Raw genomic sequence first — 96,611 nt, 5'->3', positions numbered from 1 at the left:
ATCTGGCGAATTTTATCAATTTTAGTGTGGATGGTTTGTAATTCGTATAACGCTTTAAGCTTTTGTTCTACGGTTTGTTCCATTATTTTGACGGGATTTTCTATTTATTTCTTTATAAACGGATGGCAAAGATACAACATTTTTTAAAATATTTTATAATCGATTTGTAAATTGCTCGTGTTCAAAGTGTACAGCGCTAACCCGCCTCTTGTTGGGTTTATTTATATAAAATACCGCACCGGGTTAGTATTAACGCTGGTTAAGCGCAGCGGCAGATCAGTAAACTTTTTCTGTATCATTTCGTGCAGCAGTTGCTGGGTAAACTGTTCGCTTTCAAAATGGCCTATATCGGCAATCATTATCTTTCCTTCGGCATTAAAAAAATCATGGTATTTAAAGTCGGCAGTAATAAAAACATCGGCACCGCCGGCTATTGCATGTTTCAATAAAAAACTACCCGAGCCGCCGCAAACTGCTACTCTTTTAATTTGCTTCCCGGTAAAAGCGGTATGCCTTATTACCTGCGCCTGCATTTTTTCTTTAAGTTGATACAAAAAAATTTCCGCATCCATAGCAATATCCAGCTCACCTATCATGCCCGAACCTACCTGCTGGTGCTGGTTGGTAAGTGTATATAGATCATACGCCACTTCCTCGTAAGGATGGGCCAGTATCAGGGCCATTAATATTTTGCTTTCCAAATTGGCCGGGTAAATGGTTTCTATACGTGTTTCCTCTTCCGTATGGCGCTTGCCGGGCTCGCCAACATAGGGGTCGCTGTCTTCATTACCTTTAAAAGTACCCGTGCCTTCGGCAATAAAGCTACACTCGCTGTAGTTGCCAATGTTGCCTGCGCCCGCGTGGAATAGTGCATTGCGCACCTGGTCGGTATGACTGGTGGGTGCATAAGTAACCAGTTTTTTTAACAGGCCTTGTTTTGGCGATAAAATGCGGCAATTATCCAGGCCCAGCGTTTCGCAAATTTTTGCGTTAACACCGTTTAATACATTATCTAAATTGGTATGGATGGCATATATGGCTATGTTATTGCGGATTGCTTTTTCAATCACGCGTTCCACATAAGTTTTGCTGTTAAATTTTTTTAATCCTTTAAAAACTATGGGGTGATGTGATATGATAACCTGGCAATTGGTATGAATAGCCTCATCAACCACAGCCTCGGTACAATCAAGCGAAATTAAAACCTGGTGAATTTCCTGATCGGGATTACCAACTATTAAGCCGGCATTATCATAATCTTCCTGATAAGCCAGCGGGGCCAGGATTTCGAGGTAAGTGGTGAGTTGGGATAATTTCATATATCGGATTTCACTGATGGGTATTGATTACATGGATTTTATAAATGTATTAAAAATACCTTAAACAAGTAAAGACGCAATGTCTTTTGCGTCTTTACACTTTTCCAAATATATGTTAGATCGGGCCGCAAAGTATTGCGCCCCTACGTAGTATTAATTACCCAACTTAGCTATATTAAAACTTTCGAAAGCCATTTTTTGATTGTACTCTAAAGCCAGTGTTTTATGGTTAACCAGGTCTACAACAGTACCTATTAAACAAAAGCCACCGGTAAAGAAGTATAGCAGGCCCATACCTATTTGGCCCAGCAAAAAGCGTTGTATCCCGGCTACGCCGAAGAAACCTATCAGTGTAAATATTAAAACATCCTGCGGGCTTTTTCTTTTTCCGGTATAAGCCATATAGAAATATTTTTTCTGATCGTCTGTTAAACCTAAAGTAGCTTGTTGTAAAAATGCCAATTCTTCGGTTGAAATTCCCGGCAGACCCATATAAGGACTTTGGTACATATCCATGATTGTTGTTTTTAAGTGATTAGTTTTAAATTATACCCCAAAACTAAGGTAGTATTAAAAACCCGGCAATACAAAATGGGCAAATGGTTTAAACAAATCGGTAAGGGTGGGGATTTGGACGGTGAAATTGTGTAGTGGTGAAGGATGTCGGCGAATACTCAGCCCGCCTACGCTTCGCCGGGTGACTGCCTCTTCGCTGCGCGGAAAGATGGTATCATTCAAACAAAACCCGCTTTACAAAGGGAAACGCCCCTATAAGTTATTGCTGATTAAATGAAAAAGCCTGTTTGCTTTTTCCGAAAGCGCCCCTCCCCAAAACATAAATACGATAAGTTATCAATATTAAAGCCGGCACACCCAGCCAATGCGCGCGCCACGAGTTGGCTAAATTACCATGTATAAGCCATGATATAGCATGGCCAATACCGCAGCCCGGGCACCAGGTTATACCCATCAGTTTTAACGGGCATAGCGGGTACTGCGGCTCCACGGATGGATCGGCAACGGCAAGCGCTATGATGGCGGTTACCCAGAAAATTAGTTCGAAATTTCTCTTTAAAAACTTAATCAACTTTGTTAGACTTGGTTGCAAGTAGCAAAGATACAGCTAATGCACACAATATTCCAACAAGCAGGGCGCCAAACATCCGACCAGAAAAAGCGCTTAAGTTATTGCCCGCTTGTATGTAATTGATATAAACTATTCCCGCAAAAATAGCAATAGTGCCGCCAAATAATAATATTTTAAAGCTTTGTATTATCGCTTCTAAAACGCCCATATTGCCTTTGCATTCGGTATCGCGGTAGTTTTTTATGCCAAAGAATAAGCCTGCAATGGGTATAAGTATCGAAAAGTATTCATAGGGCGATGCTTTAGAATCTTGTATATCATAACCCATTATGTGCATGATAAATAGCCACAGTCCGCTTAGTGCGCCAATTATAAGGCCCCATATTAATGCATTTTTCATTTTTTTAAGTATTAGGTTAAAGTTGTGAGTTGTAATCTAAAATACGTTTAATTAATGCTATACGTTGTTTAAACTATTCATAAAAAGTGTTTATGGGGTAATATTGTTTTGCCTAATTAATTTTTATCAGGTTAAACAGCTCTTTTCTGTATATTTGCCGCAGTTTGAACATCCGTGATATATTAGAAAGATATAAAGCTGATGACCGGATCTTAGCACTGGCGAAAGCTTTAAACACGTCTAAAAATCCAAGGGTACAGCTTCGTGGTTTGGTCGGATCGGGTGATGCGACCATGGCGGTAGCATTGTATTTTTTGCAGCACAAGCACATGGTGTTTGTATTACCCGAGCGCGAAGAAGCCGGCTATTTTCAGGCCGACCTGGAGAACCTTACCGGCAAAGAAGTTTTACTTTTTCCATCATCATACCGCAAACCGTTTGAATTTACCCAGCCCGATAGCAGCAATGTTTTAGCCCGTGCCGAGGTGTTGAACGAGCTTAACCATTCCTCAGAATTTGGGCAATTAATAGTAACCTACCCCGAAGCTTTGGCCGAAAAGGTTATTGACCGTGCATCACTCGAAAAAAACACCTTAGAGATTGCGGTAACCAACAAACTTAGTATTGATTTTATTAATGAGTTTTTGGTGGAGTATGATTTTGACCGGGTTGATTTTGTGTACGAGCCGGGGCAATTTTCTATCCGTGGCGGTATAGTTGATATTTTCTCTTTCTCGCACGAACTGCCTTATAGGGTTGAGTTTTGGGGCGATATGATAGAGTCTATCCGCACTTTCGAGATAGAGAGCCAGCTATCAGTCGAACAGGTTAAGAGCATTACTATTGTGCCTAATGTGCAGTCGAAGTTTTTAACGGAAAGCAATATTTCTTTACTGGAATATATTGACGATGATACCCAGATCTGGATAAAGGATGTACAGTTTACGTTTGATATAATACAAAGCGGCTATAAAAAAGCTACCCAGTTATGGAACGCTTTAAGTGCTGACGAAAAGAACCAAAACCCTGATTGGATAGACCCTAAATTTGGTTTCACAGATGAAAAGCTAATTGCCGATCAGCTGCATGATTATGCGGTGATTGAGTTTGGCAAGCAATTCTTTTATCAGCCTAACGAAACCATCAATTTTGATATGCGCCCGCAGCCGTCTTTTAATAAAGACTTTAGCCTGCTGATACATAATTTTAAGAATAATGAAACCGAGAAGATAGGGAACTTTATCCTCACCGATTCGGCGCGGCAGGTGGAGCGGTTGTATGCCATTTTAGAGGACCTGGATAAAACGGTAAAGTTTACACCTATAAGCGTTTCTATACGCGAGGGCTTTGTGGACCACGGGCAACAACTGGCCTGCTATACTGATCACCAGATATTCGATCGTTACTATAAATACAAGTTAAAAAAGGGTTACCAGCGTTCGCAAGCCATCACCCTAAAAGAATTGCGCGAGCTTAAGCCCGGCGATTATGTTACCCATATTGACCACGGCATAGGCAAATATGCGGGGCTGGAAAAAGTAGAGGTAACCGGCAAGCAGCAGGAAATGATCCGTTTGATTTATGCCGATAACGACTTGTTGTACGTAAACATCAACTCGCTTAACCGCATATCTAAATATAGCGGCAAGGAGGGTTCCATACCCCGGATGAACAAGCTGGGTACCGATACGTGGGAAAAACTCAAGAAAACAACAAAAAAAAAAGTTAAAGACATAGCCCGCGATCTGATAAAGCTTTATGCCGTGCGCAAATCGCAGCAGGGTAATGCTTTTTCACCGGATAGTTATTTGCAAACCGAGCTGGAGGCTTCTTTTATTTATGAGGATACCCCCGACCAGGAAAAAGCCACCAACGATTTTAAAAAAGACATGGAAGCGCCGCATCCTATGGACAGGTTGATATGCGGAGATGTAGGCTTTGGCAAAACCGAAGTAGCCATTCGCGCGGCGTTCAAGGCGGTTGCCGATAGCAAACAGGTGGCTATATTAGTGCCAACAACCATTTTGGCGGCCCAGCATTATAAAACGTTCAGTGAGCGCTTAAAAGGCTTCCCTTGTAACATTGATTATGTTAACCGCTTTAAATCCAGTAAGCAGATAAAAGATACTTTAGAAAAACTGAAGGATGGCAAGGTAGATATCATTATAGGTACTCATCGCCTGGTAAGCAAGGACGTTAAATTTAAAGACCTGGGCCTGATGATAATTGACGAAGAGCAGAAATTTGGCGTAAGCACCAAAGAGAAGCTAAAGCAAATGCGCGCCAATGTGGATACGCTTACACTTACCGCTACACCAATACCGCGCACCCTGCATTTTTCGCTTATGGGCGCGCGCGATTTGTCCATCATATCAACCCCGCCGCCAAACCGCCAACCGGTGGTTACCGAGCTGCATGTATTTAATGATAAGCTGATAAAAGAAGCTGTTGAGTTTGAACTGGAACGCGGCGGCCAGGTTTTCTTTATCCATAACCGGGTTAATGATCTGCCGCAACTGGGTGGCATGATCCACAAGCTGGTACCGGGTGCAAGGGTGGGCATTGCCCACGGTCAGTTAGAGGGCGACGCGTTGGAAGATGTGATGCTTAAGTTTGTAAACAACGAGTACGATGTGTTGGTGGCTACTACCATTATTGAAGCCGGCTTGGATATACCCAACGCCAATACCATTATCATCAATCACGCTCACATGTTTGGCCTGAGCGATCTGCACCAAATGCGCGGCCGTGTTGGGCGCAGCAATAAAAAGGCGTATTGTTATTTGCTGAGTCCGCCACTGTCAACGCTTACTAACGAGGCACGCAAACGGTTAAGCGCTATTGAAGAATTTTCTGACCTGGGCAGCGGTTTTAATGTCGCTATGCGCGACCTCGATATCCGCGGCAGCGGAAACCTGTTAGGCGCCGAGCAAAGCGGTTTTATTGCCGAGATAGGTTTCGAGATGTATCATAAGATATTAGACGAAGCCATCCATGAGTTAAAGGATGATGAGTTTAAAGGCTTATTTCCTGATGATAAACCACGGCCATTCATCGCCTTTACCCAGATAGATACCGACCTGGAAATACTGATACCTAACGAATATGTAACCAGCTTATCAGAGCGGTATAATTTATATTCCGATCTATCCAAGCTGGAAAACGAAACCGAGCTACAGGCGTTCCAACAACAACTGCATGACCGTTTCGGGCCGATACCGGTACAGGTTAATGACCTGCTCAACACCATGCGCCTGCAATGGCAAGGCAAGGCCATAGGCTTTGAGAAAATCTCTCTTAAAAAAGGCGTGCTACGTGGTTATTTTATCACCAATCAGCAATCGCCCTATTTTGAAACCGCGGCTTTCCGCAATGTGTTAATGTTTGTGCAAGCCAACCCGCGCCGCACTAATTTAAAGGAAGTGAAGAATACGCTACGTTTAAGTATTGAGGGCGTGATGGGTATTGATGAGGCGGTGGAGTTGTTGGGTGGGATGTTAGAAGAGGTGGGGGTTTAATCAATCCCTCTTCCCGTTGTCTGTGTCCTCACAGACAACTTATGTACTTGCTGTTTGTGAGGACACATACAGCAGAGGATATCACTTTTTAGATAACGCGGTGGCCTATACCTTATCTGCGGGATATTTGCTTTTTCCAAAGGTATATCAAAACTATAACCAGGTAAATGTTAACCTATATACTGAATTATTGGGCAAAACAATCCCGGATATGGGCAAAGCTATATTGATGCCGCGCCCGGTATCCAGCTTATATTTAATAGTTTTGGTCAAGGGTTAACTTTTCTTATCGCGCAGCGTTATATAATTATAATAATATGGTACGTACAAGCAATATGTTTATGTAATAAGATTGGAATATACCTTCTTTAACATTTTTTAACCCTTTTAACTATGAAAACCTATTATATAGTAATAATAATTATTGTGTTTGGAGTTAAAACATCGCTGGCCCAAAAAATGAATATGGGTAATGATACCGCAAAAAACGCAAAGCATCATACCCACCATATGAATGGTGTTGAAATGGATGATATGGACATGAGCGAACCAATGACGATGAATAGCCAGTTTTCGCTTGATCTGCCTATGAACCGAGACGGTTCGGGTACATCATGGGTGCCGGATGAATCGCCAATGTATGCTTATATGATACCCGGCAAAAAATGGATGACTATGATACATGGCGATTTTTTTGCCCGGTACAATAATCAGGATCTTTTTAAATCAGGAAGTCGTGGCAGCCATAAATTTGATGTGCCAAACATGTTCATGGCTATGACGCAAACTAAAATAGGCAGCAATGGATTGTTCGCTATCAATACCATGTTTTCCTTCGACCCTTTTTTGGTTGGTGCAGGTGGATACCCTTTGCTATACCAAACAGGCGAATCTTACCATGGCCAAAAACTGGTTGATCGTCAACACCCACATGATCTTTTTGCAGAGCTAAGTGTGGCTTACACCCACAGAGTTGCTAAAAATGCCGACCTGTCTTTTTCTTTCGGATATCCCGGCGAACCTGCATTAGGGCCACCGGTATTTATGCACCGCCTATCGGCAATGAATAACCCTGATGCGCCCCTTGGTCATCATTACCAGGATGCCACGCATATTGCATTTGGTGTGGCTACATTAGGGTTTAGATATAAGGATATAAAGTTAGAGGGATCTACATTTACGGGCAGGGAGCCTGACGAGTTCAGGTATAACTTTGACAAAATGAAGTTTGACTCTTATTCGCTTCGCTTATCATATAATCCATCAAAAGAATGGGCACTCCAGGTTTCAAATGGCTGGATACATAGCCCCGAAGTAGCCGAACCACAGCAAAATATTGGTCGCTTTACTGCATCTGCCATACATACCAAAATGATGGGTGATGATAGTTACATTTCAACAACGTTGGTTTACGGACAAAACCATTATTCGGACAACGGAAAAACACAGCCATCCATATTATTAGAGAACAGTTTACAACTGCATAAAACTGCTGTTTACGGCAGGTATGAGTTTGTACAAAAGGACGCTGAGGAACTGGACATGGTTGGTGCTTTTCCAACTAACCCCAACTTTAATATAAATGCCATAACCTTAGGCACTAATCGTATTTTAGGCACGGTTAAAAAAACCGATCTTACTGGTGGCATACAAGGCACTTTAAATATTTCGCCGTCGGTATTAAAAAGTTTGTATGGCTCAGCTCCATTGGGTTTTGAAGTTTATTTGAGAATATGCCCTGCTTTAATGAAAATGAAGCATAAAATGGATATGTAGAATAAAAGAGCGACGGCTTAAAACTCCATTACCTCTTTTTTCTTCTTGTTTTTCATCCGTTTGGGTACAAATTCTAATATCTCATTTTTTAGCGCTTCTATCATACGGCGCTTTAAGAAGTTGCGTTGTATAACAATACTTATCTCCCTTGCCGGTTCGGGCGATTTAAAGTAGCGCACCCTGTCTAATTGCTTATCGGTCAGGTCTACCAATGCCAATTCGGGTAATATAGTGGCCCCATTGTTTTGGTCAACCATGCGCTTTAAGGTTTCTACGCTGCCGGTATTATATTCAAAATGTTGAAAGCCTTGTGTTGATTTGCGCCGCTGGCAAATATTTAAAACCTGCTCACGCATGCAATGCCCCTCGTTAAGCACCCATATCTCCTCTATATCAATATCCTCCGGATTAATGCTTTTCTTTTTGTATAGTTTACTATGCTTTGATGCGTAGGCTACAAAATTTTCATAAAACACCGGGATTTCTATCAGGCTGCTTTCATGTAAAGGGGTTGATAATATACCACAATCCAGCGTTCCTAACTTTAATTGTTGTATTATCTGTTCGGTAGTTTGCTCCCAAACTATCAGTTTTACCTGTGGATATTTTTCAATAAAACCATGCAATATTTTAGGCAATACATATGGCGACACGGTTGGTATGATACCAACCTTTAGTTCGCCGGATAGCTCTTTTTGTCTATCGGATATTATTTCTTTGATCTTTTCGCTTTCTGCCAATAATATCCGCGCCTGGGTTATAATGTCAATTCCTATTTCGGTAGGGGTTACGGGTTGCTTGCTCCTGTCAAATAATTTAACGCCCAAAGTGTCTTCCAGCTTTTGTATTTGCATACTAAGGGTTGGCTGGGTTACAAAACATTTTTCGGCTGCTGCTACAAAGCTTCTGTAGGTGTCAACCGCGACAAGATATTCAAGCTGAACTATGGTCATATAGATTTAATCTATACAAATATAATAATTATTGATTTTTTCTATTGAAATATTATCAGGAAGTTTGATAAATACTTAAAGCCAATAATTATGGAAACTTCAAAGAAAAAACTGACCACAGCGTCAGGTATTCCGTATGCAGAAAATGAAAACTCAATGACAGCCGGCCCGCGTGGTCCGATATTATTGCAGGATTTTATATTGCATGAAAAAATGGCCCACTTTAACCGGGAGCGTATTCCTGAAAGAGTGGTACATGCAAAAGGGTCGGGTGCATACGGCACACTTACCATAACGCATGATATCTCTAAATACACACGCGCGAAAATATTTAATCAAATAGGTAAGCAAACCAGGCTTTTCCTGCGCTTTTCAACTGTAGGCGGTGAAAAAGGTTCGGCAGATACCGAACGCGACCCACGTGGCTTTGCCATTAAGTTTTATACAGAAGAAGGCAACTGGGATCTTGTAGGGAACAACACACCGGTGTTTTTTGTAAAGGATCCTAAAAAATTCAGTGATTTTATTCATACACAAAAGCGCGACCCATATACCAATTGCAAAAGCGCCACAATGATGTGGGATTTTTGGTCATTAAACCCTGAGAGTTTGCACCAGGTTACCATTTTGATGTCTGATAGGGGCACACCTTACGGTTACCGTCATATGGATGGTTTTGGCAGCCATACATTTTCATTAATAAATGCCAATAATGAGCGTTTTTGGGTTAAGTTCCACTTTAAAACCCAGCAGGGAATAAAGAATTTTACAGATGAAGAAGCGGGTGCAATGCGCGGAAAAAACCCCGATTTTGCACAACATGACCTGCTTACATCAATTGAAAATGGCAACTTCCCTAAATGGGCGATGAAAATACAGGTAATGCCCGAGGCGGATGCTAAAACCTACCATATCAATCCGTTTGATCTGACTAAGGTATGGCCGCATGGCGATTATCCGTTAATTGATGTAGGCGTGCTTGAATTAAATGAAAATCCTGATAACTATTTTGCCCATGTTGAACAGGCGGCATTTGCTCCGGCCCATGTGGTTGATGGCATTGGTTATTCTCCTGATAAAATGCTCCAGGGAAGGATATTATCATATCCTGATGCACATCGTTATCGGTTAGGGGCTAATTATGAGCAGATACCTGTAAATAAATGTCCGTTTATGGTAAATAATTATGAGCGCGACGGACATATGAGGGTTGATGGCAACCAGGGCTCTGCGCCAAATTATTTTCCTAACAGCTTTGATGATATAGAACCGGATCCGGCCTATAAAGAACCAGCCTGGGATTTTGGCTCATCTGTAGGTGATTGGTACGATAGAAATGCCGAGGGTGAAAACGACCATTATACACAACCGGGTAATTTATACCGTTTAATGAATGATGATCAAAAGCATGATTTGATTAAAAACATCACCCATTCAATGAGCGGTATTGACGGGCCTAAAAAAGAACTTATTGTTAACAGGCAGCTTTGCCATTGGTTCAGGGCTGATATTGGCCTTGGTATGGCAATTGCTAAAGGCCTTGACCTAAATCTGCAGGAAACCATGCAGCATATGCCGGCTGTTTAGTGAAAAAGATCAGGGATTAGTTATATGAAAAGCGCCCCAATTATTGGGGCGCTTTATTTTTTTGGTAAGACTAATCTCTATTTATTTGTGCGAAGCGCCTACTCTACAGTAACTGATTTTGCCAGGTTACGTGGTTGGTCAACATTACAGCCGCGCATTACAGCTATATGATAGGCCAATAATTGCAGAGGTATTGTGGCCAGCAATGGCACAAAAGCATCATCGGTTTGCGGTATCTCAATTACATATTCGGCCATGTTTCTTACTTCAACATCACCCTCTGTCACAATAGCTATAACGTGGCCTCCACGGGCCTTTACTTCTTGTATGTTGCTAACCACTTTTTCATACGAGGAATTTTTTGTGGCAATAAATATAACCGGCAATGCGTCATCAATTAAGGCAATAGGGCCGTGTTTCATTTCGGCAGCCGGGTAACCTTCGGCATGTACGTATGATATTTCTTTAAGTTTAAGTGCCCCCTCTAATGCAACGGGGAAGGAACTACCCCTGCCCAAAAACAAGCAGTTATTTGAATCTTTAAATTGTGCAGCTATTTTCTCAACATGGTCATTGCATAACAAGGTTCTCTCAACCAATGCCGGTATTTCATCCAGCTCGGTTAAATACTCAACCAGTTTACTTTGAGTAATGGTGCCTCTTTGCTGGGCAATATAAAACGCAATTAACGTTAAAACGGTAACCTGGGCAGTGAATGCTTTAGTAGAAGCAACACCAATTTCCGGCCCGGCGTGTGTATAAACCCCCGCATCCGTAATACGCGGAATAGAGGCGCCAACTACATTACAAATGCCAAAAATAGTTGCTCCGCGTTCTTTTGCTATTTCAAGGGCCGCCATGGTATCGGCAGTTTCCCCTGATTGAGAAATTGCTATTACCAGGTCCTTGGGGGTAATTATTGGGTTACGATACCTAAATTCAGAAGCATATTCAACTTCAACAGGCACACGTGCATATTCTTCTATTAAATATTCACCCACCAAACCTGCATGCCATGAAGTACCACAGGCAACAATAATTATACGGTCAACATTTTTAAGCTTTTCAATATAATCCTTTATACCCCCCAGTTGTACCTTACCCTGTGCGGGGTAAATACGTCCGCGCAAACAATCACGAATGGAACGGGGCTGCTCATATATCTCTTTTAGCATGAAGTGATCATAGCCGCCCTTTTCCAGGGCTTCCAGTTTCATGTCAAGTTCATGTACGTACGGGGTTTGTACCGTATTGTCAATGTTTTTTATAAGCAGCTTATCACGATGGATGTACGCAATTTCGTTATCATTTAAGTAAATAACGTTTTTGGTATACTCAATAATTGGCGTGGCGTCTGATGCTACAAAGTACTCGCCTTTGCCAACACCAATTACCATAGGGCTGCCTTTACGGGCCGCTATTAAAACATCAGGTTCGGCGGCGCTCATTATAACTATAGCATAGGCACCTATAACCTTATTTAAGGTAATTCTAACCGCTTCAAGCAGGTCAAGCCCGGTTTCTGTTTGTATGTCTTCAACCAGGTGTATTAAAACCTCGGTATCCGTATCACTTTTAAATACATGGCCTTTGGCTAACAAAGCTTCTTTAATAACGCCATAATTTTCGATAATGCCGTTATGGATAATAGAAAGTTTTCGATCTCCTGAAGAATGCGGGTGCGAATTGCGGTCACTGGGTGCGCCATGTGTTGCCCAGCGGGTATGCCCCATGCCAACGCTACCCGTTAAGTTTATATCTTTAACAAAGTTTTCAAGATCGCTTACCTTTCCGGCTTTTTTATAAACTTTAAGTCCTTTATCATATAAAGCAATTCCGGCACTGTCATATCCACGATACTCCAGGCGGTGTAAGCCTTTGATAATTATCGGATAAGCTTCTCTATAACCTATATAGCCCACAATTCCACACATACAAAATAAATTAAGATTAAGTAATCTAACAAAAATAGTCAGCTATATGACAATATCAATAGCCGACTATTTTATTTAGCTATTTTAGTATAGATTAAATTAAGCTTTATGCGGTAAGGTGATGTTTTATCAGTACCGATAGCAAATGTGCGGCCATCAACTTGCGCGGTAGCGGCTATAGTATTATTAATATTATTTGGAACCACCCCAATAAAAGTACCATGGTCAGTTGCGCCGGCCAGCAAGTCCTGTATGTAAGCCGTTAAAAGAAAGTGATATTGCTGTGTAGGTGCATTATAAAAACCGCCAAAACCGGTTGTGCCAAATGCACGCGGATCACCCGGAGTAGCATCTTCAACCAATGCACGTTGATTTGCCAGATCATACCTGTAAATAGTTAGTTTGCGTACAGGCATAAAAGGTATTGTTGATCCCGGGGCGGCCGTAATAACAAGTTCGGCCCGGTTTATTACAATGTTACTACCTAAGCTTTTAACAATATTTTTAAGGTAAGGAAAGCTTATACGGGTTCTTAACCCACCTAATCCCTGAAGATAAATTGCTTTGCCGGACGTAGTAGTAGTATTATTCAGTTCTGCTTGTACTGTAGTAGAGTAAGTATGTTTAATTTCTGCAGCATGTAAAATGCTTGGTAATGATACCGATGCCGTATCAATTGCGGTACCGTCGTAGTTCTTATAATATATTTGTATTCTAGCCGCCGAATCTAACGCGAACATAAATGTACCGCCAGGTCCTGATTGGTTTTTATCAAGCGTAATATACAAACCCTTTACATTGTTTGTAAAAACCAGGTTTGAGGATAGCTGTGTAGTGCTTGCATTATATAATACATTATTTATAAAATTCGGGTTGATTGGTATCCTCAACTGCGGCGGAATTTTTACAAGTGTATCCGGGCCACCGGCTACTGCCTGAATAATTTTTATACTATCGCCTGTTCTTGAAAAGAAAGATCTGGTACCCAGCAGGCTCGAACTATCATATTTCCACTTTTTTGTATTAAGGTACTTCGAACCTGGAAATAGTCTTTCAGTAAGCTGGTATACATTTACTTTATACCTTGATGCTATAGAGTCGCCGTAGAAACCCGGGGCATACCTAAGCACCAGTATTGCAGAATCTATACTTATAGTTCCCGGCGGAATAACATAGGCTGTGCGGTTTGGCAAATTCAGGTCGATAGCTAAATTAGCTTCGGTTGTACCAAATAGCGGATCCTTAAAATAAGAAAGCGGGGTTGCCAGCAAAGCGCTGGTTACAACGCTATCTTCCGGAATAGTATTAACTATTATAGTTGATGTATCTATCAGAGTCCCATTTAATTGAGTTGTCGAATTAACACCCAAACCAATAGTATTCTGATTTTTACAGCTATTCAAAATAAAAAGACTTATCAACAGGGTTAATAAGTCTAATCTAAAAAATTTCATATATGATCTCAAAGCTTATACAACGTTCACCAATTCCTCATTGGTAATTTCGTCGTAAAAATTGTAATAATTTTCGAAATCTGAGGTAGAATTGAATTCTAAAACCGATTTATGGCTGTTTTTAACATTATTTAACACATCCTCATCGATATTCTCACTACCCAATACAATTGCATCGCTATAATGAATAGCACCTTCGTATAGTGCCGTGTTTGTGCCGGGTTTATAAATGTCTGTATGTTTTTCGGTCATATCGCCCATAACGGCTTTATTAGAAAAATCAGTATTCATCTGGCCTTTAAAATTATTCTCATAAATTGAATAAACTACTTTAGAATTTTTAAAAGTAGGATCGTCTTTATAAGTAGTTTTTAAATAAGCCGGAACCAATGAACTCATCCACCCATGGCAATGAATTATATCAGGCGCCCAGCCTAATTTTTTAACCGTTTCTAATGCACCCTTGCAAAAGAAGATCATACGCTCGTCATTATCGGCGTAAAATTTGCCGTCTTTATCCTCAAACACATGCTTACGCTGGAAATATTCTTCATTATCCAAAAAATACACCTGCATACGCGCCGCCGGGATAGATGCAACTTTTATGATCAGCGGATTATCGTTGTCATTAATAATAATATTCATGCCCGATAACCTGATCACTTCATGAAGGCGATTCCTACGCTCATTAATATTTCCAAAACGAGGCATCAGGATACGAATTTCGTAACCTTTTTCCTGCATAGCCTGCGGAAGCTGGCGTGTGATTTCAGAAATTTTTGAGAGTTCAAGGAAAGGCGACATTTCATGAGTTATAAACAAAAGCTTAGATTTACCCATCTCCAAATCAGAATTTAAATTATGTAAAGAACCCAAAAAATTGGGTTTGCAAATATAAGCATTATATATGAACTATCAATCAATTATGCAAGTAGTTTTGGTTAATTTTAATGATTTATGCAACTTCGCTCACTTTTTGTAATACATAATATTGAAAAACTTCACTACAAAGGCTGAACTTCAGCAATATTTGGCCCAATTGAAGGCTAAAGGTGCCATTATTGGCTTTGTGCCAACAATGGGGGCATTGCACCAGGGGCATTTATCACTAATAACCAAGGCGCAACAACAATGCGATGTTGTGGTTTGCAGTATTTTTGTTAACCCCACACAATTTACTGATCCCAGGGACCTTGAAATATATCCCCGCCCCTTACAAGACGATATAAAAAAACTGGAACTGGTTAACTGCGATATTTTATTTAATCCAGGTGTTGATGAGGTGTATGCCGGCAATGAGCAATGGCATTTGGACATAGGTGAGTTGGAAGGATTGTTAGAAGGAAAATTCAGGCCGGGACATTACCAGGGGGTTACACAGGTGGTATATAAGCTGTTTAACATAGTTAAACCCGATGTTGCCTTCTTTGGACAGAAAGACTACCAGCAATTCATGGTTATTAGCCGTATGATTAAGCTTTTGAATATGTCGGTTAAGCTGGTAATGTGCCCTATAGAGCGCGAAAGCGATGGATTGGCCATGAGTTCAAGAAACATACATTTAACACCTGATGACAGGCAACATGCACTTATTCTGTCACAAACACTGAATGATGTTAAGCGAAATTTTGACAGTCATAAAATAGATAAGCTAAAACAAGAGGCTGTATCAAAAATTAACAATGTACCCGAGGTTGAGCTGGCCTATTTTGAAATTGTTGATGGCGACACCTTGCTACCTGCAAATGAGCATACCAAAAACAGTGTTGCTTTGGTAGCAGCAACAGTAGGCAAAACCAGGTTGATTGATAATGTGATAATATAAGAATAAAGATTAGTTATTAAAGATTAGGCCTGTCAATTGTCGGGCTTTTATGCATTTATATCAATACAAAGGCAACTAATCTTTACTCTTTAATAACTAATCTTTAATAACCAAACACTAACTTTGCACCATGATTATTGAGGTATTAAAGTCAAAACTTCATCGCGCCAGGGTAACTCAGGCCGAGCTAAATTACGTGGGCAGTATTACTATTGATGAAGATTTGATGGATGCGGCAAATATAATTGCCAACGAAAAAGTGCAGATTGTAAATAATAATAACGGCGCCCGTTTTGAAACTTATGTAATAAAAGGCGAACGAGGTACCGGCACTATATGCCTAAACGGAGCTACTGCCAGACTGGCCCAGGTTGGCGATATTGTTATTATCATGTCATATGCCTATATGGAAATGGATGAAGCGCGTGCTTACGAGCCTATTTTAGTTTTCCCGGATACGGATAATAAACTGCTTAAATAACTATTTTTTACCCGCCGGATAAGCATTAATGCCCAGTACCAGATGCAGGCTTACATCAACAGGTGTTTTTTTGCGCAATTCGTAAACCATCTTTACCCTGATATCCGGTTCGCGCACCAGAGGATCTAAAAACTTTGAGTTATCAATATCCAGCGTCATGGTATTACCAACGCCGGGGCTTATATCTGTGCGTGAGGCCACTAAAACCTCATCTTTCCCATCCTCTTTGGCCATATAAATTTTTACAAATTTTAAATCTCCTATATTAAAATCATCAGGCTGGACTGATTGCAGCTTGGCCGAAATAATGCTTACCTCGCTTACATTATTACCATTATTGCCGCTTTTTGAAAAATTTTGGTCAAAACTGGTAGCCAAACTCACGGCTGAATAACTTTTATTAATCGCTGACGAAGCCGGAATGGTTAAATTGGCCGTATACGGAAAAGTAGATTTAACAATAGATTGCATCATACCACAAGCGGTAATAAACGAACACAATACGGTTGAAATAAATAAAGCTCTCCTTGTCATAAGCTAAATATAAATTAGTAACTATTTCAGTAGTAAATATCGGTTAATATAAATTAAAAATCATTTGAAAATCATGATAATTTGATTGAAGAGGATTATTGTAAAAAATTAAGTCCCAAATAGCTGTATTTTTCTATCTTTGCATCCCGACGCTGAAGTCGGGATTTTTCGCTTTCAGCGCATAGTATTTCAAGCCCGTTGTCGGTAGTTAATAGTCCATAGTCATTTGATTTTCGGGCCAGGCTTAAGACTCGGGACTTAAGACTAAAGACTCAAAAAGACTATGCCCAAAGACACCTCCATTAAATCTGTACTAATTATCGGTTCGGGCCCTATTATTATAGGCCAGGCCTGCGAATTTGATTATGCCGGCTCACAAGCCGCACTTTCACTAAAAGAAGAAGGCATTTCTGTATCCATCATTAACAGCAATCCCGCTACTATCATGACGGATAAAGTTATTGGCGACCATGTTTACCTATTGCCACTTACTTGTGAAAGCATTGAACAGATCCTTATCGAACAAAAAATTGATGCCGTGCTACCTACTATGGGTGGCCAAACAGCGCTTAATCTTTGTATTGAAGCTGACGAACAAGGATTATGGAAAAAATACGGTGTAAAAATTGTAGGCGTAGATATAGCCGCGATTGAAAAAACAGAGAACCGCGAGGCCTTCCGCCAGTTAATGGTGGATATAGGTGTTGGTGTGGCTACCTCAAAAATTGCAAACTCTTTTTTAGAAGGCAAAGAAGCAGCGCAAGAAATTGGTTTCCCGCTGGTTATACGCCCAAGCTATACATTGGGCGGTAAAGGAGCAGGCTTTGTACACAAAAAAGAAGAGTTTGATGCCGCTTTAAGCCGCGGCCTGCAGGCATCACCAACCCACGAAGTATTGGTGGAACAGGCTGTTTTAGGCTGGAAAGAGTATGAGCTGGAGTTGTTAAGGGATAATAATGATAACGTAATCATCATTTGCTCGATAGAGAATTTTGACCCGATGGGCATCCATACCGGCGACTCGATAACCGTGGCCCCGGCCATGACCTTAAGCGACCGTTGCTACCAGGAAATGCGTAACCAGGCTATCAAAATGATGCGTGCCATTGGTAATTTCGCTGGCGGTTGTAATGTACAGTTCTCTGTTAACCCGGCCGATGAAGCCATAATAGCTATCGAAATTAACCCGCGTGTGTCACGCTCATCAGCATTAGCATCAAAAGCAACGGGTTACCCTATTGCCAAGATAGCCGCTAAACTGGCTATCGGGTATAACCTTGATGAAATAGAAAACCAGATCACCAAAACCACATCAGCTTATTTTGAGCCAACACTGGATTACGTGATAGTTAAAATACCACGCTGGAACTTTGATAAATTTAAAGGTGCTAACCGCGAGTTGGGCCTGCAAATGAAATCGGTTGGCGAGGTGATGGGCATTGGCCGCAGTTTTATAGAGGCGTTGCAAAAAGCCTGTCAGAGTTTAGAGATTGGCCGCGCCGGTTTGGGTGCCGATGGCAAACAAAGCCGCAATCTCGAAGAAATTATGCATAGCCTGGAACATCCAAGCTGGGACAGGTTGTTCCATGTGTATGATGCTTTAAGTTTAGGTGTGCCGATTGAGTCTGTTAGAAAAGCCACTAAAATTGATCGCTGGTTCCTGAACCAGATCATGGACATAGTGAATTTGGAGATCGAGCTGCGTCGCTACTCGTTAAACAATATTCCGGAAGACTTTTTCTTTACATTAAAACAAAAAGGATTTTCGGATGCGCAAATAGCTTATATCCTGCATAATAACACTACTGAAGAAGATGTTTACCTGCGCCGAAAAGAACTGGGTATTAAGCGCGTATACAAAATGGTTGATACCTGCGCTGCCGAGTTTCCTGCAAAAACACCATACTACTATTCTACTTACGAGGGTGAGAATGAATCCATCGTATCCGATAAGAAAAAGATAATTGTATTAGGCTCGGGGCCTAACCGTATTGGCCAGGGCATTGAGTTTGATTATAGTTGTGTACATGGCCTGCTTGCCGCTAAAGAAGCTGGTTTTGAAGCGATAATGATCAACTGTAACCCCGAAACAGTATCGACAGATTTTAACATGGCCGACAAGCTATATTTTGAGCCGGTATTCTGGGAACATGTCAGGGAGATTATCGAACTGGAAAAACCATATGGCGTTATCGTTCAGCTTGGCGGGCAAACCGCTTTAAAAATGGCAGAGAAAATGCACCAGCATGGTATAAAAATTATCGGTACATCATTCGATAATATGGATATTGCCGAAGATCGCGGTCGTTTTTCAGATCTGTTAAAAGACCTTAATATCCCATATCCAAGATATGGTGTTGCCGAAAGTGCCGAAGAGGCATTAGAGGTAGCGCACCATGTGGGTTACCCGGTATTGGTACGCCCAAGCTATGTATTAGGCGGCCAGGGCATGAGCATTGTAATTAATGATGAGGACCTGGAAAAAGCAGTAGTGAGCTTATTAAAGAATTTACCCGGCAACAGGGTATTGATCGATCACTTCCTTGATCGGGCATCAGAAGCCGAGTCTGACTCTATAAGTGATGGCGACGATGTGCATATTATTGGTTTAATGGAGCATATTGAACCTGCGGGTATCCATTCGGGCGATTCGTTTGCTGTATTACCACCTTTTGACCTGTCTGACCATGTTATAAGCAAAATGGAAGAGTACACGGCTAAAATTGCCCGGGCATTAAATGTAAGGGGATTATTAAATATACAGTTCGCTATAAAAAATGAAGAGGTGTATGTAATTGAAGCTAATCCACGCGCGTCGCGCACTGTACCATTCATAGCCAAAGCATATGATGTGCCTTATATTAATATAGCGGCCAAAATTATGCTCGAAGTAAATAAGCTTAAAGACTTTACCATTGTACGCAAGCTTAAAGGCTATGCTATAAAAGAACCGGTATTTTCATTCGATAAGTTCCCCGAAGTAGAAAAGCAGCTTGGCCCCGAAATGAAATCGACCGGCGAAGCCATACGCTTTATACCCGACCTGCAGGACCCATACTTCAGGCATTTGTATAAAGAGAAGTCAATGTATTTGAGTAAGTAAGTTGAGGCTTAAAGATAGAAGGTTAAAGGCGAAGGGTTTTCTTTTCGCCTTTTTTATTATTAACATTTCCCGTAGCGTACCCTGTCGGGATAGCAACGGATTATTACGTTAAAAAAGATAGAAAAGTGTTTCACAAAATGATGAAACACATGAAACACTCTTTTAGGTTAATATACTGATATATAGCAACTTGACAAAATGAGTGAAACACTTTGAAACAGTACAAAAATTTTAGGTAAAATACATAAATTGCTTACAATGAGAATTTTATGCTGTTTTTAGCGATTTTGCAAAAATAGGGTGAAACACCTGCTGTGAAACACTTTTTTTTAAACCTATTTCAGGACGAACACAAATAAAAAACCTTTTTATCTTTTATCCTTTCCCTTCTATTGATCCACCATCAACCCCTTTACCTCAAAAATCAGCCTCCGCTTTGGATCGGTCTTTACCATGTGTTGTTTCTTACCACTTACGGTATCTCCTGCAAAATGCTGCAGGTCATCAGCCATAAATTTCTTTTCGGCTATGCCTTCTGCTATTACAATTTTTCCTTTCAGCTCAGCGGGGATTGTGATCGTATAGCTTTTAAAATGTGCGGCAATTATTTTGCCTTTGCCGGCATCCAGCTCAAACCAGCCGCCTTTTTGTTTGGTCACTTTGGTTACCCATCCCCGTATAGTAGTGTTTATCCGTGTTCTTTTTCCCATTAATGCCTCAACTTTCGTGGCATCTACCATAGCGGTAATATTGGGCTTTACCCCGAAAACCATACCATGCGGCAATGGCGTATGCTTTTGTGCAAAAGCACTTATGTTTAAAAAAAATATAACTGTTAAAAACAGGTGTTTCATAACAACGCGCTTGTAGGCATACAACATAAAAGTTTAAGGTTAGTTTTAACTTACATGCCAATGCAATGGTATACATCGGTTTAATCCGGCCCAATTATGTTAATATTTGTTAAAAAAGGACTTGTTAGCCATAGCAGCAAGGTAAATAGCTATGAAATAAATTATATTTAAAAATTATTTTAAACCATTAACAGCATTATTAATAGTTTAATTTCAAAGCCGTAATAAACAACTATCTTTGTGCCCGCGTTAAATGGAATGCGGAATTGAACTAATAAATTTGTAATATCATTTTAACTCATGAAAAAATCGCTACAAAGCACTTTTTTATTTATATTCCTTTTAGCTGTTGTTGTAACTGTAGGCGGGTGTAAAAAAGCTTCTACTTCTACATCCTACCCTGTACCTCTTGTTGGAACAAATTCTATAATAAGTACGGTAACTTCAACTACAGCAATAGCCGGCGGATTGATCTTTAACTATGATACCGTAATAGCCAACGGCGTATGCTGGAGCACTACTAACCAAACACCTACTGTAGATGATTCAAAAACAACAGATACCATTGCTCATCACTGGGTAAGTAATTTAAGCGGGTTAAAACCTAACACAACGTATTATTTAAGAGCATATGCTACAACAAGTTCAGGAACCGGTTATGGCGGTGTAGTAATATTTAAAACCAATGCTACAGATGCTGTTCCAACCGGCACGGTAACTACCATTGCAGGTAACGGAACGTCGGGCTATGCCGATGGAACCGGCACGGGTGTATTATTTGATGGCCCGCAAACAATTTCTTATAACCCGGTATCAGGGCTATTATATATTAGCGATGTTTTTAATAATTTGATAAGAACTGTTACAACAACAGGTACGTCACATACGTTAACCAACCCAACCATCGGATACGTAAACGGTAATATTTCAACCGCGCAGTTTTATGGCCCCAGAGGTGTATCATTTGATGCACAGGGTAATATCTATGTTGCAGATATTGGTAATAATGTAATACGCAAAATTACACCAGCCGGTGTAGTAACTACGATTGCGGGAAATACATTTGCCGGTTATATTGATGGCGCAGCTTTAGGATCAGAGTTTTATAATCCACAAGCGGTAGTAACAGACCCGGCAGGAAATGTTTATGTTGCCGATAGAAGCAACAACCTGATACGTAAAATTACACCATCGGGTACAGTAAGTGTTTTAGCCGGACTTAGGGCCATTAATGGGTATCCGCAATCATCGGTACCGGGTTTTGTGGATGGTGATGCCGCTACAGCTGCGTTTAATTACCCAATGGCATTAGCTATAGACGCGTCTTTAAATATCTACGTTGCCGATTATAAAAATAGCGCGATAAGAAAAGTTTCGCAAGCCGGTAATGTTACTACAATAGCCGGCGGCGGTAATTTCCCTGACCTTCTTGGTTCGCCGTCAAGCATAGCGGTTGATGCACAAAACAATGTATATATTACCGACAATAAGGGGCGAATATTAGAAGTTACATCTGCCGGAATTCTGTATGTATTAGCAGGAGCCAAAAATGTTACCGGCTTTGCTGATGGCATTGGTTCGGCCGCTACTTTTAATAACCCGCAAAGTTTAACCCTTGATGGGCAGGGCAACCTGTACGTAGCCGATTTCGGCAATAACGCTATCCGTAAGGTGGTAATAACTAATAGATAAGATATTTCAAGTGCCTTAATAAAAAAGCTCCCGATTTACATTGGGAGCTTTTTTATTAGTATCAACCAAACAGCAAACCAAATACTTCTTCAATATTTGCAACCATCTTTATATCGATGGTATAGCGCGACAGATCCATGCGCTTTTTATCCTGCGCTGCTGATGGCATATTATACTTCGATATATATATCTGTTCAAAGCCCAGTTTTTGGGCCTCGGCAATGCGTTGCTCTACCCGGTTAACCGCTCTTATTTCGCCCGATAAACCAATCTCGCCGGCAAAGCAGGTTTTAAACGGAATAGGAATATCCTGATGTGATGATATGATAGCGGCTGCAAGCCCAAGGTCGATAGCAGGATCTTCAACCCGTATGCCGCCGGTTATGTTTAAAAATACATCCTTAGCACCCAGGTTAAAACCACAGCGTTTTTCTAATACGGCAAGGAGCATGCCCATGCGCTTAGTGTCGAAGCCATTTGCGTTACGCTGAGGCGTGCCGTATACGGATGTGCTTACCAATGCCTGGGTTTCAATCAGCATAGGCCTCATGCCCTCTAATGTAGCTGATATAGTGATGCCGCTTAATGGTTCGTCGCGCTGCGATAATAATATTTCTGATGGATTAGAAACCTCGCGCAAGCCCTCGCCCAACATTTCATAAATGCCCAGCTCGGATGCAGAGCCGAACCGATTTTTTACTGTGCGCAATATGCGGTATACATGGTGCCTGTCGCCCTCAAATTGCAAAACGGTATCAACCATATGCTCCAGTATTTTTGGCCCGGCAATGGCACCGTCTTTGGTGATATGGCCAATCAAAAATACAGGCGTGGCACTTTCTTTGGCAAAGCGCAACAATTCGGCAGTACATTCACGCACCTGTGATACACTGCCCGGCGTAGATTCTATATGCGATGAGTGAAGCGTTTGTATAGAATCAACCACAACCAGATCGGGCTCCAATTCTTCAATCTGTTTAAAAATATTTTGGGTTGATGTTTCGGTAAGGATAAAGCAAGCCCCCCGACCTCCTGAAAGGGGAGGAATTGCGCCGCTTAAACCTGTCGGTTCTTCCTGAGAGGGTTGGATGGTTAAGCGTTCCGCACGCATTTTAATTTGCTTTTCGCTTTCCTCGCCCGATATATACAGCACTTTTAGGTTAGGCATATTCAATGCCAACTGCAACATTAAGGTTGATTTGCCTATACCCGGCTCGCCGCCTATTAATACTAATGATCCGGCTACAATGCCGCCGCCTAAAACGCGGTTAAATTCTTTGTCAGGGGTAAGTATACGGTCCTCTTCGTTAAAAGTAATTTCGGCAACTTCAACGGGCTTGTTGGCGCGTTGCTGCGTGGTACTGCTAACTTTCCAGGTAGGGATAGATTTGGGATCTTTTTCAATCACCTCCTCTACAAAGGTGTTCCATTGCTGGCACGAAGGGCATTTGCCCAGCCACTTGGCCGACTCGAAGCCACAGCTTTGACAGAAATACGCGATCTTGGTTTTGGCCATATTGTTTTAATGTGCGAATGTGCAGATATGCAAATGTGCAGATTATATTGGGAATGGCAAGGGGATTTGCTAAATTAATTAGTAATTTATGGCTTGATATTTATTTAAAAATAGAATATCTTAGATATTAATGGATAACTGCAACAAACTTAATTTAGAATGGATACCCAACGCCTATACAACAGGTAAAGAAAAGAAGCAGCCCGAAGCAGTGGTACCAAAGAAACCAATTGCTCCTATTGTAAAGTCAATCGGTTTATATCAAGCTAAAAAAATGCGCATAAAGTAGTTATAAAACAATCCTTTCGTTAACCAGGGATTTGATTTGTAGCGCCAATTGATAATATGGAGATTTTGGGGCTAAAGCCGGTGCTAATTCTTCTACGGGTCCGTCACATAAATGTGACGGCAATGGTAGCAAAATAGTTTTTTCATTGCCGTTGGCTTTCAGCCAACGGGCTAAGATTATAATTATAGACGGGCTTTAGCCAAAACCGGTACTTATATTTTGGAGCTATGCCTGCCTGCAATTTTAAAAGCGATTGCCCTGGCTAATCATCCAATTAGCCTCAAACAGGCTTGGAATACTTAAATTGATTTAAAACAAAAAATGCAGATGCTATTAAAACATCTGCACATCCGCATATTTGCACATCTGCAAATCGTCTATAACTTAATCTCCTCATCCTTCGATGAGAAAAAATGAAATTCTGTAATTTGATAAGCCGGGTTGCTTTTAACTTTTATCCATTGGCCATATTTAAAGAACCATTTTACCTGGCGGGTCATGATAAAGCCCTGCCTGATGTAGGCCTCAATATAAGGATGTACAGAAAGGGTTATGCCTTTTTCGTTTTGCTCGGTTAAAACGTAATTGAAGTTATTCTCAATATCATCCAGCAATAAAATAGTTGGCCTTATGGTTCCCGTTCCGTGGCAGGCCGGGCAAACTTCGCTGGTAACAATATTCATCTCGGGCCTTACACGCTGGCGTGTAATTTGTACCAGCCCAAATTTACTTGGCGGTAAAATAGTATGCTTAGCCCTATCAAGCAACATCTCGGCACGTAAATAATCAAACAGATCTTTGCGGTTGTTGGGCTTGTGCATATCAATAAAGTCTATCACCACAATACCACCCATATCGCGCAGGCGCAACTGGCGGGCAATTTCTTTGGCTGCTTCTTTATTTACCTGGAACGCGTTTTCTTCCTGGTTCTCTTTGCTGGCTGTACGGTTGCCGCTGTTTACGTCAATAACGTGCAGGGCCTCTGTATGCTCAATTACCAGGTAAGCGCCGCCGGCCAGGTTTACCGTTTTACCAAAAGCGCCCTTTATTTGTTTATCAACACCGTAGTGCTCAAATATGGGTTCTTTGTGTTTGTGTAAACGAACGATGCTTTCCATTTCCGGAGAAATATCATGAACGTATTGGCGCACTTCTTCATACAAAGCCGCGTCGTTCAAATAGATGTGCTGAAAATCGGGATTTAATATATCCCTTAAGATAGTTGATGTACGGCCAATTTCGCCCAGTACTTTTTTACCCGGCTCGACCGATGGCAGGCGGGTAATAAAAGATTCCCACTTTGATATCAGGTCAAGCAGGTCCTTCTGCATTTCTTCAACACCCTTACCTTCTGATACGGTGCGTATAATTACCCCGAAGTTTTTTGGCTTTATGCTTTCAACAATTCTGCGCAAACGGTTCCTTTCCGTGTTGCTCTTTATCTTTTTTGAGATAGAGATAACATCAGAAAAAGGCACTAAAACTACATACCGGCCTGCAATAGATAGATCTGAACTTAAGCGGGGGCCTTTTGTAGAAATTGGCTCCTTGGCTATTTGTACAGGTATAAGCTGGTTTTTGGTCAATATCTCAGAGACCTTTCCGCCTTTGCTAATATCCACCTCAAGCTTAAAGTTATCTAAAAGCTTTGACTGGTATCCACCACTACGCACTTGCTTGGCCAATTTAAGCAGGCTTTGAACCTGCGGACCAAGATCAAGATAATGCAAAAATGCATCCTTCTCATAACCTACATCAACAAAAGCAGCATTTAAACCGGGCATTATTTTTTTAATACGGCCCAGATATATATCACCAACAGTATAATTGTTGCTGATTTGCTCTTTATGTAGTTCTACAAGTTGTTTATCCTGTAATAATGCAATAGTAGCCCCGTTAGGGGATGAATCGATAATTAATTCTTTTATCAACTGCTACTCCATTTCTTAAACGGTATAATTACCGCATATTAAAAACAATAGGGGTAAAAAACAATACTGTATGCACTTTACTTGCTATAAAGCAGGTAAAAATAAGGGGCTAAATAGCCGCCTTATTTCTTTTTATGCCTGTTTTTTCTTAAACGCTTTTTGCGTTTATGGGTAGCCATTTTGTGTCTTTTACGTTTTTTACCGCTTGGCATAATAATAATTTTTTAATGTGTTAATTTTTTAATTCCTTAATATATTGATCTATGCGCTGACCAAAAACCGGGTCGGGCATCATTTCTTTGCATTTTTGATAAGCTGCAATCGCTTCTGCTTTTTGTCCCAATTGCTTGTAGCTTTCGGCCAAATAAAAGTATGGTTCAAATTGAGGCTTGTGCGCTATAATTGTTTTAAAGCGCTGCACGGCCTTTTCATACTGTCCTGATTTCATAGAGAACAAACCTAAATTAAGGTTTGCGCTTTCATTGTTGGGGTCTTGCTTAACAACATCAAGCAACAAGGCAATACCTTGCATTGGTGTTGCGCCGCCGTTTACATAAGCAACACCTAAACCTGTTTTTCCTTCAAGGCTTTCGGGTTTAAGCTTTAATACATTTTGAAACGCCTCGACCGCATTTGCTATAAACACCGGTGTTACCGAAGTATCCTGTGTTAGTTTAAATGCATCATTAAAACGGCTGCCCGCATTTAACCAATCGGTTAACGTATTTTCTTTACGTGCAAGCTCCAAATAATAAAATGCTGCCGGCGCGGGTTGATTAACATCGTCCCATCGGGTAGCTAACTCCTTTTCAAGCTTTAGCCTGTCTGCATCGGCAGTAGCGTTTTTTAACTGTCCCTCTAAATCGTTGATCTTTGCCGATAAGGCTGCACCAATTGCAGTTTTAGCCGGTTCTGATACGGTTGCCACAGTAATATTTGCCTGGGGCCGCTCTGCAGGAGCACCTTTGGCGGTATCATGTGTCGAACTTGCTTTTATTAAACCTTTTACAGGCAATGAATACAAATAGCCCATAATAGCTACTATAGCTACCATAACAACTATTTGTTTCTTATTCATCTGCTTATTTTGTATTAGATGTTTTATTGCCGCTTTTAACTTTTTCAACAAAAGTTTTTGCGGGTTTAAAGCTTGGAACAAAATGCTCAGGAATAATTATAGCAGTATTTTTTGAAATGTTACGTGCTGTTTTTTTCGCTCTTTTCTTTACCACAAAACTTCCAAATCCTCTTACATAAACATTCTCACCACCTACCATTGAGTTTTTAATAACCTTAAAAAACGCCTCAACGGTTTCTTGTACATCAACCTTCTCAATTCCTGTTTTAGATGAGATTTCAGTTATAATTTCTGCTTTAGTCATATCTGATTTTCCTTAATTTAACTTTATTTAAAATGTAATTACTTAACTGTTTTGGGGTTGCAAAAGTATTGCTTTATTACTAAAGATCGAAATTATTAACACATTTTTTTTACTTAAGGCAAAAAGTGCTACATAATCTTTACAAATACCACGCCATTAAGCACTTATTACTATATTTTTGTTCATTATGAATTTCTCTGACGAATTGGTACAGTGGTACAATGAAAACAAACGCGACCTGCCCTGGCGCAACACAACCGATGCTTATATTATTTGGCTATCTGAAGTTATTTTACAGCAAACCCGCGTAGAGCAGGGACTGCCCTATTTTTATCGCTTTCTTGAGAACTACCCCGATGTTACCCGCTTTGCCAATGCCAGTGAAGATGAGATATTAAAACTATGGCAAGGCCTGGGATATTACTCACGGGGACGCAACATGTTGAAAACCGCACGTATTGTTCAGGAACATTTTAACGGAAAGTTTCCGCAAGCGTATGATCAGCTAATTAAGCTAAAAGGGATTGGCGAATATACCGCTGCTGCCATCGCCTCATTTTCTGCTAATGAGGCAAAGGCTGTGGTTGATGGTAATGTTTATCGGGTTATAGCCCGTTACTTCGGCATTAGTGAGCCAATAAACAGCACAGCAGGTAAAAAAATATTCCAAGCTACTGCAAACGATTTGCTTAACAAAAAAATGCCGGCAGTACATAACCAGGCCATGATGGAATTTGGGGCCATGCTTTGTAAACCAAAAAATCCGGCTTGCGGCACATGCCCGGTTAAGGAAGGATGTTATGCTTTTATAAATAATGCCGCTGCTGCTTTACCGGTAAAACTCAATAAGGTTAAAATAAGGGAGCGATTTTTCAACTATTTTCTATATACCGACGGCGGCAGTATTTTAATGAACAAACGCGATGAGAGCGATATATGGGCCAATATGTACGATTTGCCTTTAATAGAAACTTCATCTTTATTGCCACTTGATGAGTTATTGGCATTGCCCGAAACCGCAGCATATTTTGGTAATAGTCTCAAAATATCAGGAAATGTAATGGTAAAAAAGCACCTATTAACTCATCAGCATTTGCATGTTCGTTTTATCACATTATCGCAGCAGCCTATAAAAATAAAAGAAGGCTGGGTTTTCATAAAAGTAGAAAAAGCAAAAAAAACAGCTTTACCTAAGGTGATTTTTATATTTTTAGATAATTTTTTAAATTAGAAATAAATATCCTACATTTAGATTATGTCTGGAATCAATAAAGTAATACTGGTTGGCCATTTAGGCAAAGACCCCGAAATACGCCAGTTAGAAGGTGGCGTGTCTGTTGCAAGCTTCCCCCTGGCCACATCAGAAACCTTTAACAAGGATGGTAAAAAAGTTGAACAAACCGAGTGGCATAATATTGTACTCTGGCGAAGCCTTGCGGATGTAGCAGCTAAATTTTTACAAAAAGGTAAACTGGTTTACATTGAAGGTAAATTACGTACCCGATCTTTTGAAGATAAGGAAGGCATTAAAAAATATACTACAGAAGTAGTGGCCGAGAACTTTACCATGCTGGGCCGAAAAACTGATTTTGAGCCGGATGCGTTTCCGCGCAATGGAGTAAGAAGTGTAGAGGGTTCAAATGGTTTTGACAACAGTACAGAAGAAATTTAATCACAATATATGAACCAATGCATGCCCTCGCTGTTAGTTCAGGAGGGCTTTTGTTTTTTTAAGCTATTATCTTTCCTTCGCTGTGGCAGTATTGTTTCAAACAAGAATAGTTAATTTAAATCCCAAGTTAAGTTAATAAGTAATGGAGGGGGTGATTTTTGCGTTAAATTAGTACTTTTAGAATAATATTGGTTTGTATTATATGCTTGTTACTTTATATAGATCATGCGGCTACATCATTCTTCCCATCAAAACAATATACTAATGAAAAAGACGCTTATTTTATTTTTCGGCTGCATTTCATTGATCACTTTAACCCAGGCCCAGGGTATAGACAGAAGTTCGTTTATTAAAGATAGCCTTGATATTTATATAAACCGGGCATTAACTAACTGGCGCATTCCCGGCGTTGCTGTTTGTATAGTAAAAGACGATAATGTGGTATTAATGAAGGGTTATGGCGTTAAAGAACTTGGCCTGGCAAACAAAGTTGATGAGAATACGCTATTTATGATAGGCAGTAATACCAAAGCCTTTACGGCTACCGCCCTGGCTATGCTGCAAGAGGAAAAAAAACTATCGCTTGATGATAATGTAACCAAATATTTGCCCGGTTTTAAGCTGGAAAATAAAGCAGCAGGTGAACAAGCCATAATTCGCGATCTATTATGCCATAGATTAGGCTTTAAAACCTTCCAGGGAGATTTTACTTTTTATAACACTGATCTTACCCGCCAGCAGATTATTGAGAAACTGGGCCACATGAAGGCTACCTATCCCTTCAGAAGTAAGTGGGGATATACCAACGCGGCATTTTTAACAGCAGGCGAGATCATTCCAAGGGTTTCGGGCAAATCATGGGAAGCATATTTACAAGACAATATTTTTGCCCCTTTGGGTATGACCAATACATTAGCGCTAACAGCCGATATGCCCAAATCATTTAACAGAACGGTACCACATACATTGGTAGACGACCGTCTTACCGCCATACCTTATGCTCAATTAGATGGAATAGCACCTGCCGGCAGCATTTCATCATCTGTAAATGATATGAGTAAATGGGTAATGGCACAATTAAATTTTGGTAAAGTTGGTACAAGACAGGTTATACCGATGGCTGCAATACAAGCAACCCGGCAGCCGCAGGACGTAGTAGGCAGCATCCGCCACCTAAATGGCGAAATCAATTATGAATTATACGGGCTTGGGTGGTTTTTGCAGGATTATTCGGGCCATCGTTTGGTAATGCATGATGGAGGAGTAAATGGTTATGTATCATCTGTAACACTCGATCCGCAAGATCATTTAGGAATAATTATTTTAACCAATACAGATCAAAACGCATTTTACGAAGCTCTGCGCTGGGAAATTATGGATGCCTATTTTAAAAAGCCTTACTTTAATTACAGCGATGCTTATTTAAGTTTTTTTAAAGCCAATATTGCCCGCGAACAAAAAGTTAATAAAACCCTGCGTGATTCGGTTGCGTTAAATTTGCCGCCAGCTATGCCTGTAGTAAATTATACGGGTAAATATTACAATGAACTATATGGAAATATGATAATTACCCAGGGCGAAAACAATGACCTGGAGGCCCGTTTTGAGCACCATACCAAAATGTTTGTGCGCTTGCAGCCTTTAGGCGGCAACAGGTTTTATGCCACTTTCTCTGACCCGGTATTTGGTAAAACTGTTTTCCCTTTTACCTTTCAAGACGGAAAAATAACAAGCGTAAAAGTTAAAGTAGCAGACTTTGTAGAAGCCGACCCGTATGAATTTAAGAGGTTAAATTGATAGGTATTATGCTATTAATTAAACCCTTGCAGCGTAATACTATTAAATATTACAACAGTATTGGCCGGAATAGCGCCATGGGCTGTATTACCATAACCCAACCCCGAAGGAACTATTAATAAAATTGTTCCGCCTGTGCCAATTTTGGGTAAACCTATACGCCACCCTTCTATAAGCTGCCCAAGTGGTGCAAAATAGCTGCTGGCTCTGCTGTCAAGAGCAACGCCATCTAATGTCATAGATGTATATCCAACGGTTATATTAGAAGCATCTGTTGGGTGTGCTCCTGTACCGGCATTAATTACCTGGTAGTAAAGGCCTGAAGGATCTTTTGTAGCGGTAATTTCGGTATGCAGTTTTAAATAAGCCTGGATTAATCCGTCATCTGTTGCCGCTTGTGCTGCAGTATCAAATGTTGCCGCTTTTTTACAAGATGATAAAGCGAAGATAAAAAGGCCAAATAATAAAAAGTATTTTTTCATGCTGTGATTCTGTAATTTAAATTTCTACACGTATTAATTAAAGCCTATAAGGTCAATCGTATAAATAAGTATTGAGTTGGCTGGAACGGTATACTGCGTGGTACTACCATAGGCAAGAGCCGATGGTGTTATAAAATATATCCGGCCGCCATTACTGATCTTAGTTACGGCAAGTTGAAATGCTTTGATAGTTGTAGCATCGCTAAGTTTATAACTCACATTACTCACATGATCAAAAGCGACACCATTAATATATGAATTTGTAAAACTAACCTTTACCGTAGAAGTGGCTATAGGATTGGGTGTTGACGTTTTTGTGAGATCAGGAGTTCCTAGAATTTGTATTTGATAATAGAACCCTGAAGGATCCTTGGTAAGTGTTAGCTTATTGGCTTTTATATAGGCCTGTATTTTCGCATCATCAATCGTTGCCTGTTCGGCAGTTACGTCTGATTTTTGACAAGATGATAATGTGATAACAAATAAACTAAATAGTAGAATATATTTTTTCATGCAGTTTTACTTTACAGCCGGTAATTTATATAAAAATTATATGCAGGGTTAAATTTTAACTTTTTTTAGCATTTGCGCAAAAATACAAAATTATATCCGCTGTAAATTATCAGCCTAATAATCATGTATTCCTGCAATACCGGCTTAGTTAAAGCCTAAGAGTTTTATATCGAACATTAATATGGTATTAGCTTTGATGGGCCCGGTATCAGTATTGCCATAACCTAATGATGAGGGCATAAAAAGCTTTATTTCGCCCCCGGTACCAATTTTAGGTACGCCTATTTGAAAACCTTGTATTGTCTGGCTTAAAGCAAGTAATGCGTTTAAATTTTGGTCGAATACAGACCCGTCTAACCGGCTACCCACATAGTTTACATTAACAACCGATGAGGCCCCGGGGCGCGTATTACCACCGGGAGTAATTATCTGGTAGTAAAGGCCTGATGGATCTTTAACGGCAGTAATGTTATTTGTTTTTAAATAAGTTTGTATGGTGGCATCATCCTGGGCGTTCTGTTTATTAACATCATATTTTTTGCATGATGACAATGCAATGGTTAAAATAACGAATAGTAAAAAGTATTTTTTCATGCAATTTTTACGTTATAACTGTTTTTGTATTTAAAAAGTATGTGTGATCAAAAATTATCGGCTATAATGCTGTTTTAATTTTCAACTCTTTTAACTGTGTATCCGCAATGGTTGATGGTGAGTCTATCATCACATCACGACCCGAATTATTTTTAGGGAAAGCTATAACATCGCGTATAGAATCCAGCCCGGCAAATATGGAGCATAGGCGATCGAACCCAAAAGCTATGCCACCATGCGGAGGCGCGCCATATTCAAAAGCATCCATTAAAAAGCCAAATTGCTTTTGGGCCTCTTCGGCAGTAAAGCCTAGATGCTTAAACATCAGAGCCTGTAATGCACGGTCGTGAATACGTATAGAGCCGCCGCCAATTTCTGTCCCGTTAATAACCAGGTCATAAGCATTGGCGCGCACATCGCCGGGGTTTGTATCCAGCAAAGCAATATCCTCGGGTTTTGGTGAAGTGAACGGATGGTGCATGGCATGGTAACGACCGGATTCTTCATCAAACTCTAATAATGGAAAATCTAACACCCATAAAGGCGCATAAATGTTTTTATCGCGCAGGCCCAAACGGTTACCCATTTCCAGGCGAAGCTCATTTAATTGCTTGCGCGCCTTATCGGCATTGCCGGCTAATACCAATATCAAATCGCCCGGTTCTGCTTCAAACGCGGCGGCCCAGTTGGTAAGATCGTCTTCAGAATAAAATTTATCTACTGATGATTTTAAGGTCCCGTCGGTATTATAACGGCAATAGATCATGCCGGTTGCGCCAATTTGCGGGCGTTTTAACCATTCGGTTAGTTCATCTATTTGCTTGCGGGTATAGTCGGCACAACCTTTGGCGTTGATGCCAACTACTAATTCGGCACTATCAAATATGCCCAGGCCCTTGCCTTTAACTATATCATTAAGCTCAACAAACTGCATTCCAAACCGGATATCCGGTTTGTCTGATCCATATAAACGCATGGCATCGGCATATTGCATCCGCGGGAAATCATTAAACTCAATACCTTTTAGGGCTTTAAATAAATGGCGGGTTAATCCTTCAAAAATATTCAGGATATCTTCCTGGGTAATGAAAGCCATCTCGCAATCTATCTGTGTAAATTCAGGCTGACGATCGGCACGCAGGTCTTCATCCCTAAAACATTTTACGATCTGGAAATAACGGTCGAAACCGCTAACCATTAATAACTGTTTAAAAGTTTGCGGCGATTGCGGCAGGGCATAAAACTCGCCCGGATTCATGCGGCTTGGTACCACAAAATCACGCGCGCCTTCCGGCGTTGATTTGATCAGTACCGGGGTTTCTACCTCAATAAAATCAAGCATATCCAAATATTTGCGAACTTCCTGCGCCATTTTATGACGCAACACTAAATTGTTGCGTATAGGGTTACGGCGCAGATCAAGATAACGATATTTAGCCCTCAGCTCTTCGCCGCCATCAGTTTCATCCTCTATCATAAACGGAGGCACCTTAGACGAATTAAGCACCTCGATGGATTCTACGGCGATCTCAATTTCTCCTGTAGGTATTTTGGTGTTTTTGTTGGTACGCTCAATTACGGTACCGCTTACTTTAATTACAAATTCGCGGCCCAATGTGCGGCTGGTTTCGCGCAGTGAGGCATCGGTATCAATATTTAACACCAATTGGGTTAAGCCGTAACGGTCGCGCACATCAATAAACGTTGTACCGCCAAGGTCGCGCGATTTTTGTACCCATCCGCATAAAGTTACTGTCTGGCCTAAATTATTGATATTTAGTTCGCCGCAAGTATGTGTTCTTAACATAGTAACGTGTTTATAAAGTTTGCAAAAGTACATTTTTGAGGGGAAAGGTGAAAGGTAAAAGGAGAAAGGTTTTAACAGATCTGAAATCAAATATTAAAAACGGATTGTTTGGCTAAAGCCTTTTTCGCCTGTTATTCATTGCCGTCCCATAAATTGGACGGTAATGAATTAAACAAGACGGCAAAAATTATGCAATCATTGCCGTTGGTTTCAACCAACTGATAAGGGCTATAATCGTCCGGCTTTAGCCAAATCAGCCTTAATCCAAAAATCGAACATGCAAAATCCAAAATAAACTATACCTTTGCCCCATAATTCTCAAGGGGTGCCTTGCTTTGGAAAGATAAATATCGCTGCAGCATATTTTACCAAACTGAAAGACAGGCTGAGATCAAACCCATTGTGTTAAGTTAAAAGTCAAAAGTTAAAAGTTAAAAGCCAATATACAGGCCAATGACTAATGACCAATGACCTAATGACTTCCCACATGCACCTGATCCGGGTAATGCCGGCGTAGGGAGAGGTAACAAGTTAAGTGTACTGCATATTCAACCCTGGTGTGCAGATGGTTTAACAATTTTTATTTAACACACATTGAAAAATTTATTCACGGCATTATTTGCCTTGCTGCTGCCTGTCCTGGCATCGGCCCAATTCTCTGTATCAGGGAAAATTACTGACCAGCAAACCGGCGAAGCATTGCCCGGAGCTACTATCACCATTCAAAAACAAGCCATTAGCATAATGTCCGGTGCCGGCGGGAATTACGCTATTGCAAATTTAGCAGGCGGTACCTATACTATTGCGGTAAGCTACCTGGGCTACAAATCGGCACAAAAAAGCATTATAGTATCAGCCAATACAACGGCAAATTTTACTTTAAGCCATAATTCTATCCTTACAGAAGAAGTTACGGTAAGTGCTACCCGCGCTTCGGCAAATTCACCTACCGCTTTTACTAATTTGAGCAAAAAGGACATTGATAAAAACAATTCGGGCCGCGGGTTTGAGTATTTGCTGGAGCAAACGCCATCAACGGTAGTAACTTCTAATGCCGGTGCAGGGGTGGGTTATACCAGTATCCGCATACGCGGATCAGACGCTACCCGCATTAACGTAACCCTTAACGGCATACCCCTGAATGACGCGGAAGACCAGGGCGTGTATTTTGTTGACTTGCCCGACCTGGCCTCATCTGTAGATAATGTACAGGTGCAGCGTGGCGTAGGTACTTCAACCAATGGCGCGGGAGCCTTTGGAGCCAGCATCAACATACAAACCACTACCCGCCGTGATACGGCTTATGCCGAGATCAACAGCTCGGCAGGCTCATACGGTACAGTAAAAAACACGGTTAACGTAGGTACAGGTTTATTAGGCGGGCATTATAGTTTTGACGGGCGGTTATCAAATATGACATCTGATGGTTATATAGAACGGTCGGGCTCAACCTTAAAATCGTTCTTTTTAAGCGGTGCTTATTATGGTAAAACCAGCGTGTTGCGCCTGAATGTTTTTAGTGGATATGAAAAAACCCACCAGACCTGGGATGGCGTGCCCGAGGATAGTGTAAAGCATGGCAACAGGCGATATAACGAACTGGGTTATATAAACTCAAGCGATACTTATTATAATAATCAAACCGATAATTATAATCAGAATTATTACCAGCTGCTGTATAATCAACAGATCAATTCCAAATTATCATTTAGCGGTGCGCTGCACTATACCCGTGGTTATGGTTATTATGAGGAGTTTAAAAATGACCAGGCTTTAACCGATTACGGTATTACGCCGGTTGTTGTTGGCGGTATAACTATTAATAATACTGACCTGGTGCGTCGCCTATGGTTAAAAAACGACTTTTATGGCGCAACCTATAACTTTAACTATAAACCAAACAATAAACTGGACCTGACATTAGGCGGGGCCTATAACGAGTACAGGGGCCAGCATTATAACAATATTGAGTGGACCCAGCAAAGCACCAATATTTTGCCCGATTATGAATATTCGCGCAACAACGCCAAGAAAACCGACTTTAATATTTTTGGCAAGGCCGAATATCATATAGGTAACGTATTGCTGTATGGTGATGTGCAATACCGCCACATTTATTATTCGTTTTTAGGGTATGACCAAAACTTAAAAAATGTACAGCAACAGGTAGGGCTTAATTTCTTTAACCCGAAAGTGGGCATTACCTATAATTTGGATATGAATAATAATATCTATGCTTCGTTAGCGGTGGGTAACCATGAGCCCAACCGCAGCGATTTTGTAAATTCATCGCCGGCAAGCCGCCCGAAGGCAGAGAATTTAAAAGATATTGAAGTAGGTTATCGTACTATCCAATCAAACTTTAGCGCGGGCATTAATGGTTTTTATATGCTGTATAAAAATCAGCTGGTGCTAACGGGTGCTTTAGATGACGTGGGAGCGGCCATACGTACCAACATTAAAGACAGCTACCGTGCAGGTATAGAAGCCAACGCCAAAGTAAAAATAGCATCGCCATTAAGTTGGTATGCTAACGCTACATTGAGTACCAACAAGGTTAAAAACTTCCAGCAGTTTTTACAGAATTATGATACCAATACTTTAGATGCAACGCAATACAATAAAACGGATATCGCTTACTCGCCAAACTTTACCGGCTCAAGCACTATCAGCTATCAGCCTTTAAAAAACGCGGAGATCGCTTTTATCAGCAAATACGTTAGTCAGCAATATTTAGATAACACCTCAACGCAGAGCCGCTCGCTTCCGCGCTATTTTGTGAACGATGTGCGGTTGAATTACAACTTTAATGTAAAGGGCATTAAAAATATTGGCATTGGGTTATTGATAAACAATGTATTTAGCGCCAAATACCAGTCGGACGGTGCAACCTACCCGGATATTGAAGGTGGTAAAGTGGTTAACTACAATTACTACTTTCCTCAGGCGCCGGTTAACTTTTTGGCATCAGTAAATATTCGGTTTTAAAATTTAAAAATACTGTTTGAACGATAAGGGAACTGTCTTTTTGTTCAAACAGTATATATATTATAATAGTTATGACCGCTCAATCCCTGGCGCATCTTTTTAATGAACAAATACAACAAACAACAATTTGGGAGTGGGGAGCTGTATCACTTGGCATTGCCGAAGTATTACTGGCAAAGATTAATAATATCTGGCTTTATCCAACAGGTATAGCAGGCACGGCAATAGGTATTTATATACTAATGATAGCGGGCCTATATGCAGAATCGGCCTTGAGTGTTTATTATGTTGTGATGAGTATTTATGGCTGGATATATTGGGTGAAAAAGAGCGATCATCCCCAGGTAAAGATTTCCTGGACAACACGTAATGAGTGGATAATTACCCTGATTATTGTTTTTGCGGGATGGGGTATACTATTTTTGTTGCTTAAAAACTTTACAGCGTCAACCGTTCCGGTATGGGATGCGTGGGTATCATCAACAGCATGGGCCGGTATGTGGTTGCTGGCCAGGCGTAAATTAGAGAACTGGGTATTATTAAATATTTCAAACCTGTTTGCTATACCGTTGCTATGGCAAAAGCAGCTCGTTTTGTTTTCGGCGTTGACCCTGTTTTTATTTGTTGTAGCCATTTTTGGTTTTTTTGACTGGCGCTCCATTTGGAAAAAAGAACAGCTTATTAATAACGCGTTTAGTGATTAAATTCGATATAGAAAATTAGTTCTCCCGTGAAGTAAGCAAATGCGCAATAAACCTATACCCGTTAAATATTGTTACTGTACTGTACCACGAACACCTTGATACACCTAAGTACACCTTGGCACACCAAAAGCTGTAATTGGCTGAAAATAAATACGTTAAGTAATTGACAAATAAACTAACTATTGAATTAACATGTTTAGCGATTGAAAATTAAGCAACAAGCGCATGTTTAATATAGTTAAGGAGCTTGCCGTTTAAATGTTAATATTTTGCATAACTCACGGCGGTCCTCGCTAAACACGTTATTAATACTAATAAACTAAATAAATGGAACATTCAGTAGCCCACCCTTCAAAATATATAAATCACCAGGATGTAACAATAATTAGGGATGCCGCCATCGAAGCCGAAGAGCTTGGCATGTTAAGCGCCCCGCAATTAAAAATTGTTTACCAGCAAAAATGGTTTAAACTGTTAGTGCCGCAGGTTTACACAGGGAAGCAAATAGCATTGACTGATCTGGTAAGGCTGCAAGAAGCCCTTAGCTGGGCAGATGGAAGTTTAGGCTGGGTGGTAACGCTATGCAGCGGCGCGGGTTGGTTTGGCGGATTTATATCGCCGGAAATTGCGGATTTTATTTTTAAAGAAGATAATGTTTGCCTGGCCGGAAGCGGGGCGGCAGACGGAACTGCCGAAATTACAGATACCGGGTATATTATTAACGGCACCTGGAAATATGCAAGCGGTGCTTACCATGCTACACACTTTACCGCTAATTGTATTATAAAAAAGAATGGAGAAGTTATGCTTGACGACGAAAATGAGCCTTGCATACTGCCATTTATAGTTGATAAAAAGGATGTTGCTTTATTGCCGACCTGGAAATATATAGGTATGGTTGCCACGGGTAGCCATTCATTTCAAATAAAAAACTTAAAGGTAAACGCGAACCGTTGTTTCCGTATAAATGCAGATTATGCAGAGGTTCGGGGTAGATTATATCAATACCCGTTTTTGCAATTGGCAGAGGCTACGCTGGCAGTAAACCTTTCTGGTATGGCCGTACATTTTACTGACCTTTGCCATGCTGTTTTTGAACAAAAAAGAAAGCAACCCAAACTTACCGGCGAGAACCATCACGAACTCGATAAGGTATTTGCCCTTGAAACGGATAAGCTGCAATTGGCACGGACTGTTTTTTTTGCTGCAATAGATAACTCCCGGAACCAGGATCAAAACACCAACGAGCAATTGTTAGCTGTAAGCCAAACAAGCCGGGCATTAGCAAAGCAAGCCCTTGCAACAGTTGATATACTTTACCCTTATTGCGGCTTGTTAGCAGCATCGCCTGATATGGAAATTAACCGGGTATGGCGCGACCTGCATACTGCAAGCCAACATTCATTATTAACTTTTGCGGTTTAGTAAACGAATTTTGAATTAACATAAACTTCATATACAGTTTTAATTGTATTATTGATATTTGATGTTTTAACCTTGTACAATGAAAATTAAACACTCCTTTATTATATTTTTCTGTTCTATTGCAGTTATAGCATCGGCACAAACAAAAAAGAAAACAATCCCTTCGGCAGCAACTACCGCAGTTGTTGCTTCAACAGATTTGCCTCGCCCCAAATTGGTAGTAGGCATAGTGGTTGACCAAATGCGTTGGGATTACCTGTATCGTTATTATTCGCGTTATGGCAATACCGGCTTCAAACGTTTGTTAAACGAAGGTTTCAGCTGTGAAAATACTAATATAGACTACATACCTACGGTAACCGCCGCGGGGCATACCGCTATTTATACCGGTTCTGTACCGGCTATACACGGCATTGCGGGTAATGATTTTATAATACAAGCCACCGGCAAATCAATGTATTGTACAGATGACAGCACAGTACAGGCTGTGGGTGCCGTATCAAAGGCAGGCCAGATGTCGCCGCGAAATTTATTAACCACAACGGTTACTGACGAGCTACGGCTGGCAACAAATTTCCGTTCGAAAGTTATTGGCATAGCTTTAAAGGACCGTGGCGGTATTTTACCCGGGGGACATACAGCAAACGCAGCCTACTGGTTTGATGATAAAAGCGGCAACTGGATAACCAGCACTTATTACATGAAAGAATTGCCGCAATGGGTAAAAGATTTTAATGATCAGAAACTACCGGAGACTTATCTAAAATTAGACTGGAGCGCTTTGTACCCAATGGATACCTATTTACAAAGTACGGCAGATAACAACAAATATGAAGGAGCGTTTAAAGGCACTGATGCACCAACCCTGCCGGTAAAAACATCAAATTTATATAAGGGTAATTTAGGGCTGATACGTAATGTGCCATTTGGTAACACGTTTACACTTGATATGGCTATTGCGGCTATAAACTTTGAACAGTTAGGCACCCGCGATGCAACCGATTTTTTAGCGCTGAGCTTGTCTACCCCTGATTACATCGGTCATCAGTTTGGTATTAACTCGATAGAAGTTGAAGATAATTATCTGCGCCTGGACCGCGATCTGGGTACTTTTTTAACCTTCCTTGATGCCAAAATTGGCAAAGGAAAATACACCGTGTTTTTAACTGCCGATCACGGCGCGGCCCATAACCCTGCGTTTTTGCAGGATAAAAATATTCCGGCCGGTGTGTGGGATGAGGCAATCTCATTAAAAGATATTAATAGCTTTTTATTAGAAAAATATAAAATTGACGGTCTGGTGCTTAGCTTTAATAATTACCAGGTTAACTTTAATTATAAAATCATTAAGTATTTAAGGTTGGATGAAAACGCGTTAAAAAATGATTGTATAGCCTACCTGCAGAAACTGCCTTCTGTTGCTTTTGCGGTTGATATGCAAAAGGCACAAACAGCAAGTATCCCCGAAGAACTGCGTACGCGTATAATAAATGGCTATAACCGCGAACACAGCGGTGTTATACAAATCATTTTGAAACCCGCTTATTTTACCGGGCACGGAACAAATGATAAGGGCCCAACCGGCACCACACATGGCACCTGGAACCCATATGACGCGCACATACCGCTAATATTTATGGGCTGGGGCGTTCAGCACGGTGCAATTACCCGCAGTACACACATGACGGATATTGCGCCAACCATTGCGGCGTTATTACATATACAGGCGCCAAATGGTTCTATTGGGGTGCCTATCGGTGAGGCGCTGAAATAATTATGAAAAAATACATATCCAAGTTTCATTATTTAACCCAGGATTTGCCTAACCGCAGCCATGTTGAACAGGCACAAATAGCTTGCGAAGCAAGTGCAAACTGGCTGCAATATCGCTGCTTAACCAAAACTGATGACGAATTGATTGAAGAGATAAATCAAATTGCCGAAATATGCGATGAATGGGGCACAACGCTTATTCTAACCAATCATTACCATTTATTGGATAGGGTTGATGCACAAGGCGTACATATTGAAGATTTTGATGCGGACTTTGAGGCTATCCGCAATCACATAGGTGATGATAAAACGCTTGGCGCATCGGCAACCAATATAAAGCGTTTACTGGCAACCCAGGCCACCGGTGTTGTAGATTATTGCGGGTATGGCCCATTTGCGCATACAGATACCAAACCCAATAATAAGCCGCTGCTGGGCTTTGAGGGTTATCGCGAATTGCAAAAACAGCCTATTGATATACCAGTAATAGCCGTAGGCGGCATTAAGCTAACGGATGTTGAGCCATTATTGCAAACCGGCATTTATGGTCTCGCGGTATCTGCTGCAATAAACTTAGCCCTTGATCCCGGTAGGGCTATAAAGGACTTTTATCAAAAGATATATTAATACCTTTGTATGAATTAATGATTGACAAGATTTTGGGATTAGCTTGATCAACTAATCACCAATCTCCAATTAACTAATCACTAAATCTCCATGTCATCCCACCACATCGTTCGCGAAAAACAGGAGCCGGCCCTATTGGTGTTGGGATTGGATAATTTTACAGATGAATTGCTGGGCCAATTGTTAGAATGGAGCCCCACTTTAATAGTAACTCCATTAATTGCCGAAAAACTAAATTCGTATGGGATTAAAATAGATTGGGTAATAACCGATGAAATAGACGAGTCCCTGCAATCAGATATAAAATCATTGCCTTTGGGCGACCGTACAATAATCGCGTCGGCCTTAAGCTATCTGATTGCACAAGGCTATCCGGCTGTTAATATTGTAGCTGATGAATTTGATCTGAATGATTATCTGCCTTTCGCTGATAAAATTAACCTGGTAATATTTTATGATCAGCAAAAAATATATGCGGTTAACCCGGGCTTTAGTAAATGGAAACCGTCGGGCGAGGGCATTAAACTTCTACAACATCCTGCAAACTTTAAAACAAGCGGATTACAAAAAATAAATGATAGCAGTTTTAAAACCTTGGCAGATGGTTTTTTTGAGCTGCATTTTGATAATTCTTGTATATTTATTGCCGAAGCGTTGTAACTTTTCACCCATCAAATACGTCTACCTACTGGATACTTGAATTAAGCCAATAACGTTATTATGACAAGGATTAAACCGTTTAGACTTTTTATAGTCCAAACCACCAATAATCGGCACGATTTAATGACGATCAGTTATAATCAAAACATGAAAAAGATATATATAAAATTAATTGGTGTTGCCTTTAGTGCAATATTGTGCACCAGCCTTGCTATGCCGGCCATGGCACAAAGAGGCGGCGATCATAGTGACGGAAAAACCACAACTAATGGTGGTTCCGCTCCGGCTCCTGCAGCGCCCGTTCAAGCTCAACCGCAGCCGCAACGCAGCAATCCACAGCCGCAGGTGCAACGCAATGATAATGTACAGCAACAGCGCAACAACAATGTAAACGTAGCACCTCAACAACGTAGTAACCCTAATTATAACGGCAATAGCGGCCAGCCGCAAAGAAGCACAAACAGTTATGGCTTTACACCATCTGCGCCACGCGGTGCTGCCCACCAGCAGAGTATGAGCTTTACACCGGCCAACCCGCGCGGCACCAATGGAGCTTACGCCCCTCGCCGCTATTCTGGATTGGGCCAAAGAGGAACCAATACTTATTATAGTCCCCGTACCGGCTACCGTAGCTACCCGGGCCTGCCTTATGGGCACAACTATATAGCAGTAAGGCCAAGAGGGTTTTATTACCGCAACCACGGTTATTACGGAACTTATTACCAGCCACAATTAGGTGTAAGACTAAATGTGCTGCCTTTTGGCTATTATCCGTTCTATTTTGGCGCCGACCAATATTTTTATAGCGATGGCTTATACTATCGCCTGGATAATAATGATTATACCGTGGTTGAACCACCGGTTGGTGCAGTAATAAACCAATTGCCTGCAAAAGCGCAGCCAATTGCCATAAACGGCATGCAATACTATGAGTTGAATGGTGTGTATTACCAACCTATTACTAAAGACGATGGTACATTAGTTTACCAAATAGCAGGTAAAGACGGCGAATTAAATACAGACAATAATGGTAATGCTCAGGATGACCTGCCACAAGTTGGCGATCTGGTTGATACCCTGCCACAAGGTTGTAAAATGTTGAGGCTAAACGGACAAAAATATTATGTATCAGAAGAAGGGTATTATTTCCAGGATGCCGTTGATACCAATGGCGACAAAGTTTTTAAAATTGTAGGCACACCAAATGATGCGCCGGGGAATTAATAAATAGTCGATGTAAAATACTAAGGGGTGAGGGCCAACGGCTTTCACCCCTTTTTTTGTATAAACATTAACACCATCCGGGGTTAATGTTTTAAATTTAAAAACGATGGTTTTAAAAACGCTTTATATTTGTATGATCAAATTACAAAACATGAAACTCAACATATTCCATATTAAACGGGTGGGCATAGTATTATTTGCCGGAATGTTATTTTCAGTACCATGCTATGCTCAAGGGTTAAAAGTAGCTGCGGCCGCCAACCTGCAATCCATTATAGAAGTACTTCAAAAAGATTTTAAACAAAGAACAGGTATCGGGATAGAACCAATTGTTGGCTCATCGGGCAAGCTGGTTGCACAGATAAAGAACGGTGCCCCATTTGATGTTTTTTTATCGGCTGATATGAGTTTTCCCCAGGAATTATATAAAGAAGGACTTAGCGCCAAAGCACCTGTTGTTTATGCCTATGGCAGTTTAATAATTTGCAGCAGTCAGAATATCGGTTTTCAGAATTGGGAGCGCATACTGCTAACTCCCCGCATAAAAAAGATCGCGATAGCTAACCCCGCAGTCGCTCCTTATGGCTTAGCTGCCGAAGAATTGTTAAAGAAAAATGGCATACTGGAAAACGTTAAAAGCAAAATGGTTTATGGCGAAAGCATATCGCAGATAAATACCTATATCACTACCGGTGTGGTCGAAGTGGGTTTCACCACCCAGGCATTAGTAAAAGACCCGGCCAATAAAACACCGCTTTATTGGAAAGTGATAAACCCTAAAACCTACGCGCCCATACAGCAAGGAATGGTTATACTAAAACATGCCGAAAACAACCCCGATGCCGAAAAATTTTATCAATACATTTTAAGTGCCCCCGCTAAGCGTATATTTGAAAAATACGGTTATCGTATTCAATAATTAATCCCGGCGGATGGATCTATCACCAATTTGGCTTACGTTAAAGCTGGCAGCAATTACCACGCTGTTATTGTTAATTGTTGGTTTGCCGGTTGCGTGGTGGTTATCAAAGGGCCGCTCGTTTTTTAAAACTATTATAGAGGCAATTATTACTATGCCACTGGTATTGCCCCCATCGGTATTGGGGTTTTATTTGTTGCTGGCTTTTAGTCCGCAGCATGGCTTGGGTAAATGGTTGCAAAATACGTTTGATATCCAATTTGTTTTTTCCTTCCAGGGATTGGTGCTGGCCTCATTTATTTACAGCATGCCATTTATGGTGGGCCCCATTAAATCAGCGCTGCAGCAATTACCGGCATCATTAGCGCAGGCATCCTATACCCTGGGTAAAACAAAGTGGCAAACTTTTAAGAATATATTAATACCAAATATCAAACCATCATTATTAACAGCTGTTGTGCTAACGTTCGCTCATACATTAGGTGAGTTTGGCGTGGTACTGATGATAGGCGGCAACATTCCCCGTGTTACCCGTGTAGCGTCAATTGCCGTATATGATTCTGTCGAGCGAATGGATTACGCCAGCGCCAATGCTTATTCACTTATCTTGTTTTGTATAACTTTTATTATGGTAATAAGCGTGTTTGTGTTTAATAAGTACCAGGCAAAATCTCCGTTGGAATGATAGACATAGCAATAGAGAAAAAACTAAAAGTTTATCATGGCCGGCAAATATTGAAAATTGACCGCCAATTTGCCAATGGAAGTATTACCAAAATTTACGGGCCATCCGGAGCAGGCAAAACCACATTTTTAAAAATAATAGCCGGGTTGATCTCGCCCGAAAAAGGCAGGATAGCCGTTAATAATACTACCTGGTTAGATACTAATATAAACATAAACCTATCGCCCCAAAAAAGAAAAACTGGTTTTGTTTTCCAGGATTATGCCCTGTTTCCAAACATGACGGTTGCTGAACATTTAGCATACGCTACGGACGATAAAGATTGGATAAAGCGACTATTAATTTTAGGCAAGCTGGATACCCTGACCAATCATAAACCCGCGCACCTATCGGGCGGGCAACAGCAGCGTTTAGCTATTTTGCGTGCGCTTGCTATCAAACCTAAAATGTTATTGATGGATGAACCCTTTTCGGCTTTGGACCCGGATATGAAAGCAGAATTAACAATAGGATTAAAAGTTGTGTTTAGAGAGTTAAGCGCAACTGTTTTAATAGTAAGTCATAACCCGGCAGAGTTGGATGGGCTGGTTGACGGAGAGTTGTATATAAGCGATCTCTCGCTTTAAGCTATACTTAGAATCTGCCCCTGCGACGTATGCATAGTTTGAGTTTTTCACTATCGCTTAAGAGATCCGTGTGGTTTATAATAGCAATGATATTGAATATGTTAATTAACGTTAAAAGACGCATATAAACGTATTAATTTCATCTAATCTTCAGATTGTCCCTTTACTCTTGTTTAAAGATAATTACAGAAATACTGTTAATTTTTATTTTAAAACCGGATGCCAGATCAGCAAATCTTTAAAAGGGCCTGCAAGTTAATGGGTAACCGTTTTGAATTGAGTGTAGTTACTGATAATGAAAAATGGGCCAATGAAAAAATAGAATCGGGAGTTAATGAAATAAAAAGAATCGAGCAGTTATTGACCACTTTTAGCGATGATAGTGAAACTAATCGGGTTAACCAAAATGCCGGTATCCGGCCTGTTGCAGTAAGCCGGGAAACATTTGATCTTATTAACCGATCTATCAGGATATCTGAAGTAACCCGGGGTGCATTTGATATTACTTATGGATCTGTGGATAAGCAACTATGGAACTTTGATCAAAAAATGACCGCATTACCGGATAAAGCTACAGCAAAAAAAATGGTGCGCCTTATTAACTTCAGAAACGTTGTGCTTGACGATGAAAACTGCACCGTTTTTTTGCGGGAAAAAGGAATGAGGATAGGGTTTGGCGGTATGGGCAAGGGCTATGCTGCCGAGCGTGCAAAACAAATTATGAAACAAGGCGGCGTAAGCAGCGGGGTGGTAAACGCGTCTGGCGATTTGAATGCCTGGGGGTTACAGCCAAACGGCCAAAAGTGGACCATCGGCATTGCAAATCCGGATTCTTCACATGAAATATTTTCGTATATGGACATCACTGATATGGCTGTTGCCACATCAGGTAATTATGAAAAGTTTATTATGGTGGATGGTAAAAAATATTCGCATACCATTAATCCGCTTACAGGCTTGCCCGTTACCGGTATTAAAAGCGTAACCATTATTACAACTAATGCAGAAATTGCCGATGCTATGACAACGCCGGTAATGATTATGGGTATTAATACCGGGTTAAATATGATTAACCAAATGAAAGGTATTGAAGCTGTTATAATTGATGATTACAATAATTTATATCCTTCAAAAAACATAAATATAAAATAAATCCCCCGATTAAAAATGGTAAATAAAATTGTAAAACTATTGGCCTGTTTTGTAATAATAATAAGTTTCTCTTCGTGTGTACGTTTACGGGAATATCAAAAAACCCGGCTCAATGATTCTGAAATGGCGCTTGGAAACCGTAAGGCTGAAAAGAATGAGTTAAATTTTCAATCCTACCGTGAAAGTGCTTCTGGCGCCAATGCCGGAAAAACCGGTGGTGGCTGCGGCTGCAATTAATTTACAAAGAATCAATTTTTCATGAAAAAGAAATATTTAACTATACTTGGTTTCGCACTCATTTGCCGTTTAAATGCCTTTTCACAAATTAAGGAAGATACCAGCCGCAATAAAAATCCATTTGGCCTATACACCCCAATTGATGTTGATGACACTGCCAGCTATTATCCAACACAACTCGGGGTTGAAGAAATAAATTTGGTATCCAGTTATTATAACCAAAATGGGGATCATTCTGCAGTTACAGGGGGTATCGGAACAGAAAAAGTAACAGATTTTTCAAATGGCCTGGATCTGAAACTCTTCTGGTACGGGCAGCCGAAACATAAAAACATACTTTCATTTGGTTTAGGTATTGATCATCATACTTCGGCGTCAGCAGCTTTTGTATCTACATCAGGGGCATCAAAAACCGGCGGATCACGCATATATCCGTCATTAGACTGGACAATTGAAAATGAAATTAAAGGCACCAGTTTTGGGTTGGGCACTTATTATTCGGGCGAGTATAATTATAAATCATTGGGCGCTGATATACATTTCTCAAAAAAGACAAATGATAAGAGTGGAGAATTTGGCATGAAGCTGCAAGCTTATTTTGACCATGTTACACTTATTTATCCTTCAGAACTTATTCCGCAATCAACTGTCGCCGTCTCAAGCGGGCCTACTTATGTAACCACTGCCAGTGGAAACTCTGTTTTGAGTGGCAGTAGTTCAACACCAAGCATTCCAACCAGTCCCAGGAATACTTATACCATTTCAGTATCCTATTCTCAGATGATAAATTCCAGGCTGCAGGTAATGTTCCTGGCAGACGCGGTTGCACAAAAGGGATATTTAAGTTTACCTTTTCACAGGGTGTATTTTACGAACAAAAAAGACACTATCGAGAAATTACCATCGTCAAGGTTTAAGCTTCCCTTAGGATTAAGGGCTAATTATTTTCTCGGCGACAATATTATTCTCAGATCATATTACCGATACTATACGGACAATTGGGGCAGCAACTCTAATACAGCCAACCTGGAAATGGTTTATAAAATTACACCCTTCTTTTCGGTTTCGCCGTTTTACAGGTATTACAATCAATCAGCTGCTAAATATTTTGCCCCTTATGAGGTCCATAACGCTACTGATACCTATTATACCAGTAATTATGAATATGCTAAGTTTAACAGTCAGTTTTTTGGTGTAGGATTTAGAATAGCACCGCCAACGGGGGTAATGGGATGGCAACATCTTCATGATTTTGAAATCAGATATGGACATTATTCGCAAAGCACTAACCTGGTATCTGATGTGATCTCTGTAGCTCTTGGTTTTAAATAATTAACATTTGGCGAATTAGATAGCTTTATATATCTCCCACATGTATAAAGCCGCCTGGGGAACAGGGTGTCGGTTGCTGCATGGTATTAACATGGCATAAAAAAATAAAGGCGCTGAGACAGCGCCTGATTAACAATTGATGATGAGCAATTATTTAATCTTTATCTGACGGCTGGGCGTTGTCGCTTCTTTGCTTTTGGCCACATTAATTTTGAGTATGCCGTCAGTATATTGGGCTTCAATATTGGCATCATCAATCGAGTCGGGCAGCGTAAAAGAGCGCACGAATGACGTATAGGTGTATTCGCGTTTATTATATTTTTTATCATTATCCATTTGCTCGTTTTGCTTTTCTACCGATATGGTCAGCATATTCCTATTCAGGTCCAGCTTAAAATCCTCTTTCTTTAGTCCCGGTGCAGCCAGTTCGATATGATAGTGCCCTTCTGTTTCTAAAATATTTACAGCCGGTATTCTGGATACCATCCGGTCTGATATAAAAGCATCATTAAAAAAGTTTTCAAAAATGTCATTAAAGACCGGGCTTAACATGCCGGTGTCTTTTCGCTCATTAAATTTTACCAGTGTCATAACTTATCCTCCTTATAAAACCCTACTTGCCGGAACATCCCGGCTATAGAATACAACAATCAGTATAAGCACAGGTTTTTCATTTTTTATCTTTTTCAAACCAAACGTTCAACTGCTTGTTTGCCCGTGTTGTCTATTATAAAGTTGTCTTCCCTAATTTAAAGCTGCAATTCCATGAACAGTTCCTAACCTCGAATAATAGCTCTTCATCCCTATCGGGAAAATGCTGCCTTATACATTTTGTGATTTCCTGTTTTACTTTATTATATATTGAACGGAAATCCTTTTCTGCATCCGGCAGGTTAACAATAATGTGTCCGTTAAATACATTCAGCTCCCAATGAGATGAGCATGTTTCACGGATAAGGTCTATTATGTTTTCACGGAGTAATTCCATCTTAATCAGACAATCATTATTAAGCCGGTGTACTAATATAGCGGCGCTTTTTTTGTTGAGGTAAATGTTTTCGAATCACCTGGTAAAGGAGATCAAGGTCAAATGGCTTTTTTAGGTAATCATCAAAACCCAAAAGGCGGTATTGCTCAGCGATTTGATTATCGCAACTGAAGGCGATTACCGGCAGGCGCGGAAAATGTGCCTTGATCCATTGACAGACCTGCTTGCCGGAATAATTGCTGAGCCAGCAGTCCAGCAAAACCAGCTTGGGGTGATGCCGCCGGATCAAATCCAGGACATTTTCAGTATTATCGGTCAGGCTGCAAACCCGGTAGCCTTCCATTTGCAAAGCAAAGGTGAGTACCTCTAAGGTGGCGGCATCCGCTTCTTGTATCATTATCGTTTCCATAGACTTAATTTTTTAAGTGAAAAGATAGAAACCGGGGGCAGACGTATGATTAGTAGTAGCGGCTGAAAAGATAAATAAAGTTAAGAATAATAGTTATTAAATATTAACGTAGTATTTTATTTATGTAGTATCTGATTGCCCGTTATTGTGGCGGTTGTTTTCCACTTTTGTGGAAAACTGCAAGCCGGTGATACTAATAGATCAATGACTGGTTATTAACCACCCGAACCACCTTGTCGACTATTTCTTTCAGATCAAAAGGTTTGCGGATATAATCATTTGCTTTACATTCTGTAGCGATCAATTCAATATTGTTCGCGGTGGAAAGTACGATGACCGGGATCTCTTTTAATTGCTTAACCTGTTTGATCTTCAGACATAACCGGTGCCCGGGCCGGTTATTTATAAACTCATCAATCAGGATCACATCCGGTTTGAATTGCAGGATATCTTCCAGGTTTTCCGGCTCAGCAATACTCAAAGTGGTAAAGCCTTCTTCCTCTAAAACAAAGACAACAATATGTCGGATATCCTGGTCATTTTCAATAACCAATACTTTTTTCTTCACGCGCTTTACAGATAAATTGATCGGTAATCATTTCAAATATATTGAATTTTTAATGTATTAAATAATATTTTCCTTTTAACGAAATAATATTTTTAATTTATAAAGTAAAAAGACCGCTTGCCCACTATCACCAATCCAACAGGCGCCAGCTTAGATATAAACCAAAGCCGCTTTTATCGGGGTGTTAAATAGTGTTACCAACAGTATGTAATATTTTAGTTATTACCCACTAATATTTGTAAAGTAAAGTTTTTACTAATAGATTTACTTAAAACAAAAGTCATTATGGCCACATACAAAATTTCTGTCAACAATAAGCTGCTTACTGTTGATGCAGATCCAGACACCCCAATGCTTTGGGTATTGCGTGATCATTTAAATTTAGTTGGTACAAAATTCGGGTGCGGCATTGCGCAGTGCGGGGCCTGTACTGTGCATTTTAACGGTTTTGCTGTACGATCGTGCCAGTTGCCCGTATCAGAAGTTAAAGACTCTAAAATTGTAACTATTGAAGGATTAAGCGCCGAAGGCACGCACCCGGTACAACAAGCCTGGAGCGAAGTTGATGTACCGCAATGCGGTTATTGCCAATCAGGGCAAATTATGGCCGCCGCGGCAATGCTGAAACACAACCCGCATCCAACAGATGAGGATATTGATCTATCCATAAGTAATATATGCCGTTGCGGCACACATTATCGTATACGTAAAGCCATACACCTGGCAGCCAGTAAAGGAGGGGTTACAAAATGAGCGATCAAACAGTTTCAAGGCGCCACTTTTTAAAAGTAAGCTCAATTGCCGGGGGCGGTATAATGTTTGGGTTCCATTTGTTAACAGATGCAAGCCCCGTTAAACATGCCGCGGGCACAATATTTTCGCCCAATGCCTATGTATCAATTGATTCTAATGGCTTAATTACATTAATGTCGCCCAATCCGGAGATTGGCCAGGGAGTAAAAACAGCGCTACCCATGATATTGGCCGAAGAGCTGGAGGTACAATGGGATAAAGTGGTGGTAGAAATGGCACCGCTTGATCAAAGTAAATACGGCTCGCAAACAACAGGTGGCAGCGGTGCGGTAAGAAGCCGTTTCACACCGATACGCAACGCCGGGGCAACTGCCCGTCAAATGATGATTACCGCGGCCGCGCAGCAATGGGGAGCAAATGAGGGTGATTGTTATGCCGAAAATGCCTTTGTAATACATAAGCCAAGCGGAAAGAAATTAGCCTATGGTGACCTGGCTGCTAAAGCCGCATTATTGCCGGTACCTGCCAGTGTTAAATTAAAAGACCCTAAAGATTTTAAGATAATAGGCACTCGGGTACATAATATTGATAACCATAAAATAATTACCGGCAAGCCTTTATTTGGTATAGATACCCGCCGCGAAGGCATGTTATTCGCGATAGTTGCCCGCCCGCCGGCGTTTGGCAAAAGCTTAAAATCATTTGATGACACCGAAACGCGCAAGGTGGCCGGTGTTAAAAATGTGGTTTCGGTACCTTCAAGAAACTTAGTGGCAGTTTTGGCAACCTCAACCTGGGCCGCTAAAAAAGGACGGGATGTATTAAAGGTTGTTTGGGAAGAGACAAGTAAGCTGGAAAGCACTCCCGACCACGATGCCTCGTTTACAGAACTGTTAAACAACTACAGCGAAAAGCCGGGCAGGAATGATGGAGACATAGATGCTGCTTTAAATAATAAGGACTACAAGATTGTAGAAGCGGTTTACGAAACACCCGCGCTATCGCATGCCAACATGGAGCCGCTTAACTTTTTTGCTGATGTAAAAGATGGTAAAGTTGATCTGTATGGCCCAACACAAGTGCCTGCGCGCTTACGCACCGAGGTTGCAAAAGCTGTAGGTGTACCAGAAACTAATATAACTTTAGGCATGCCGAGGCAGGGAGGTGGTTTTGGGCGCAAGCTGCAGCCGGATAACGGAGTAGAAGCAGCGCTAATATCGCAAGCTGCTAAAGTGCCTATACAAATGCTATGGATGCGCGAGGATGATATGCAGGGCGATTTTTACCGCCCGCCAAGTATGTTTAAATATAAAGCGGCAATTAGTCCGGCGAATGAGCTGGTGGCCTGGCACCTTAATGCCGCGGTATTAAGCGGAGGCAGGGCATCCAATCCGGATGGTTTCCCGGCAAAAGCTGTAGCTAATTACCGTGCAGATAATCATTCGCTTAAAACAAATATACAAACGGGGCCATGGCGTGCACCTACCAGTAACTCGGTAGCATTTGCCGATGAATGTTTTTTGGATGAATTGGCCCACCAAATGAAAAAGGACCCGGTAGCGTTAAGGCTTGAACTATTAGAAAAAGCAAAAAATCAACCGGTTGGCAAAACCGACGGGGGGTATGACGTAGCTAAATATAAAAGCGTTATAGACCTGGTTACGCAAATAAGCGGTTGGGGCAAAACAAAAAAACCAAACGTATATCAAGGCTTTGCCGCGCATTTTTCGTTTAGTACCTATGCTGCTCACGTGGCCGAAATAACTAAATTGAAGGATGGAACGTTTAGGGTAACTAAAGTATACAGTGCTGTTAATTGCGGCAGAGTGGTTAACCAAAGCGGTGCCGAAACCCAGGTAGAAGGGGCTATTATTGACGGCCTGAGCCATGCCCTATTTAGCAAGGTTACTTTTGATAAGGGCGCTGTTGAGCAAACCAACTTCCACACTTATAAGTTTTTGCGGATGAAGGACGCGCCAATAGAGGTTATTGTGAAATTTGTACCATCTGAAGATGCGCCAACCGGCTTAGGCGAACCCGGACTGCCGCCAATGGCACCCGCAATAGGCAACGCTATTTTTGCCGCAACGGGTATCAGGTATAGAAAATTGCCTTTTGAATTTGCGAAGGCATAAATAATATTTAGATAAGTAGAAAAGCCTGTAAATTATATTTACGGGCTTTTTTGTTTTAGACTAAAACGGTGTTTAATTGTTAAGAATCAATTTGTTATGAAATTGATTATGTTTATATTCGGCATTGCAATTTCTTTAACCTGATCTCTTTATGACAACAACAACTTCTGCTACTACAAAGTATCGCATAGAATCTATAGATATATTACGCGGTTTAGTAATGCTGATTATGGCTATTGACCATGTTAGGGATGTTTTTCACCTGGGCCAACCCGAACCTACAGATCTGGCAGTAACTACCCCCATTTTGTTTTTTACCCGCTGGATAACTCATTTTTGCGCACCCACCTTTGTGTTTTTAAGCGGCATGTCGGCCTACCTGGCGGGTATGCGCCGTACCAGAAATGAGTTAAGTGCGTTTTTGATTAAACGCGGGTTATGGCTTGTTATAGTTGAACTTGTTTTTATAACTTTTGCTATTACCCTTAACCCGCTTTATAATGTTTTGATATTGCAGGTTATATGGGCCATTGGCGGCAGCATGGTCTTGCTGGGAATATTGGTAAGGTTAAAAGCCTCATTAACCGTTATTGGTATTATTGGCGCAATTATTTTCTTTGGGCATAATATACTGGACATTGTAAACCCGGGACCCATTACTGCAACTATTGGCTGGAAACTGCTTTTATCTGCTGCCGGGTTTAGCGGTCTTGTACAAATTGATAGCAATCATTACGTATTAATAGCCTATGCACTTTTACCGTGGACAGGCGTAATGCTGCTCGGCTATGTTTTTGGATCACTTTACAAAAGCTCGGTTGATGCTGTAAAACGCAGAAAAATATTATTGTATTCGGGCCTGGGCCTGTTGGCGCTGTTCTTTATATTCAGGGCGTTTAATATTTATGGGGACCCATCGCCATGGTCGGTTCAAAAAACAACCGCGCTGAGTATTATCTCGTTTTTTAATGTTACCAAATACCCGTGCTCATTACTATATCTGAGCATGACAATAGGACTCTCGCTGGTTGTATTAGCCAGTATAGAAACCGTTAAAAACAAGTTTACATCCATTGTAATAGTATATGGTAATGTGCCCTTTTTCTATTACATATGCCACTGGTATTTAATTCAAGCCATCCACGTAATTATATTTTTCGCGAAAGGCTATTCTACCAGTCAAATCGTTAATCCTAAAATACCTTTCCTGTTTTCACCCGCTGGCTTTGGGTTTAACTTGTTGGGCGTGTATGTAATATGGTTGGTGGTAATAGCAATATTATACCTGCCATGCAGGTGGTTCAGCAAATATAAAAAGACGCACCAACAATGGTGGTTAAGCTATATTTAATCGCTGTTTTACCATCATCGGGTATTAAGGCATTTGGTACTAACTAATTAAACAGTATAAACCCATTCAGTTACAATTTGTAATTTGCCTGAAATTTACAACTATTATGGACTACGTAAGATTTGGAAATACAGGCATGATGGTTTCGCGCCTGTGTTTAGGTACCATGACCTATGGTAAACCTACAGAAAGATGGCCCTGGGCCCTTAATGAGGCGGAGAGTCGCCCGTTTATTAAAGAGGCGCTGGAGCTTGGCATTACCTTTTTTGATACCGCCGATGTATATGCAGATGGCGCCAGCGAAGAAGTGGTTGGCAAGGCACTAAAAGATTTTGCTAAACGCGATGAGATTGTACTGGCAACCAAAGTGTTTAACGCTATGGGGCCCGGGCCGAATGACAAGGGCCTGTCGCGCAAGCATATTATGAGTGCAATTGATGCCAGCCTGAAGCGCTTAGGCACCGATTATGTAGACTTATATCAAATCCATCGATGGGATTATAATACCCCGATAGAGGAAACCATGGAGGCTCTGCATGATGTGGTGAAAGCCGGCAAGGCGCGTTATATTGGTGCATCATCTATGCACGCCTGGCAGTTTACGCAATCGCTTTATGTTTCTGATCTGCATGGCTGGACACGCTTTGTATCTATGCAACCGCAATACAACCTGGTATACCGCGAAGAGGAACGCGAAATGATACCGTTATGTAAAGATCAAAAAATAGCGGTTATCCCGTGGTCGCCATTAGCAAGGGGTTTACTAACCCGCCCCCTAAACAAGGACCGTAACGAAACAGAACGTGCCCGGACCGATGGTTTTGGAAAAGATATATATGGTAAATTCGGCGATTTTGAAGTGATTGGGCGCCTGAATGAAGTTGCCGCGCAAAAAGGTTTGCCTAACGCGCAGGTAGCTATGGCTTGGTTGTTAGCTAATTCGGCTATTACTTCCCCAATTATCGGCGCAAGTAAGCCGGGGCATTTAGCCGACGCGGTAAAAGCCCTGTCTGTCAAGCTTTCATCCGAAGAAATAAAGAAACTGGAAGAATTGTATATACCGCACCCTATAGCAGGGTTTCATTAATTGAGGGATGTTGCATTGCGCAACATATACAACACCCTGCAATACCTGCAACACCTACAACACTGACAAGGATTTGTCAGTGTTGTATTGAAATATTAAAATCCATTACCTGTGATAAATTCATTTTATGCTTAATTATCAGCTTAAAAACTTTTAGCAAATTCTACCGCAAAATCTTCAAGCTTTCTTTTTCCTAACACAGATCTATGTGTCAGGAAATCCTCCTGCATTTTTCCATTCCGGGAAACTTTACCCATTTCTACATAATTTTTGGCTATCTCTTCGGGCACGCCAACTTGCAGCATGCCGCCCAAGGCATCAGCATCAGTAAACTCAACCCAGGGCAATTCGGGTTTACCTATCGCTTTCCCTAATATAGCAGCAGATTCGCCCGCAGTATGTTCGTCGCTAATTACATAACGGATGCTATTAGCAGTAAATGGTTGTTGTATTTCTTCGGCAATGGCATCGGCAACATCTGCCGGGTGAACAAGTGGAAGATAAGTGCCTGCACCATAATTACTGCCCAATAAACCCGCATATTTTATCATATCCACATTCGAATAGAAGTTGGTATAGAAAAAGCCCGCCCGCACATATTTTACTACTACACCTTCTAATTTATTCAGCTCAGCTTCTACCAGGTGAAGACCGGTAACCGGTCCGGCGCCTTCTGTTAAGTGTGCACCAATACTGCTTAATTGAACTACTTTGGTTACCCCTGCCGCTTTAATAGCTGCTGCGTAGTTACGGCCTATACCCGCTATATATTCCTTCCAATGCGTTACGTCGAAATTTGGCGGCACCATAGCATAAACTATATCGGCACCGGTAAAGGCATTAGTTAAAAATGTCACATCTTCTATTGATCCTACCGCGGGTATAGCTCCCAGGGACTTAATTTCGGCAGCGTTGGCTGGTTTGCTGGTTATTACAGTTACCTGGTGGCCGGCTTTTACCAAATTTTCGGTAAGTGGTTTGCCAATATTTCCTATTGACCCTGTTAATGTAATTTTCATAGTTTTAATTTTTTGTATTTGTTGACAAAGACATATTTGCACTTACTTTTATACAAGTACCTATCCCAAAGTGCGTATCATGACAGCAATTAAAGAAAGCTCAACCCGCAATGCCAGTAAACAGTAGCACAAAGCGCGTGCCCCGGTTACTTATATTATGAATAAAATTGTTATGCCGTTTTTGGTAACCTATACATTAAGCGTAGCGGCAAGATCTGACACTGGTTTGCATGCTATAGCGGAGTGGGCTGTGAGGGATATGGGGAGAGTGTAAGTGCGCTTAGTTTGGCTAAAGCCATTTGCTTTTCTGTTGCTATCCGTCCAATAAATTGGACGGCAATGAATTACCTCAGAGCAATTCTATCCGTTGGTTTTTAACCAACGGATAGAAGGATAAACGACATTGGCTTTAGCCTAAATACAGTCCTCATCAAATTGGCTATTTAAATATCGATTGATAAATTAAAGCACATCAAGATATCACTTAAACTTATTTATTTACTCACCGCCTCCCAAATTTTCACCGCTTCCACTGCTTCCCTTACATCATGCACCCTCAAAATATTAGCGCCTTTAGTAAGCGCGATGGTATTTAACACAGTAGTGCCATTCAAAGCATCGGCAGCTGTACCACCCAATAAACTATAGATCATTTTTTTACGCGATACGCCAACTAATACCGGAAGGCCTAATCTATTAAACTCATCCAAACGATTTAGCAGTGTGTAACCATGTTCCGGTTTTTTGGCAAAGCCGAAACCGGGATCAATAATTACATCATTTACACCTAATTGCTTTAATATGTTATATCGTTCGGTAAAATAATCAAGCACCTCGTTAAAAACATCATCATAGGTAGCCAGTTGTTGCATGGTTTTAGGATTGCCTTTCATGTGCATCAGTATGTAAGGCACTTGCAGGCGCGCTACAGTAGCAAACATATCCACATCTAATTGTCCGCCGGATACATCATTGATGATATGTGCCCCCGCGCTAATACCCGCTTCGGCAACCGACGAGCGAAAAGTATCTATCGATAAAACCGCATTGGGAAAATTAGCGGCTATCGCTTCAACAACGGGTAACAATCTATCCGTTTCTTCTTGTACAGAAATATCATCGGCTCCCGGGCGGGAAGAGTAAGCGCCAAGATCTAAGAAAGCAGCGCCATCGTCCAGCATTTTTTCGGCTTGCTGCAGCGCGTCGGCAACAGTGGGTTGCCGGCTATCGGCATAAAAAGAATCGGGTGTAAGGTTAATTATACCCATTACTTTTGGTGTACTCAAATCAATGAGTTTGCCACCTGCATTTAGCGTTGCCTTTTTATGAAAAAATGTATCTTTAGCCACTGGTTATTTTTGTTTTAAAGTTGCAAGATTGTAAAGTTGTAAAGTTACTTTAGATTTTGTGATTTTAGATGTGGCCTAAATGCATCCACATGCTATAACATTTTAACCTTTAAACATTAAAACTTTATAACATCTTGAACAATACATCAGCCGAATACGAAGCCGTAATTAATATTTGCAAGGGGCTTTTCATGAAGAAAACCCATGATTATGGTACCGCCTGGCGCATACTTCGCCTTGAATCAATTACCGACCAGATATTTATTAAAGCGCAGCGCATACGCACACTTGAAGAAAAGAAAATATCAAAAGTAGGCGAAGATATTACCGGCGAATATATTGGCATAGTAAACTATTGCGTTATAGCCATGATGCAGCTGGAATGCGATGCAGAAACAGCTATTGAGCTGGCGCCCGACCATGTAAGCCGGTTATTTGATGATAAGGTTAAGGAAACAAAGGATTTGATGTTTGCAAAAAATCATGATTACGGCGAGGCTTGGCGCGATATGCGCATAAGTTCATTAACCGACCTGATATTGATGAAACTGCTGCGTGTAAAACAAATAGAAGACAATAAGGGCCTCACACTTGCATCTGAAGGAATAAAGGCTAACTACCAGGATATATTAAACTACTCGGTATTTGCATTAATAAAATTAGGTGTAAAATGAAAAACAGCTTGATATGGTTTTGCAGGATAAGTGTTGGGTTACTGTTCATCTTCTCTGGCCTTATCAAGGCTAATGACCCACTGGGGTTTTCTTATAAGCTGGAAGAATATTTCGAGGTTTTCCATATCACTTTTTTAAACGGATTGGCGCTAAGCTTTGCTGTATTGCTTTGCGCTTTAGAGATGATATTAGGCTTTGCTTTACTAATTGGCGTTAGGGCCAAACAAGTAGCCTGGGGCTTATTGCTCATTATAATTTTCTTTGCCTTTTTAACCTTTTATTCGGCGTTTTTTAAAGTGGTGCAAACCTGTGGTTGTTTTGGCGATGCTATACCGCTAACACCCTGGCAATCTTTTAGTAAGGACCTGGTGTTACTACTATTAATTGTGGTACTATTTAAAAACAAGAAAAATATAATGCCCCTGTTTAGCTTTAAAATCGGCGAACGGTTGTTGATAGCCGCCGTTATGCTATCTGTCGGCTTTGGTTTATATACCTATAACTTTTCGCCGATAATTGATTTTTTGCCCTATAAAATAGGCGCGAATATTTCTGACGAAATGAAAACCCCGCCGGGTGCCATGCCTGATGAATTTGAGTTAACCTATAACTTAAAAAACAAAAAGACCGGCGAAACCAAAACCATGAGCGATAAAGAATACCTTAAAACAGGTATCTGGAAAGATAACAATTGGGCCGTTATTGGTAACCCCGAAAGCAAACTGGTTAAAAAAGGTTTCAGCCCTAAAATTGCCGACCTTGCCATACAAGACGCGCAGCGTAATGATTATACGCAGGAGTTATTGGCCAACCCTTTTTACAGCCTGGTAATTGTGGCGTACGATCTGAAAAAGACAGACGAAGGCGCCATTAACCGCCTAAACGCGCTGGCTACAAATCTTACACAAAACTTTAATATCCGTACCGTATTGTTAACATCCAATTCGGCAACAGACGCGGTTGCGTTTGGCAAGAAATTTCATTTAATAAGCGAAATTTTTTATGCCGACGGGGTGCCGCTAAAATCAATGGTTCGTGCTAACCCAGGTATTATCCTGCTTAAAAACGGAACTATCGTTAACAAATGGCATTACCATACTGTGCCTGATTATGATCATCTGGTAAAAAAATATTTTCAGCATCAATGATAAGTTACCTCATCCGTAAGCTACTTTATGGCTCGGCGGTAATGCTGGGTATTGTGGTAGTAGTATTTTTTTTGTTTAATATTTTACCTGTTGACCCGGCCCGGATGACGCAGGGCCAGCGCGCTGATGTGCAGTCATTACAGGCAGTGCGCAAAGAGTTTGGGCTGGATAAACCCTTACCGGTACAATTTGCATATTACTTAAATGACCTATCAGCAATAGGTATCCATTTAAATACTCCTGCCGAACGGTTAAGATATCACTATGTGCCCCTGTTTGCTATTTCACAATATAAGGTTGTTGCTTTAAAATGGCCATATCTTAGGCGCTCTTATCAAACCAGTAAAGAAGTGGCATCCCTTTTATTACAAGTGGTGCCAAATACATTAATACTGGCCACAACCGCCATGCTGTTTGCAATTGTTATCGGTGTGTTTTTAGGCATATTAAGCGCCGTGCATAAAGATACCTGGGTAGACCGCTCGGCCTTAGCCTTTTCTACCTTAGGTATTTCTGCCCCATCGTTTTTTGCGGGAATAATCATCGCATGGATATTTGGCTTTGTATTGAGCAGGTACACCGGTTTAAATATGTCTGGCAGTTTATATAGTTATGACCCGTTTAAAGGCGAGGTTATAACGTGGAAGAATTTAATATTACCTATGGTTACTTTAGGCTTACGGCCGCTTGCTATAATTGTACAGCTTACCCGCAATGCCATGTTGGATGTTTTAGGTCAGGATTATATCCGCACCGCTAAAGCAAAAGGATTAAGCAATAATACCATTGTTTACAGGCATGCTTTAAAAAACGCGCTTAACCCAGTTATAACTGCCATTGCCACGTGGTTTGCTTCGCTACTGGCCGGTTCATTTTTTGTAGAATATGTATTTGGCTATAATGGTTTGGGCAAAACTACCGTTAACGCTTTAGAAATGTCCGACTTCCCGGTGGTAATGGGGTCTATATTATTTATCGCTTTTATTTTTGTGGTGATAAATATTTTGGTAGATGTTGTTTATGTTTGGATAGACCCAAGAGTGAAACTACAATGAAGCTATTTTTTATAGGATTTATGGGATGCGGCAAAACCACATGGAGCCGCAAGCTGGCCGCACACCTGGGGTATGAGTTTATGGACCTTGACCATATCCTGGAAGAAAAAGCGGGCATGACCATAGCCCAGTACTTTGCGGTGCATGGGCAGGATTCGTTTCGTGAGCTGGAATCAAAAATATTAAAGGAAACAGCATATCCTGAAAACGCAGTAATATCAACAGGCGGCGGGCTGCCCTGCTTTTTTGACAATATGGAATGGATGAATGCCAATGGCAAAACCATCTATATTAAATTATCACCCAAAACACTGGCAGATAGGTTAGATAAGGGTAAAATAACGCGTCCGTTATTACATGGCTTACATGGTGATGAACTGGTAGCTTTTATTACTGAGAAATTAGCTGAGCGGGATGTTTTTTATGAACAGGCTACCTATATTGTTAATGGTATAGATCTGTCTGTTGAGGCTTTGGCAGAAGTTAGCCTTTCCGTTTAAAAAGATAATAAATGCCTATAATTGGGCTTTGCAATAAACAGCATTAAAACAAAAATATCCGGGTATATGATAAAACATATTTTAATGAGAATAAAAGGATCATTAGAGATCTGGTTTAACTTTTATGTTTTAAAAAAGAGGAAGCTAACCATAGGCTCATCAAAAATTAAGCTTGCTAATGAGTGGATACTTTCTGAATATGATGCCCTTGATGCAAGTAAAGCATCAGACTGGCAACGACTGTTTGGCGATAACCGCTTAACTAATATTTTGGCAGAGCATGTATGGGAACATATCCCCGATGAAGAAACCCGCCTGTCAAACCAAAATTGTTATGATTATCTGCAAAAGGGCGGAAGACTAAGAATAGCTGTACCAGACGGCAACAACCCGGATAAAGAATATATTGAATGGGTTAGAGTAGGCGGAACCGGCGTAGGTGCTGATGACCATAAAATATTATATACTTATGACGTGATGAAAAGCAGGCTGGAAAAGGCTGGCTTTAAAGTTGAGCTGCTGGAGTATTGGGATGAAAACGGTGAGTTCCATTATACCGACTGGACCACCGACGGCGGCATGATACACCGCTCACGCAGATATGATCCCCGGAATAAAGACGGCAAGCTGGGTTATACCTCGCTTATTGTTGATGGGGTGAAGGAGTAGATCCAGATATTAACTCCGCTCTTCCCACACCATACATAAATGCAATATGGTTTCAACGGCCTTTTGCATATCCTGTACAGATATCCACTCCTGTTTGCCATGAAAAGCGTGTTCGCCCGCAAAAATATTAGGGCACGGCAATCCCATAAATGATAATCGGGAACCATCTGTGCCGCCACGTATACTGCATAATTGGGCATTTAGCCCGGCACGTTTAATAGCCTCCATGCCGTACTCAACAATTTGCGGGTGTTTATCAAGCATGCTTTTCATGTTACGGTATTGCGGTTTAACCAGCAGCTCATAGGTTGAGTTCGGAAAGTTTTTCAGAACCTCGTCAGCAATTTTGCGGATAGTATTTGCATGTGCCTCCAGTTTAGCATCTTCAAAATCACGGATAATAAAATCAACCGTTGCCTGTTCTACATGCCCCTCAATACCAACCGGATGCACAAAGCCCTGCCTATTATCTGTTCCTTCGGGCGATAATTGATAAGGCAGGCGGGCAACAATTTGTCCTGCAATTTTTATGGCACTTTCCATATTGCCTTTTGCAAAACCCGGATGCGAGCTTATACCATGAATAACCAGCTTGGCGCCGTCTGCAGAGAAGGTTTCGTTTTCCATATTTCCGGCGCTTTCACCATCAATAGTGTAGCCGGCATAAGCACCCAGTTTTTTAATATCTACCTTATCAACTCCCCGCCCAATTTCTTCATCAGGCGTAAACAATATCCTGATAATGCCATGTTTAATTTCGGGATGATTGATGAGTTGGTAACAGGCATCCATTATCTCGGCCACCCCGGCCTTATTATCGGCACCTAATAAGGTGGTACCGCTGGCTGTAATAATATCATTGCCAATTTGGTTTTTAAGATCGGGGTGCGCGTTCATACGTAATATTTGCGATGGGTCGTCCGGTAAAATAATATCAGCCCCCTGGTAGTTTTTATGAATTATTGGCTTTACATCCTTGCCGCTACAGTCGGGCGATGTATCCATATGCGAGCAAAAACAAATTACCGGTATACCGGGCCTATCAGTATTAGCGGGAATAGTTGCGTATACATATCCATATTCATCTAAATGGGCATCTTCTATCCCAATTTGTTGCAGTTCAGTTACTAACAATTTACCAAGATTTTTTTGCTTTTCTGTTGACGGATAACTATCTGAATTGGGGTCAGATTGAGTATCTATACCCACATAGCGCAAAAAACGGTCTATAACTGAAAAGTTTAATCTTAAATTAAAGTTCATATCTTATATTTGTAACAAGTTGGGGTACATTTAGTTGGGGTACATCTATGATTAATTGTAATAATTTGTAAATATTGATTAATATTTGGTTTTGAAAAAATTCAGCCTGCTTTTTCTTATAATTATTTCCGCCCTATCATTAAAAGCACAGGACAGCTATAATTTTTCCAAGTATGGTCTTGGCTTTTTTGCCAGTTATAACAAACCCTATGCCGACCTGAAAGAAGCCAACAGGGGCAAAACATATAATATTACCGGTTATTATAATTTATCGCCCTATATGCCTATAGGTCTTGAATTTCAGACGGGAGAGCTTTCGGGTGGTAGTATAATTACCGATGCCAACAGGCGGCAATACGATAATAAGTATAAAGCGTTTATTTTACATGGCGACTTAGGATTAGGTGAGGTCCTGGATTATGAGGGTGATTTTTTTATGAAAATTGTAAAAGATTTTTACGTTGGTACCGGTGTTGGGCTTATAAGTAATAATATGGCCTTTATACAGCGCACCAACCTTGACCCTAATGATGGGTATCCCATTGGCACTTATACTTTTCCCGGTAAAAACAGCAGCCTCAACCTGCTTGTACCCATACGCTTTGGGTATGAATTTAAAATATATAATGGCTATGATGAACCATTTATAGGCATTAATATAGGCTACATACACAACCTTACCTGGGGCGAAGGGCTGGATGGCTATATTGACCCGCCGAGCCATTTTAAAAACAATTCGCAAGATCAATACAGTCAAATAGTTGTTGGCATTAAGTTTAATTTTGGTGCCGCCTCATCATATACCAAACAAATAAATTAACATTGAATATTGAAGACCTGCGTGATTATTGCCTGCAAAAGCCGGGCGCTAACGAAGGATTTCCTTTTGGAGAAGAAACGCTGGTATTTAAGGTTGGCGGTAAAATTTTTTTAATTGCAGGTTTAGACAATGGAGACCGTTTTAACATAAAATGCGATCCGGAACTTGCCATTGAGCTTCGCGAACGTTATACAGAAGTACAGCCGGGCTACCACATGAATAAAAAAATGTGGAACACCGTTTTCATGAATGGCACACTAACCCGTAAACAACTGCTTGAAATGATCGACCATTCTTATGATCTGATCTTTCAAAGCCTCGCTAAAAAAATTCAGACCGAAATTATTGGCATTTCTGAATAATCCTTACCTTAAAGGGCATAATTTATTAAATCACTTTTATGAAACATCTTTTATTGGCCCTGTTAGCTTGTTTTACTTTTGGCGCAGGGCATGCGCAGCTAACCCCCTTCGAGTTAAGTAAGGATAAAAACTATACGGCAACTTATCATGAGGTTATCGCCTACTATAAAAAGTTAGCAGCTATAAATCCGCAAATGAAGTTGATCAATTACGGCACAACAGATATTGGCTATCCTTTAACGCTGGTTGTTTTATCGCGCGATAAGATTTTTGATCCGGCACTCATCAAAAAGCAAAATAAAAGGGTGTTATTGATAAACAACGGCATTCATCCCGGCGAGCCTGAAGGTATTGATGCCAGTATGATGTTTGCCCGGGATCTGCTTAAAAAGAAGGCGTTGCCTAAAAACGTAATAATATGTATTGTAGCGTTGTATAATATAGACGGGGCGCTAAATCGTGGTGTTAGCCGTATTAACCAAAACGGACCAAGCAGTTATGGTTTCAGGGGGAATTACCGCAACTTGGATCTGAACCGCGATTTTATAAAAGCCGATAGCAGAAATACACTTGCGCTTGAGCAGATAGTAAATACCTGGAACCCCGAAATATTTTTGGATAACCACACCAGTGACGGTGCCGACTATCAATATGTAATGACGCTGATAGAAACGCAAAAGGATAAGCAAAACCCCGTTCTGGCCGAATACACTTCAAAAACGCTTTCGCCCGAGTTATATAAAAGGATGAAAAAGAGCGGATTTGAAATGATTCCTTATGTTGAAAGCGGGCGCAGCGGCACGCCCGACAGTGGTATTGTTGCCTTCTTAGAAACGCCGCGTTACGCCACAGGCTATACTGCCCAGCATAACATCATCAGCTATATAACAGAGGCACATATGTTAAAGTCTTTTGACAAAAGAGTTTATGCCACTTATAATTTTATGCAGGCGCTGGTTGATATTAACGAGCGTGATGCCAAACTGATAGGCGAGTTAAAGCGTAAAGCCGATGAGCAGGTGAGCAGGCAAAAAACCTTTGCCATGAACTGGCAGCTTGACCGCGCAAAAGTAGATACCATTACCTTTAAAGGTTATGCGGCCATGTATAAAACCAGCGAGGTAAGCGGGCTGCGGCGTTTATATTATGATGAAACAAAACCTTGGACAAGAACCATTAAATACTACGATAATTATAAAGCTACAGAAACCGTTGATAAGCCCTTAGCCTACGTTATACCACAGGCATGGGGGAAAATAATTGACCTGTATAAGCTGAATAATGTAGTGATGCATAGATTAGCGCATGATACTACACTTGATCTACAGGTATACTATCTGGGCGATTTACCAGTACCCACCCGGCCCTACGAGGGGCATTACCTGCATACAGGTGTTAAAGTGATTCCGGTTGATGGGAAAATTAAATTTTACGCCGGCGATTACGTGGTATACACCAACCAACCACTTAACCGTTATATTGTGGAAACATTGGAGCCTGCAGGTGTAGATTCGTTTTTTGCCTGGAACTTTTTTGATTCTGTTTTAGATGAGAAGGAAGGCTTCTCATCGTACGTTTTTGAGGAAGTTGCTGCCGATCTGCTCAAAAAGGACCCGGAACTGAAAAAGAAACTGGATGACGAAAAAGCAAAAAACCCGGCATTGGCTAACAGCGCGCAACAGCAATTAACATTTGTTTACCGTAATTCGCCTTATTATGAAAAAACAAACAGGCGCTACCCGATAGGCCGGATATTGACAGATACTAAACTCGACTTTAAAAAATAAATGGAATACATAACATTCGCACCTGTAGCATCATTCATATTTGCTATAACTATTGCAACTTCGCTATTGGCGTTCTCTAACGAGAACTTGTACGGCAAAATGATGCTGCACCCTTACAGTGTATACCGAAAAAAGTATGTATATACACTACTTACCAGCGGCCTTATACATAAAGACTGGATGCACCTGTTCTTTAACATGCTATCCTATTATTTCTTTGCTTTTCAGTTAGAAGTATACATTGGCCACTGGCAATTTGGCTTATTATATATAGCAAGTTTAATTTTAAGTGATCTGCCATCTGTTGCTAAACACAAAAACGATTTTTGGTACAATAGCCTGGGCGCATCCGGCGCGGTTAGCGCGGTGGTATTTAGTTATATCATGTATTCGCCCATGACCAGGTTGATGATCATGCCATTGCCAATACCTATTCCGGCTATTTTATTTGGCGTGCTTTATATGGTTTATTGCAGCTACGCTTCCAGATATTCAAAAGATAATATTAACCATGACGCGCATTTGTTTGGAGCGCTTTGTGGTATTGCCATCACCATAATTCTTAACCCTAAAATAGTGCCTATATTTTTACACCAAATTAGTGGGGGAGTGCAATCAATTCTTCACTAACAAAATTACCATCGGCATCAAACAAAAAACTCATGGGCTCTTCGGGGTTTTTAATGATCTCTAACAGCAGGAAGCCCCAGTTTTTCCAGAAACTTTCCAGTACTTGTCCGTAAATTTTGTTTTGCCAATTATCAAACAGGGGTTTGCTGCTCATTCCGCGTAGCGGCATGGCCTCAATGTAAACCTCTTCGTCAACAGGCAGAATATTATATTCGGGCAAGCGGTTAAACAGGTAGGCCGAGTAAAACACCCGCCCGCTAAACTCTTCAAACTGTATGGGATGCAGGGTTTGATCGCCTATTTTCGCTAACATTTCGCGGTGATAGTGGCGGTTGGCCCCGTTATCCTGGAAACAAATTATCAGGCCAAAATCTTTTATGCGTAAAGAAAAGGTAAGCGTATTGATCTCATCGCGGTAGCCAAATTCCTGCTCATTATTGCTAACCTTAAATAAAAACAGGCTGAACGGTTTAAAATCTTCAAATAATATAGGCTGATTAATGCTTTGCAGCATTAAATGCAGGTTACTGAATTTATGGATGATAGATTGCGAAATGTTAAACTCTTCGCCTTGCGAACGCTGTAGTTTAATGCCGGATTGTACCTCATTAAATATGATGCCGTAAAGCAATTTGCCCGCCCATTGAAATAGCTTTAACTCTTCAAGCGCTTTAACCGCGTTATATCCGCCATCAAAAGCAGCAGCTATTTCGGCTTCTAACGGCTCTAAATAAGTTTCGTTAACCGTGGCCGAGCAGGGCAGCTTAATATCTTTGTAGGTAGCCATGCTTTCGTCCAGCAATTTAAATGGCTGGTCCTCCAGGTTATAAAGGCTCATTAACCATTGCGGAAATACCTGTATCTTTTCCTCTTCGCTGCTTAGGGTTTCGCCCGTAAGAAAACAGCTCCGGTTACTAAAGTTTGAAGCATCGAACGGCGAATATATTTTTGGTGGCATGCCACAAAGATAGTAATGTGATTTAGGTTAAGCAAAGCGTGTTTATTAACTCATCTCCCTTGTTCTGCTCACCCGCGCCATCCGCGAACGGGTGAACAAGTTCCCTCCCCACGGGAGGGGTGCGGCTGGTTGTGAAGTGGCAGGGAGGGGTTTCGCCGATATAAATCGCTTCATTTACCCCTCCCTGCACCCTCCCGTTGGGAGGGAATCGCACCGCCCGCCGCTTCTTTAGCATCTTTCTAACACCCCTAATTGCAGATCCTCCCGCTTTTAGGACAGGATGGAATATTCCGACCAAAAGCGAATCTTGTTACACGCGAGTGTGAAACAAAATGTAACAAGTGAAACAAGATTTCGGGTTAATATATTGAAAATAAGCATTTTGCCAAAAAGTGATGTAACAAAATGTAACAACTTATTCGTCAGTATTTTTAGGTATAATATTATGCTTTTTCATTGACAATCAAATAATTACAAATTGCTAATTTTAGAAGTGGTGAAACAAGATTTTGAAACAAGATGAAACAAAATCACGCCATTGCTGCTGGCGCATGTATGTAGAGATGGCAAGCGGGTAAGGGTACTTCTGACATCACTATAATACTATTTGCATGGTGGTATAGGCACAAGTACGCCACGCTTGGCTTGCACCAGTGGACGGAATGGAATATCCCGACCAACATTGGACCTGACCCCACCTGACCTACCCTTGCACCATCTTTTGGATTAATTGCCACCGCACCCGGATCGCAGATCCTCCCGCTTTTAGGACGGGATGGAATATCCCAACCAACAAGAATATCCCGACCAACAAGGACGGGTGGAATATCCCTCGACCAACATGGGTTACCTTTTCATAGAATCAAATAAACTGTGAATAATTTCTTTGCCAATATGATAATTATCAACTACTTCATTAATTGTTAATGTTGGATTTCCCCTATGTACGAATACATGACGGCAAATGATCAGGTTGTCGTATGAACTTTTTAGACTTTTCCCATGACTCAATAAATATAAAGCTTCTTTGCTATTTACGCTTGTTTCAAACTTTTGCAAGTATTTACCTCCAAATACTTTTATCTGATTGCCTTTTAGATCGCCTAATTTTATTTGACCATTAATGCGAGAAAGATATTTTTCGACAAAGTGTCCAAAAACCAAATGTTTCCTTGTGGCAAAATCACTAAAAATATCTTTGATTGCAAGTTCATAAACCGTAATTGAGCTAACCGATAAAAACCCTGCATAACTTGCTAAAATTGCTGAGTCGGTTATCGTTGAAAGGTAAGGGGTTAAATTAATGATAAGATTATCAGTTGAAATAAATCGATCAGAATAAGCCATACTATTTTATCAGCTTGTCATTAACATATTTAAATCTAGCTTTTACAATTTTTTCATCTGTTGTTGCTAAAGTAGTATAATCTACAAAAATCGGATCTACTATCAGGTCCTCGTATCTGTTATGTAAATTACTTGGAAGAGTATTCAAATTTTTTAATATCACACAAAATACAGAGTCGAAAACCGACGTATTCAAGGGTCCACGGACATTAAAAGGTTTTTTTCTTAGTTGTTCATTAATTATCTTACAAGTATTTTTAAAGTCCTCGCTAAATTTTTCAATAATGCTTGGCGAAGGATTTTTATACTTATTAGCAACTTTGTTTAAAAATTCTTTCATTGGTTTTTCATAAGAATCTAGATGATATGATAACCCATAAACTCTTAAAATCAATTCCACGTCTTTTTGGTGTTTATCTATAGGAGTCTTAGAAAGAATTGCCCTCCAATTCTTATCTGTATTTAACTTTCTTAAAGAGTTTAAAAAACCTCCTCTAAAAACACAATTTCGAATTTCTTGTGGAGCAAGGGGTGTACCACCCGTGTTTAACCGTTCAAAAATATGGTAAACACTAGTACTTTCCTCTTTTGGGGACAATTGTCTGATGTTAATAGCTCTTAATACTGATCCTTCTAATTTTCGCCTGTCTTTTGGTTCCAAATCGGAAAATCTTTTATTATAATAAGGACTTCTTTCGTTTAGACTACTTAGTCTAAATATTTGCCTTTTACCCTTTGAATTTTCAATTCCAAAATATTCTTCAAAAAAGTAAATAACGCTTAACAACCTTTGTTGCCCATCAATAACAAGACTTTTATTATCATCATCTATATATAAAAATATAGGGGGTACTGGAAGTCCAACCAAGAACGATTCAATCAAAAGAGTAGATTGCTTAATTTTCCAAACAAACTCTCTTTGAAAATCAGGTATAACAATATCCTTTCTATCCCACATTTCCTTTAAGCTTCGCAAGCTTAAATCCGAAGGATACGATGTAATGTCATATTCGACTAATACTTCGTTCGAAGAATCATCTTCTGGAAATAATTCTAAATTGGCACTATTATCTTCTTTCATTTGACTATAGTTAATTCTTATGCTAAGTTAATTTTTTCTTTTTTGGTTTTAATACCGCAAACAAATCAGCGGTATATTGCTCATACAAGGCAAATAAAAATTCCATACGGTTGGCATCGGTTGTAAAGGGTTGTGGGCGATAGGCCAAATCAACTGCCTTATCTAATGCCTGGTGTGCCTTTGCTAATACTGGCGGCATTGTTAGGGGGTGGTATAAGTCAGCAAGGCTGCTATTGGGGAATAATGCTCTTGCATCTAATACATTTTGCGCTGCATTTTCTATCGCTTGCTTTTGTTTATCTGTAGGATTAAGTGGCCAGGGGTAATTATTGTAAACAATGTCTTTTGAATATCTAAAGTCGCTTTTTAACCGTCCGCAAATCGACTTAACCCAAGCCATATGCATTGTTGATGTTAATATGCCAAACTGATAAGGAATTGCGTTGGGGATAGACATACACGTATCGCTTACTATTGAATTTTTATCAAAAAATCCAATAGGTATATAAGGCCTATTTTCGGATGATACTCTTGGTATGACAATGAAAGTTTCAGGTTGATTTCTATCTCGAAATAATGTTGGTGTAGCAGCGAATTTTTGCGTTGAAGGAGCAACACTATTTAATCTGAATTTTTTTACCAATTCAACTCGTTTCAATACTTCCGGCATTTTTTTTAGCTCACTCGGCTCTGCGTTTAAAAGCCACAAACACCAACGCTTTTCGCCATTTAAAAATTCATATGCTGAAATTAACGGCTTTATATATTTCTCTGCATCGGGTTCTTTTAAAATAAATTCATCCTTTTCTGCATCGGAAAAAAGCAAATTTCCACCATCTAAGGGCATATTTCCAAAATTCATTTTTGGCACATTGCAAATAGGATTTGATTTTTTTTCAATCAATATATTTTTTGCATCTACCAAATAGGGGTTTATATTTTTTGCTTTAATCTCATGCGCATCACCTTTTATATCATCATATTCATAGATATACTTATTGTTTGTTTCAAAATTAGCCAAGCCAATAATAACACAATAAACAGCAGCATTACCTTTGGCTTCATTCCTCCATTTAAAGGTGCGATGTGCGAAGTGTATGGTAATGTTATACTTATTCAGCATTTGTCCCCATAATATGCTGGTTTGCTCGCCTTGTACAATTGAATTGGTAGACACAAATGCTACTTTGATGGTGGTATCCTGAATGTATTTTGCTGCTTTAATATACCAACCTGTTACATAATCCAATGTGCCGCTTCCGTCTACGTTGTCAAGCAGCTTTACAATTTCATCGCGTTGCGATTGCTTCATTATTTTGCTGCCAATAAACGGCGGGTTTCCTAATATATAACTAAGGTCTGTTTTTGATACAACAGTTCCCCAATCAGTTTGTAGTGCATCAGCATGTACAATTTTCGCCGATTTTTTTAATGGAAGCCTCACAAAGTATTGGCCAAATTCTTGACTAATAGCCATATTCATCTGATGGTCCATTAACCACATAGCAACTTGCGCTATTTGTGCTGGGAATTCTTCATATTCAATACCATACATCATATCCACATCACACTGTACAAGATAGTTCACATTCATCTGCGCTTCCCGCGCTACTTCCTGTCTAATACCCTCAAGTTTCAATCGCTGTCTAATAATTTCTATTTCAAGCAATCTTAGTTCGCGATAAGAAATAATTAAAAAGTTGCCGCAGCCGCAAGCAGGGTCAAGAAATTTAAGTTCACTTAATTTTTTATGAAATTCTGCTAATTTATTTTTATTGCTCTTAACTACTTCAAATTCTTTCAAAAGTTCATCTAAAAACAAAGGTTTAATAATTTTTAAGATATTCTTTTCACTGGTGTAGTGTGCGCCCAAGTTTCTACGCTCTGTAGGGTTCATTACGCTTTGAAACATTGAACCAAAAATAGCGGGAGATATGCTGCCCCAATTTAAACTGCAACATTCAAGTAATGTATTTCGCATTGCTGTATCAAACGAAGCAGGTGGCAAGGTTTCTTCGAACAGTTTGCCATTTACATACGGAAATTGGTTTAATTGGTTATCTATATTTTTAAGCCTTTTTTCTTCGGGTGTATTTAATACATAAAACAACTCTGATAAACGAGCAGCCAAATCGCTGCCATCTTCGGCTGTACGGTCGGTTATAAAATCAAATAATAGGTCTTTTTCAAAAATGGTTGTATCCTCGGCAAACAAGCAAAACAGCAAACGCACCAAATACAACTCCAAAGCATGACCAGTATAACCAATTTCTTTTAGCCTGTCGTGCAGCTTGCCCATTAAATTGGCGGCTTTTATATTTACAGGATCCTGCTCTTTAAAAACCCGCTTTATATATCCGGCTATAAATCCAAAATGCTGTATATGGTTTACAAAATCGCCGAGGGTAAAACTATGCATATCGCCTGTTTCATAATCATATAGGCGAAAGTGTTGAAAGTCTGAAATTAAAATGTATTGGGGTAGTTCGTGTTGCTTAATGCCCTGCAAATATTCCTTGGCCTGTTGGTATGCTTTGTCCAGATTTTTGCCCTTGCTTTTCATTTCAACAAGCAAAGTGCCTTTCCAAAGCAGGTCAATATAACCGTCGTGGTGGTCTAATTTTTTAACCTTATGTTCAAATGTGGCTATTTTTTTACGCGTAACGCCGAATACATAAAAAAAGGCATCTAAAAATGGTTTGGCATCCGCATCTTCAATAAAGGTATCTGCCCATTCTTTTGAGAAAGAAAGCGCACGGTCTTTAATTTCGTTCCAGCTTAAAGGCATAATATATTAGAGGTGATAAGCACTTAGGTACATGTTTTACAGAGACCTGTAAATTAATAAAGAATTGTGGAGATACAAATTTAAATATATGCACTAAGCTGGCGCAATATTCAGTGTAAGCCAAAAGCGTGGTGTATATGTGCTTATAACATCATCCTATTTGATTTGCATGTGAAGAGATTGCTTCGTTCCTCGCAATGACGGTGCGATGAAGGTGGGTGTTTACATGATGGAGCCCGGCGTGCTTGTGCCTATATGAAACAATTATTACCCCACCAACAGCCATCATTTTTAAAAGAATAATTTAGCTTTGAGCTTATAACATGAAACTGACTTATCAACCCTTCGAACTGGAATTAAAGTACCCGTTTACCATAGCCAAATTTTCGCGTACATCAACCCCGCTAATGCTGGTACAGGTTGAGCACGAGGGCCAAACAGGTTATGGCGAGGCTTCAATGGTGCCCTACATGGGCGAGAGCCATGAAAGCGCCGCCACATTTTTACGTAAGGTAAATATAGATCAGGTTAAATTTCCCTTTAATTTTGAGGCGATAATTAATTACCTGGATAGTATTGCGCCAGGCAACCCGGCTATAAAAGCCGCCATAGACATTGCCCTGCACGACCTGGAAGGAAAGTTATTAAAAAAACCCTGCTGGCAACTGGCAGGTAGCAACCACGCGTTAATGCCGGTAACCAGCTTTACTATTGGCATGGATACGCCCGAAGTTTTCCTGAAAAAAGTAAAAGAAGCCGAAGGTTTTAAAGTGATAAAAGTAAAATTAGGCAGGGATAGTGATCAGGAACTGATAAACATTATCCGCTCGGTAACCGATGTGCCAATTTATGTAGATGCCAACCAGGGTTGGACAGACCGGGCACAAAGCCTTGACATGATTTACTGGCTGCAGGAGCAAGGTGTGGTACTAATTGAGCAACCCATGCTAAAAACAGATATAGATGGCAACGCGTGGCTAACCGAAAATAGCCCCATACCTATTATTGGCGATGAGGCTGTACAGCGCTTGCCGGATGTGGAGAAAGCAAAAGGTGTATATCATGGCATTAACGTTAAGCTCATGAAATCGGCAGGGATGTATGAGGCGCGCCAGATGATAGTAAAAGCAAAAGAGCTGGGATTAAAAGTATTGATGGGCTGCATGAGCGAAACCAGCTGCGCCACCCTTGCCGCCGCCGCTTTGGCTCCGCAATGCGACTGGGCCGATATTGACGGACCATTCCTGATTAGCAACAACCCGTTTAAAACGCCTGATTTTGTGGAGGGTAAATATATATTGGGTAATGAGCCGGGATTGGGAATTAAATTAAATTAAGACGAATTGCCTCAAATTAGCACTAACTAAATTCGTGCAATTCGTCTTAATTCGTGTCAATTAGTGTATATGTCTTCCCATTCAAACTAAACTCATCCCCAACCTTAAGCCCTTTCATTTTTAATGCAATAGGCGATGCCGGCGATATTGCAAAATATTGTTCGCCATCAACATTAAGCGTACCTGCACTTATGGCTAAATAAAAATTGCCATTATCGGTAATTACCACGCTGCCGGTTTCTACCTGTTTAAATTCTGCAGTGGTATTAACCAGGTTAAGCGCTACCTTTAATTTGTTAGCTTCATTTAACTGGGCCATATTACGGTTGGTTTCCTGTTGCATCATTTCTCTGCCGGTTTCGTATTTATCGCCGGCGCTGCTTTTGGTATCATCGCTTGCCGCTTTTTGCGCCTCTTTAATTCCCTGTTCGGCGGCTTGCATGCGTTGTTGCACATAATCCAAACATTGCTGGTATAGCTTTTCTTTTAAATGGCTCATGCCTGTAAATGTAAACATTACAACAAAATAAAAGCCCCCGTACACTCGCTGCTTGGGGGCTTTCAACCTAAACCTTATCACATTGTAAGCTTGCGCCTACACATACATTAACGTAATTTATGCCGTTTTAGTTGTCTGCACCTATAAATTTTTAATAATAATGATAAAATTATGACGGTAGGTTTTTATAGTGTAAAAATTGCCGGTTCTTATTTGGATTTAATTTAAATAAGCAATACATTTGTTCAGTTAACGTATAAATATGAGGCTTTCACAACTTGAAGTAGGAGAAAAAGGTATTGTAAAAGAGTTTACTGATCTTGAAATGTCAATTAAATTAATGGAAATGGGATGCTTACCCGGCGAAGAGATAAGGGTTGACCGCATTGCCCCCATGGGCGACCCAATTGCCATTAATGTATCCGGATACCAGTTGAGCTTGCGTAAACGCGAAGCCTCAACAATAATTTTACATTAGTTTTTTAATTAAGTTGAAAGCCGATATAAGAGTTGCACTTGTAGGAAATCCAAACACCGGTAAATCAACTCTCTTTAATGTACTAACCGGTTTAAATCAAAAAATAGGAAATTTTCCGGGGGTTACTGTTGATAAAAAAGTTGGTTACAGCAAACTGCCGGATGGCCGCGTAGCCGAAATTGTTGACCTGCCCGGCACCTATAGCCTTTATCCAAAAAGCCAGGACGAATCCATCGTATTCTCTGTATTGGCTGACAGGGCAAACCCGCTAAGTCCGGATCTGGTTATCGTCATTCTTGACGCATCAAACCTTAAAAGAAATTTACTGCTATACAGCCAGGTTGCCGATTTGAAAATACCGGTTATCATAGCGCTGAACATGATGGACCTTGCCAAAAAAGCAGGAACGATCATTGATGTTGCCCTGTTTTCAAAAACCCTTGGCGTACCCGTGGTACCCATATCGGCAAGGAAAATAGAGGGCATTGAGCAGCTTAAAACAGCTGTATCTTACGCTAATAAAATAGCACTGCAAGAAGACAGCATAGATGTAAGATCAATAGCCCCGCAATTAATCGAAAGTATAAGTAACGAACTGAATCTTGATAATCCTTACTTTGCCTTACAGCTTGCACACCAGCACGAAACCTTAAAATTCCTATCGGTTGAACAATCAGACCGTATTGAGGAACTGGAAAAGGAACATTCGTTCCACTCGCAAAAAGCACAGGGGACAGAAACCATTGCCCGCTATAATTTTATTAACGACCTGTTATATGATACGGTTAAAAAGCCCGATACCGCCGGCGACGAAACAACAAGCAACAAAATAGATAAGGTACTTACCCATAAAGTATTTGGCTTTATATTATTTTTTGCCATACTGATGTTTATGTTCCAGGCTATATTTTCGTGGGCGGCCTACCCGATGGAATTAATAGCCGACGCGTTTGTATGGGTGCAAAACACACTGCACCATATACTGCCAAGCGGCCCGCTAACCAGCTTATTGGTTGATGGCATAATTGCCGGCTTAAGCGGCGTAATGGTGTTTATACCGCAGATAGCTATACTGTTTGCCTTTATATCTATACTGGAAGATACCGGCTATATGTCGCGGGTTACTTTCATGATGGATAAGCTGATGCGTAAGGTTGGCTTAAACGGCAAATCTGTTGTACCATTGATAGGTGGCTTTGCCTGCGCGGTACCATCTATCATGAGTACCCGTACTATTGAAAACTGGAAGGACCGCATGATAACCATTATGGTTACGCCATTGGTAACCTGCTCTGCAAGGCTGCCGGTTTATACGTTACTTATCGCATTGGTGGTGCCTAACCGCAATGTTTGGTGGTTGTTTAATTTACAGGGATTAGCTTTAACCGGCATGTATGTATTCAGCCTGGTATCAGCAGTGGTGGTTGCCTGGGTGTTTAAGTTTATTTTAAAGAGCCGCGAGCGGGGCTACTTTATAATGGAGCTGCCCGTTTACCGCATGCCGCGGTGGAACAATGTAGCTTACTCCATGTATGAGCGCTGTAAATCGTTTGTTTTGAATGCTGGTAGCGTTATTATAGCCGTATCCATCGTATTATGGGTAATGGCATCCTACGGGCCGGGCAATCGTTTTGAAAGGATAGATCAGAAATATCAACAACCGCGATACAAAACAGTAAATGCAGATCAGCTGCAAAAAGATATCGCTTCCGAAAAGCTGGAAAGCTCCTATGCCGGTGTATTAGGTCACGTTATTGAACCGGTTATCCGTCCGTTAGGTTTCGATTGGAAGATAGGCATCGCCCTTATTACCTCCTTTGCAGCACGCGAGGTATTTGTAGGTACCATGGCCACCATTTACAGCGTAAACGGCAATGCCGACAATATACAATCGGTACAGCAGAAAATGCATCAGGCTAAAAATACCCAAACCGGGCAGCCGGTATTTACCTTTGCGGTAGCATTTTCGCTAATGATGTTTTATGCCTTTGCCATGCAATGCGCCAGTACCGTGGCTGTAGTATACCGCGAAACCAAAAGCTGGCGCTGGCCCGCCATACAGTTTGCTTATATGACGGTATTGGCTTATGTGGCGAGTTTTGTGGCGTATCATCTTTTAAGGTAAAAGGCGAAAGGTAAGGTTTTGCCTTTCTGTTTGCTAAGTGCTTTGTTTCACGCGAGAGTGAAACAAAATGAAACAAGATTTTGGCTTAACCAACTGAAAATAAACAAATTACGAAAAAGTGATGTAACAAAATGTAACAACTTTATTCGTCTGCTTTTTTATAGGTAATTGCTATATAATTTACTGGGTAATCAAATTATTATGAATCGGTTAATCTCAACAGCATGAAACAAGATGAAACAAAATTGTAATAGCAACCATCTTCAAAAAACAGCATCAAAACCTTTCGCCTTTCAGCTTTTACCTTTCACCTTAAAAAAACTATCTTTGAACAGAGGTAAGAATTGGATAAAGTAAAAGTTTTAGAAAAATATCTTCCGCCTGACGCGGCACCATTGATTGGCCGCTGGATAGATTATTTTAAGTGCGAGTTTAAAATTTCACGCAATCGCGGCAGCAAGTTTGGCGATTACCGTGCGCCGCACCTGGGCAAGGGGCACCGCATCTCTGTAAATTACGACCTTAACCCCTACGCTTTTTTGGTGACCACCGTACATGAGTTCGCGCACCTGCACACCTGGAACGAGCATAAGCAAAAAGCAAAACCCCACGGCACCGAGTGGAAAAACAACTTCAAAAAAATGATGCAGCCTTTTTTTGAAAAAGAGGTTTTCCCTGCGGATGTTAAGCATGCCATAGTTAGTTACCTGAATAACCCCGCGGCATCCAGTTGTTCTGATCTGACCCTGTATCGCTCTCTCCGCAAATATGATGCGCCCAAGGAAGATATACATACAGTGGAGAAGCTGCCACTGCACGCTGTATTTAAATTAAAGGACGGCCGAATTTTCCGCAAGGAAGAGAAGCTGCGCAAGCGGTATAAATGCGTAGAGTTAAAAACCAAACGTATTTACCTGTTTAGCCCGGTGGCTGAAGTTGAGTTGATTAACGATTAGATAGCAACATGATCCGATTAATCCCCATTAGCCTATACTTCTTAATTTCATTATTAGCCATTTTTAAAGCGCCTACCTACCACCTATGGCTGTTGGCCGTTTTAGTAACTGAGTTTCCGCTGATTTTTGCAGGTATTACCACTTTGTTAACCGTATGGGGTATATGGGTTCAATTAGCCGGAATGCTTATTGGTGTTATGGCCGTGCTGTTGTTTTTTTCACCAATTGTAAGCGCGTATATTATTTCAAGCAGTTTAAAGCCGGGTTTGGCGGCAGCCTTTGGCAAGGATAATAATAACGCCCAACCTTTTAGCCTTGGTAAACTATTTGCAGGTAATAAGGATGTGCCTTATAACACCGCAACTTATGTTACGTATCGGGATACCACTTTAACCCTCGATTTTTATCCCTCTCAAATCCCCGGAAAACGGCCATGCGTTATTGTAATACATGGCGGCTCCTGGAGTACCGGCGATAGTAAACAATTGCCCGGACTTAACAGCCATCTTGCAAAATTGGGATATAATGTTGCGGCCATAAATTACCGCATGGCGCCCAAATATCATAATCCGGCGGCTGTAAATGATACGGAAGCCGCATTAAAGTACCTGCATGAGCATGCAGCCGAACTTAAAATAGACACCAATAATTTTGTATTGCTGGGCCGGTCGGCAGGTGCGCAAATAGCTTTGTTGGCCGCTTATATGCTGCACAATAAAGGCATAAAGGGTGTAATAGATTTTTATGGCCCTGCGGATATGGTTTGGGGATATTCTGCTCCGGCCAGTCCGTTGGTTATGGATTCAAGAGGTGTAATGGAAAGTTATTTAGGGGGTACGTATAAACAGGTTCCGCACAATTATGTGGCAAGCTCGCCTATAGAATTTGTAAACCGGCTATCTGTCCCGACGCTAATTATTCACGGATATAATGATGTTTTAGTAGCCTATGAACATAGCCGGCGATTAAATGAAAAGCTTCAGCAAAATGGCATTAAACATTATTGGCTCAAACTGCCCTGGGCAACGCACGGGTTTGATTATAATTTAAATGGCCCGAGTGGGCAACTATCAACCTATGCAGTTGATGGCTTTTTAAAAGCGATTACTAAATAGGCTCAACGTGTTCTTACCTCTTTAAAGCGGCTAAATACAATTAAAGCCACCAGGCACAGCACACAGCCGCAAATGCCGTTTAAGCGCAGTCCGTAATCATTGCCCGGGTCCTTACCGTAAACTGTTAAAAAAGCAAACAGGGCTATCCCTAATGTTTGCCCGCATTTTACAAACAGATATTTTACGGCAAAGAACATTCCTTCGCGATTCTCGCCGGTTTCAATGGCGTCCTGCTGGGCAATTTCGGCAAGGATGGCATTGGGCAATATCCCCAGCGAAGCCAGCGGAAAGGCGGCACATAATACCAGGGTATAGATCTGCACATTGGGCGATACCGGGAACTTTCCCAAAAAGAATATCGCCACAAATATTAAGCTCAACAACCCAAAAGAAAACATTACGATGGGCTTTTTGCCTATTTTTTTAGACAGGTAATTGATCAATGGGTAAAACACCAGTGATACCAACACCATGGTTGCCATAAAAACACCACCGTCTGATTCGGGCAGGTGCAGTAAAACTGTAACAAAATACAATAAGCCGCTTGATATGATGCTTAGCGCCATGTAATACGAAAAATCAGAAACCAGGTAATATTTAAAATTACGGTTGCCGAAAGTTTTGCGGATAGCGGGCAGCAAAGGCAGGTGCGAGGGCTTGCCGCTGGAGTATTTTTTTTCGTTGATATACAGCACCGGTACCAGCATAAATAGTCCGGCTACAATGCTTAGTCCCCAGATCGTGTATTGCACTGCCGAATCGCGGTCAATAACCGTGAAGTGTTTTTGCACCAAATCTGCAAAGTTATTTACCAGCGCCGATAACATAATGCCAATAATAAAACCCACCTGCTGAAAAGAAGACAGCTTAACTTTTTCGGCGGCGGTATCTGTTAACTCGGGCAACAGGGCGTTGTAGGGAATAATATAGGTAGTAGCACCCATAAAGAAGCAGATCATGTTAACCGTGAGCCATACGGCGTTATAAACGCTTTCACCCTTAACCAATGGCGAAAATGTTAAACAGAAAAAAAACATGGCGGGCAATATGGCCCACTTCATAAAGGGAATGCGCCGGCCATTTGGATGAGTGCTTTTATCGCTCAATGAGGCTATCAACGGATCATAAATAGCATCAACAAACCGGCCCGAGGCAGCAATTACCGATAACAGGTTAAGCACGCCAAACACAAGCAGCTGAGGCACGAATGGAATTAATCCCGAATTTGATGGCGGCAGATAAAAATATGGCAGCATTACGATGATCATATTGGTCATCATACTCCAGCCTATCATCCCGCAGGTATAAGCCAACTGTTTTCTGAAAGGAAACTTCGCACCGGGCATTCTTATTCGCAATATGCTAATAAGATAGTGAATTTTAGATGAAAAGTTTGGTGTTGCGCTATACCGATAGGGCAGACGCATTAAAATTTCTTTGCCCTCTCTTCGCTTCGCGGAAAGAGAGCCGACCAGCGTAGCGTAGTCGGGGTGAGTAATCGCCGCCGTGCATTGGCGGTAATGTCGCCTTATTAGGACTCATGCGGTACTGACAAACTATTGTCACCAAAACTTCCACTCCTCCCCCGTAAATTTAAGTTTATTCCCACGGTGCAGACAGGCCAAGAGCCGCCCCGAAGGAAATCGCATGCGCTCTTCCCTTAATTTTTTCCGGCTTGAAATTATTATATTTGAATAAAACCATTAACTATGAGCCAGATAAAAAAAGAAGATATCAAACAGGAGGTGTTCGACCTGTATGATGACTACGCGCACAACCGGCTTGACCGGCGTGGATTTGTAGAAAAGCTATCGCTTTATGCCGTTGGCGGGCTAACTGTACCCACACTCATGAGTTTCCTGATGCCCGATTATAAAGGCAACGTGCAGATCAGGGCGGATGATCCGCGATTGAAATCAGCATACATTAAATATCCTTCGCCAAAAGGCGGCGGAACTATCAAAGCATTACTATCAGAACCTAAAGACGCTAAAAAGAAATTGGGTGGTATCATCGTAGTGCATGAAAACCGGGGTTTGAACCCTTACATTGAAGATGTGGCCAGAAGAGCGGCCCTGGCCGGGTTTATTACCCTTGCGCCAGACGCCCTGACACCCCTGGGCGGTTACCCGGGCAATGATGAAGAAGGGCGTGCCATGCAAAGCAAAAGGAACCCCAAAGAAATGGAAGAAGATTTTATAGCAGCCTACGATTACCTTAAAAATCACCCGGATTGCAATGGCAAGGTTGGTGTGGTAGGTTTTTGTTATGGCGGCGGCATAGCCAATATGATGGCCGTTAGGATACCCGACCTGGCGGCAGCGGTACCATTTTATGGCAGTCAGCCCGCAGTTGAGGACGTGCCAAAAATTAAAGCGCCGCTGCTGCTGCACTACGCGTCGCTGGATACCCGCATCACCGGGGGATGGCCGGCCTACGAAGCCGCTTTAAAAGCGAACGGCAAAAAATACCAGGCATTTATTTACGAAAACGTGAACCATGGCTTCCATAACGATACAACCCCCCGTTATGATAAAGCCGCCGCGGAACTTGCCTGGAAACGCACGATCGATTTTTTTAATGAGTATTTGAAATAGGGGTGTAGTTAATTAAAAAACGTGTCATTTCGAGTGATAAAGTGATAAAATTAAGAAAATTCTGTAGGTGAAATGACATAAGCGGGGTGTCATTGGCAGGCCCTCGAAATATATGCGAGGGCCTTCGCGCTCACTCTTTGAGTGGCCTCTGAGTGCCCCTCTCACACCGTTTAATAAACATGTCATAGGTAGCGAGACCGATCCCTTGAGCGAGGTAAAAAAAACGGATCTCCGGTTTGTTTCGATTTTTTTATTTCACGAAACATCCTTTCATCTCCTTTGTTTTTTCAGCAGGTAAACCGACGATGATGGAAGATTTTAACGGAGAAGTGGAGATCCCGGTGAACGGGATCCTGCTTTATGGCAACCTGTTTATTCCCCATGGCGCAGAGGCCATTGTGGTTTTCGTGCATGGCAGCGGCAGCGGTCGTTTCAGCGAGCGCAACAGGTATGTCGCCCGCCGGCTACAGGAGAAAGGTTATGCGACACTGTTGTTCGACCTGTTAACGGAAGAAGAGAGCCACGAGTATTTTTATCGCTTCCAGATCGAACTGCTTTCCGGTAGGCTGATTAAAGTAACCGAATGGATCGCTGCGGAAATTTTAACGTCTAATATGGCCATCGGGTATTTTGGCGCCAGCACGGGCGCGGCAGCGGCACTGATTGCGGCAGCGGAACTGCCGGACAAAGTGCTGGCCGTTGTATCCAGGGGCGGCAGGCCCGACCTGGCACCGGGCGCTTTAAACAAGGTTCAGGCGGCGGTACTGCTGATCGTCGGCGGAAAGGACGAGGTGGTGCGCGAGCAAAATGAAAAGGCCTTTGATGAGATCGAATCCATCAGCGAACTGACCATTGTGCACGGCGCTTCGCATTTGTTTGAGGAGCCAGGGAAGCTGGAGGAAGTGACGGATTATGCCCTGGGCTGGTTTGGCAAATACCTGAAAACAGAAGTGCCGCTGTAGCGGTTGCACCAAAGCAACCCATCCTGGTTAAAATGGCAGAAAAGCCTGCCATTGTTTTTGGCGAAATCAGCAATGGTCAAATTACCGCCGAACTATTCTGCCCGGAGCGCTGGATTTTAGCCGGAAACTCCAAAATACCGGAACAGATCAAATTGCCAACCGTTTTGGCCTGATCTGGCAATGCGCCCGTTTCCAGAGCAAGGCTATTAAAGCGCGTAAGACTTGAGCGGCGACCGGGCTTTTTTCTCCTCGATAGCCTGTAACAGCTGGTCATAGGGCTTGTTGAATTTTTCGATGCCCTCGTTTTCCAGTTGCGCGGTAACCTCGTCGATATTGATCCCAATCTTTTTCAGCCGGGCCAGCGTCTGTGCCGCCAGATCCGGGTCCTGATCCAGGCGGCTTTCGGGGTGCCCATGATCGCGGTAAGCTTCCAGTGTTTCCAGTGGAACGGTATTCACCGTTTCCGGGCCAATGAGGGCGTCCACATACTTGGTATCCGGGAAAGATGGATCCTTGGTGCCGGTGCTGGCCCATAAAACATGCTGTGGCCTGGCGCCTTTTTCCTGCAGCTTTTTAAAGCGCTCGCTGCTAAACACTTGCTTATAGATCTGGTAGGCCTGTTTCGCGCAGGCAATTGCAACCTCGCCCTTTAGCTCGGGATGTCCTTTGGTTTCCAGCATCTGGTCCACCAGCACATCAATCCGGCTCAGGAAAAAGCTGGCGACCGAAGCGATCTGATCGATGGGATGTCCATCTGCTAAGCGGTCTTCCAGGCCCGACAGGTAAGCGTCGGTAACGGCTTCATAACGATCCAGGCCGAAAAGCAGCGTAATATTTACATTAATGCCCTCGCAAATGGCCCTGCGGATCGCGGGCAGGCCTTCGGCGGTCGCAGGGATTTTGATCATCACGTTTTTTCTATCCACTTTTCGCCAGAGTTCCGTCGCCTGGCGGATCGTCCGGCTGGTATCATGCGCCAGGTGTGGCGAAACTTCCAGGCTGACATAGCCATCCCGGTCGCCCGTAAAAACGGGTCCGAACAGATCGGTTGCCTCCCGAATATCGGTGATTGCCAACTCATAAAAAATGGCTTCATTATTTTGATATTTTTCTGCCAATTCCCGTATCTGCTCGTCATAATCCGTGCTGCCGCTGATGGCTTTTTCAAAGATGGCCGGGTTGGAGGTCATGCCCCGCAGGCCGTCTTCCTCGATCAGTCTTTTTAATCTGCCGGAACGGATCAGCTTACGGTCGAGAAAATCCAGCCAAATACTTTGGCCGAATTCATGTATTTGTTTGATTTTATTCATTTCCATGATTCAAGAATTTTAAATGGCGGAGGCCTGGTTCCTTCATCTCAACATATATTAACTCTCTATAAAACAATTTTAATTCCTGTTAGTTTGTGTTTTTTTCAGCCTGCCGGATTTGACGGTTACTGCGGGGAGTTTACCATCAAAAACTTAATGCCCGCCGGGGTAAAACAGGAAAGGCTTTTCATGGAACGCATTAAGCGAATGTTGTCAATCGGGTGAAAGCGAAAGATATACCTTTCCCTCTTTTAGGGATATTTTATAGGTATTGATACTGTCTTTTGCCGGACCGGCTTTTACTTCCCCGGTTTTGCAATCAAACTGCGAACCATGCCAGGGGCATTGTACCGTACCGCAGATCATCATTCCGCCAGCCAGTGAACCCCCTTTGTGAGTGCACCGGTCGTCAAAGGCCACATAACTTTCTGCTGTTTTACCTAATACAATACGCTTACTGTCAATATGCAACAATTTCATTTGACCGGTTTGTAGTTCTCCTGCTACTGCTACCACCATTAAATTACCTGAATCTTTCAGATAGACCTCATTCCATTTACCTGCACCCGCGTACCTCGGATCAACACCGATCTGGTTACGGTAAACCAGGGTGCCGCCCAGCCATCCGGAAACGCCCATCAAAATAAACCCGGCAAGTTCTGATCCTACAATAACAGGAAAGGATACTATACTTTTATTTCTAAGCACATAGGCTGCAATAAATATCAAAACCAATAACAAATTGATCAACCCATGTTGCGTGGCTCTTTTTTTGGCAGAACTAACCGGAGGTACCGTATAAAAATAATCTACCAGTCCCGGAATAGCGGCTATACAGGCGGTTATCAGACCGGCCAGCTCTAAAAACTCACCGGTTTGGCGATAACCGGTATTACCCTTTAAAACCCCTAACACATCAAATACCAGTGTGCCTGTAAAAAACGCAATAGGAAAAGTCACAAGAATTGGATGAAGCGGATGTCCTTTGATACTGGCTTTACTTTTCATGATTTAGCGTTTATCATTGCAAACAATCGGAATGTATCCGAAACAATTATAAAACATCGGTTTAAGGAGAAGTGTTTTAAAAGTATCATGAATTTATGCATGCCAAAGACACATTAACAACCTTATGAGCACACTAATATTCCCACCCGATCACCAGCGGGTCATGCCCTACCTCGTCATGAGGGATGCCGCTGGTTTCATCCGTTTCATGCAGGAAGTTTTTGATGCCAAAGAAAAAATGAATTTCAAAAGTGATGCGCAAACCATCGCCCATGCGGAGCTCGCCATTGGCGAAAGCGTCATCATGTTTTCCGGCGACACCCAGCAACTGGCTCCTTGTACAGGTGGCGGTTTTATTTATATGTCGGATGCGGATGAGATCTATCATAAAGCCATTAAAGCGGGCGCGACGCCTATTCTGCCCCCTAAAGACAATCCCTATGGACGCAGCGGCGGCTTTATGGACCCGTTCGGCAATACCTGGTGGGTTAAAACCTACCGGCCAAATCCCTAAGAAAGTAAGCTACCTAAAATCTGACAAGCCTTACGAAACCAAGACCGGCTCATCCAATCACATAGATTTCCATACTTTAAAAAAATAAAACATCTTCATGGCATCTATCTTTTCTTGCCACACCATCTTAGGTATCCCCGGTTTTCAAATTGTGCTTCGTGTTTTTTTTGCCTTTTCCAGCAAGGCTACCACCTCCCTATCAGAGAAATCGTCAAAGGCGGCATAAGCCTGGCCAACCGCATTAAACTCTTCGGGCTGGTGCAGTATTTCCATCCGGTCCGCTTTTTCAAGACGCGGATCATAACGCGTTCCGGAGACCGGGACAGCAATAATGATTTGCCCGGCGTTCATTTTACGGCAAAGTTCCAGTACAGGTACCAGGGTCGCGCCGGTAGCAATACCGTCATCCACTATTATCACTATCCGGCCCGCCAGTTCGGGCAGGGCCTTGCCTTGCCGGTAAACTTGTACCCGGCGACGGATCTCTTCCTGTTGCTCACGAATGGTATCCCTGATCATTTCCGCGGGTAACACCTGTTCGGCCTCTGGGTTCACATAGACAGAGCCATCTTCGGCAACCGCGCCAAAGCCAAACTCCGGGTGAGTCGGCAGCGGCAGCTTCTTGGCTACTACCACCGCCAATTCAGCGCCCAGTTCCAGGGCCACTTCATACGCGACCGCCACGCCGCCCCGGGGAATGCCCAGTACCAGCGGGTTCAATTGCCGGTATTTTGGCCTAAGCCAACGGCCCAGTTCTTTCCCGGCGTGCTGCCTGTTTTTGAAAATACGCTGCATCGCTTCTTTTTTATGTTCAGGATTCGTTAGGGTTGATCATGCCTTCATCACCAAATCCGCTATTGATGTTAGGCTGGTTATCTGTATAAGGCAGATCATCACCTGCCTGGCTGCTTTCCTTGGCATTTGTCCCGGTCTGCTCCCTGACCGAATGGCCTTCCAGCGCCAGCCCGATGTTGATCAAAAACCCGGCGTCAATATGGTGGTCGTCCGCCACCCGCCAGGTGCCCGACCGGTTAACGATCAGGAAGCCCGATCCGTTCGGGTGACGAATGCGGAAGCCGTGTTCGCCCCGGTGTTGCTCCGGCCTGGCGTCAAGCATGAGCAGCGCGCCTGTCGAAGGATCTTTTACCTGGATATCCATCACTTTTTATTTTACAGTATAAACAGCAATAGCCGGCAAGCGTTGCTGCTTGCCGGCGCCCGAAATTCTTCCGACATTCCGGATTAATCCTGTTCGCGGCTTGCGCGGTAGTTGACGTTATTCTCCGCGATCTGTGTCAGCAGGTCATCCGCCTCCTTTTCTTCGGCGAGTGTCTGTGCCAGCAGGTCAGCGGCTACCGGGTAGCCCATGGTCCTGGCCAGCGTAACCAGTCCGCCATAGGTGGCAATTTCGTAGTGCTCGGCCTTTTGCCCGGCAAAAATCAGCCCGACATCACGCTGGGCGGTGCCTTCTTCCGTATCGTCGATGATATCCGCGCCTTCATCCACTATGCCAGCCATCGCCTGGCATTTAGTGTCGTCTACCTCTTCGTTGACCAGGCCAAAAACTTCTTCCAGGCGGCGGACATGCGCCTGGGTTTGCCCGCAATGGTTGGCAAAGGCGTTTTTCAGTTCGGGCGCAGTCGCGGCTTCCTGCAGCTTGGGCAGGGTTTTGACGAGCTTCTTTTCCGCCCAGTACATATCCTTTAATTGGTCCACGAAAAACTCCTTGAGTTTTGAATTGGTTGCCTGCATGATGGTTGTTTCCATAATCAGCACTATTAAAATTTGAGGATAAACCGTTAATTATTGATAACGTAGGAAATTTCATGAATGAATCAAAGATTGAATAATCCATTGAACGTCAGCCGTTCACCGGTGCCCGGCGTTCAGGGCCATCACCTGTATACCTTATAATCGCACATTCATGTTAATAAAATAACACTTGGTTTTGGCCAATGTTTAAATAATTTGAAAATATTTTGTCTGCGTATAAGTAATCTGCTTTACTAACCCTTGATACCTTTCGGGAGGCAATAGAGGAAGGCCATTTGAGGCTCCAAATCAGCCCCATCAGTTTTTTTTATCCATCACCAATACCGCGGCGCCTTTGATCTTGCTGTTTCTTAACTGATCCAATGCCTCGTTGGCTTCTGCCAGTTTAAAAAACCGCGTTTGGGTATGCACAGGGATATGTTGCAACAGGGCAAAAAAATCATGCCCGTCCTGTCGGGTAAGGTTGGCCACTGAACGGATCATCCTTTCTTCCCAAAGCAGGTCATAAGAGAAACTGGGGATAGCGCTCATATGGATACCGCCGCAAATGACCCGGCCGCCTTTATCGGTCGCTTTTAGGGCCAGTGGTATCAGCTCGCCCGCGGGTGCAAAAATAATTGCCGTGTCCAGCTTTTCCGGCGGCGACTCATCGCTTCCGCCGGCCCAGGCGGCGCCCAGCTTTATAGCAAAGGCCTGTCCTTTGGTATCACCGGGGCGGGTAAAGGCAAACAACTTCTTGCCTTGCGCCACAGCTACCTGGATCAGGATATGCGCCGCGGCACCAAAACCATACAAACCGATGTTTTTGGCATCGGCATCCGCCATGCGATAGGAACGGAAACCGATCAACCCGGCGCAAAGCAGGGGCGCGGCCCCGGGCCCGGTATAATCAGGCGGCAGCCGAAAACAATAAGCGGCGTAGGCAACCATATATTCCGCATAACCGCCATTGACGGTATAGCCGGTAAATTCTGCGTTTTCACACAAGTTTTCCTTGCCGCTTTGGCAATAATGACATTGTCCACAGGTGTAGGCCAGCCAGGGAATGCCAACGATATCTCCGATTTTCAGCTCCCCGACCTGCTGGCCGATTTCAGCCACCCGGCCGACGATCTCATGTCCTGGCACCAGGGGAAGTTTGGGATGATTAAGCTCCCCATCTATGATATGCAGATCAGTCCGGCAGACACCGCAAGCCAGTACCTGTACCAGCACCTGCCCGGCTGCTGGTACGGGTAAAGGAATTTCCTTTAGGGTCAGGGGCTGTCCTGCCTTTTCCAGTATCATCGCCCGCATCGTTTGCGGCAAACCCGTTGGCTTTGTCATATCAGTATTTGCTATAGGATAAATACTTTTTTCGCTGCTTATGTTTAAAGTTTTTCAAACATTTCTGCATGATTTTTGCAGGATGGTATTATTACACTGCTTATAAACAGAAGGGATCATGAGACGGAATGTGAAAAGTTTAGTGGGCTTCCGCACGGGAGCCACAGACGGTGAATTTGGAAAAGTAGATGGTTTTTATTTTGACGACGAGACCTGGACCATCCGATACCTGGTTGTCAAAACAAGTGGCTGGCTGTTCGGCCGCAAGGTACTGATCTCTCCTGCGGCACTACAGGAACCCGACTGGGAAAACCAGGTTTTCCCGGTAAACCTGACCAAAGCACAAATTGAGAACAGCCCTGACATTGATACGGAAAGAACCGTTTCGCGCCAACAAGAGATTGATCTTTATACGCACTATGACTGGCCCTATATGGGTATCCCCGGCGCGGGGTTTTATGGCGGTATGGGTTTGTCGGGTATGATGGAATCCCGGATCCCGTTCGAGGAAAACATCATGGCAGCGGCTAACAAGGACAAGCCGGTTGATCCGCATTTGCGCAGCACCGGCGAGGTTACGGGTTACCGGATCCATGCAACGAACGGCGAGATAGGCGATGTGGAAGATTTTATCATAGATGACCAAAGCTGGCGGATGCATTTCCTGGTGGTGGATACCGGGCACTGGTTTCCCGGAAAGAAAGTCCTGATCGCGCCCAAATGGATCAGCGAGGTCAAATGGGAAGAATCTGCCGTCTACGTCAATATCACGGTCAACGCGGTAAAAAACAGCCCGGAATTTGATCCCTCCGTGCCGCTGCCCGAAACCTATGAAAATGAATTTTACCGTTATTATGGCGACTATATGAATGATTAACCTTTCTTTAACTATACCCCACACACAGCCGCATCAGGTGGGCCGGGCATTCTGAACAAGCGGCCTTAGTCCGCTAAGCTGCGCGTTCGGCATGCCTTTTTGTTGGACAAGCACCTTAAACTTACTGCCCATATCAATCAGCAGCGTACGGGTCAGCCGCGCTTCCTGTATGGCCAGTTGAACGATATCGCCGTTTGCGTTTGGTTGCTTGCGCAAATAGTCTTTAAAGTCCAGCGCCAGAAGAAACTCCGCCTGGCTGGTCAGCCCGCAACAGGACATCCCGTGTTGGTGGCCCCAATGGCATAGGGCAGAAAAGTTTACATGAGCGGTGATATCCTGCTTTCCAACGTGATGATAAAACTGTTCGTTTACCTCGTGCCGGTTATAGCAAAGCACTGTCCCGCGGCTGCGGCAGGATTTATAAAACTCATCAGACAAGTAGCCATAATCAATGGTGAGCACATAGCCTTTTTGCAAATAACGGCTGATCTTATCAAGCCATTCCACGGCCTCCAGGTTAACTTCGGTGCGGTAACCGGCGGGTAATTCCACGTTCAGTTCGCTAAAGTATGCCTTCAACTGTGGGCTTGCGGGCCGAAGCACTTCCACCAGGCCATCCTGATCATCCACAAATACCTCCATCAACTCATCCTGCATGACTACCTGGTGTACCGCGAAATTATCCAACAGTTCATTAGAAAGGACACAACCCGTAAAAGCCCCCACCGCCTCCAGATCGTTGTGCCAGCAAACCTTTTCATGCAGATGCGTCCTTTCACTTTCGCGCATGAACGGGCTTTTTTCAATGATCACATAATGCAGTCGTTCATAAACGCTGGTATATTCCCGGAAATAATCAAGGATATCATGACAGAGCCAGCCGTTACCGGCGCCGAATTCAACGACTGTAAATTCAGGTTCGCCGGACAGTCGCCACATTTCGGCCAGTTGTTTGGCTATCATTGCGCCGAATACCGGCCCCAGGCAGCAACTGGTATAAAAGTCACCGCCCGCGCCGATCTTATCGTGTCCAGACATGTAATAACCCAGCTCCGGGTGATACAGGGCGGTTTCCATAAAATTGCGGAAGGAGAGTGGTCCATTCTCCCGGATGTGCTGGCGGATAAGTTCAGTTAATTCCATGGCCGGTTATTTGAGGTACAACCATTGGATAAAGGCCGGGAAGTCCGACAAAACAAAAAATCAGCGTCAGGCTCATTTCTCTTTTAGCCCAGAAAAGGACCTCGTCCCATACCCGTTTGATCTTTTTAACTTTCATTGCTGCGGATTGTTCGCCTATGTGTTGTTCGGGCCAGGCCTTCTGCGGTAAGCGCCGATGGCCTGGTCTTTGACTTCGATCTGATAAATTAATTTTGATTACCGCGCCGGCTGTTCGCCGCCATGTTCCCTGTTTCTTAATTCGGCTGCTACATTACTTTCATTGGTAGCAGCGGTTTTTGCTTTTCGACGTATCTTTTCGTTTTGGTCGACAGTCGCCAGTTGACGACCGCTCTTTTTGGATTTTAATTTTCCTGTTGTCGTTTCCATAATCCCCTCCTTTAATTTCTTACTAATCCCATGTATGCTAATAACAATGCGTGGTGTTAGCGGTTTCAATAAATTAAAATTATTGCAAACCGTAATTTGCATTTGAGGTTGAATAATAATACAAATGAAAAGTATAGTGACCACCTGCCTGAGCCTGCTGATAGTGCTTGGGGCGCAAGCGCAAACAGTCATCATCACGTACGCTGGCGGCTATAGGGGTAACCTCATCGATACGCGCCAGATCGAAGCGGGCAGGCTAACGCATGTTTTATACGCTTTTGCCACCCTGGAAAGCAACCGGGCGGTTTTGAAGTATCCCAAAACTGACGCGCTTAATCTGCAACGTTTAGCCGCCTTGAAGCAGCTCAACCCCCGTATAAAACTATTGTTATCCGTAGGTGGGTTAGGCTGGAGCCGAAATTTTTCTGATATGGCTTTAACCGAAAATGGCCGCCAGGCTTTTGCTCAAAGCTGTCTGAAACTGGTCAAACAATTTCGACTGGATGGTATAGATATTGATTGGGAGTTCCCCGGCTATCCCGGCGGGGGCGGCAATATTTACCGGCCGGAGGATAAACGGAACTACACTTTGTTATTCAAAACTTTGCGTCAGGCGTTACCAAATTATCAGCTAACAACCGCTGTGGATGGCTGGGCGACGCATTTCCTGCCGCATAGCGAAATGGATCAGGTTGCACAGTATGTGGATTATGTTTGCCTGATGACCTATAACTTTAATAGCGGAGGCATGGCCGGCGGGCATTTTTTATACTCACCCCCCAATTGGGACCCGGCCGGTTCCGTCGTCGGTGCGGTCAAAGCATTCCTGGCGGCAGGAGTACCCAAAGAAAAGCTGGTGATTGGTGTTGGTTTTTTCCCGGCAGCCTTGCGTATGCGCAGTAATGATCCCGGCGACCGGCATTACCTGGCGAAGCTCCCGTTTCGGGGCGGCTTAACGAAAGTTTATCGCCTGGCCGCACAAAAGAGCTACGGGCGCTATTGGGATACCGTAGGACAAGCGCCCTATCTGTTCAACCCGCAAACGCGTGTGCGCATCGCCTACGAGGATATTGCATCCGTTAAAGCAAAATTCCGGTACATTCAACAACAGCATTTGGCGGGCCTGATGTATTGGGATTACTTTTCTGATCCCGGCCAGCGCCTATTAAAGGCGATTACAGACCCCTGATGCCCGCGTTTCACATCCAGGCAGGGTTCCTGCACTATTTGACACATCGTAAAACAGCTGACGGCCGCTGTCGGCCAGATATATTGCCCTTCCAACTAATTCTTTAATCTTCTGTCTTGAACTGCGGGTGCTGTACAATTTGGGCAGCGATGTTGGACAGATCCTGACCGGTGAAGGCGCCCACTCCGTCAAAATCAAACTGATGCGCGCTATAGACGGTGATGGTGCCCAAAAGCCCATCCACCGGTATATCCACCGACCGGGCTTGTTCCCGGTCAATCCAGTCCTCCGCCCGGTCTACGGCGTAAATTTTAAAGGTATTCGTTTTTTCCTGCGGTTCGAATTTCAGTAAGTGCTGGCTCTGGCCAACAGGTATTTCAAAGCTTTTCATATGCGTGTTGTTAATTGAATTGATCAAATTAAAAACCATATCGCCAGGCGCTTTGTTTTAGATTAAACAAATCATTAAGCCATGGCAAAGAACGAAAGAGTAAACAGCATTGACCGAAAGGGCAAACCTTCAGGTAACGGGCGCGACAACAAAGGTTTGAACAGCGCATTTGCCGGCGTAAAGCCGGAAACAGAAGACCGGATAAGATCAGAATATATGAACGAAGATACCGATCAGCCGGCCGAAAATGCAGAAGTTAACCATCCCAACCGCCATTTACATAAAGGCGAGGATGTGAAAATGTTTAAGGATCGCGAAGAATAAATTAAACGCCTCCAAAAAACAACCCTATGAAAGCGATTAAAAAGCAATCCGGGCAACCACTCCTTTTAGGAATAAATCACTATGCATCAAACATTTAATGACGATAACGCTTATTATAGGTGGTATATCGATGAAACATGGATGTTATTACCCACCTGGCTTTAGGCACTTGCATCGCCGAAATTTTACCAGCTAAAAGGTTAGGTAAAAAGGGGCTGCTTTGGGGTGCAGCAGCACAGGCGCTGCCCGATATCGATACGTTTCCCGCTTTCTTTTTTCCGGCGGACGAGGCCTTGCTGATCCACCGCGGCTTAACGCATTCCTTGCTGTTCGCCTTAACCGCGGGAGCGCTTCTGGCCTTCCTGGTGCAGAAAATTTATAGCCGGGCGGTGTTATCCTATACCGCACTGCTCTTTTTCTTTTGCTTACAGCTGACGCTGCATGACCTGATTGATACCTGTAACAGCTATGGTACCGGCCTTTTGGAACCTTTCAGCCATCGGCGTTTTTCCATCAATTTGTTATATGTGGCCGATCCGCTATTTACCGCCGGACTGCTGGTTGGAAGCTTAGTTTTATTCGTTAAACCCGTCATTTATCCCTACCGCAAAAAGTGGGTTTGGGCTATGCTCCTCATTTCAGCCTGCTATACCGGTTATGCAGGTTTGAACAAAGCGTATATTAACCATCGGATCATTCATTCTTTTAAATCGCAGCACTTCAACCCTGCCTATTATTTTACTACACCGGCGCCATTCAATTGTATGTTATGGTACATTGTCGCGGCCATCGATAGTGGTTATTATACGGCCTACAGTTCCGTATGGGATGATCCGCGGCAACCGGTCCGTTATGAAAAGCAGCTAAAAAATGAGGTGCTGGCCAATCAGATCGGGGATAAAAGGACATTACAGCATTTAGTCACCTTTTCTGATCGGTATTACACCTTTTCAAAAACCGGCAGTTCGCTGTATTTCAATGTATTGAAGTTCGGTCAGGTACAGGGTTGGAGGGTGCCCAATGCCCCATTTGTATTGCGCTATCCGTTAACTGCCGGCAACAAGACGGTGTTATTGCTACAGGGCCGACTGGTGGGCTGGAACAAAAGTGCGCTCAAAGCTTATTTCTGGCGGATAGCCGGCCACCAACCTTAAAGCATCGTGATGAAGAATAGCTATTATATAATTAACGGCATTACACTCTATCGGATGATCGCCGCCCCGTTGCTGATTTACCTGGTATTTATAAATCAGTTTAACCTGTTTAAATGGCTCCTTGTGGTCAGCTTTTTTACCGATGCGATAGATGGCTATTTTGCACGCCGGTATCAAATTAAAAGTGCATTTGGGGCAACGATCGATTCGGTTGCCGATGATTTAACTATTGTTGCGGCTATTATCGGTATGTATGTTCAAAATCCCGCATTTCTTTTAAAGGAAATCATACCCATCGTGATTTTACTTGTGCTTTATCTTTCGCAAAATACCCTGGCATTCATTAAATATCGCAAGATGACCAGCTTTCATACTTATGTGGCTAAAATTGCTGCAGTGTGCCAGGGGATATTCCTGATCGCATTTTTCTTTTTGCCACAGCCCGTTTACTGGTTGTTCTATCTTACACTTATCCTCACCGGCATAGACCTTATCGAAGAGATCATGCTAATCATACTGCTTCCCCATTATCGCACCAATGTAAAGGGTTTGTATTGGCTAAAAAAATAAAAAATTAAGCGCAACAGATCTTGTTTTTAGTACCCCATGGCCTTTACCCGGAGTACATATTGTTTTGTTTATATACAATTGAAAATTATTAAAACCATAGTTAATTATGGTTGTTGTTTTTTGTAAGCAGGCTTGTAACAGCGCTTGCATGATTAAAAACGTATACAGATGAGAACATTATCAAAGTTTGGATCGATGGTGAAGGGATGTGGAGCGGAGGCGGATACGTTTACACACGTGGTCATAGGGACGGGTCAAGGCCCGTACGTACTTATATGTGGGGTTCATAGGAACACTCTGGCCATGGCTACAGATGGCAGAGGAGGCGTTGGAGATAAAAACTTTCCTCAATACATAAAGCGGCTATAAAATAGCATTCTGCTGCCATTACATTCTTTCCGATACTTCAATCAGCAAGCCCATCCTTTTCTTTTATTGAATTATCCTGCCGGAATTCCGGCAAAACTGGTCAATTATTAACCCCTTTATTCTGTAAAACATGACCATTGAACAGACTTTAAAAACAGCTCCGTTACCAACGCCTAAGCAAAAGACATATCCTATAAAGAATGCCGGTGAGCTGGATCCGCTCCTGGAGCGCATCGGCAATGCCCGCTGCGTGATGCTGGGCGAAGCTACGCACGGCACCCATGAATATTATACTTGGCGCATGGCGATCAGTAAACGACTGATCGAGGAAAAAGGCTTTAATTTCATCGCTGTGGAAGGTGACTGGCCGGATTGTTACCGGCTGAACCGCTATATAAAGGGCTATGCCGATCAGGATAAAAAATCACACGAGCTATTGCGCGACTTCCGCCGCTGGCCAACCTGGATGTGGGCCAACTGGGAAGTGGACGCTTTGCTGAATTGGCTTAAATTATTTAACAACGGAAAGCCCGCCAACAATCGGGTTGGTTTTTATGGCCTGGATGTTTACAGCCTCTGGGAATCCATGGACGCGC

General features: G+C 42.0%; 93 protein-coding genes (1 of these 93 only partly in view). 53 read left to right on the top strand and 40 right to left on the bottom strand.

The features are described from left to right. Window positions 1-221: 221 nt before the first annotated feature. The 4 genes from JWR23_RS02890 to JWR23_RS02875 all read right to left on the bottom strand — a co-directional run bounded on the left by JWR23_RS02890 (window position 222) and on the right by JWR23_RS02875 (window position 2,806). The gene (locus tag JWR23_RS02890; RefSeq protein WP_299512732.1) at window positions 222-1,319 is read right to left on the bottom strand and encodes a Nif3-like dinuclear metal center hexameric protein; all 1,098 of its coding nucleotides are present in this window, start codon (window positions 1,317-1,319) and stop codon (window positions 222-224) included. Between the two features lie 153 nt (window positions 1,320-1,472). Further along, entirely contained in the window at window positions 1,473-1,835 is a 363-nt protein-coding gene (locus tag JWR23_RS02885) for a TM2 domain-containing protein (RefSeq protein WP_299512730.1), read from the bottom strand. A gap of 259 nt (window positions 1,836-2,094) precedes the next feature. Then, window positions 2,095-2,406: a DUF2752 domain-containing protein gene (locus JWR23_RS02880; RefSeq protein WP_299512729.1), complete on the bottom strand. Its 312-nt coding sequence runs from the start codon at window positions 2,404-2,406 to the stop codon at window positions 2,095-2,097. Then, window positions 2,399-2,806, bottom strand: a complete 408-nt coding sequence (locus JWR23_RS02875; protein WP_299512726.1) for a DUF4199 domain-containing protein — start codon at window positions 2,804-2,806, stop codon at window positions 2,399-2,401. Before JWR23_RS02875 ends, JWR23_RS02880 begins: the two co-directional genes overlap by 8 nt. A 164-nt stretch (window positions 2,807-2,970) precedes the next feature. On the opposite strand from JWR23_RS02875, the gene mfd reads away from it, so the two are divergent. The 3 genes from mfd (at window position 2,971) to JWR23_RS02860 (ending at window position 8,100) form a co-directional block, all read left to right on the top strand. Next, window positions 2,971-6,324 carry a transcription-repair coupling factor gene (gene mfd / locus JWR23_RS02870; RefSeq protein ID WP_299512723.1) on the top strand — a complete coding sequence of 1,118 codons (3,354 nt, stop codon included), beginning with the start codon at window positions 2,971-2,973 and terminating at the stop codon, window positions 6,322-6,324. A gap of 22 nt (window positions 6,325-6,346) precedes the next feature. Next, a complete protein-coding gene (locus JWR23_RS02865) occupies window positions 6,347-6,604 on the top strand; it encodes a hypothetical protein (protein WP_299512721.1) in 258 nt (85 codons plus the stop codon). Between the two features lie 113 nt (window positions 6,605-6,717). Next, the gene (locus tag JWR23_RS02860) at window positions 6,718-8,100 is read left to right on the top strand and encodes a hypothetical protein (RefSeq protein ID WP_299512719.1); all 1,383 of its coding nucleotides are present in this window, start codon (window positions 6,718-6,720) and stop codon (window positions 8,098-8,100) included. Between the two features lie 17 nt (window positions 8,101-8,117). Here the strand turns inward: JWR23_RS02860 and JWR23_RS02855 are convergent, their stop codons facing one another. Then, window positions 8,118-9,053 (bottom strand): hydrogen peroxide-inducible genes activator, encoded by a 936-nt coding sequence (locus tag JWR23_RS02855; protein WP_299512717.1) that lies wholly within the window; start codon window positions 9,051-9,053, stop codon window positions 8,118-8,120. Window positions 9,054-9,143: 90 nt separating this feature from the next. Between JWR23_RS02855 and JWR23_RS02850 the strand changes: the two genes are divergently transcribed. Beyond that, complete coding sequence (locus tag JWR23_RS02850) at window positions 9,144-10,640, top strand: catalase (RefSeq protein ID WP_299512715.1); 1,497 nt, start codon at window positions 9,144-9,146, stop codon at window positions 10,638-10,640. A 98-nt stretch (window positions 10,641-10,738) separates the two neighbouring features. Here JWR23_RS02850 and glmS read toward each other — a convergent pair whose 3' ends face one another. The 3 genes from glmS to JWR23_RS02835 form a co-directional block, all read right to left on the bottom strand. Continuing rightward, window positions 10,739-12,574, bottom strand: a complete 1,836-nt coding sequence (gene glmS / locus JWR23_RS02845) for a glutamine--fructose-6-phosphate transaminase (isomerizing) (RefSeq protein WP_299512713.1) — start codon at window positions 12,572-12,574, stop codon at window positions 10,739-10,741. Window positions 12,575-12,645: 71 nt separating this feature from the next. Further along, the gene (locus tag JWR23_RS02840) at window positions 12,646-14,028 is read right to left on the bottom strand and encodes a DUF4270 family protein (protein ID WP_299512711.1); all 1,383 of its coding nucleotides are present in this window, start codon (window positions 14,026-14,028) and stop codon (window positions 12,646-12,648) included. A 15-nt stretch (window positions 14,029-14,043) separates the two neighbouring features. Continuing rightward, window positions 14,044-14,868: a glycogen/starch synthase gene (locus tag JWR23_RS02835; protein ID WP_299512709.1), complete on the bottom strand. Its 825-nt coding sequence runs from the start codon at window positions 14,866-14,868 to the stop codon at window positions 14,044-14,046. 151 nt (window positions 14,869-15,019) lie between these two features. Here JWR23_RS02835 and panC point away from each other — a divergent pair, with 151 nt between their 5' ends. Together panC and panD are read left to right on the top strand one after the other, a co-directional pair. Continuing rightward, a complete protein-coding gene (gene panC, locus JWR23_RS02830) occupies window positions 15,020-15,853 on the top strand; it encodes a pantoate--beta-alanine ligase (protein WP_299512707.1) in 834 nt (277 codons plus the stop codon). Between the two features lie 130 nt (window positions 15,854-15,983). Continuing rightward, entirely contained in the window at window positions 15,984-16,334 is a 351-nt protein-coding gene (gene panD / locus JWR23_RS02825; RefSeq protein WP_299512705.1) for an aspartate 1-decarboxylase, read from the top strand. Here the strand turns inward: panD and JWR23_RS02820 are convergent, their stop codons facing one another. Next, window positions 16,335-16,868: a hypothetical protein gene (locus JWR23_RS02820; RefSeq protein WP_299512702.1), complete on the bottom strand. Its 534-nt coding sequence runs from the start codon at window positions 16,866-16,868 to the stop codon at window positions 16,335-16,337. A 283-nt stretch (window positions 16,869-17,151) separates the two neighbouring features. On the opposite strand from JWR23_RS02820, the gene carB reads away from it, so the two are divergent. Continuing rightward, window positions 17,152-19,971, top strand: coding sequence for a carbamoyl-phosphate synthase large subunit (carB, locus tag JWR23_RS02815; RefSeq protein WP_299512699.1), 2,820 nt, complete (start codon window positions 17,152-17,154; stop codon window positions 19,969-19,971). A gap of 389 nt (window positions 19,972-20,360) precedes the next feature. On the opposite strand, the gene JWR23_RS02810 is transcribed toward carB, so the two are convergent. After that, window positions 20,361-20,825, bottom strand: coding sequence for a DUF4920 domain-containing protein (locus JWR23_RS02810; protein ID WP_299512696.1), 465 nt, complete (start codon window positions 20,823-20,825; stop codon window positions 20,361-20,363). A 300-nt stretch (window positions 20,826-21,125) separates the two neighbouring features. Between JWR23_RS02810 and JWR23_RS02805 the strand changes: the two genes are divergently transcribed. After that, window positions 21,126-22,517 (top strand): hypothetical protein, encoded by a 1,392-nt coding sequence (locus JWR23_RS02805; RefSeq protein WP_299512693.1) that lies wholly within the window; start codon window positions 21,126-21,128, stop codon window positions 22,515-22,517. A 61-nt stretch (window positions 22,518-22,578) separates the two neighbouring features. Here JWR23_RS02805 and radA read toward each other — a convergent pair whose 3' ends face one another. After that, window positions 22,579-24,033 (bottom strand): DNA repair protein RadA, encoded by a 1,455-nt coding sequence (gene radA / locus JWR23_RS02800; protein ID WP_299512691.1) that lies wholly within the window; start codon window positions 24,031-24,033, stop codon window positions 22,579-22,581. Between the two features lie 130 nt (window positions 24,034-24,163). Here radA and JWR23_RS02795 point away from each other — a divergent pair, with 130 nt between their 5' ends. Next, complete coding sequence (locus JWR23_RS02795) at window positions 24,164-24,322, top strand: hypothetical protein (protein ID WP_299512689.1); 159 nt, start codon at window positions 24,164-24,166, stop codon at window positions 24,320-24,322. A gap of 377 nt (window positions 24,323-24,699) precedes the next feature. Here JWR23_RS02795 and JWR23_RS02790 read toward each other — a convergent pair whose 3' ends face one another. From JWR23_RS02790 to JWR23_RS02780, 3 genes are all read right to left on the bottom strand, one after another. Continuing rightward, entirely contained in the window at window positions 24,700-26,253 is a 1,554-nt protein-coding gene (locus JWR23_RS02790) for an Rne/Rng family ribonuclease (protein ID WP_299512686.1), read from the bottom strand. A gap of 232 nt (window positions 26,254-26,485) precedes the next feature. Then, window positions 26,486-27,331, bottom strand: coding sequence for a tetratricopeptide repeat protein (locus tag JWR23_RS02785; protein WP_299512683.1), 846 nt, complete (start codon window positions 27,329-27,331; stop codon window positions 26,486-26,488). Window positions 27,332-27,335: 4 nt separating this feature from the next. Continuing rightward, window positions 27,336-27,635 carry an HU family DNA-binding protein gene (locus tag JWR23_RS02780; protein ID WP_299512681.1) on the bottom strand — a complete coding sequence of 100 codons (300 nt, stop codon included), beginning with the start codon at window positions 27,633-27,635 and terminating at the stop codon, window positions 27,336-27,338. A 187-nt stretch (window positions 27,636-27,822) separates the two neighbouring features. On the opposite strand from JWR23_RS02780, the gene mutY reads away from it, so the two are divergent. The 3 genes from mutY (at window position 27,823) to JWR23_RS02765 (ending at window position 31,104) form a co-directional block, all read left to right on the top strand. Beyond that, window positions 27,823-28,866, top strand: coding sequence for an A/G-specific adenine glycosylase (gene mutY, locus JWR23_RS02775; RefSeq protein ID WP_299512678.1), 1,044 nt, complete (start codon window positions 27,823-27,825; stop codon window positions 28,864-28,866). Between the two features lie 24 nt (window positions 28,867-28,890). Next, window positions 28,891-29,307: a single-stranded DNA-binding protein gene (locus JWR23_RS02770; protein WP_299512675.1), complete on the top strand. Its 417-nt coding sequence runs from the start codon at window positions 28,891-28,893 to the stop codon at window positions 29,305-29,307. Between the two features lie 264 nt (window positions 29,308-29,571). Then, window positions 29,572-31,104 (top strand): serine hydrolase, encoded by a 1,533-nt coding sequence (locus JWR23_RS02765; protein ID WP_299512672.1) that lies wholly within the window; start codon window positions 29,572-29,574, stop codon window positions 31,102-31,104. A 14-nt stretch (window positions 31,105-31,118) separates the two neighbouring features. Here the strand turns inward: JWR23_RS02765 and JWR23_RS02760 are convergent, their stop codons facing one another. The 4 genes from JWR23_RS02760 to aspS all read right to left on the bottom strand — a co-directional run bounded on the left by JWR23_RS02760 (window position 31,119) and on the right by aspS (window position 34,500). After that, window positions 31,119-31,586, bottom strand: a complete 468-nt coding sequence (locus tag JWR23_RS02760; RefSeq protein ID WP_299512669.1) for an FKBP-type peptidyl-prolyl cis-trans isomerase — start codon at window positions 31,584-31,586, stop codon at window positions 31,119-31,121. A gap of 33 nt (window positions 31,587-31,619) precedes the next feature. Then, a complete protein-coding gene (locus tag JWR23_RS02755) occupies window positions 31,620-32,099 on the bottom strand; it encodes an FKBP-type peptidyl-prolyl cis-trans isomerase (protein ID WP_299512666.1) in 480 nt (159 codons plus the stop codon). 144 nt (window positions 32,100-32,243) lie between these two features. Next, window positions 32,244-32,693 carry an FKBP-type peptidyl-prolyl cis-trans isomerase gene (locus JWR23_RS02750; protein ID WP_299512663.1) on the bottom strand — a complete coding sequence of 150 codons (450 nt, stop codon included), beginning with the start codon at window positions 32,691-32,693 and terminating at the stop codon, window positions 32,244-32,246. Between the two features lie 61 nt (window positions 32,694-32,754). Continuing rightward, window positions 32,755-34,500, bottom strand: a complete 1,746-nt coding sequence (gene aspS, locus JWR23_RS02745) for an aspartate--tRNA ligase (RefSeq protein WP_299512661.1) — start codon at window positions 34,498-34,500, stop codon at window positions 32,755-32,757. 594 nt (window positions 34,501-35,094) lie between these two features. On the opposite strand from aspS, the gene JWR23_RS02740 reads away from it, so the two are divergent. The 13 genes from JWR23_RS02740 to JWR23_RS02680 all read left to right on the top strand — a co-directional run bounded on the left by JWR23_RS02740 (window position 35,095) and on the right by JWR23_RS02680 (window position 48,852). Next, complete coding sequence (locus tag JWR23_RS02740) at window positions 35,095-37,488, top strand: TonB-dependent receptor (protein WP_299512658.1); 2,394 nt, start codon at window positions 35,095-35,097, stop codon at window positions 37,486-37,488. A 71-nt stretch (window positions 37,489-37,559) separates the two neighbouring features. Further along, the gene (gene pnuC / locus JWR23_RS02735) at window positions 37,560-38,192 is read left to right on the top strand and encodes a nicotinamide riboside transporter PnuC (protein WP_299512655.1); all 633 of its coding nucleotides are present in this window, start codon (window positions 37,560-37,562) and stop codon (window positions 38,190-38,192) included. 327 nt (window positions 38,193-38,519) lie between these two features. Then, entirely contained in the window at window positions 38,520-39,617 is a 1,098-nt protein-coding gene (locus JWR23_RS02730) for an acyl-CoA dehydrogenase (RefSeq protein WP_299512653.1), read from the top strand. A 79-nt stretch (window positions 39,618-39,696) separates the two neighbouring features. Then, window positions 39,697-41,391, top strand: coding sequence for an alkaline phosphatase PafA (pafA, locus tag JWR23_RS02725; RefSeq protein WP_299512651.1), 1,695 nt, complete (start codon window positions 39,697-39,699; stop codon window positions 41,389-41,391). Between the two features lie 2 nt (window positions 41,392-41,393). After that, on the top strand, window positions 41,394-42,017 hold the full coding sequence (locus tag JWR23_RS02720) for a thiamine phosphate synthase (protein ID WP_299512650.1): 624 nt from the start codon (window positions 41,394-41,396) through the stop codon (window positions 42,015-42,017). A 90-nt stretch (window positions 42,018-42,107) separates the two neighbouring features. Further along, on the top strand, window positions 42,108-42,677 hold the full coding sequence (locus JWR23_RS02715; RefSeq protein ID WP_299512648.1) for a thiamine pyrophosphokinase: 570 nt from the start codon (window positions 42,108-42,110) through the stop codon (window positions 42,675-42,677). A gap of 147 nt (window positions 42,678-42,824) precedes the next feature. Then, window positions 42,825-43,901, top strand: coding sequence for a DUF6515 family protein (locus tag JWR23_RS02710; protein WP_299512646.1), 1,077 nt, complete (start codon window positions 42,825-42,827; stop codon window positions 43,899-43,901). 151 nt (window positions 43,902-44,052) lie between these two features. After that, entirely contained in the window at window positions 44,053-44,820 is a 768-nt protein-coding gene (gene modA, locus JWR23_RS02705) for a molybdate ABC transporter substrate-binding protein (protein ID WP_299512644.1), read from the top strand. Between the two features lie 13 nt (window positions 44,821-44,833). Beyond that, on the top strand, window positions 44,834-45,505 hold the full coding sequence (gene modB, locus JWR23_RS02700) for a molybdate ABC transporter permease subunit (RefSeq protein ID WP_299512642.1): 672 nt from the start codon (window positions 44,834-44,836) through the stop codon (window positions 45,503-45,505). Beyond that, entirely contained in the window at window positions 45,502-46,131 is a 630-nt protein-coding gene (locus JWR23_RS02695) for an ATP-binding cassette domain-containing protein (protein WP_299512639.1), read from the top strand. Before modB ends, JWR23_RS02695 begins: the two co-directional genes overlap by 4 nt. A gap of 219 nt (window positions 46,132-46,350) precedes the next feature. Beyond that, window positions 46,351-47,283 (top strand): FAD:protein FMN transferase, encoded by a 933-nt coding sequence (locus JWR23_RS02690; protein WP_299512636.1) that lies wholly within the window; start codon window positions 46,351-46,353, stop codon window positions 47,281-47,283. 15 nt (window positions 47,284-47,298) lie between these two features. Then, window positions 47,299-47,520: a DUF4266 domain-containing protein gene (locus JWR23_RS02685; protein WP_299512633.1), complete on the top strand. Its 222-nt coding sequence runs from the start codon at window positions 47,299-47,301 to the stop codon at window positions 47,518-47,520. Window positions 47,521-47,541: 21 nt separating this feature from the next. Further along, complete coding sequence (locus JWR23_RS02680; RefSeq protein WP_299512630.1) at window positions 47,542-48,852, top strand: DUF3570 domain-containing protein; 1,311 nt, start codon at window positions 47,542-47,544, stop codon at window positions 48,850-48,852. A 150-nt stretch (window positions 48,853-49,002) separates the two neighbouring features. Here JWR23_RS02680 and JWR23_RS02675 read toward each other — a convergent pair whose 3' ends face one another. From JWR23_RS02675 to JWR23_RS02660, 4 genes are all read right to left on the bottom strand, one after another. Continuing rightward, entirely contained in the window at window positions 49,003-49,443 is a 441-nt protein-coding gene (locus tag JWR23_RS02675) for an Hsp20/alpha crystallin family protein (protein WP_299512628.1), read from the bottom strand. Between the two features lie 136 nt (window positions 49,444-49,579). Further along, a complete protein-coding gene (locus tag JWR23_RS02670) occupies window positions 49,580-49,840 on the bottom strand; it encodes a hypothetical protein (RefSeq protein ID WP_299512625.1) in 261 nt (86 codons plus the stop codon). Between the two features lie 19 nt (window positions 49,841-49,859). Further along, on the bottom strand, window positions 49,860-50,249 hold the full coding sequence (locus JWR23_RS02665) for a response regulator (RefSeq protein WP_299512623.1): 390 nt from the start codon (window positions 50,247-50,249) through the stop codon (window positions 49,860-49,862). 193 nt (window positions 50,250-50,442) lie between these two features. Further along, complete coding sequence (locus JWR23_RS02660; protein ID WP_299512620.1) at window positions 50,443-50,817, bottom strand: response regulator; 375 nt, start codon at window positions 50,815-50,817, stop codon at window positions 50,443-50,445. A 285-nt stretch (window positions 50,818-51,102) separates the two neighbouring features. Between JWR23_RS02660 and JWR23_RS02655 the strand changes: the two genes are divergently transcribed. From JWR23_RS02655 to JWR23_RS02640, 4 genes are all read left to right on the top strand, one after another. Beyond that, window positions 51,103-51,570, top strand: coding sequence for a (2Fe-2S)-binding protein (locus JWR23_RS02655; protein ID WP_299512616.1), 468 nt, complete (start codon window positions 51,103-51,105; stop codon window positions 51,568-51,570). Then, window positions 51,567-53,705, top strand: coding sequence for a molybdopterin cofactor-binding domain-containing protein (locus tag JWR23_RS02650; protein ID WP_299512613.1), 2,139 nt, complete (start codon window positions 51,567-51,569; stop codon window positions 53,703-53,705). The genes JWR23_RS02655 and JWR23_RS02650 overlap by 4 nt, the downstream gene beginning before the upstream one ends. A 151-nt stretch (window positions 53,706-53,856) precedes the next feature. Beyond that, window positions 53,857-55,056 (top strand): DUF1624 domain-containing protein, encoded by a 1,200-nt coding sequence (locus tag JWR23_RS02645; protein ID WP_299512608.1) that lies wholly within the window; start codon window positions 53,857-53,859, stop codon window positions 55,054-55,056. A 106-nt stretch (window positions 55,057-55,162) separates the two neighbouring features. Continuing rightward, on the top strand, window positions 55,163-56,143 hold the full coding sequence (locus JWR23_RS02640) for an aldo/keto reductase (RefSeq protein WP_299512604.1): 981 nt from the start codon (window positions 55,163-55,165) through the stop codon (window positions 56,141-56,143). A gap of 143 nt (window positions 56,144-56,286) precedes the next feature. Here the strand turns inward: JWR23_RS02640 and JWR23_RS02635 are convergent, their stop codons facing one another. Further along, complete coding sequence (locus JWR23_RS02635; protein ID WP_299512601.1) at window positions 56,287-57,162, bottom strand: NmrA family NAD(P)-binding protein; 876 nt, start codon at window positions 57,160-57,162, stop codon at window positions 56,287-56,289. 494 nt (window positions 57,163-57,656) lie between these two features. Continuing rightward, window positions 57,657-58,511, bottom strand: a complete 855-nt coding sequence (folP, locus tag JWR23_RS02630) for a dihydropteroate synthase (protein WP_299512598.1) — start codon at window positions 58,509-58,511, stop codon at window positions 57,657-57,659. Between the two features lie 131 nt (window positions 58,512-58,642). Here folP and JWR23_RS02625 point away from each other — a divergent pair, with 131 nt between their 5' ends. The 5 genes from JWR23_RS02625 (at window position 58,643) to JWR23_RS02605 (ending at window position 62,557) form a co-directional block, all read left to right on the top strand. Further along, window positions 58,643-59,185 (top strand): DUF1599 domain-containing protein, encoded by a 543-nt coding sequence (locus JWR23_RS02625; protein ID WP_299497269.1) that lies wholly within the window; start codon window positions 58,643-58,645, stop codon window positions 59,183-59,185. Continuing rightward, entirely contained in the window at window positions 59,182-60,333 is a 1,152-nt protein-coding gene (locus tag JWR23_RS02620; protein ID WP_299512596.1) for a BT_3928 family protein, read from the top strand. The genes JWR23_RS02625 and JWR23_RS02620 overlap by 4 nt, the downstream gene beginning before the upstream one ends. Next, window positions 60,330-61,388, top strand: a complete 1,059-nt coding sequence (locus tag JWR23_RS02615) for an ABC transporter permease (protein WP_299512593.1) — start codon at window positions 60,330-60,332, stop codon at window positions 61,386-61,388. The genes JWR23_RS02620 and JWR23_RS02615 overlap by 4 nt, the downstream gene beginning before the upstream one ends. Continuing rightward, window positions 61,385-61,888, top strand: coding sequence for a shikimate kinase (locus JWR23_RS02610; protein ID WP_299512588.1), 504 nt, complete (start codon window positions 61,385-61,387; stop codon window positions 61,886-61,888). The genes JWR23_RS02615 and JWR23_RS02610 overlap by 4 nt, the downstream gene beginning before the upstream one ends. Before the next feature lie 84 nt (window positions 61,889-61,972). Further along, a complete protein-coding gene (locus JWR23_RS02605) occupies window positions 61,973-62,557 on the top strand; it encodes a hypothetical protein (protein WP_299512585.1) in 585 nt (194 codons plus the stop codon). 9 nt (window positions 62,558-62,566) lie between these two features. On the opposite strand, the gene pepT is transcribed toward JWR23_RS02605, so the two are convergent. Further along, the gene (pepT, locus tag JWR23_RS02600; RefSeq protein WP_299512581.1) at window positions 62,567-63,820 is read right to left on the bottom strand and encodes a peptidase T; all 1,254 of its coding nucleotides are present in this window, start codon (window positions 63,818-63,820) and stop codon (window positions 62,567-62,569) included. A gap of 91 nt (window positions 63,821-63,911) precedes the next feature. On the opposite strand from pepT, the gene JWR23_RS02595 reads away from it, so the two are divergent. The 4 genes from JWR23_RS02595 to JWR23_RS02580 are packed head-to-tail and all read left to right on the top strand — an operon-like array spanning window position 63,912 to window position 67,419. Then, a complete protein-coding gene (locus JWR23_RS02595) occupies window positions 63,912-64,640 on the top strand; it encodes a hypothetical protein (RefSeq protein WP_299512577.1) in 729 nt (242 codons plus the stop codon). Window positions 64,641-64,642: 2 nt separating this feature from the next. Beyond that, window positions 64,643-65,002: an MmcQ/YjbR family DNA-binding protein gene (locus JWR23_RS02590; protein ID WP_299512572.1), complete on the top strand. Its 360-nt coding sequence runs from the start codon at window positions 64,643-64,645 to the stop codon at window positions 65,000-65,002. Window positions 65,003-65,040: 38 nt separating this feature from the next. Next, a complete protein-coding gene (locus JWR23_RS02585) occupies window positions 65,041-66,789 on the top strand; it encodes a M14 family zinc carboxypeptidase (protein ID WP_299512569.1) in 1,749 nt (582 codons plus the stop codon). Continuing rightward, entirely contained in the window at window positions 66,790-67,419 is a 630-nt protein-coding gene (locus tag JWR23_RS02580; protein ID WP_299512566.1) for a rhomboid family intramembrane serine protease, read from the top strand. On the opposite strand, the gene JWR23_RS02575 is transcribed toward JWR23_RS02580, so the two are convergent. The 4 genes from JWR23_RS02575 to JWR23_RS02560 form a co-directional block, all read right to left on the bottom strand. Continuing rightward, window positions 67,388-68,377 (bottom strand): hypothetical protein, encoded by a 990-nt coding sequence (locus JWR23_RS02575; protein WP_299512563.1) that lies wholly within the window; start codon window positions 68,375-68,377, stop codon window positions 67,388-67,390. The two genes, JWR23_RS02580 and JWR23_RS02575, sit on opposite strands and share 32 nt — an antisense overlap. Window positions 68,378-69,223: 846 nt before the next feature. Next, window positions 69,224-69,724, bottom strand: a complete 501-nt coding sequence (locus JWR23_RS02570) for a HEPN domain-containing protein (protein WP_299512561.1) — start codon at window positions 69,722-69,724, stop codon at window positions 69,224-69,226. 1 nt (window position 69,725) lies between these two features. After that, window positions 69,726-70,805 carry a DUF262 domain-containing protein gene (locus JWR23_RS02565; RefSeq protein ID WP_299512558.1) on the bottom strand — a complete coding sequence of 360 codons (1,080 nt, stop codon included), beginning with the start codon at window positions 70,803-70,805 and terminating at the stop codon, window positions 69,726-69,728. Window positions 70,806-70,827: 22 nt separating this feature from the next. After that, the gene (locus JWR23_RS02560; protein WP_299512556.1) at window positions 70,828-73,593 is read right to left on the bottom strand and encodes a DNA methyltransferase; all 2,766 of its coding nucleotides are present in this window, start codon (window positions 73,591-73,593) and stop codon (window positions 70,828-70,830) included. Window positions 73,594-73,916: 323 nt separating this feature from the next. Between JWR23_RS02560 and JWR23_RS02555 the strand changes: the two genes are divergently transcribed. Next, window positions 73,917-74,930, top strand: a complete 1,014-nt coding sequence (locus tag JWR23_RS02555; RefSeq protein WP_299512553.1) for a dipeptide epimerase — start codon at window positions 73,917-73,919, stop codon at window positions 74,928-74,930. A 46-nt stretch (window positions 74,931-74,976) separates the two neighbouring features. On the opposite strand, the gene JWR23_RS02550 is transcribed toward JWR23_RS02555, so the two are convergent. Beyond that, the gene (locus JWR23_RS02550; protein WP_299512551.1) at window positions 74,977-75,447 is read right to left on the bottom strand and encodes a 3-oxoacyl-ACP synthase; all 471 of its coding nucleotides are present in this window, start codon (window positions 75,445-75,447) and stop codon (window positions 74,977-74,979) included. A 244-nt stretch (window positions 75,448-75,691) separates the two neighbouring features. Between JWR23_RS02550 and JWR23_RS02545 the strand changes: the two genes are divergently transcribed. The 4 genes from JWR23_RS02545 to JWR23_RS02530 all read left to right on the top strand — a co-directional run bounded on the left by JWR23_RS02545 (window position 75,692) and on the right by JWR23_RS02530 (window position 80,103). Continuing rightward, window positions 75,692-75,907 (top strand): FeoA family protein, encoded by a 216-nt coding sequence (locus JWR23_RS02545; RefSeq protein WP_299501705.1) that lies wholly within the window; start codon window positions 75,692-75,694, stop codon window positions 75,905-75,907. Window positions 75,908-75,920: 13 nt separating this feature from the next. Next, entirely contained in the window at window positions 75,921-78,032 is a 2,112-nt protein-coding gene (gene feoB / locus JWR23_RS02540) for a ferrous iron transport protein B (RefSeq protein ID WP_299512548.1), read from the top strand. 344 nt (window positions 78,033-78,376) lie between these two features. Continuing rightward, window positions 78,377-78,988, top strand: a complete 612-nt coding sequence (locus tag JWR23_RS02535; RefSeq protein WP_299512545.1) for a SprT-like domain-containing protein — start codon at window positions 78,377-78,379, stop codon at window positions 78,986-78,988. A gap of 8 nt (window positions 78,989-78,996) precedes the next feature. Beyond that, window positions 78,997-80,103 (top strand): alpha/beta hydrolase, encoded by a 1,107-nt coding sequence (locus JWR23_RS02530; RefSeq protein ID WP_299512544.1) that lies wholly within the window; start codon window positions 78,997-78,999, stop codon window positions 80,101-80,103. 2 nt (window positions 80,104-80,105) lie between these two features. Here the strand turns inward: JWR23_RS02530 and JWR23_RS02525 are convergent, their stop codons facing one another. Further along, entirely contained in the window at window positions 80,106-81,449 is a 1,344-nt protein-coding gene (locus JWR23_RS02525) for an MFS transporter (protein ID WP_299512541.1), read from the bottom strand. 363 nt (window positions 81,450-81,812) lie between these two features. On the opposite strand from JWR23_RS02525, the gene JWR23_RS02520 reads away from it, so the two are divergent. From JWR23_RS02520 to JWR23_RS02510, 3 genes are all read left to right on the top strand, one after another. After that, the gene (locus tag JWR23_RS02520; RefSeq protein ID WP_299512539.1) at window positions 81,813-82,700 is read left to right on the top strand and encodes a dienelactone hydrolase family protein; all 888 of its coding nucleotides are present in this window, start codon (window positions 81,813-81,815) and stop codon (window positions 82,698-82,700) included. A 236-nt stretch (window positions 82,701-82,936) separates the two neighbouring features. Next, a complete protein-coding gene (locus tag JWR23_RS02515; RefSeq protein WP_299512537.1) occupies window positions 82,937-83,662 on the top strand; it encodes a dienelactone hydrolase family protein in 726 nt (241 codons plus the stop codon). 32 nt (window positions 83,663-83,694) lie between these two features. Continuing rightward, window positions 83,695-83,835 (top strand): hypothetical protein, encoded by a 141-nt coding sequence (locus tag JWR23_RS02510; protein ID WP_299512534.1) that lies wholly within the window; start codon window positions 83,695-83,697, stop codon window positions 83,833-83,835. Window positions 83,836-83,868: 33 nt separating this feature from the next. On the opposite strand, the gene tal is transcribed toward JWR23_RS02510, so the two are convergent. Then, window positions 83,869-84,978, bottom strand: a complete 1,110-nt coding sequence (tal, locus tag JWR23_RS02505; RefSeq protein ID WP_299512532.1) for a transaldolase — start codon at window positions 84,976-84,978, stop codon at window positions 83,869-83,871. 207 nt (window positions 84,979-85,185) lie between these two features. Beyond that, a complete protein-coding gene (locus JWR23_RS02500) occupies window positions 85,186-85,980 on the bottom strand; it encodes a DUF2231 domain-containing protein (protein WP_299512529.1) in 795 nt (264 codons plus the stop codon). 124 nt (window positions 85,981-86,104) lie between these two features. On the opposite strand from JWR23_RS02500, the gene JWR23_RS02495 reads away from it, so the two are divergent. After that, window positions 86,105-86,494, top strand: a complete 390-nt coding sequence (locus JWR23_RS02495) for a glyoxalase/bleomycin resistance/extradiol dioxygenase family protein (RefSeq protein ID WP_299512526.1) — start codon at window positions 86,105-86,107, stop codon at window positions 86,492-86,494. 144 nt (window positions 86,495-86,638) lie between these two features. On the opposite strand, the gene JWR23_RS02490 is transcribed toward JWR23_RS02495, so the two are convergent. The 4 genes from JWR23_RS02490 to JWR23_RS02475 all read right to left on the bottom strand — a co-directional run bounded on the left by JWR23_RS02490 (window position 86,639) and on the right by JWR23_RS02475 (window position 89,554). Further along, window positions 86,639-87,289, bottom strand: coding sequence for a phosphoribosyltransferase (locus JWR23_RS02490; RefSeq protein WP_299512524.1), 651 nt, complete (start codon window positions 87,287-87,289; stop codon window positions 86,639-86,641). 16 nt (window positions 87,290-87,305) lie between these two features. Next, entirely contained in the window at window positions 87,306-87,653 is a 348-nt protein-coding gene (locus JWR23_RS02485; RefSeq protein WP_299512523.1) for a hypothetical protein, read from the bottom strand. 83 nt (window positions 87,654-87,736) lie between these two features. Next, a complete protein-coding gene (locus JWR23_RS02480) occupies window positions 87,737-88,261 on the bottom strand; it encodes a ferritin-like domain-containing protein (RefSeq protein WP_299512521.1) in 525 nt (174 codons plus the stop codon). Window positions 88,262-88,564: 303 nt separating this feature from the next. Next, entirely contained in the window at window positions 88,565-89,554 is a 990-nt protein-coding gene (locus JWR23_RS02475) for a zinc-dependent alcohol dehydrogenase family protein (RefSeq protein ID WP_299512738.1), read from the bottom strand. A 157-nt stretch (window positions 89,555-89,711) separates the two neighbouring features. Between JWR23_RS02475 and JWR23_RS02470 the strand changes: the two genes are divergently transcribed. After that, entirely contained in the window at window positions 89,712-90,470 is a 759-nt protein-coding gene (locus JWR23_RS02470) for a PRC-barrel domain-containing protein (RefSeq protein ID WP_299512518.1), read from the top strand. Between the two features lie 33 nt (window positions 90,471-90,503). On the opposite strand, the gene JWR23_RS02465 is transcribed toward JWR23_RS02470, so the two are convergent. Continuing rightward, window positions 90,504-91,613 (bottom strand): SAM-dependent methyltransferase, encoded by a 1,110-nt coding sequence (locus tag JWR23_RS02465; protein ID WP_299512516.1) that lies wholly within the window; start codon window positions 91,611-91,613, stop codon window positions 90,504-90,506. 234 nt (window positions 91,614-91,847) lie between these two features. Then, the gene (locus JWR23_RS02460; protein ID WP_299512514.1) at window positions 91,848-92,018 is read right to left on the bottom strand and encodes a hypothetical protein; all 171 of its coding nucleotides are present in this window, start codon (window positions 92,016-92,018) and stop codon (window positions 91,848-91,850) included. Window positions 92,019-92,142: 124 nt separating this feature from the next. Here JWR23_RS02460 and JWR23_RS02455 point away from each other — a divergent pair, with 124 nt between their 5' ends. Then, window positions 92,143-93,207 carry a glycoside hydrolase family 18 protein gene (locus JWR23_RS02455; RefSeq protein ID WP_299512511.1) on the top strand — a complete coding sequence of 355 codons (1,065 nt, stop codon included), beginning with the start codon at window positions 92,143-92,145 and terminating at the stop codon, window positions 93,205-93,207. Window positions 93,208-93,310: 103 nt separating this feature from the next. Here the strand turns inward: JWR23_RS02455 and JWR23_RS02450 are convergent, their stop codons facing one another. Beyond that, on the bottom strand, window positions 93,311-93,598 hold the full coding sequence (locus JWR23_RS02450; protein WP_299512508.1) for a hypothetical protein: 288 nt from the start codon (window positions 93,596-93,598) through the stop codon (window positions 93,311-93,313). Between the two features lie 81 nt (window positions 93,599-93,679). On the opposite strand from JWR23_RS02450, the gene JWR23_RS02445 reads away from it, so the two are divergent. The 4 genes from JWR23_RS02445 to JWR23_RS02430 form a co-directional block, all read left to right on the top strand. Next, a complete protein-coding gene (locus tag JWR23_RS02445) occupies window positions 93,680-93,922 on the top strand; it encodes a hypothetical protein (RefSeq protein WP_299512505.1) in 243 nt (80 codons plus the stop codon). Between the two features lie 137 nt (window positions 93,923-94,059). Beyond that, window positions 94,060-95,076 carry a metal-dependent hydrolase gene (locus JWR23_RS02440; protein ID WP_299512503.1) on the top strand — a complete coding sequence of 339 codons (1,017 nt, stop codon included), beginning with the start codon at window positions 94,060-94,062 and terminating at the stop codon, window positions 95,074-95,076. Between the two features lie 9 nt (window positions 95,077-95,085). Continuing rightward, window positions 95,086-95,646, top strand: a complete 561-nt coding sequence (locus JWR23_RS02435) for a CDP-alcohol phosphatidyltransferase family protein (protein WP_299512501.1) — start codon at window positions 95,086-95,088, stop codon at window positions 95,644-95,646. 499 nt (window positions 95,647-96,145) lie between these two features. Further along, window positions 96,146-96,611, top strand: the 5' portion of a protein-coding gene (locus JWR23_RS02430) for an erythromycin esterase family protein (protein WP_299512499.1). 851 nt of this gene lie beyond the right edge of the window; 466 of the gene's 1,317 nt are visible here — the first part of the coding sequence; its start codon is at window positions 96,146-96,148; its stop codon lies off the right edge, out of view.

Source organism: Mucilaginibacter sp., from assembly GCF_028288205.1.
Lineage (GTDB): Bacteria > Bacteroidota > Bacteroidia > Sphingobacteriales > Sphingobacteriaceae > Mucilaginibacter.
This window is presented reverse-complemented; position numbering and strand designations above follow the sequence as displayed.

Excerpts from the sequence above, each read along its gene's own strand:
- JWR23_RS02435 (WP_299512501.1), top strand. The coding sequence starts at position 95,086 with ATGAAGAATAGCTATTATATAATTAACGGCATTACACTCTATCGGATG.
- modB (WP_299512642.1), top strand. The coding sequence starts at position 44,834 with ATGGATCTATCACCAATTTGGCTTACGTTAAAGCTGGCAGCAATTACC.
- JWR23_RS02495 (WP_299512526.1), top strand. The coding sequence starts at position 86,105 with ATGAGCACACTAATATTCCCACCCGATCACCAGCGGGTCATGCCCTAC.
- JWR23_RS02455 (WP_299512511.1), top strand. The coding sequence starts at position 92,143 with ATGAAAAGTATAGTGACCACCTGCCTGAGCCTGCTGATAGTGCTTGGG.
- JWR23_RS02805 (WP_299512693.1), top strand. The coding sequence starts at position 21,126 with ATGAAAAAATCGCTACAAAGCACTTTTTTATTTATATTCCTTTTAGCT.
- JWR23_RS02780 (WP_299512681.1), bottom strand. The coding sequence starts at position 27,635 with ATGACTAAAGCAGAAATTATAACTGAAATCTCATCTAAAACAGGAATT.
- JWR23_RS02755 (WP_299512666.1), bottom strand. The coding sequence starts at position 32,099 with ATGAAAAAATATATTCTACTATTTAGTTTATTTGTTATCACATTATCA.
- JWR23_RS02485 (WP_299512523.1), bottom strand. The coding sequence starts at position 87,653 with ATGGATATCCAGGTAAAAGATCCTTCGACAGGCGCGCTGCTCATGCTT.
- JWR23_RS02710 (WP_299512646.1), top strand. The coding sequence starts at position 42,825 with ATGAAAAAGATATATATAAAATTAATTGGTGTTGCCTTTAGTGCAATA.
- JWR23_RS02840 (WP_299512711.1), bottom strand. The coding sequence starts at position 14,028 with ATGAAATTTTTTAGATTAGACTTATTAACCCTGTTGATAAGTCTTTTT.
- JWR23_RS02760 (WP_299512669.1), bottom strand. The coding sequence starts at position 31,586 with ATGAAAAAATACTTTTTATTATTTGGCCTTTTTATCTTCGCTTTATCA.
- JWR23_RS02520 (WP_299512539.1), top strand. The coding sequence starts at position 81,813 with ATGAGCCAGATAAAAAAAGAAGATATCAAACAGGAGGTGTTCGACCTG.
- JWR23_RS02450 (WP_299512508.1), bottom strand. The coding sequence starts at position 93,598 with ATGAAAAGCTTTGAAATACCTGTTGGCCAGAGCCAGCACTTACTGAAA.
- JWR23_RS02585 (WP_299512569.1), top strand. The coding sequence starts at position 65,041 with ATGAAACATCTTTTATTGGCCCTGTTAGCTTGTTTTACTTTTGGCGCA.
- JWR23_RS02820 (WP_299512702.1), bottom strand. The coding sequence starts at position 16,868 with ATGACAAGGAGAGCTTTATTTATTTCAACCGTATTGTGTTCGTTTATT.
- JWR23_RS02560 (WP_299512556.1), bottom strand. The coding sequence starts at position 73,593 with ATGCCTTTAAGCTGGAACGAAATTAAAGACCGTGCGCTTTCTTTCTCA.
- JWR23_RS02440 (WP_299512503.1), top strand. The coding sequence starts at position 94,060 with ATGGATGTTATTACCCACCTGGCTTTAGGCACTTGCATCGCCGAAATT.
- JWR23_RS02695 (WP_299512639.1), top strand. The coding sequence starts at position 45,502 with ATGATAGACATAGCAATAGAGAAAAAACTAAAAGTTTATCATGGCCGG.
- JWR23_RS02835 (WP_299512709.1), bottom strand. The coding sequence starts at position 14,868 with ATGGGTAAATCTAAGCTTTTGTTTATAACTCATGAAATGTCGCCTTTC.
- JWR23_RS02730 (WP_299512653.1), top strand. The coding sequence starts at position 38,520 with ATGGAACATTCAGTAGCCCACCCTTCAAAATATATAAATCACCAGGAT.
- JWR23_RS02545 (WP_299501705.1), top strand. The coding sequence starts at position 75,692 with ATGAGGCTTTCACAACTTGAAGTAGGAGAAAAAGGTATTGTAAAAGAG.
- JWR23_RS02465 (WP_299512516.1), bottom strand. The coding sequence starts at position 91,613 with ATGGAATTAACTGAACTTATCCGCCAGCACATCCGGGAGAATGGACCA.
- JWR23_RS02480 (WP_299512521.1), bottom strand. The coding sequence starts at position 88,261 with ATGGAAACAACCATCATGCAGGCAACCAATTCAAAACTCAAGGAGTTT.
- JWR23_RS02795 (WP_299512689.1), top strand. The coding sequence starts at position 24,164 with ATGGATAACTGCAACAAACTTAATTTAGAATGGATACCCAACGCCTAT.
- JWR23_RS02575 (WP_299512563.1), bottom strand. The coding sequence starts at position 68,377 with ATGCCACCAAAAATATATTCGCCGTTCGATGCTTCAAACTTTAGTAAC.
- JWR23_RS02615 (WP_299512593.1), top strand. The coding sequence starts at position 60,330 with ATGATAAGTTACCTCATCCGTAAGCTACTTTATGGCTCGGCGGTAATG.
- panD (WP_299512705.1), top strand. The coding sequence starts at position 15,984 with ATGATTATTGAGGTATTAAAGTCAAAACTTCATCGCGCCAGGGTAACT.
- JWR23_RS02650 (WP_299512613.1), top strand. The coding sequence starts at position 51,567 with ATGAGCGATCAAACAGTTTCAAGGCGCCACTTTTTAAAAGTAAGCTCA.
- JWR23_RS02640 (WP_299512604.1), top strand. The coding sequence starts at position 55,163 with ATGGACTACGTAAGATTTGGAAATACAGGCATGATGGTTTCGCGCCTG.
- aspS (WP_299512661.1), bottom strand. The coding sequence starts at position 34,500 with ATGTTAAGAACACATACTTGCGGCGAACTAAATATCAATAATTTAGGC.
- JWR23_RS02635 (WP_299512601.1), bottom strand. The coding sequence starts at position 57,162 with ATGAAAATTACATTAACAGGGTCAATAGGAAATATTGGCAAACCACTT.
- JWR23_RS02875 (WP_299512726.1), bottom strand. The coding sequence starts at position 2,806 with ATGAAAAATGCATTAATATGGGGCCTTATAATTGGCGCACTAAGCGGA.
- JWR23_RS02555 (WP_299512553.1), top strand. The coding sequence starts at position 73,917 with ATGAAACTGACTTATCAACCCTTCGAACTGGAATTAAAGTACCCGTTT.
- pnuC (WP_299512655.1), top strand. The coding sequence starts at position 37,560 with ATGACCGCTCAATCCCTGGCGCATCTTTTTAATGAACAAATACAACAA.
- JWR23_RS02680 (WP_299512630.1), top strand. The coding sequence starts at position 47,542 with ATGAAAAAGAAATATTTAACTATACTTGGTTTCGCACTCATTTGCCGT.
- JWR23_RS02570 (WP_299512561.1), bottom strand. The coding sequence starts at position 69,724 with ATGGCTTATTCTGATCGATTTATTTCAACTGATAATCTTATCATTAAT.
- JWR23_RS02670 (WP_299512625.1), bottom strand. The coding sequence starts at position 49,840 with ATGGAATTACTCCGTGAAAACATAATAGACCTTATCCGTGAAACATGC.
- JWR23_RS02530 (WP_299512544.1), top strand. The coding sequence starts at position 78,997 with ATGATCCGATTAATCCCCATTAGCCTATACTTCTTAATTTCATTATTA.
- JWR23_RS02810 (WP_299512696.1), bottom strand. The coding sequence starts at position 20,825 with ATGAAACACCTGTTTTTAACAGTTATATTTTTTTTAAACATAAGTGCT.
- JWR23_RS02890 (WP_299512732.1), bottom strand. The coding sequence starts at position 1,319 with ATGAAATTATCCCAACTCACCACTTACCTCGAAATCCTGGCCCCGCTG.
- JWR23_RS02490 (WP_299512524.1), bottom strand. The coding sequence starts at position 87,289 with ATGCAGCGTATTTTCAAAAACAGGCAGCACGCCGGGAAAGAACTGGGC.
- glmS (WP_299512713.1), bottom strand. The coding sequence starts at position 12,574 with ATGTGTGGAATTGTGGGCTATATAGGTTATAGAGAAGCTTATCCGATA.
- JWR23_RS02580 (WP_299512566.1), top strand. The coding sequence starts at position 66,790 with ATGGAATACATAACATTCGCACCTGTAGCATCATTCATATTTGCTATA.
- JWR23_RS02785 (WP_299512683.1), bottom strand. The coding sequence starts at position 27,331 with ATGAATAAGAAACAAATAGTTGTTATGGTAGCTATAGTAGCTATTATG.
- tal (WP_299512532.1), bottom strand. The coding sequence starts at position 84,978 with ATGGAAATGAATAAAATCAAACAAATACATGAATTCGGCCAAAGTATT.
- JWR23_RS02655 (WP_299512616.1), top strand. The coding sequence starts at position 51,103 with ATGGCCACATACAAAATTTCTGTCAACAATAAGCTGCTTACTGTTGAT.
- JWR23_RS02855 (WP_299512717.1), bottom strand. The coding sequence starts at position 9,053 with ATGACCATAGTTCAGCTTGAATATCTTGTCGCGGTTGACACCTACAGA.
- JWR23_RS02475 (WP_299512738.1), bottom strand. The coding sequence starts at position 89,554 with ATGATACTGGAAAAGGCAGGACAGCCCCTGACCCTAAAGGAAATTCCT.
- JWR23_RS02565 (WP_299512558.1), bottom strand. The coding sequence starts at position 70,805 with ATGAAAGAAGATAATAGTGCCAATTTAGAATTATTTCCAGAAGATGAT.
- JWR23_RS02690 (WP_299512636.1), top strand. The coding sequence starts at position 46,351 with ATGCCAGATCAGCAAATCTTTAAAAGGGCCTGCAAGTTAATGGGTAAC.
- JWR23_RS02715 (WP_299512648.1), top strand. The coding sequence starts at position 42,108 with ATGTCATCCCACCACATCGTTCGCGAAAAACAGGAGCCGGCCCTATTG.
- mutY (WP_299512678.1), top strand. The coding sequence starts at position 27,823 with ATGAATTTCTCTGACGAATTGGTACAGTGGTACAATGAAAACAAACGC.
- radA (WP_299512691.1), bottom strand. The coding sequence starts at position 24,033 with ATGGCCAAAACCAAGATCGCGTATTTCTGTCAAAGCTGTGGCTTCGAG.
- pafA (WP_299512651.1), top strand. The coding sequence starts at position 39,697 with ATGAAAATTAAACACTCCTTTATTATATTTTTCTGTTCTATTGCAGTT.
- JWR23_RS02610 (WP_299512588.1), top strand. The coding sequence starts at position 61,385 with ATGAAGCTATTTTTTATAGGATTTATGGGATGCGGCAAAACCACATGG.
- JWR23_RS02665 (WP_299512623.1), bottom strand. The coding sequence starts at position 50,249 with ATGGAAACGATAATGATACAAGAAGCGGATGCCGCCACCTTAGAGGTA.
- JWR23_RS02445 (WP_299512505.1), top strand. The coding sequence starts at position 93,680 with ATGGCAAAGAACGAAAGAGTAAACAGCATTGACCGAAAGGGCAAACCT.
- JWR23_RS02460 (WP_299512514.1), bottom strand. The coding sequence starts at position 92,018 with ATGGAAACGACAACAGGAAAATTAAAATCCAAAAAGAGCGGTCGTCAA.
- JWR23_RS02675 (WP_299512628.1), bottom strand. The coding sequence starts at position 49,443 with ATGACACTGGTAAAATTTAATGAGCGAAAAGACACCGGCATGTTAAGC.
- JWR23_RS02770 (WP_299512675.1), top strand. The coding sequence starts at position 28,891 with ATGTCTGGAATCAATAAAGTAATACTGGTTGGCCATTTAGGCAAAGAC.
- JWR23_RS02765 (WP_299512672.1), top strand. The coding sequence starts at position 29,572 with ATGAAAAAGACGCTTATTTTATTTTTCGGCTGCATTTCATTGATCACT.
- JWR23_RS02645 (WP_299512608.1), top strand. The coding sequence starts at position 53,857 with ATGACAACAACAACTTCTGCTACTACAAAGTATCGCATAGAATCTATA.
- JWR23_RS02510 (WP_299512534.1), top strand. The coding sequence starts at position 83,695 with ATGGCAGAAAAGCCTGCCATTGTTTTTGGCGAAATCAGCAATGGTCAA.
- modA (WP_299512644.1), top strand. The coding sequence starts at position 44,053 with ATGAAACTCAACATATTCCATATTAAACGGGTGGGCATAGTATTATTT.
- JWR23_RS02500 (WP_299512529.1), bottom strand. The coding sequence starts at position 85,980 with ATGAAAAGTAAAGCCAGTATCAAAGGACATCCGCTTCATCCAATTCTT.
- pepT (WP_299512581.1), bottom strand. The coding sequence starts at position 63,820 with ATGAACTTTAATTTAAGATTAAACTTTTCAGTTATAGACCGTTTTTTG.
- JWR23_RS02860 (WP_299512719.1), top strand. The coding sequence starts at position 6,718 with ATGAAAACCTATTATATAGTAATAATAATTATTGTGTTTGGAGTTAAA.
- JWR23_RS02750 (WP_299512663.1), bottom strand. The coding sequence starts at position 32,693 with ATGAAAAAATACTTTTTACTATTCGTTATTTTAACCATTGCATTGTCA.
- JWR23_RS02885 (WP_299512730.1), bottom strand. The coding sequence starts at position 1,835 with ATGGATATGTACCAAAGTCCTTATATGGGTCTGCCGGGAATTTCAACC.
- JWR23_RS02620 (WP_299512596.1), top strand. The coding sequence starts at position 59,182 with ATGAAAAACAGCTTGATATGGTTTTGCAGGATAAGTGTTGGGTTACTG.
- JWR23_RS02720 (WP_299512650.1), top strand. The coding sequence starts at position 41,394 with ATGAAAAAATACATATCCAAGTTTCATTATTTAACCCAGGATTTGCCT.
- JWR23_RS02525 (WP_299512541.1), bottom strand. The coding sequence starts at position 81,449 with ATGCCCGGTGCGAAGTTTCCTTTCAGAAAACAGTTGGCTTATACCTGC.
- JWR23_RS02470 (WP_299512518.1), top strand. The coding sequence starts at position 89,712 with ATGAGACGGAATGTGAAAAGTTTAGTGGGCTTCCGCACGGGAGCCACA.
- JWR23_RS02685 (WP_299512633.1), top strand. The coding sequence starts at position 47,299 with ATGGTAAATAAAATTGTAAAACTATTGGCCTGTTTTGTAATAATAATA.
- JWR23_RS02550 (WP_299512551.1), bottom strand. The coding sequence starts at position 75,447 with ATGTTTACATTTACAGGCATGAGCCATTTAAAAGAAAAGCTATACCAG.
- JWR23_RS02605 (WP_299512585.1), top strand. The coding sequence starts at position 61,973 with ATGAGAATAAAAGGATCATTAGAGATCTGGTTTAACTTTTATGTTTTA.
- JWR23_RS02850 (WP_299512715.1), top strand. The coding sequence starts at position 9,144 with ATGGAAACTTCAAAGAAAAAACTGACCACAGCGTCAGGTATTCCGTAT.
- carB (WP_299512699.1), top strand. The coding sequence starts at position 17,152 with ATGCCCAAAGACACCTCCATTAAATCTGTACTAATTATCGGTTCGGGC.